We start from the raw sequence: 113002 nt of genomic DNA, 5'->3' as shown, positions 1-113002 counted from the left end.
TTCTCCGGCGGTCCCAGCGCGGGGCCGAGCTTGCGGCCGAACGCCTCCCAGTAGAGCTCCGCGGCGCGGAACTCGGCGCCGGGCGGCATCTCCCGCCGGATCTCGACCATCTTGTCTCCGCTCATATCGTTCAAATATAATACTATCGTTCAAGAAACGATAGTTTACCTGGTGTTTACGTCTGGGGAGGATGATGATGGATCGCGTTTCCCGGCCGGAGCCCGCGCGGTGAGCCGGCGTCTGCGCGGGCTCGTGGCGGCGGGGGCCGCCCTGCTCCTGCTGGTGATCGCGGGAGCCGCCGCGGTGGTCTGGCGGAACACCTACGACCTCCGTGAGGAGCGGGTCTCGATCCCGTACGGCCCGCGGTCGCTGGACGGCGTGCTCGCCCTCCCGGCCACGGGGCGGGGGCCGTACGGGCTGGTCGTCTTCGTGCACGGCGACGGCCCGGTCGACGCGACCCACGACGGCTTCTACCGTCCGATCTGGGAGGCGTTCGCCCGCGCCGGCTACGCCTCCCTGTCGTGGAACAAACCCGGGGTCGCCGGTTCGAAGGGCGACTGGCTCGGCCAGAGCATGGAGGACCGGGCCCGTGAGGTCACCGCCGCCGTCACCTGGGCCAGGGCCCGTCCAGGCCTCGACGGGCGCCGGATCGGGCTCTGGGGAGCCAGCCAGGCCGGCTGGGTGATGCCGAAGGTCGCGGCCCGCACCCCGGACCTGCGATTCGTCATCGCGGTCTCACCGGCGATCAACTGGCTCCGCCAGGGCCGTTACAACCTGCTCGCCGAGCTCAGGGCAGAGGGCGCCTCACCCGCCACGGTCCAGGCGAGACTGGAGCGCAGCGAGACCACCCGCAGCCTGCTCCGGCGGGGGGCGACCTTCCAGGAGTACCGCGCCGCGGTGGGCGACAGCGGGGACATCACCGAGGCCCGGTGGGGGTTCGCCCTCAGGAACCACACCGAGGACGCCACGGAGGACCTGTCCCGGGTGCGGGTGCCCACCCTGCTTGTCCTGGCGGGTCACGACCTGAACGTCGACGTCGCCGACACCGAGGCGGTTTACCGGGCGAGCCCGGCGCCCCTGTGGGTCAGGCACTATCCCGGCGCCGACCACGCGCTGCTGCGCGAGGAGGTCGCCGGCTCGGAGATCAGGACCGTTCTCACCGCCCTGTTCGCGCCCCGGGACCTTTTCGCCGACGGCTTCCTCGCCGACCAGGCCGGGTTCCTCCGGCGGGAGATCGGCTGACCCGCCCGGAGCACAGGGAGGAGGGTACGCGCCCGGCGTCCGGTTGACAGCGGCCTCGACGGGCGGGAAAAAACAAAGTTGCATGGCGTGCAGGTCTAGGTATGGTCGAACAAGGAGGCACCATCCACTGTGATCCACCACAGGAGCGCCGATGACCCGTCCCGCAGCCGAGGTCTCCCACGCCGAGCAGCCCCCGTCGCCTGATCGAGCCAGGTTGCGGGTGCGGCTGCCCGATGAGCTGACGGTCCGGCAGTGCCCGTTCGACCCGCCGCGGGCACTGGCCGGAATGCATGAGAAGGCGCCGGTAAGCCAGGTGAGACTGGGCACCGGTGAAGAGATATGGCTGGTCACAGGCATGGATGAGGCCCGTGCCGTGCTGTCCGACCCCCGGTTCAGCGCCGACCGGTTCAACCGGCGCAACGCCCTGATCTCGGTGCCCGACGAGATGCGCGAGAAACTGCTCGACGCACGGGCCATGGCCGGGCAGTTGTTGTTCATGGACCCGCCGGAGCACAGCCGCCTGCGCAGGCTTCTCATCGGTCAGTTCACCCTGCGCCGGATGCGCGCCCTCATCCCGCGCATCACCGAGATCGTCGAAGCCCACCTGGACGCGATGGCGGAGGCGGGCACCTCGGCGGAGCTGGTCGGCGCGTTCGCCCTGCCCGTGCCGTCCATGGTGATCTGCGAACTGCTCGGCGTCCCGTATGAGGCCCGCACCGACTTCCAGCGCCGCACGGCGACCCTCATTCGCATGGACACGCCGCTGGAGGAGGTGATACGGGTCCGCGATGAGATGCGGCGGTTCATGCACGAACTGGTGGACGCCAAGCGCGCCCGGCCCGACGACGGACTGATCTCCGAGCTGATCCACGGCGACCACGCGGGGGAACTCACCGACGACGAGCTGGTCGGCATCGCCAACCTGCTGCTCGCCGCCGGACACGAGACCACGGCCAACATGATCGGCCTGGGCGTCTTCGCCCTGCTGGTCCACCCCGACCAGCTCGAACTGCTGCGCCGCGACCCAGAGGTGGCCGACCGGGCCGTCGAGGAACTGCTGCGTTACCTCTCGATCGTCCACCTGGGCCCGTTCCGCGTCGCCACCGAGGACGTGAGGATCGCCGGCGAGCCGATCCCGGAGGGAGGCACGGTGATGATCTCGACGCCGCAGATCAACCGGGACGCCGCCCACTGGGACGACCCCGCCACCCTCGACCTCGCGCGTGCGCGCAACCCGCATCTGGCCTTCGGGCACGGCGTTCACCAGTGCCTGGGACAGCAACTGGCCCGTGCGGAGATGACCGTCGCCCTGCCCGCCCTGCTGCGCCGCTTCCCGAACCTGCGGCTGGCCTGCCGTCCGGAGGAGGTATCGCCGCGCGACAACATGTTCATATACGGAGTGCACTCCCTGCCGGTCGCCTGGGACGTCCCCTGAGGGCGGCGACGATCTCCGGTGGCGGCTCCCCCGCAGGCCCGCCGCGCGGGGGAGCGCCGGAGGTGAGGAAGAGGGAGGGTCAGTCCGGTGCGGGGGCGGGCAGGATCCGGCGGGGGCGGCCCGGCGGGGTGGGACGAGGCCGCCACTCGCGGGGATAGCCCAGCGAGACCTCCTCGAAGCGCACCCCGTCGTGCCAGGTGGTCCGGGGGATGTGCAGGTGGCCGTAGACGACCGCGACCGCGTCGAAGCGCAGGTGCCAGTCGGCGGTCCGCTCGGTGCCGCACCAGATCGCGAACTCCGGATGGCGCAGGATCAGGGTCGGCTCGCGGACCAGCGGATAGTGGTTGACCAGCACGGTGGGAACGCCGGGAGGGCGGGCCGCCAGCCGCCGTTCGGTCTCGGCGATCCTGGCCAGGCACCAGGCGGTGCGGGAGGGATGGGGGTCGGGATGCAGGAACATCTCGTCGGTGCAGACCACCCCCTTGTCGTAGGCCAGGGCGAGCGCCTCCTCCTCGGTCGCGACCCCCGGCACGCGGAAGGTGTAGTCGTACAGCGTGAACAGCGGGGCGACGGTCACCGGCCCGCCCGGCCCCTCCCACACCGGATAGGGGTCCTCGGGGGTCACCACTCCCAGGGCGCGGCAGACCTCCACCAGGTGCCGGTAGCGCTCCTCGCCGCGCAACCGGACCGGATCGCTCGGATGGGTCCACAGCTCGTGGTTGCCCGGGGCCCACACCACCTTCGCGAAGCGCCCGGCCAGCAGGCCGAGCGCCCACTCGACGTCGGCGACCGCCTCGGAGACGTCCCCGGCCACCAGCAGCCAGTCGGATCCGGAGGCGGGCCGCAGCTCCTCGACGATCCGCCGGTTCTCCCGGTAGCCGACGTGCAGATCGCTGATGGCCAGCAGAGACGTCATCCGCGCACCGCCCGCGAGGCCCCGGGCCGTGTCCCGGGCGGCGCCCCGGACGGTGCTCCGCCGTCCGCCCGGGCCGTGGTGGCCCGGCGGGCGGCGGGTGCCGTCACAGAGATCGGTTCCAGTGGTTTCCCGCCGTCCAGCACCGCAGCCTCCGTCCCCACCCGATGTCAGGAAGATAACCGGGAACGTGCGCGATGACCAAGGGGGCGAACCCGCGGGCGCCGATGGGGTGTCAGAGCGGGCCGAGCTCGTCGCGCGCCGCGGCCACGGCGGCCTGGCCGAGGCTGATGCCGCCGTCGTTGGGCGGGACGTGACGGTGGGTCAGCACCCGGAAACCGTGGTGCCGGAGGACGCGGACCAGCCGGTCGAGCAGCAGCCGGTTCTGGAAGACCCCGCCGGACAGGGCGACGGTGCCGACGCCGCTGTCCGCGCGCAGCCGTACGCAGCCCGCCGCGGTCGCCGCGGCCAGGCCGTTGTGGAAGCGGGCGGAGACCACCGCCGGGTCGGTCCCGCACCGCAGGTCCTCGACGACGGCCCGGACGAGGTCACCGGCCTGGATCAGCAGCGGGTCACCACCGGAGAGCCGGACCGGATAGGCCGTCACCTCGGCGGGATCGGCCCGCTGTTCCAGCGCGACCGCGGCCTGCCCCTCGTGGCCGGCGGTGTCACGGAGGCCGATGATCGCCGCGACCGCGTCGAACAGCCGCCCGGCGCTGGAGGTGAGCGGGGAGTTCACGCCGGACCTGGCCACGGCCACCACGTCGTCCCAGTTCCGGCTGTTCCGTGAGCGCACCGGGAGGTCGTCGGGCGGCGTGCCGTCGTAGGCGGCGTCCAGGTGCGCGGCGGCCATCCGCCAGGGCTGCCTGACCGCGGCCGTGCCGCCCGGCAGGGGCACCGGCGCCAGACAGCCGGCGCGGGTGAAGCCGGTGAGGTCGGCCATCAGCAGCTCACCGCCCCACAGCGTGCCGTCGGTGCCGTAGCCGAGACCGTCGAAGGCCACCCCGATCACCGGTCCGGTCTCCCGGTTGTCGGCCAGGCAGGAGGCGATGTGCGCGTGGTGGTGCTGGACCTCGACCAGCTCCACCCCGCCGCCGTCGTACAGGTCGCGGGCGTACTTGGTGGACAGATACTCCGGGTGCGGGTCGTGGGCGACCAGTTCCGGGGTGATGCCGAACAGCCGCCGGAAGTGGTCGATCCCCGCGGCGAAGGAGCGCAGCGTCTCGTAGTCCTCCAGGTCGCCGATGTGCGGGGAGACGAAGGCGCGATCCTCGCGGGCCAGGCAGAAGGTGCTCTTCAGCTCGGCCCCGCAGGCGAGTACGGCCCGCCGTACCGGCCGGGCGAGCCGGAGCGGCTCGGGGGCGTACCCCCGCGACCTGCGCAGCGGGAGCTCGCGCCCCCTGGCCACGGCGACCACCGAGTCGTCGGCGCGGACGTGGATCGGGCGGTCGTGGGTCAGGAAGCCGTCCGCGACGCCCGCGAGCCGGGTGAGCGCCTCGCCGTCCCGGTAGGCGATGGGCTCGCCGGAGAGGTTGCCGCTGGTGAGCACGTACGGCCCGGCGAACTCCGCGGCGAGCAGGTGGTGCACGGGCGTGTACGGCAACAGCACACCGAGCCTGCGTTCGCCCGGCGCGACCGCCTCGGCCAGTGGGGCGCCCGGCAGGCGGGGGAGCAGCACGATCGGCGCCCGGGGGCCGGTGAGCAGCCGCTCGGCCTCCCGGTCCACCTCACACAGGGCCCGCGCGGCGTCGAGGTCGGCGACCATGACGGCGAACGGCCTGTCCTCGCGGTGCTTGCGCGAGCGCAGGGCCCGCACGGCCTCCTCGTCGCCGGCGCCGACCGCCAGGTGATAGCCCCCGAGACCCTTGACGGCCAGCACGCCGCCCGAGTCCAGCAGCCGGGCCGCCGCGGCGATCGGGTCGTCGTCGCGGGGGCGGCCCCGGCCGTCGAGTATCCGCAACGTCGGACCGCAGGCCGGGCAGCAGATCGGCTGGGCGTGGAAGCGGCGGTCGGCCGGGTCGTGGTACTCGGCCGCGCACCGCTCGCACATGGCGAAGGCGGCCATCGTGGTGGCCGGACGGTCGTACGGCAGGTCCCTGACGACGGTGAACCTCGGCCCGCAGCCGGTGCAGTTGACGAAGGGGTGCCGGTACCGGCGGTCGGCCGGGTCGAACAGCTCGGCCAGGCAGTCGGCGCAGGTCGCGACGTCGGGGGAGACCAGCGCGGCCCGCCCGCTCCCCTCCTTGACGCCGGTGACGCCGGTGACGTCCTCGGTGACGCTGTCGGCGATGTGGAACCCGATCTCCCCCCGCGCCGGTATCGCGGTCGAGGTGATCCGGTCGATCACCGCCAGTGGCGGCGCGTGCCCCCGCAGGTCCTTCTGGAAGCGCGCGACGTCCGCCGCCGCGCCCTCGGCCTCGATGAACACGCCCCGCCCGTCGTTGCCCACCCAGCCGGACAGCGCCAGCCGCCGGGCCAGGGAGTGGACGTGCGGGCGGAACCCCACCCCCTGCACGATCCCCTCGACCTGGATCCTGACGCGGGTCGGGGACTCGGCCGGTGTCCGTCCGCTGCTCATGCGGTCATCCTCCGGCCCCTTTACAGGCCGCCGGGGGCGGGCGCGCGCGACATGGGGGAAAGGTCACCTCTGTGATCAGACCTTTACCCCGGGTTGTGGTGCCGGAGGTGTCAGCGTGCCGACCACGCAACGTAGCCTGGCGACTACCGTAGACAACGGAGTGTTCACATGCCAGTGACATCGACCATGCATCCAGCAGTCGGCGAGGCTTTTCTCAGGCGCGACTCGGCGGGCCACGCGCTCGCGGCGGACTCCGAGCGCATCGCCCAGGCGTGCCGGGAGATGGCGGCCCGCTTCCGCCGCGGCGGAAAGCTGATCGTCTTCGGTAACGGCGGCGGCGGCACGGACGCGGCCCACATCACGGTCGAGTTCATGCACCCGGTCATCGTGGGCAAGAGGGCACTGCCGGCGGTGGCGCTGAGCAACGACTCGGCCACGGTCAGCGGGGTGAGCGGCCGTGAGGGGCTCGCGGAGACCTTCGCCCACCAGGTGCGCCAGTGGGCGGACCCGGCCGACATGGCGCTGGGCATCTCCCGCGACGGCGGGTGCGAGAACGTCCTGCGCGGTTTGGAGACGGCCCGGGAGCTGGGCCTGTTCACCCTCGCCCTGGTCGGCGGCGACGGCGGCGCCATCGCGCGGGACGGGGCGGCCGACCACGTCCTGATCGCCGCCTCCGACGACCCCGCGGTGGTCAAGGAGATCCACGTCACCGTCTACCACGTCCTGTGGGAGCTGGTCCACGTGCTCTTCGAGCAGCCGGGCCTGATCGGCGACGGGGCGGCCGGATGACCGGGCTCGCGGACTGTTCCGGCGGCACATGCGTCACCTGCGCGGACGAGGCGGTGCCGGTCACGGTGGTCCGGCTGTCGGAGCGGGACCTGGCGATCGTCGTCGACGTCGGCGGCGTGTTCCAGGAGGTGAGCGTCGCGCTGGTCGACGCCTCGGTCGGTGACACCGTTCTGGTGCACGCCAAGGAGGCGATCGCGGTGGTCTCCGGGGGGAGTGGCGATGAGCATGCTTGAGGAGCCGAGAGCCGAGGGGGTGCGCGGGCTGTACCCCTTCCTCTATCCGGGGCAGGCCGACCTCGACTCGGTGCTGGCCGAGGCCCGCCGGTCCACCGAGGAGAAGGCCGCCGAGATCATCCGGTTGCGCTGGCAGGTGGCCGAGGTGGCGGGGGACGAGCTCGTGGAGTGCGCCGAGGAGATGGCCATCCGGTTCGCCTCGGGCGGCCGGCTGTTCGCCTTCGGCAACGGCGGGAGCAGCACCGACGCCCAGGAGGTGGCGACCACCTTCCTGTACCCCGACTACGGCCTGTCCCTGCCGGCGCTCTCCCTGACCAGCGACGTCGCCGTGGTCACCGCGCTCTCCAACGACGTGGGGTTCGACGTCGTCTTCGCGCGCCAGCTCGCCGCGCTCGGACGGCGCGGTGACATCGCCGTCGGCCTGTCGACGAGTGGCGGCTCCTTCAACGTCCTGCAGGCGTTCGAGGAGGCGGCCCGTCAGGGCATGCTCACCGTCGGCCTGGCCGGGGACCAGGGGGGAAGGCTGGCCGACCTGGACCTGCTCGACTATCTGTTCGTCATCCCGTCGTCGTCGGTCCACCGGATCCAGGAGGCGCAGACGACGGTCTACCACGTGCTCTGGGAGCTCACCCAGCACGCGCTCGGAGCGGTGACCGCCCCGCGGGCCCACAACACCGGCTGAGCCGGCCGGCCCGGCCGGAGCCCGCCACGACACGCCCCCACCGCACAGTCCCCCGACTCGATCAGGATCCATCGCCATCGACGAAGAACGGGGAGGCGCCATGGCAGCGTCGACGGAACGGGCAGGGAGCGGGCCTCGGCAACAGGACGAGCCGCCGGTGCACATTCTGTGGATCAACGCGGGGCTGAGCTGTGACGGCGACTCCGTCTCGCTGACCGCCGCCACCCAGCCGAGCATCGAGGACATCCTGCTCGGCGTGTTCCCGGGGCTGCCGAAGGTGGAGGTGCACTGGCCGCTGCTGGCCTTCGACTCCGGTCCCACGCAGGGCGCCGACGTGTTCATCGAGTGGTTCTTCAAGGCCGCGCGGGACGAGCTGGACCCGTTCGTGCTGGTGGTGGAGGGGTCGATCCCGAACGAGTCGATCAAGCAGGAGGGGTACTGGTGCGGGTTCGGCACCGACCCGGCCACCGGCCAGCCGATGACCACCAGCGAGTGGCTGGATCGGCTGGCGCCCAAGGCGACGGCGATCCTGGCGGCGGGCACCTGCGCCACCTACGGCGGGATCCACGCGATGGCCGGCAACCCCACCGGGGCGATGGGGGTGGCCGACTACCTGGGCTGGGACTGGCGGTCGAAGGCGGGGCTGCCGATCGTGAACGTGCCGGGGTGCCCGATCCAGCCGGACAACCTGTCGGAGACGATCCTGTACCTGCTGTACCAGCTGGCCGGGCAGGCGCCGATGATCCCGCTGGACGAGGCGCTCCGGCCGACCTGGCTGTTCGGCCAGACGGTGCACGAGGGCTGTGACCGGGCCGGCTACTACGAGCAGGGGCAGTTCGCCACCGAGTACGGCTCGCCCGAGTGCCTGGTCAAGATCGGCTGCTGGGGGCCGGTCGTCAAGTGCAACGTGCCCAAGCGGGGCTGGATGAACGGCATCGGCGGATGCCCGAATGTGGGCGGGATCTGCATCGCGTGCACGATGCCGGGGTTCCCCGACAAGTTCATGCCGTTCATGGACGAGCCGCCGGGGGCCCGGATCTCCTCGACGGTCAGCACCGCCTACGGCGGAGTGATCCGCACCCTACGCGACATCACCCTCAGAACAGTCGACAAGGAGCCGAAGTGGCGCAGGAAAGGCCATCAGCTGCTCACCGGATACAAGGCGCCGTGGAGCTGACATGACGACCTCATCGCAGCGGAGCGGCTCGTCGCAGCAGAGCGACGAGCTGGTGGAGATGGCCTGGGATCCCATCACGCGGATCGTGGGAAGCCTGGGCGTCTACGCCAAGATCGATTTCAAGAACAGGAGGGTGGCGGAGTGCTACAGCACCTCGTCGATCTTCCGGGGCTACAGCATCTTCATGAAGGGCAAGGACCCCAGGGACGCGCACTTCATCACCAGCCGGATCTGCGGGATCTGCGGTGACAACCACGCCACCTGCTCGGTCTACGCCCAGAACATGGCCTACGGGGTGCGCCCTCCCGCGCTGGGGGAGTGGATCCTGAACCTCGGCGAGGCGGCCGAGTACATGTTCGACCACAACATCTACCAGGAGAACCTGGTCGGGGTCGACTACTGCGAGAAGATGGTGCGCGAGACCAACCCCGGCGTGTGGACGCTGGCCGAGCGCACCGAGTGCCCGCACGCGGCCGACCACGGCTACAAGACGATCGCCGACATCATGCGGTCGCTGAACCCGCTGGAGGGGGAGTTCTACCGGGAGGCGCTCCAGATGAGCAGGCTCACCCGGGAGATGTTCTGCCTGATGGAGGGCCGCCACGTCCACCCGTCCACCCTGTACCCCGGCGGGGTGGGCACGGTGGCCACCGTACAGCTGTTCACCGACTACCTGTCGCGGCTCATGCGGTACGTGGAGTTCATGAAGCGGGTCGTGCCGATGCACGACGACCTGTTCGACTTCTTCTACCAGGCGCTGCCCGGCTACGAGGAGGTCGGCCGCCGCCGGGTGCTGCTCGGCTGCTGGGGCAGCTTCAACGACCCGGCGCACTGCGACTTCACCTATCAGAACATGAGCGACTGGGGGCGGCGGATGTTCGTCACCCCGGGCGTGATCGTCGACGGCAGGCTCGTCACCAGCGACCTGGTCGACATCAACCTGGGCATCCGGATCCTGCTGGGCAGCTCCTACTACGACGACTGGCAGGGCCGGCAGCCCTTCGTCACCCACGACCCGCTGGGCAACCCCGTCGACATCCGCCACCCGTGGAACCAGCACACCATCCCGCACCCGCAGAAACGCGACTTCAACGACAAGTACAGCTGGGTGATGTCGCCGCGGTGGTTCGACGGGAAGGACATGCTCGCCCTGGACACCGGCGGCGGGCCGATCGCCAGGCTCTGGTCGACCGCGCTCTCCGGCCGGGTCGACATGGGCTACGTCAAGGCGACCGGCCACAGCGTGCAGATCAACCTGCCGAAGACCGCCACCATGCCGGAGAAGACGTTCGAGTGGACGATTCCCCAGCACAACGGCCAGCCGCTCTCCAACGCGCTGGAGCGCAACCGGGCCCGCACCTACTTCCAGGCCTACGCCGCGGCGAGCGCGCTGTACTTCGCCGAACAGGGGCTGGCGGAGGTGCGGGGCGGCCGGACCGAGACCTGGGCGCCGTTCACCGTGCCGGACGAGGCGATCAGCTGCGGGTTCACCGAGGCGGTGCGCGGGGTGCTCTCGCACCACATGGTGATCCGGGACGGGAAGATCGCCAACTACCATCCGTACCCGCCGACGCCGTGGAACGCCAGCGTCCGGGACGTCAACGGGGTGCCGGGCCCCTACGAGGACGCGGTGCAGAACACCCCGATCTTCGAGGAGAACCCGCCGGAGAGCTTCAAGGGCATCGACATCATGCGCACGGTGCGCAGCTTCGACCCCTGCCTGCCGTGCGGGGTGCACATGTACCTCGGCGGCGGCAAGGAACTCCGCAAACTGCACAGCCCCCATGCCTTCAACACCACGTGACCCGTCGGCCGCCGGGGAGCCGCCCGCTCCCCGGCGTCAGGAGAGGAAGCCCGAGCAGATGCCGCCAGCCCATGACGTCCAGGCCGCCGGGAACCGCGTCGAGGCGCTGCTCGCCGAACTCGCCACGCTCGGCGAGCCGGTCAGGACCAAGGCCGAGGAGCTCGTCCGGGCCCTCGTCGAGCTGTACGGCGCCGGCCTGGAGCGCGTCGTCGAGATCGTCACCGAGGCCGAGGCGGCGCGGGTCCTGCACCGTCTCACGGCCGACGACCTCGTCGCGGGCCTGCTGGTGCTGCACGACCTGCACCCGCTGAGCACTCAGGAGCGCGTCCGCGCGGCCCTCGAAGAGGTCCGGCCCCACCTGGGCGGCCACGCGGGGGACGTGGAGCTGGTGGCCGTCGAGGAGACGGGCGTGGTACGGCTGCGCCTGCGGGGCGCCGGCCCCGGCTGCCCCTCCTCGCGGACCGCCGTGACCAGGGCGATCGAACGCGCCGTCGCGCGCGCCGCGCCCGAGGTGTCCAGGGTGGACGTCGAGGGGGTGGCCGCCGGACCCGCCCCGCTGCTGCAGATCCGGCGCCGCCCGCCGGGACCGCACCCGGTACCGGAGGGGGTCTCGTGACGGCCACCGGACTACGGCGGTTCCGCGAGCCGCCGAAGACGGAGACGGAGACCAGGGCGGAGGCGGCGCGATGCGACCTGTGCGCCGAACCGGCCGGTGGGGACCACGGCCACGTGGTGAACACCGAGAGCCGGGCGCTGCTGTGCGCCTGCCGGAGCTGCTATCTGCTCTTCACCCACGAGCAGACGGGCCGGCGCCGCCACCGCTCGGTCCCGGAACGCTACCTGCACCTCCCGTCGTTCCGGCTGACCTCGGCCGACTGGGAGGAGCTCCAGATCCCGGTCCGCACCGCGTTCTTCTTCCGCAACTCCGTCCTGGACCGGACCGTCGCCCTCTATCCGAGCCCCGCGGGGGCCACCGAGTCCCTGCTGCCGCTGGAGACCTGGGAGCGCGTGACGGCGGAGAACCCGGTGCTCGCCGACGTCCGGCCCGACGTGGAGGCGCTGCTGGTGGATCGCGGCCCCGAGGGCGGCTTCGCGTGCCACCTGGTGCCGATCGACGCCTGCTACGAGCTGGTCGGCCTGGTCCGGCTGCACTGGAAGGGGTTCGACGGCGGCCAGGAGGCGTGGCGGGCCATCGACGGCTTCTTCGCGGAGCTGCGCCGCCGAGGTCACCCCGCGTCGCCCGGCACGGCGCCGTTCAGCACGGCGCCGTCCAGAAGGGTGGCGTCCAGAGGGGTGCCGTCGGCACCCGTGCCCTCAAGAGAGGACGACGAGGGTGAATGAGCTCCAGTTCGACTGCCTGGGCGCGCGGGCGGAGCCCCACGCGGCCTTCCCGACGCTGGTCTTCCGGCTGCGCGTCACCGAACCCTCCCCCGACGGGGTGCACGCCGTCGCGCTGCGCTGCCAGATCCGGGTGGAACCCCACCTCAGACGGTACGGCCCGGCGGAGGTCGAGCTGCTCGGCGACCTCTTCGGCGACCCCTCGCGGTGGGGCGACACGCTGAAGCCCCTGCAGTTCGCCAACGTCTCGATCATGGTCCCCTCGTTCAGGGGGGTCACCGAGATCGACGTGCCCGTGCCCTGCAGCTACGACCTGGAGGTGGCCGCGGGCAAGTACTTCGCCGCACTCGACGACGGTGAGATCCCGCTGCTCATGCTCTTCAGCGGCACCGTGTTCGCCAGGTCCGAGCACGGCTTCACCGTGGGCCAGGTGCCCTGGCACTGCGAGACGCGCCACCGGCTGCCGGTGCCCGTCTGGCGGGAACTGATGGACCGCTACTTCCCGGAGACCGGCTGGCTACGGCTCCGCCGGGACGTCCTGCGGGCCCTGCACCGGTTCAAGTCCGAACGCGCACTGGCCACCTGGGACGAGGCCGTGGAAGTGCTGCTCAAGGAGACGCCCGGATGAGCGTGCCCATGGAGATCGCCCGCAGGGTGGCCGACGCCGTGCTGTACGAGGGGTACCTGCTCTACCCCTACCGGGCCTCGGCCGCCAAGAACCGGGTGCGCTGGCAGTTCGGGGTGCTCGTGCCGCCCGGCTTCACCGCCACCGCCGAGCCCTCGTACAGCGTGACCGAGTGCCTGCTCGAACGGGCCGAGGACGCCACGCTCCACCTGTGCCTGCGCTTCCTCCACGTCAAGGCCCGCTCCGTCGAACGCGCCGAGGGCGGCGGCTACCGGCCGGTCGCCGAGCTGACCAGCGGTGGGACGGACTACCTCACCTTCGACGAGGCGACCGAGCGTGAGACCGAGGTCGTGCTCCCCCTCGCCACCCTGCTCGACGGCGAGCGGACGGTCGAGGTGCGCGTTCCCGGAGACCGCTCGGCCGAGCCGATCCTGTCGCCCTCCGGTGAGCAGGAGGGCCGCGTGGTCTCCGAGCACCTGCCGGTGCGGGCGCTGCTCAGGATCGGGATCGACCGGCACGCCGGGCCGTACGGTCTCACCCGGCTGCGCGTCCAGGTGGAGAACACCGTGAGCTGGGACGAGCCGGACGCCCCGCGCGAGCACGCGCTGCGGCGCTCGCTGATCTCGGCGCACCTGATCATCGGGGTGGACGGCGGGGCCTTCGTCTCGCTGACCGACCCCCCGGAGTGGGCCCGGCGGGCCGCCGACGCCTGCCGTAACGAGCGCGCCTGGCCGGTCCTGGTCGGTGAGCCCGGCCACCGCGACGTGGTGCTGTCGTCACCGATCATCCTGTCCGACTATCCGGACATCGCCCCGGAGAGCCCGGGCGAGCTGTTCGACTCCACCGAGATCGACGAGATCCTCCACCTGCGCACGCTCACCCTCACCGACGAGGAGACGCGCCAGGCCCGCGCGACCGATCCCCGGGCGGCCCGGCTCATCGACATGGTCGGCGACATGCCGCCCGAGATGGTGGAACGGCTGCACGGTGTGATCCGCTACCTGGGTGAGCCCGCCCGGCGGCCCGACACGCCGTGGTGGGATCCCGCGGCGGACCCCGGTGTGTCGCCGGAGACCGACAGCGTGATCGTCGCCGGGGTGGCGGTCGCGAAGGGCAGCCGGGTCCGGCTCGCCCCCGGAACCCGGCGGGCCGACGCCCACGACATGTTCCTGGCCGGCCGGACCGCGCTGGTGGAGGCCGTACTCCTCGATCTGGACGGGGCGCGGCACCTGGCCGTCACCCTGGAGGAGGATCCGGGGGCCGACCTGCACCGCTCCCACGGGCGGTTCCTCTACTTCGCCCCGGACGAGGTCGAACCGCTGGAATCACCCGGCACGCCCGGGGCGCTCGGGGACGAGGAGGTCAGCGCGTGAGGATCCTCGTCGCGGGCGTCGGCAACGTCTTCCTCGGCGACGACGGCTTCGGCGTCGCGGTGGCCGGGCGCCTGGCCACCGCGGAGCTCCCCGACGGGGTCGTGGTCACCGACTTCGGCATCCGCGGCGTCCACCTCGCCTACGAGCTCACCGGCGGCGGCTACGACCTCGTCATCCTCGTCGACGTCGTCTCGCGCGGCGGCCCGCCCGGCACGCTGTACGTGATCGAGCCGCGGCCCGGCGACCGCCCGGAGTCCTTCGTCGACGCGCACGCGATGACGCCCGAGGCGGTCCTGGCGCTGGCCGGCACGCTCGGCGGCGAGACCGGCAGGGTCCTGCTCGTCGGCTGCGAGGGCGCCGACCTCTCGCCCGGCATGGAACTGAGCGAGCCGGTCGCCGACGCCGTCGGCCCGGCGGCGGATCTGGTCGCCGGACTGATCCGGGAACAGATCGCGACGATGCTCACCAGCGCAGGCCGGAAGGAGGAAAAATCATGCTGAAACGCCTGGTCATAGTGGCCTTGGTGGTGGGGGTGGCCGTGGTGGCCTACCAGACGCTGCCCGACGTCAAACGCTATCTGAAGATGCGGAACATGTGACGGCTCCGGGTCCGCGGGACCGTCCGGCACCGGCCGTGGCACACGGCCCGGCGGGACCGCACCCAGCGTCCAGCAAGGGATATTCGACAAAAACGAGGTGAAGTCAGTCATGCATGAGTTCGGGATCGCCGAGGCGATCCTCGCCGCGGTGGAGAACCGCGCCGACGGCCGGCGGGTACGGCGCGCGCGCGTACAGGCGGGCGCCATGCTCCGCATCACGGAGCCGGCGATCAACCACGCCTTCGCCCTGGTCGCCGACGGCTCGCTGGCCGAGGGCGCCCAGGTGGACCTGGTCATCGTCCCGGTGCAGCTCGTCTGCCGCTCCTGCGGCCAGACCGCGGCCTCCGTGGACCCCTTCGTCACCTGCCCCGAGTGCGGTGGCACCGATATCGAAACCGAGGGCGGCGACGATCTCGTCCTCGAATCCATCCAGATGGCGGAGGCGGCTCATGTGCCTGGGGATTCCCGGGGAGATCGTGGAAATCCTGGCGGACCGTCCTGATCTGGCGATGGTCGACGTCAGCGGCGTCCAGCGCGCGATCAACGTCGGCCTGCTGGAGGACGAGTCCCTCCTGCCCGGCGACTGGATTCTCATCCACGTCGGGTTCGCGCTGTCGAAGATCGACGAGGTGGAGGCCAAGGCGGCGCTCGACTTCCTCGAAAGCATCGGCCAGGCGTACGAGGACGAGATCGAGGCCCTCAGAGAATCCATGATCGAAAAGGAGTGAGGTCCGATGCGTTTCGTCGACGAGTACCGCGACGCCGAGAAGGCCGAGGCCCTCGCCGCCCGGATCGCCGCGCTCTGCGAGCCGGGCCGTGCCTACAAGTTCATGGAGGTGTGCGGCGGGCACACCCACACCATCTACCGGCACGGGCTGGAGGACTACCTTCCAGAGACCGTCACCCTGGTGCACGGCCCCGGCTGCCCGGTCTGCGTCATCCCCATGGGGCGGGTGGACGACGCCATCCACATCGCCGGGCAGCCAGACGTGATCATGACGTCGTTCGGCGACATGATGCGGGTGCCCGGCGGGAACGGGTCCTTTCTCGACGCCAAGGCGCGGGGCGCGGACATCCGCATGGTCTACTCCCCGCTGGACGCCCTGAAGATCGCCCGGCAGAACCCCGCCAGCCGCGTGGTCTTCATGGCGATCGGGTTCGAGACCACCGCGCCCTCGACCGCGATGACCGTCCTGCGCGCGGAGGCCGAGGGGATCGGGAACTTCTCGGTCTTCTGCAACCACGTGACGATCATTCCCGCGATCAAGGCGATTCTGGACTCCCCGGACCTGCGCCTGGACGGGTTCATCGGGCCGGGCCACGTCTCCACCGTGATCGGCTGCCTGCCGTACGGGTTCATCGCCGGGGACTACGGCAAGCCCCTGGTGGTGGCCGGGTTCGAGCCGCTCGACGTGCTGCACTCGGTCTACCGGATCCTGGTGCAGCTCGCCGAGGGGCGGACGGAGGTGGAGAACCAGTACGCCCGGGTGGTCCCCTGGGAGGGCAACCTCAAGGCGCTCGGCGTCATCAACGAGGTGATGGAGCCGAGGCCGTACTTCGAGTGGCGCGGGCTGGGGTTCATCTCGCACTCGGCGCTCAGGATGCGGGAGAGGTACGCGGCCTTCGACGCCGAACGGATCTTCCAGATCCCCGGCAGCCGGGTGGCCGACCCCAAGGCGTGCCAGTGCGGCGAGGTGCTCAAGGGCGTGCTCAAACCGTGGGAGTGCAAGGTGTTCGGCACCGCGTGCACCCCGGAGACCCCGATCGGCACCTGCATGGTTTCGTCCGAGGGCGCGTGCGCGGCGTACTACAACTTCGGCCGGTTCTCCCGCGAACGGGTCAGGGAGGCGACCCGGGGCTGACCCGCGTCCCGGCGTCCCCGGCGCGAGGCACCGGGGACGCGGGGACATCGGGGCACGGGGACATCGGGACACGGGGATGGGGACGGGGAGGCCGTCCGGAGAGCGGCACCGGGGCGGGATCCGCCCGGCGCGGCCCAGCGAGAGGAAACGACGGATTTTCGATGGACGCCGACGAAGGCACCGCCCTCCGGGCGGAGACCACGACGGGCCGGACCGGACACCCGGACTCCGAGGCACGGACCACGGAGGAGACCGGGCCCGGGGCCCGCCCCTCGGGGGAAGGCGGGACCGGAGCGCGCCCCCCGGCGGGAACCGTGACCGGGACGCGGGCTCCGGCCTCGGCCGGGACACGCGCTCCGGGAGAAGCCGCGCGCCCGAGCCGGGAGGAGGAGGTCCTGGCGCGGATCTCCCGGGTGCGCCGCCGCAGGGCCCGCGTTCGGGAGGACCGCGTCACACTCGCGCACGGCGCCGGGGGCAAGGCCACCCACACCCTGATCGAGGCGGTGTTCCTGGAGGCGTTCCGCAACCCGCTGCTTGAGCCGCTGGAGGACGGCGCGACCGTCGACGGGCTGGCCTTCACCACCGACTCGTACGTGGTGACGCCGCTGTTCTTCCCCGGCGGGGACATCGGCGACCTGGCCGTCAACGGCACCGTCAACGACCTGGCGATGTGCGGGGCACGCCCCAGACACCTGTCGGCCGCCTTCATCCTGGAGGAGGGCTTCCCCATCGCCGACCTGCGGCGCATCACCGCCTCGATGGCGGCGGCGGCGCGGGCGGCGGACGTGTCGATCGTCACCGGCGACACCAAGGTGGTGGAGCGGGGCAAGGCCGACGGCTGCTACATCACCACCTCGGGTGTCGGGACGCTGGAGCGGCCGATCCGGCTCAGCGCCGCCTCGGCACGCCCGGGCGACGCGGTCATCGTGTCCGGCCCCGTCGGCGAGCACGGCGTCACCGTCATGCTCGCCCGGGGCGAGCTCGACATCCGGGCCGACCTCGCCTCCGACACCGCGCCACTCAACGCCCTGACCGCCCGGCTGCTCGACGCCTGCGACGACGGGGAGGTCCGCTGCCTCCGCGACGCCACCCGGGGCGGGGTGGCGACGATCGTCAACGAGATCGCCGAGGCGTCGCAGGTCGCGGTCGTGCTCGACGAGGAGGCGATCCCGGTCTGCCCGCCCGTACGCGGGGCGTGTGAGCTGCTGGGGATCGACCCGCTCTACGTCGCCTGCGAGGGCCGGATGGTCGCGGTGGTGGCCGAGCGGTCGGCCGAGGCCGCGCTCTCCGCCCTCCGATCCCACCCGCTCGGCTCGGCGGCGGCCGTCATCGGACGGATCGGTGACGACCCTCCGGGGCTGGTGCTGCTGAAGACCTCCTTCGGCGGCACCCGCATCGTCGACCTGCTGGTCGGCGACCCCCTGCCGAGAATCTGCTGACCTCCCACGGCGGGTTCCGGCCCGCCGCGGACACGCCGATCGTCGGCCTGTCCGGCCCGTCATCGTCCGGGCGCATCCGAACGCGGTCCCGCTCGCGAAGTTATCTCCATCGACGCAGAGGAGCGATGTGATGGTCACCACCGCCGGTAGACCCGTCGGAGCCGACCCGGGACCGGGCGGGCCGGCGCGCCCGTCGGCGGGGGAGGATTCGTGAGCCCGGTCGTGGTGATCGGCGCCGGGCTCGGCGGCCTGGCCGCGGCGGTCAGACTGGCCGCGGCCGGACGGGAGGTCACGCTGGTGGAGGCGCTGGAGACGCCGGGAGGCTGCTGCGGGACCGCGAACCTGGGGGAGTACCGCTTCGACACCGGCCCCTCGGTGCTGACCATGCCGGACGTGCTGGCCGACGTCTTCGCCGCCGCGGGTGAGGACATGGAACACCTGCTCCCGCTGCGGCGGCTGGACCCGTACTACCGGCTCCGCTACCACGACGGCTCCCACCTGGACATCGTGCCCGGCGAGGAGGCCATGACGGAGCGGGTGCGCGAGCTGTGCGGGGCGGCCGAGGCCGACCGGTACCGGCGGTTCAGGATCCGGCTCGGCGAGCTGTTCGCCGCCGAGTGGCCCTCGTTCATCGACCGCGACATGACGCGGCTGCGCAGTCTGGCCCAGCCGAGGGTCCTCGCGAGGCTGGCCGCCCTGGGCGGTTTCAGACGGCTGGACCGGCTCGTGGAGGCACACCTCACCGACCCCCGGCTGATCAGGGCGCACACCTTCCAGGCCCTGTACGTGGGCCTGTCGCCCCGGCAGGCCCTCGGCATCTACGCCGTGATCGCCCACATGGACACCGTCGGCGGTGTCTTCTTCCCCGAACACGGCGGCATGCACGCCATCCCCCAGGCCCTGGCCGCCGTGGCGGAGAAGGCGGGCGCGCGGATCAGGTACGGCACGCGGGCCGTCAAGGTCGAGGCCGACTCCTCCGGGGTCTGTGCCGTCCGGCTCGACACCGGGGAACGCCTGACCGCCCGGCACGTGGTGGTCGCCTGCGACCTGCCCCGCGCCCACGCCGGGCTGCTGCCCGCCGGCGCGGGAGACTGGCGGCTCCGCCGTCCCCGCCACTCGCCGTCCTGCCTGGTGCTCCACTTCGGCCTCGACCGGAAACTCTCCGGCCAGGCCCACCACACCCTGCACTTCGGCCGTCAGTGGGCGTCCACCTTCTCGGCGCTGAGCGCCGGCAGGCCCCAGCCCGACCCGAGCCTGCTGGTCACCTACCCCGAGTCGGACACCGCCGCCGCGCCCCGAGGCCACGCCACCCTCACCGTGCTGGAGCCGACCGCCAACCTGGACGGCGGAAACGACTGGCACCGGCTCACCCCGCAGCTGGAGGACCGCCTGCTCGGCAGGCTGGCCGACCTCGGCTACGGCGACCTGGCGGACGCTCCCAGGCTCACCTTCGACCCACTCGTCTGGGCCCGCCGCGGTCACTCGGCGGGCACCCCGTTCGCCCTGGACCACCGGTTCTCCCAGACGGCCTGGTTCCGGCCCGCGGGACGGGCCCGGCGCGTCCCCGGCCTGCACTTCGCGGGCATGCACACCGCGCCCGGCGTCGGGGTGCCGCCGGTGCTGATCTCCGGCCGGCTGGCCGCGCAACGCATCCTGGAGACCCCCCGATGACCCTGACCGCCAGTTACGAGTTCTGCCGCAGGCTCAACGCGCGGCACGGCCGCTCCTACTATCTGGCGACCCTGCTGCTGCCCGCCTGGAAACGCCCCCACGTGCACGCCCTGTACGGCTTCGCCCGCTACGCCGACGAGATCGTGGACTCCTTCACCATGACGGGCGACCGGGCCGCGGCGCTCGACGGCCTGACCGCCCGGCTGGCCCTGGCACTGGACGGCGCCCACACCGACGACCCGGTGCTCCCCGCGTTCACCCAGACCGTGCGCTCGTTCGGCATCGACCACGCCGACATCGACGCCTTTCTCCGCTCGATGCGCGCGGACCTGACCGTCGGCCGCTACGCCACCTACGACGACCTGCTCGGCTACATGGAGGGGTCGGCGGCGGTCATCGGCACCATGATGCTGCCCGTTCTCGAACCGCTGCCGGGCCTGGCGGGGCGGGCGCGCGAGCCCGCCCGCCGGCTCGGACTGGCCTTCCAGCTGACCAACTTCCTGCGTGACGTGGCCGAGGACCTGGCCAGGGGCCGGGTGTACCTGCCGCTTGAGGACCTGGACAGGTTCGGGGTACGCGTCACCGACCTGGGGCGCCGCACCCCCACCCCCGCCGTGCGCGAACTGCTGGCCTTCGAGGTCGAGCGGGCGCGCGACCACTACCGGCAGGCCCTGGCGGGCCCCGACCTGCTGACCCCCTCCTCGCGGCCGTGCGTCCGCGCGGCCTGCGAGCTGTACGGCGGCATCCTCGACCGGATCGAGGCCGCCCGCCACGACGTCCTCGGACGACGGGCCGCCGTGCCCCGGCGCCGCAGGCTCGCCATCTTCACCCGGCACCTGCTCGCGGCCTCGGCGGCCGACCGGGCCGAACGCCGAGTGACCGTACAGGTGCCCTGAGACGGACCGGCCCGCCCGCCCGTCCCGGCCTCCATCCCCCTGTCCCGCTGTCCAACCCGCCTGTCACCGTCGTCAGGAGGACTTCATGTCGAATCCGGTGGTCGTCGACGCCGTCCTTCCGCTTCCACGGAAACGCCGAGGGCCACGACGTGCCGACCGGCGCGGTCGACGTGATCGTCACGGACGGCCTCACCGGCAACATCGTGCACCCGCTCACCCGATCCCGCCTCCCGCGCTCCCCGGCTCCGGCCGCCGCCGGGAAAACCCCGGGGCCCGGTCAGGGGCCGTGACCGCCGTGCCGGGCGAGGGGGTCGACCCCGTTCCAGGTTCCCTCGCTGCCGTACGGGGCGAACCGGGCGAACAACTCCTCGGAGTACCACCCCTCAGCCCGGGTCCGTCCGACCACCTCCCGGTGCGCGCCACCGCGGTAGGCGAACTCCCGGACCGCGCCGGCGTCACGCCAGAGCGAGAACGTGGCCTGCCGCGCCAGTGGCCACTCGCCGACCCCGACGGAGGCCAGACAGCCGTCCTGCTCCCGCAGCAGACGGCCCACCCCCGCGATCGACCGGTAGAACGGCACCAGCCGCGAGGGCCGGATCGACGCCCGCGTCAACACCGCCACCGGCCCGCAGCCCGCCACCGAACCCTCCCCGGCGGCCGGGCCGAACGGCTCGACCCCGCCCCACCGGCCGCGCGAACTCAGCGGGACCAGCCGTACCTGCCAGGACTCCAGCGCCTCGTCCCGCCGGCGCGCCGCCACCGGAGAGGTCGCGAGGAAGTCGTCCAGCGCCCGCTCCTCACGCCAGACCGCCAGCAGCGCCCAGCGGCGCAGGTCCGCGCCCAGGCTCATCGACGTGCCCCGGCCGGAGCCGAGCAGCCGCCAGAACAGCAACCCCGGCGTGCTCCCCAGCACCGGCCGGTCGAACGCCATGTGACGCATGGCCCCCAACTCCGCATACCTGGTGAGGTGGAACGAGGCGATGATCCCTCTGCTCGTCGCGGTCATCGGCGGCTACCTTCTCGGATCCGTGCCGGTCGCGGTGCCGGTCGGACGGGCGCACGGCTTCGACCCCCGCGAGTCCGGCGACCGCAACCCCGGCTTCTGGAACATCAGGGCACACCTCGGCCGGCGGGCCGCCGCGCCCGTCTTCGCGGGAGACACGCTCAAGGGCACGTTCGCCGGGCTGCTCGCCCTGGTGGTGAGCGGCCCGCACACCACGGGGCTCGGCGTGGTGACCGGCGCGAGCGTCCTGCCGGTGTATTCGGCGGTGGCCGCCGCGATGATCGGGCACGCCTGGCCGGTGTTCGCCGGATTCCGGGGCGGCCGGTCCGTCCTCGCCTTCGTCGGCGGGTTCGCCGTCATCTGCCCGCCCGCCTTCCTGCTCGGCGTCGCCGTCCTGACCGTGATCACCCTGCTGACCAGGTCCTTCGCCATCGGGACACGGGTCGGGGTGTTCGGCGCCCCGCTGTTCCAGCTCCTCTTCGCGCCGATCGAACAGGTGGCCGGCACCGGGGCGCTGATGTGCCTCATCGGCCTCCGCTTCGGCCAGGCCGCCCGGGCCGCCAGAACGCCGCGCCGCTCATGACCCCGGGATAGGTACGGCCCCGCCAGTGACGCACCGGGCGCAGGGTCGCCTGCGTCAGCCGTACGGCCGCCAGCGGATCCAGCAGCGGCGAGAGCAGCACACCGGGACCCGGCCGGGTGTAGCTGCCGCGCAGCGCACCGGCCAGCAGCAGCCGTACGGCCAGCAACCCCAGGTCAAGCTGGGTCGGCCGGCCCACGGCCAGACGCAGGACCGGCAGGGCCGCGGTGAGCCAGACCACTCCCAGGTCTGCGGCCCGCCATCCGGGACCGGTGACGTCGCGGAGCGGCAGCGACCGCCCCCACTCTCGCCACACCCCGGCCGCCGACTCGTGCATGTCGACCTCCAGCAGGCCGCCCGCGTCCAGGAACCCGACCGCCCAGCCGTCGCCGGCCAGCATCCTGGCCAGCGCCACGTCGTCGGTCATGTGCCCGCGAATCCGTGCGAACCCATCGGCGTCCAGCATCGCCGTACGGCGGAAGGCCATGCACTGGCCGTTGGCCACCACCCGGTGCGGCGGCGGGGGAGTGGACGGTCCGATCGGGCCGAACCGGTAGACCAGCGTCGCCAGGAACGACGCGTGCAACGCCTGCTCGGCCACCCCGTCACAGACGAACCTGGGCCCCACGGTGACCAGGTCGTAGCCGTCCAGCGCCGCCGCGACCGCGCCGAACAGGCCGGGCGACGGCCGCGCGTCCGCGTCGAGGGTCACCACGACGTCGCCACCCGCGGCCTGAACCCCCTGCCGGAGCGCCCACTGCTTGCCCACCCACCCCGGCGGAAGGGGAGCGCCCGCGACGACCTTGGCGCCCAGGTCGGCGGCGAGCCGCGCGGTGCCGTCCTGTGACTCGTCGTCGACGACCAGCACCTCCGCGACCGCCGGATCGGCGAGCACGGCCGACAGGCAGGGGCCGAGGCGGCTCTCCTCGTCGCGGGCCGGGATCACCACCGAGAGCCGCGCGCCCGTCGTCTCGACGGGGGTCAGCGGCGGCAGCCGGTCACGCCCCCGGGCGAGCCGTACCCCGGCGGCGACGGCGGCGGCGACCTGGAGCACCGTGAGCGGCCTCATCGCGGGAAATCCTCCCGCACCAGCGAGGCGACGATTCGGCCGCCCATCACCACCAGCGGCAGCCCGCCGCCCGGATGCACGGAGCCGCCCACGAGATACAGCCCGCGCCGAGGCCCCCTGTTCCCCGGACGGCGGAACGTCGCGAACGGGCCGTCGTAGGCGCCGCCGTAGATCGCCCCGCCCCACGCGCCGTAACGGTCCCGCAGGTCGGCTGGGGTGAACAGGTCCACGGAGCGCAGCCGGCCCGACAGGTCGTGCCCCCGGGCGGCCAGCCGCTCCAGCACCAGGTCCCGGTACGCCTCGGGCGACATCGGCCACCGCCCGGGATCACGGGCCGGGACGTTGACCAGCATCACCCAGTTCTCCGCCCCGTCCGGCGCCTGCGACGGGTCGTCCACCGCCGAGCAGCCGATGTAGACGGTCGGGTCCTCCGGGGGCCTGCGCCGGTCGAAGATGTCGGCGAACTCCCGCCGATAGTCGGCGGAGAAGACGATGGAGTGGTGCGCCAGGCCGTCCGTCCTGCCCTCCACCCCCGCCAGCAGCAGGAACACCGACGAGGAGGTGCCGAGGCGGGCGATGCGCCGCAGCCGCCGCCGGTCCGGCAGCAGCATCCCGTAGAGCGCCGCCGCGTCGGTGTTGGCGACCACGACGTCGGCGCGTTCACGCTCCCCGGAGGCCAGCCGTACCCCCAGGACCCGGTCGCCGTCGGCGAGCACCTCCGACACCTCGGCGTCCAGCGTGACCTCGACCCCCGCCTTGTCCAGCAGCACGGCCAGCGCGTCGGCGATCCGGGGCAGCCCCCCGGAGACGTACCAGCCGCCCTCTCCGTGCTCGATGGCCGGGACGCAGGCCAGCGCCGCCGGAGCCCGATACGGGCTGGAACCCGCGTAGGTCGCGTAACGGCCGACGTACTGGCGCAGACGCGGATCGGTGAAGAAACGGCGGGCCAGGCCGTCGAGCGTCCGGCCCGGCGCGACCGCCGACAGGTCGGACGGCCGCGCCTCCGTGGGCGGCCGGTTCAGCGGCCCGGCGAAGAACGTACGCTTCGCCGCCTCGAAGCAGGCCCGCCCCCACGTGTGGAAGGCCAGCCAGTTACGGCCCTCTCCCGGTGCGAGCCGCTCCACCTCCGCGGCCATCTCGGCCGGGTCGCGGCGCGCCGTCAGCGTCGAGCCGTCGGCGAAGCGGTAGCGGCACAGCTCCCGGGGCTGGATGAGGTCCAGCTCCAGGCCGAGTTCGCCGAAGAGGGCCGGCAGGGTCAGCAGGGAGGGGCCGAGGGAGAAGGTGAAACCGTCACGCCGGTGCTCGGCGAGCTTTCCGCCCAGCCGGGGCAACCGCTCGTACAGGCGCACCCGATGCCCCTGCCGGGTCAGCAGCAGGGCGGAGACCATGCCGCCCACCCCGCCCCCGACCACGATCACCTCAGCCATCCGGCCCTCCATCCCCAACCCGTTCACGTTCACGTCCCACGATCCCCCCGGCCGCCTCGACCTCTCAGGTCCCCCGGTTTCCCCGGTCCTCGCGGTCCCCGCCGTCCCCAGGCCGACACGACGAACACCCCCATGCAGATCCCCCCGGTGACGGCGACCAGCCGGTCAGGCGGGTCGAAGACCGCCGCGAAGCCCACGGTCTCCATGACGGCCATCACCGTGTAGACCGAGACCAGCCCGTCGCCTCCGGCCGCCGGATCGGCCAGGACGGTGTCGATCAACACCATGACCAGCAGGGAGACCACCAGCCAGCCGACGAAGTTGCTGATCGGAACCCCCCGGTAGGGGCCGATCTCCTCCCAGGACCACAGGCCCAGCCGCATCATCTGCGGATCCAGGAACAGGTCCCAGGCGGTGAGCGCCAGCGCGCCCAGCACGATCCGCGCCGTCCGGCCGCCCGGAGCCGCAGCCGAGGCCGTCGCGTGGGCGGCCAGCCCCATCCCGCCCCACGCCACCGCCACGATCACCGGAACCCCGCCGAACTGCGGCCACAGCACATCCGTGTAGCCGTACTCCCCGAACGGCAGGCCCGTCCTGATGCCGACCCACTCGGCCGCGTACCCGACCGTCACCGTGGCGGCGAACGCGGCGACCGTCCGGGAGAGACCGTGAACGCCGGCCGCGAAGGCCAGGGCGCTCGCCGCCAGCAGGAGCACGATCACGCTGGTCAGCAGGATCGGCCGAGGCTGCAACCCGGACATGACCTGCGCCACGACCACCGCGACGAGCAGGCACGCGCCCAGCATCCCCCACGGCCTCAGCCCACCCGTCGAGCCGTCTGGCGCGCTCCCCGCCGGGCTGTTCACCATGTCATCCGGTGTGCGCGCCGCCGGGCCGTCCGGCACGTCATCCGGTGTGTTCTCCACCGACTCGCTCACCGGTCTGTCCGGCGCGTCCCCCACTCGGCCCTTCGCCGGGTCCCGCATCACACCGCGCAGCGCGTCCCGCACCGCGCCAAGACCGGCCCGTCCGCTGCTCACCTCATCGCTCTGCCCCACGAAGGGTCATTCGAGCGGCACCCCCCGGTCAGATTCACTTGGATCTCCCCAACACCCCCGTCACGGACGACGAGTCAGTCGATATGCGGGTGCGCCCCGCCCAGGTGAACGCGTCGCCCCCAAAACCGTCAACCGCTGGGCCGGGATGGGCAGGCCGGCATCCATTCGCACGACCGGAGGCCACCGCCGCTACCGCACGACCGAGGTTCTCGCGCTACTCGCGGACGGCACCCGCAAGCGCGGCCACTGAAGAATCGTCCTCCGGAGCGGACGCTGTGACCCCAGGCGGCCCGCTCCACGTCTTTCACCAGCGAAAACTCGTACACCGCCTCCGTGGACGCAACCCCGGTGTTTATATCGGCCCGGTGCCGCAAAGGGGAGAGACGCCAGGCGCTTTCCGCCGGTCCGGCAAAGAGCAGGCGCCGGTGGCGAGAGCCGACGCGGTGTGACCATTCGTCAGCCACGATCGCGCCCCTTGCGGGGGTGATGGGGCCGGACCACTCCGGCGTTCTCATGGTCGGGGTGACGGGAATGTCGAGGCGCCCTCCTGATAGGGAGGGCTCCCCTGTTAGTAAGGCCACGTGATTAAGGGCTTGGGGGTGGTGTCAAGGAAGCCGTGCGCTTGGAGATCCGGGGATAAGACGACGAGAGCTCAAGTAAACCAAGTCAATCCCCGCCATTGGATTTGTGCGTAATAATCTACGCGTGAATGGATATTCAAGGCGATTATTTCTCCAGCTCAGCGGTGTCACCGCGGCTGGAGCGCTGATCCCGAGGACGTATACCGTGTCCACGGAGAACGACTCCTTCGCCCTGCTGCGCCGCAACTGGCGGGACGTGACGGCGGGGTCGGGATTCGACGCGGCGGCCGAGCCGTACCGGACCCGGCTGGCGAAGATGGGAACGACGGCTGCCGGGCACCGGGACACCATGGCGCCGTCCGACACGTCGCTCTGGCCCGACCTGGCGTTCCCCTCCTTCGCCGACACCCCGGCGCGGCTGCAGACCATGGCCCGCGCCTACGCCCTGCCCGGGACCGGCCTGACCGGTGACGCGAGCCTGGCGGCGGCCGTCGCCACCGGCGTCGACCACTACCGGCAGCAGGTGTACGCCGCGGGCGCCGACCCGGTCGGCAACTGGTGGAACTGGCAGATCGGCGTCCCCAAGAAGCTCCTCGACGCGGCCGTGCTGATCGATTCGCACCTGACGGACCAGCAGAACGGGGCGCTGAGGGAAGCGGTGGACCACTTCGTCCCCGAGAGCGTCCTGAACGACTACAAGGGCACCAGCACCGGCGCCAACCGGGTGGACCTGTGCACGGTGACGTTGCTGCGCGCCGTCCTCGGCTCCGACCCGGCCAAGGCCACACTGGCCGCCTCGGCGCTGTCGCCGGTCTTCCCCTACGTCTCCGAGGGCGACGGGTTCTACCGGGACGGCTCGTTCATCCAGCACACCTCCGTCCCCTACCAGGGAGGGTACGGAGCGGTGCTGCTGTCCGGTCTCGCGACACTGCTGGCGGTACTGCGCGGCTCACCGTGGGAGGTCGCCGACCCGAACAGGCAGATCGCCTTCGACACCGTTGAGGGGTCGTTCGCGCCGTTCATCCACGACGGCTTCTGCATGGACCTCGTCAGCGGCCGTGGCATCGGCAGAAAACCCTACGGCGACCACGAGAAAGGACGCGGGATCGCCTTCGCGATCCTGCTGCTGGGCGACGCGGCCTCCACCGCCGAGCGGGCCCGCTGGCAGGCCATGGTCAAGGGGTGGGCGCGCCGCGACACCCCCAAGCCCATGCTCAAGGCGGCCGAGAGCAACGACCTGGGGTTCCACGCCCGCCTCGCCGCGATCCTGGCCGACGACACGATCCCGGCGGCCGACGAACCCGTGGGACACCGGCTGCTGCCGATGAGCGCCCGCGCCGTCCATCGCCGCCCGAACTGGTGCGCGGGGCTCAGCATGGCCTCCTGGCGGGTCGGCCACTACGAGCACGGCAACGGCGAGAACCCGCGCGGCTGGCACACAGGCTCGGGAATGCTCTACTGGTGGGCTCAGGGCCACGGCGACCAGTACTCCGACTCCTTCTGGCCCACCGTCGACCCCTACCGGCTGCCCGGCACGACCGTCTCCACCCTGCGACTTGCCGACGGCGCCGGTAAGGACTGGGGCGACACCTGCCCGCAGGCCCGCTGGGTGGGCGGCGCCACCGACGGCGTGTACGCGGCGGTCGGTCAGCACCTCAACGGCTTCGAGAGCACGATGGAGGCCTTCAAGTCGTGGTTCTTCCTCGACGACGCGGTGGTCTGCCTGGGCGCCGGGATCACCGGCAAGGACGGCGTGCCGGTCGAGACCGTCGTGGACAACCGCAGAACCAACGCGCTCCTCACCGTGGACGACAGGGCGGGCTGGGCACACCTGGAGGGCCACGGCGGCTACGTCCTGCCCGGCGGCGCCCACCTGCGCACGCTGCGCCAGAAACGCACCGAGCCCGAACTGCCGGTGACCCGGAGCTACGTGACCCTCTGGCTCGACCACGGCGTCGACCCCGGTTCGGCCGGTTACCTCTACCTGCTCCTGCCGGGGGCGAGCCTGGCCGAGACCCGGGCCCGCGCCGCCGACCCCGGCTGGGCGCGGGTGCTCGCCAACACCGCCCACCAGCAGGGTGTCCAGGTGCCGTCGCTCGGGATCACCGCCGTCAACTTCTGGAGCGACGGAGCCGTCGGCGGCCTGGCCGCCTCCGCCCCCTGCTCGGTCCTCGTCAGGGAGAGCGGCGACGGCACGGCCACGGTGACCGTGTCGGACCCTCCGTGCGACCTGAGCGGGCTGACGGCGACCTGGGAACGGCCGGTCACCGAGGTGCTCCACGGCGATCCGCTCCTGGTGAGCGCCACGACAGGCGCGAGGCTCACACTCACCTTCGGGCGGCTGTCGGACCAGGGCGGCGGCTCGAAGACGGTCACCGTACGGCTCGGCTAGCGCGATGATCGGGAATGTCCGCCGGGTCGCCCACCGCCCACCGGCGACCTGGCGGCCCCATCGGAAGACCCCTGATCGGACTGGAGACGGCCAGGCCCGCCCGATGAACGAGGGGCCGGACCGGATCCCGCGTCGCTCGCCCCCGAGGGGCTATCCCATGGTCTTCGAGCCGTCCAGGGCCTCGCGGAGGATGTCGGCGTGACCGGCGTGCTGGGAGGTCTCGGCGATGATGTGCAGCAGAACCCGGCGCACCGACCATCTCGCACCCTGCTCGAACCACGGCGCCTCCGGGAGCGGGTGGGAGGCGTCCAGGTCGGGCAGGGTCGACACCAGCTCCTCGGTATGGCGGGCCACCTGCTCGTAGGTCTCAAGCAGGCCGGCCAGCGTCTCGCCCTCGGCCATGCGGAACTGGCCCTCCCAGTCGGCGGGCTCACTCATCATCGCCTCGGCACCCCCCACCGTGAACCGCATCCAGCTCGCCTCGACGAGGGTCACATGCTTGATCAGACCGCCCAGACACAGCGCGCTCACGGTGGTGCGCCGCGCGGCCTGCTCGTCGGTCAGGCCCTGAACCGTCTGACGGAGGAACCACCGGTGCCTCGCCATCGCCTGCAGCAGGTCGGTGCGCTCGCCGGTCGTGATCTTCTCGCCTGTGATCATGTTGCCGCCTTCCCGCGTCATCTGGTCACCCCAGACTAGAGCCCCCCACCGACATTTTCCGGCCTGTCCAGAGAGCAGGCCAGACCAGCTCAGAGGCCATAACCGGCGGGGCGCCACCGCATCGTAAAATGTGGGGGAGGGGGGCAGGCACATGGTGCCGAGGGTCTCGCGGTTGATGCCCAGGCCCCGGGCCACCGACGCGTACGTCCGCGCCGGGCCGGCCAGGTACGACGCGACGGCGTCCGCCTTGAACTCCGGCGTATACGACTTCATCGCCACGCGGAACTCCTTGAGTGCCGGATGTCCATCATCCGGCACTCAAGGAGTTCCGCACATCAGGGCGAAGGCCCGTTTTCGCTTTGCTGAAGGACAGCAGGATCACCGACGGCCGCAAGGCCCCCGAGGGCGCACATGATGATGAGTGGACGATACGCCGAGTTGGACAGCCTGGCCGAGCGGTGGGGCCTGAGAGGCCTGGAACCGGTCGGCGAGGGTCTGGAATTCTCCGTCTACCGGGCGCAGGGGCGCGACGGGCAGCCCGTCGCGCTGCGTCTCGCGCACCGGCGGTTCGACTCGAACGCCAATGACCCCCGTGTGGACACCCGAGCCCTACTCCTGCAGGAGTACGACATCGCGCGGCACCTGGCCGCCCACGGTCTGCCGATCGCGGAGGCGAGAGAGCTCCTCCTGGCGGACGATCCGACATCTCCTGACGTACTTCTGTCCGCATACGTCCCCGATGACGGGTCGGAGCTTGACTCCTTCGCTCTCGGACGACTCCTCGCGCGGCTTCATGACGTGCCGCCGCCGCGTCTGACGCCCGTGGCGTCGGAGAAAGTACCCACGGCGAGGGCGATCGCCGCACGCATCCGCCGCCGCTGGTCAGAGGTCGGCCACCACGTCGGCGACTGGCCCGAACCGCCGGACGCGTCCCTTGTCGCCGGACATCTCACCGGCATCGCCGAGAACAGCCTCCTGCACCTCGACGTCCGCAGCGACAACATCCGGCGTCGACGGGGGCGGACCGTCGCCCTGCTGGACTGGTCGAATGCTCTGCTCGGGTCTCCCTCGGTGGAATTCGGGCGCCTGGCCGAGTACGCCCGGTATCCGGAGAACGAGCTTGACGTGGAAGCGATCCGCAGTGGATACGCGGGGACGGCGACGGTTCCGTCCGACAGCGATCCCTGCCTGTTGGTGTGCCGACTGGACGCCGCGCTGATGCTCGCCCTGGTCTTTCTTTCCGAGGCGCCCGACCCGATCCGTGGACCGATGGCAGCCGACCACGCACGAGACCTCGCGCTCAGGGTGATCGCACGTCACGCGTAACGGATAGAACGCGATATTACGCGTATCTCCGCCCTGGTCCGCTGCTCCGGTGTGACGCGTGGAGATATCTGGCAGGAAACCAGCGACGCCATCTGTCAGACGGCCACGGAAAGTGACGGGCTTGTGGCTTTCTCGGTGAGAAGTGACCAGGTTTGTTGGCGAGTTCGGACAGCGGTCATTGATCAGCGGAAGCGAGGACGCCGGTGAGAAATGACAGTTCTCGCCCCTGCGGGAACGCCGGTCAGAAGATGGGGCATGGACCGACCGGCTTCGAGAAGTCCGAGTGCGGAAACCAGCGGTGGAGGTGGGCCTTTTGACCTGGCGGACCTGCGGCAGCCGCCACCCTGCTTCGGGCAGCCGGATCGTGTCGTAGGCCTGCTGTACCGTCCGTGAGCGAGGTAACAAGGAGAGGAGCGCCCATGAGCGAGATCGCGGTCCGCTATCGGATCCGTGCCGACATCTTCGCGGCCAAGGTCACCGCTGTCAGCCCCGGCCAGTGGTCCAATCCATCCCCCTGCGAGGGGTGGACCGCCAGAGACGTCGTGGGTCACATCGTCGACATGCACGCCGTGATGCTCAGTCCTCTCGGCAAATCGCTCAGCTCCGCCTCATCCGTCGAGGAGGACCCACTCGCCGCCTTCGCCTCGGCGCGTGCCGACGTCGAGGCCCTGCTCGCCGACCCGGCCACCGCTGCCGGGGAGGTCGACACCCCCGGGGGGCGCCTCTCCGTCGAACAGCATATCGACCGGGTCGTCAGTGCCGACATGGTCCTCCACGGCTGGGATCTCGCCCGTGCCACCGGCCAGGACGACACGATCGATCCGGCCGAGATCGAGGCGATGTGGCCCGACGTCCAGCAGATCCCCGAGGAGATGCGCATCCCCGGTGCCTTCGGCCCCGGCATCGTCGTCTTCGGCCCCGAGGTCAAGGTCTCCGACGACGCTCCGCTTCAGCACCGCGTCCTCGGCCTCCTCGGCCGCGACCCCCACTGGTCCGCCTGACCTTAAAAGACGTCAGGGCGTTACCCGAATAGCTTCTGCACTCAGGCCCGGCCCCAGCTCGTCTGGAGCGTCTCCGGCGGCCCGGCCTGCTCGCCGCGCGGCATGACATCGTGTTCCGTCGAGAGCCGGTCCGATTCGAGGTACGTCGCGGAGCCCGGGACATACCCGGCCCGGCTCGGTGAAAAAGCTGCGGCGGCGCGGAAAGGCGATGGGTATGGTCAGCCCAATGGATCAACCTGTTCCCCACACCGTCCAGTCCTTACGTTCGGATCTGCGTGCGCTCGGTGTGAGATCCGGCGACGTCGTGCTGTTCCACTCCTCGACCAGGAGCCTCGGCTTCGTCGTCGGCGGCACCCAGGCGATGGTGCAGGCGCTACTCGACGTCATCGGGCCCGAAGGCACCGTCGTGGTGCCGACCCACACGCCCGACAACTCCGATCCGGCCGGTTGGCGCAACCCGCCGGTCCCCGAGGCGTGGTGGCCGGCGATCCGGGAGCAGACGCCCGGCTTCGATCCGTCCCGCACCCCGAGCCGGTGGATGGGCGTCATGGCCGAGATGGTCCGCACATGGCCCGGTGCGCTGCGCAGCGACCACCCACGACTCTCCTTCGCCGCGCTCGGCGCGCACGCGGCCGACATCACCGGCACGCACCAATTGGACGACGCGCTGGGCGAACGCTCCCCGCTGGGCGCGGTCTACCGACTCGACGGGAAGGTACTGCTGCTGGGATGCGGGCACGGCTCGAACACGTCGCTACACCTGGCCGAGTGGCGGCAGAAATCGCCACCACGCGGCGTCACCGGCGCGTCGATCCGGCAGCCCGACGGAACAAGCCGGTGGACCACCTGGACCGACGTCATGGAGAAGGAGGACGACTTCGAACAACTCGGCGCGGCCTTCGAAGCCGCCGTCGGACCGTCGATCGGCCAGGTCGGAGGCGCGACCACCCGTCTGATGTCTCAGCGCGCCCTGGTCGATTTCGCCACGGCCTGGATGGCCGTCCACCGGCCCGTGGTGTGAAGGTCGGCCGGGCAGGTCACCCGCGCCTTTACCGTGGGGTCCTCACCGCCTCTGACGGGTCACGGCAGGTTGCCCGTCACGGAGGATCAAGTCCCCAGATGCCGTTGAGCACGGCCGCCACGCCGGGCAGGTCGTACGGCGGCCACGGCGGATACCCGTACGGCGGCGGCGTCATGGGCTGGTCGGCCGCGTCCGAGGGGCACGCCGTTTCCCGCCACCCGCCGACCGGAGGATCGGTGAGAACCTCGGCGGACGGTCCGTCGAGGGCACTCGGGACGTCGGGGGTGGTGGTTACGGTGGGGGTGGCGGCTCTGCGCCAGGGCGGGGTCACGCGATCCGACGGAGGGTGCCGGTGCCGCCCAGGATGAAGCTGTTGTCCACCGGCCAACCGCCCTCGTCCGGTCCCCACGGGTAGAGCTCGACCAGTCCCGGCTCGTCGATGTCGAACCCGGTCAGCATGCTCTCGATGGCGGTACGGCCGCGCAGGTGGATCGGTGTCTGTGTCTGCCCGTACACCTCGGTCAGCCTCGCCGCCTCGGGGCCGGTCAGACGGTCGGCGCACAGGTGGGTCAGGGCCAGGCGGCTGCCGGGGGCCAGACTCTTGCGCAGGCCGGTCAGGGTGGCGATCAGGTCGTGGCCGGTGACGACGTCCAGCACCCCGGTCAGCAGCACTCCGGCAGGGCGGTGCAGGTCCAGCATGCCCTCCTCGTGCAGGGCGGCCAGCAGCAGGCGGGTGTCGCGCACGTCGGCGGTGACCACCTCCGCGCCCGGCCCGGCCAGATAGGTCCAGGCGTACTGGAGCACGACCGGGTCGTGGTCGACGTAGAGGACGCGGACGTCGGGGTTGGCGGCGTGGGCGACCTGGTGGACATTCCAGGCGGTGGGCAGCCCGCAGCCCAGGTCGACGATCTGGTCGAGACCGCTCTCGACGAAGTGACGCACGCAGCGGGCGACGAACGCCCGGCGCGCCCTGACCATGTCACGCAGGCCGGGAACCGCCGTGAGCAGCGCGTCTCCGGCCGCTCGGTCAAGCTCGTAGACGGCCTCGCCGCCGAGCAGATAGTGATCGACGCGCGGGGCGCTCGGCCGGCTGAAGCACAGCGTATCGATGACGTGGTCGGCGCCGTGTGACCGGTCGGCGGTCTCTCCGGCGGTGGGTCGGCTGGCCATGACACTCCTGAGGGGACGCGGGGTCGGGGTAGGCGGATCCGTTGGGCGGGGAGTCTTTAACTCTCTGTGACCAATAGGCTTCCGCGTGTCATAGTGGAGGCCAACCGGGGGGTCATCCAGGAACATCGCTTGGTCAAGGCGCTTGACCACGTCGACCATCACGCCAGGAGGTTGTCGTGTCCCATTCCATCGACCCCGCACGGTCGCCGTTGCACCTGTTCGGCGCGGTGCTGCATCACTACCGGGAGGTGTCCGGCACGCCCCTGCGGGAGGTGGGCGGCAAGGTCCTGGTGGACTACTCCCTGCTGGCCCGCTGGGAGCGCGGCGTTCGTCCCGCACCCGCCGACGCCGTACGCCGCCTCGACACCTACCTGAACGCCGGAGGCGTCCTGGTCGCGCTGCACGCGATTGTCACCAGGCAGGCGGCTGCGGCGGTGGCGGGAAGCCCGGCGGTGACGGATGCTGACAGCATGGATCACATACGCCGAACCCTCCTCGCGGGACTCGCCGCGCTGGGCGCGTCAGCGGTGGTGCCACCGGTGGAGGGGCTTGACCAGCTCCGCGCCGTCATCGATCACCGGGTGGGCGCACCCGATATCGCCGAATGGGAGGAACGGGCCTGGGAGTACGGCCTGCAGCTCCCCTCCCGCGCTCCCGTCTCGTTGGTCGCGGACCTGTCGCTGGACCTGCTCGCTTTCCAGAAGGCCGTGGCGGGAGCCCCCGGCGACGAGTTGTCCCGGTGGGCACGGGTCAACGCTCGCCTGACGTTTCTGCTGGCCACCGTGCTCGGCCAGGCCGGGAAGCGCCAGGAGTCCTGGACCTGGTGGGCGACGGCACGGCGTGCTGCTCAGCAGACCAGTGATAACGAGGCCGTCGCCATGGTGGACTGTGGCGAGGTGATTCAGGGGTTCTACGAGGGGCGGCCACCGGCGCTGCTGCTCTCTCGCCTGGACGACGCCCTCGCTCTGACGCAGGGGCGCCCGATCTTGGCCACCGCGAGGGCGTTCGCCACCCGGGCTCAAGTGTTGACCCTGCTGGGCGACCACGTCGGCGCACAGAGCAGTCTGGACCGGCTGGCCCGCGTGTTCGACGCCCTTCCCGACCAGGTCACGGCCGACGAGCTGTCACCGGACGGCTGGACGGAGCGCAGGCTGCTGCATACCCGTTCTCTTGTCTACACTCTGTCGGCACATCCGGCCGCCGAACAGGCTCAGCGCGAGGCGCTCCAGGCCCACCCATCCGGTGTGCCTCGGGGAGAGGCTCAGCTACGGCTGCACGGGGCGATGTCCGCTGTGCGGAACGGGGACGTCGCAGACGGGCTGGAGCACGCTCGCCGCATCATGGCGGATCTTGGCTCCAACGTCTCCCAGTGGGTGGTTCAGACCGCTTCGATGGTCGCCGACGCCGTACCCGCGCAGGAGCGGGCCCGTGAGGTGGTGCGGGACTACCGGGCAGGGCTCGTGCTGCCCAGGGCGGTTACGTGAATCAGATCGTCGTCAACAGGGCGATCGGGGATTGGGCTGCCGAGGTGCTGAGTGGCCCGTACGTCGACCTGTACGAGGAGATCCACGCCGAGCCGCCGTACCTGTCCGGGCCGCTGTACGCCCGAGAACGATTCATCCACCGCACGGCCGGTCAGGTCCGGCGTGACGGGTTCACCCTGGTCTCGGCGCACGACGGTCCCGCCTTGGCCGGGTTCGCGTTCGGACTGCCCTTCCCCGCCGGACGATGGTGGGGAGGGGATGCCAGCCCGGGACCGGCGAATGTCGTCGCCGCCGAGAAGTTCGCCGTGATCGAGTTGGGGGTTCACGCCGCCTATCGGGGGCGGGGGATCGGTCGGCGGCTGCTCGAAGACCTGCTGACGGACCGGGCCGCGCCGTACGCGGTCCTGCTGGCCCACCCGGACGCTCCGGCTCACGCCATGTACCGGCGCTGGGGCTGGCAGGTGGTCGGCACCGTACGGCCCGCCCCCGACTCGGGAACCTCCGACGCGCTCGTGCTGAAGACGCCACCCCCGGCATAAGGTGCTCCCCGACGCGCCGTGCCCCTCATGGACAAGAGCTTTTCGATCATGCTTTTGCAGCGAACCCCGGGGTTTTCCGCACAACCGGAGGTTCACTGCAAAACACCGCCTCCGGCCCGCACTGTTGCGCCAATCAACCTGCGTCTTTACCCTGGGGTTCTCATCGCCCCTACGAGGGGTCGCAACCAGCCGCGACGAAGATCGGCCGACCGATTGGTGACGCGTTCTCATCGCCCCTACGAGGGGTCGCAACGCGTGGTAGGCAGGGATGTCTTTGAGCTCGTCGCCCGTTCTCATCGCCCCTACGAGGGGTCGCAACCGGCGCCGTCGGACAGGCGGGAGGCGACCCGCTCGCGGTTCTCATCGCCCCTACGAGGGGTCGCAACGTGAGCGACGGCAACAGCGCCCCAGGGCCGTAGTCGTTCTCATCGCCCCTACGAGGGGTCGCAACAGCAGGGAAGCCACGTCGGCGGGGCTGAGATCGCCGCGTTCTCATCGCCCCTACGAGGGGTCGCAACACGATGAGCTGATACGACGGCAGCTGAGCAGACATGGTTCTCATCGCCCCTACGAGGGGTCGCAACGGCATGGTGCGGATACCGGCGGTGAGGTACGGCGTGTTCTCATCGCCCCTACGAGGGGTCGCAACGTGACTGCTGTTCGGTGGGGTGGGGATTGGGGTCCCGTTCTCATCGCCCCTACGAGGGGTCGCAACACGGTGACGGGTACCGCCCCTCCGGAAATGCTGGCCGTTCTCATCGCCCCTACGAGGGGTCGCAACGCGTAATCAATCCCTGTTCGAGCAGCTCACGGAGTTCTCATCGCCCCTACGAGGGGTCGCAACGGCTCCAGGAGGGTCCGGCGGGTTGAGTCCACGGGGATGATATACGAGTTTTCGCTGGTGATAGGCGTGGCGTCGTGAAATGAAGACGACCATCGCATGATCCTTCGAGTGTGAAGATCAAGTTCGAAGGAGAAGAAAGCGATGGCCGGGGCACCGCCGGACGGGCCCCACCGTTGCGTCCCCTCGTAGGGGTGATGAGGACCCCGAGATGCCCGCCCCGACCGGCACGAGCATCCAGGCGTTGCGACCCCTCGTAGGGGTGATGAGGACCTCCGCGCTTGTCGGCTGGGTCCGTGTGCTCCTGGCGTTGCGACCCCTCGTAGGGGTGATGAGGACCCACCGCGTCGTGCCCGCCCCGGGCCGGGTGAAGGGGTTGCGACCCCTCGTAGGGGTGATGAGGACCCCGACAAGAACAAGCGGTGCGCCAATCCGGGGCACCGGTTGCGACCCCTCGTAGGGGTGATGAGGACCCTCTTCCACGTCGTGGCGCGGCGGCCGGCAGCCGTCTCGTAGGGCGCGGCCGTGTATCTCGTCTCCGTCGCCGTCGACACCCCGGGCTGGGAGGTCGTCGCCGACGAGCTGCACCGGGCGCTCGGGCGGAGCGCGGGGATGGTCGGCCACCTCGAACACGCCTACCTGAGCACCCGCCCCGGCCGGACCGTCCTCTCCCTCTACGTGCAGGGGCACAGCCGCGAGGACGCGGAGCTCCTCGCCGAGGAGCTGAGCCGCAGGGCGATGATGACGCTCGCTCCGGTGGGGGAGCGGGCCGGGGAGTGGGCGGTGACCTCGATCCACACCGCCTGACGCGGGCCGGGCCCCCGGCGCCCCGGCCCGGCTCCGGGTCACGCGGGGTCGGCGGAGGTCGCCGGGAGCGATCCACCGCGACCGGAGGCGGTGTGCCGGCCACCGTTTGCGGTCAGCGGAGGTCGTCGGGAGCGATCCAACCCCGGGCGACGGCCCGTGCGCCGGCCTGGAAACGGCTCTGCGCGTCCAGGCGGGAGAGCAGGTTCGAGGCGATCCGGCGGGCCGTGCGCACCGACACCCCCAGCCTCCGCGCGATCATCTCGTCGGTGTGGCCCTCGCCCAGCAGCTGGAGCACCTGCCGTTCCTGGGCGGACAGGCCCTCGTCGTCGCGCCGCCGCGCCGAGCCCAGCGAGACGGCGTTCTTCCACACGGAGTTGAACAGCGCGACCAGCCCGCTGAGCACGCCGGGGCTGGAGATCTCCAGGGCCAGGGAGGCGCTGTCGTCGTTGTCGACCGGTACCATCGCCAGCCGCCGGTCGACGATGAGCATCCGCACCGGCAGCGTCGGCGTGGTCCGCACCTCGCTCCCCAGCTCGGTGAGCCACTGGGCGTACTCCAGGGTCGGCTGGTCGTTGCGGACGCTGTCCAGGTAGACCGTCCGCAGCCGCACGCCCCGGGCGATCGCCTCGGCGTCCAGGGCCCTGCTGGCCTCCAGGCTCGCCGCCGACTGCGCGCCGTCCGGCATGAACGAGCACGCCTCCCACACGCAGGAGTCCGCCAGCTCGCGCAGCCGGGCCCGGATCGCCTCGATGCCCTCCACCCGCCGCACCTCAGTCCCCGGGCTCTTCGGCCGGGACTCGGCGTGTTTGGCCAGCAGCGCCTCGAAGGCGGCCCTGCTCTCCTCGATCTCCTGCTGGTGGCGGGCCACCTCGGCGTGGCGGCGGGCCAGCAGCATCGACAGGCCGACCTCCGGGCTGACCGGCCGCGGGGGCTGGGTGCCGGACGCCGGCGCGCCGGACGGCGGCGTACGCAGCAGGGACATGCGTGCCAGGTCGTTGAGCGCCTCGCGGACCTGTCCGTCGTCGAGGCGGAGAACGCGACCGAGGTCCTCCACACCGGCCTCGGGAAACTCAAGCATCGTCAGATACACGGATTCAGCGAGATGGCTGAGTCCCAGTGCCTCGAACATCGCGCTCCCAAAGGATCATGGCGTCCTCAGAATGTAATCGATCCAATCAGCCTCACTCAAGTTTCAATGGAGAAAATTCCGACTATGTCATTTCATGTTAAAATAATTCGCTATTAGATAGGTGATCCCTGCCTGATCTCGACCGGGGTGACCGCCGCGATACCCCGCCCGATCCGCTCGATGTCGCCGAGCACCACTCCCGAGGCGTGGCCCGGCCCCAGATAGGTCACGGCGACCCGGTGCACGTCCTCGACCGTCGCCGAGGCCAGCCGTTCGGCGTGCAGCGCCAGATAGTCCAGCCGTAGCCCGAACCCGGCCAGCGTCCCGGCCAGACCGGCCAGCCCCGCCTGGGTGGCCATCCCCACCTGCAGGGTGCCGACGGCGTACCGCCGCGCCCGCTCGACCTCCTCGGGGCTCGGCGGCAGCGCGGCGATCCGCCCCAGCTCGTAGAGGGTCTCCACCAGCGCGGGCGCGGTCACCTCGGTGGCCACGTTGGCCGAGAGCATCACGGCCGACCCGCCGAGCGAGTGGTCGATCACCGAGCTGGGCCCGTACGAGTAGCCCTTGTCCTCGCGGAGGTTCTCCATCCAGCGGGAGCAGAAGTAACCACCGAAGATCAGGTTCGCGAGTTGCAGGGGGGCGTTGTCCGGATGGTCGCGGACCGGGGCGGGCAGCGCGAGCCGCATCGACGACTGCACCGCGCCCGGCCGGTCCATCAGCAGCAGCGGTCCGGGCGACGGCGGCGGGGCGGCCGGCATCCGGGTGTCCCCGCAGCTCCCGGTCCACCGGCCCAGCCGGCGGCCCACGAGCTCGACGGCGTCGTCCGGGTCCAGGTCGCCGACCAGCACCAGGGTGGCGCCGCCGGGGCACATCCGCCGCCCGTGCAGGGTCCGCACCTCCTCGGCGGTGACCGCGTTCACCCGCTCGGGCCCCGGGGTCTCCACCGCGTACGGATGATCACCGTAGAGCCGTTTCAGCAGCTCGGCCCTTGCCACGTGCGACGGCTGGCTCAGCGCCACCCGCACCCGGTCGGCGAGCCTTCCCCGCTCGACGGAGACCTCGTACTCGGGGTAGACGGCGTCGCCGAGCACATCCGCCAGCACCTCCAGCAGCCGGTCCAGCCTGGAGGCCAGGCAGTGGCCGCTGACCAGCCAGCGGTCGGGGTCGGCCCTGCCGCCGAGCGTGCCTCCGGCGGCCTGCAGTTCCACGGCGATCTCGGTGGCGGACCGGGTGCCCGTGCCGGAGAACAGCGTCTGGGCCAGCAGGGCGCCGGCCGCGACGTCCACCAGGGCCATCGGCACCCAGAGGCGCAGCTCCACCAGGGGCGCGGTGCGCCGGGCGATCGCCACGACGGTCAGCCCGCAGGGAAGCACCGTCTCCGCCCGGGCGGGCAGGGCGAGCGGGGCCGCGGGGCCGAGGTCGGGAAGGACGTGCCCGTGCCCGTTCGCGTCGGCGCTCATCCCCGCCTCCCCGCGACGACCTCGATCGAGGCCCGCCGGTGCGGGCGCAGCCGGGCGGCGGCGGCCGTGACCTGGTCGGCGGTCACCGAGGTGAGCAGCGCGGGCAGCTCGTTGAGCAGGGCGGGGTTACCGCGCTGCAGTTCCAGTACGGCCATTCGCACCCCTCTGTGGATCACCGCGTCGCCCTGGCGCAGCAGGAGCGTGATCATCCGCGCCCGCACCCGTGCCAGCTCGCCCTCCGGGAGCCCGCCGTCGGCGAGCCGGTCAAGTTCCTCGTCCGCCGCCTTCAGCGCACGCTCCGCCGATCCCCCGGCGGGCAGGTTCGCCTGGAGGAGCAGCACCGTGGGATCGTACGCGTCGAAGGCGTCGCCCATGAAGCCCATGTAGCCGCTGACGCCGGTGGCGAGGCGGTCCTTGAGGATGAGCCGTTCGACCAGCCGGGAGGAGACCCCGTCGGTGAGCACCTCGGCCAGGACCACGTACGGCAGGTAGCCGGCGAGGTCGGCGACCGGATCCGGCACCCGCCAGGCGGCGGCGACCATCGGCGTCGGCGCGGCCTCGTCCACGTAGGAGCGGTGGCGCCCGCCCGCGAGGCCGGGCCGGCCGGGTCCGGACAGCCGGGCCTCCGGCCGGCAGGGGTCGGGAGGGCCGGGCCGGTGCGGGGGGCGTCCGGACAGGTCGGGCTCGGACAGGTCGGGTCTGGGCGGGGCGGGGCGGGCGGGAACGTCGCCGAAGTGCCGCTCCACCATCCGCCGCGCCACCTCGGGGGAGAATCCGCCGGTGAGGCTCAGCACGGCGTTCCCGCAGGCGTAGTACCGGTCGAAGAACTCCGCGGCCTCCTCCACCCCGGCCGCCTCCAGGTCCTCGAAGGAGCCGTAGCCGTCGTGCGCGTTGGGGAAGGTGTCGAACATCACCGGCGGGAGCCTCAGCCAGGGGAAGCCGCCGTAGGGCCGGCCGAGGATGTTCACCCGGATCTCCTCCTTGACCACGTCGACCTGGTTGCGCAGGTTCTCCGGGGTGAGCCGGGGCCCGCGCATGCGGTCGGCCTCCAGGAACAGCACGCGTTCCAGCGCGTGGGCGGGCATCGTCTGGACGTACTCGGTGTAGTCCAGGTGGGTGGAACCGTTGAAGGTGCCACCGGCTCCCTGCACGTGCCGGAAGTGCGCGAGTTTATCTAGGTTCGCCGAGCCCTGGAACATGAGGTGCTCGAAGAGGTGGGCGAAGCCGGTGCGGCCCTCCGGTTCCGAGCGGATGCCCACGCCGTACACGACGGCGACCCCGACCACGGGGGAGCCGTCCTCCGGCGCGAGCACCACGCGCAGGCCGTTGCCGAGCGTGAAGCGCTCGATCCGGTAACCGGCGCGGGGGACCGCGGCGAGCTCCCGGGCCGGCATCCGCGTCACGCCCCGGACCGCAGGGCGGTCTCGCGGGCCAGCAGCTCGGCGAAGTAGCGCTCCCCGGCGGGCGTCCAGCGGGCCCGGTCGCCGAGGACCCGCAGGGTCTGCGAGAGCCGGTCGAGGGCGTCCTCGCGGCGCCGCCGAGCCTCCTCGGGCGCGCCGGGCTCGCGGCACCATCGGTCCAGGCCCGTCGCCATCCGGGCGAGCACGTGCGCGGCGTGGGCGATCCCGCCGATGGGCCGGGGGTCGGGTCGCAGCGGATGGGCCGCCACCTCGGCGGTGTTCGTGACGAACACGGTGAAGGCGTTGCGCAGGTACAGCGAGTGGTGCCCCGACTCGTGGAGCAGCATCTCGAAGCAGGCGGGGACGCTGTCCAGGAAGCCGGCCCCGGCGTACACCGCGCCGAACGTCTCGCGGAGTGTCGCGGACCGGAATCCGGCCCCGTCGACGTAGACGATCACACGGACCAGCGTGTCCAACTCGGCGGCGGCCTCCGGCCAGACCCTGCGGAGGACGCCCGCGGCCTCCTCGACGCGCGCCCGGACCGGGGCGATGGGCCCCTCGGCCGGCCTGAGGGTGTAGCTGTCGTCCACCTTCCCGACGTCCCGCGCCAGGCTCGCCAGGCCCTCGTGGCACCACGCCTGCAGCGTGCCCGCCGCCAGATGCTCCCGCGGGGGGACGGCGAGGCGGCCCCGCTCCAGGTCCGACATGATCTCGGAGACGTCCAGGCCCGCCTGGTCCGCACCCGCTCGACTGACGGCCCGCGCCGCCCGGACCGTCCTCGGGTGCAGCCACCGTATCGGCGGGCACCCCACGCCGAGGTGCGCGCACAGCTTCTGGGCGAGGTCGTGGCTGTAGATCTCGGTGAGACGCCGGACGGCATGCGGATCGGCTTCGAAGAGGGTGATCTGGCCGTGCAGGTCGATCGACGTTCCCGTTGACATGACGCCCCTTTGCGACCGCTGGAGTGGATGATCTCCCACCCAGTTTTCCCGGTCGGCGCCGGCCCAGGAAGTGGTCAGTTCCTGCCGTCCGCACCTCCGGGACAGAACCGGCCATACCCCTCGCCTACCTGTCACTTCAACATGAAAGACTTCAAGGTGGCGGAAAGAGGGCGTGTGGTGGCGGGCTTCCGCGGCCGCGCCGTGGACAGGACACCGGTACCCGGTGAGGATCGGGCCGGAGTGTGCCACGACCGCCTGTCCAACCGGGCGGGCTACGAGCACACGTGATCGGGAGAGAGGTGCCGGGATGGCCAGGAAGGCTCCGCGCGAGGACGTCACCGAGGACGGCCTGGAGGTCGGCCCGCCCAAGGAGTGGGCGGCGGGTGTCCCGGCGGTGACCCGGTCGCTGCTGATGTCCTACGCCCAGATGGGCGCGGGCCGTACACTCCTGACCCTGGCCCGCGTCAACCAGAAGGACGGCTTCGACTGTCCGGGTTGTGCCTGGCCCGAGGGGGAGCACCGCAGCCCGGCGGAGTTCTGCGAGAACGGCGCGAAGGCGGTGGCCGAGGAGGCCACCACCCGCAGGATCACCCGTGACTTCTTCGCCCGGCACTCCGTGGACGAACTGGCGGCGCGCACCGACTACTGGCTGGGCCAGCAGGGGCGGCTCACCGAGCCGATGCACAAGCCGGCCGGATCCGACCACTACGTACCGGTGACCTGGCAGGAGGCGTTCGCCATCGTCTCCCGGGAACTGCGCGCGCTCGCCGACCCGGACGAGGCGCTCTTCTACACCTCCGGCCGCACCTCGAACGAGGCGGCGTTCGCCTACCAGCTCCTGGTGCGCCGCTTCGGCACGAACAACCTGCCGGACTGCTCCAACATGTGCCACGAGTCCAGCGGCTCGGCGCTCACCCAGACCCTGGGCATCGGCAAGGGCACGGTGTCGCTGGAGGACCTGCACCAGGCCGACCTCGTCTTCGTGGTCGGCCAGAACCCCGGCACCAACCACCCGCGCATGCTGTCGGCGCTGGAACGGGCCAAGCGGAACGGGGCGCGGATCATCGCGGTCAACCCGCTGCCCGAGGCCGGGCTGCTCCGCTTCAAGAACCCGCAGCGGCCCTCCGGGATGGTGGGATCCGGCACCACGCTGGCCGACCGGTTCCTGCAGATCCGGCTCAACGGTGACCTGGCGCTCTTTCAGGCCCTGTCGCGGCTGCTGCTGGAGGCCGAGGACCGGGCGCCCGGCACGGTGGTCGACCGGGAGTTCGTCGAGACCCACACCCACGGCTTCGACGACTGGGAGAAGAGCGTCCGCGACCTCGACTGGGCGGACGTCGAGGAGGCGACCGGGCTGGACCGGCCCGCGATCGAGGAGACGGTGCGGGACGTGCTCGGGGCGCGATCGGTGATCGTGTGCTGGGCGATGGGCCTCACCCAGCACAAGAACTCCGTCGCCACCATCCGGGAGGTGGTCAACTTCCTGCTGCTGCGCGGGAACGTGGGCAGGCCGGGCGCCGGGGTCTGTCCGGTGCGGGGACACTCCAACGTCCAGGGCGACCGGACCATGGGCATCTACGAGAAACCGTCGGAGGACTTCCTCGACGCGCTCCGCGACGAATTCGGATTCGAACCGCCCCGCCGCCACGGCATGGACACCGTGGAGGCGATCAGGGCGCTGCGCTCCGGGGACGCGAAGGTGTTCCTCGCGATGGGCGGCAACTTCGTGTCCGCCACGCCCGACACGGCGGTGACGGAGGCGGCGATGCGGCGCGCCCGGCTGACGGTGCAGGTGTCGACCAAGCTGAACCGCTCCCACGCCGTCTGCGGCGCGGAGGCGCTGATCCTCCCGACGCTGGGGCGCACCGAGCGCGACGGCGACAGGTTCGTCACGGTCGAGGACTCCATGGGGCTGGTCCACGCCTCCCGGGGCCGGCTCAAGCCCGCCTCCGCCGACCTGCTGCCTGAGGTGGCGATCGTCTCCCGGCTGGCCCGCGAGATCTTCGGCACCGACCCCCACGTGCCGTGGGAGGAGTTCGAGCACGACTACGACGCGATCCGCGACCGCATCGCCCGCGTGGTGCCCGGGTTCGACGACTTCAACGCCCGCGTCCGCGCACCCGGGGGGTTCGCCCTGCCGAACGCCCCCCGCGACGAGCGGCGCTTCCCGACCGCGACGGGCAGGGCCAACTTCACCGTCAACGAGCTGGAGGTGCTCCGCGTCCCGCCGGGACGGCTGCTGCTCCAGACGGTCCGCAGCCACGACCAGTACAACACCACGATCTACGGCATGGACGACCGCTACCGGGGGGTGAAGGGGGGACGCCGCGTCGTCTTCGTCCACCCCGACGACCTGGCCGAGCGCGACCTGGCCGACGGGGACACGGTGGACCTGGTCGGCGAGTGGCCCGACGGGGAACGCCTGGCCGAGGCGTTCCGCGTCATCGCCTACCCGACGGCGCGCGGGTGCTGCGCGGCGTACTTCCCGGAGACCAACGTGCTCGTGCCGCTGGACTCGGTCGCGGAGACCTCCAACACCCCCACCTCCAAGAGCGTGGTGGTCAGGCTCAGCCGCCGCGCCCCGGCCGGCGGCTGACCTCCCCGGCGGCGAGGCCCGGAGTCGTCGCGGGAGGCGGAGGACGACCTTTCCGGGCCGGTGGCGGCCCGCGTGCGAGAAGCGGTGCGGCCGTGCGGGGGGTTCCCGCACGGCCGCACCGTCGTTCCTCCGGCGAGGCCCGTCACCCCGGCGGACGAGGCCGCCGGGGAAGGGTCAGCCCGCCGTCCGGGCGGTGCCGGGCCCCCTCCCGTCGCCGGCGTCGTCGGTCTCGCCGACGAGCAGGTCGGCCGCGCGGGCCATGACCTCGGGGCGGCGGCTGCGCAGCACCAGCATGTAGACCACGCCGACCAGGATCAGCGCGACCGTCAGCAGGGGCAGGTAGCTGTAGGGCGCGTCCTGGCCCGGCTGGAAGTCTCCCCAGAAGGGGATGGCGAGCACGGCGACACCGACGATCGGGGAGATGAGCCGTGTGAACACATGGCCCCGTTCGCCGGCCCGGCGGTCCTTGAACCACTCCACCACGAGTGCGATGTTGGTCATCACGTACATCAGCAGGAAGCCGATGGTCCCGTAGGTGCCGAGGAAGCTGGAGGCGGTACCCGAGTCGGTGAACAGGGTGGACAGCGCCCCGATCGCGACACTGGGCACCACGAACGCGATGGCCGCGATCCAGGGTGTGTTGAACCTCGGGTGCAGCCGCGCGAGACCGCGCCACCACAGGCCGCCCCGGGCACCACCGAAGATCACTCGGGAGGTCTCCAGGTTGGCGGCGATGTAGGAGCTGGTGATGCTCGACATGAACACCCAGGTGACGATCACCGCGATGAACGGCACGAAGACGTGGCTCGCGGTCACGAACGGGTTGGCGTCCTTGGTCATCGCGTCGATGTTGTCCGTGCCGAAGGCGATCACCAGGGCGTAGGAGCCGAGCACGTAGACCAGACCGCTCACGAACACGTTGGAGAGCAGCGCGATCGGCACGTTCCGCCGGGGGTTCGCGGTCTCCTCGGCGAAGGGCGCCGCCGCCTCGAAGCCGCCGTAGGCGAGCACGGTGAGCGAGAGCGCCAGGGCCAGCGTCTTCGGGTCGGTGACCCCGTCCAGGGTGAAGGGCAGCAGGCTGAGGCCGTTCTTCCCACCCTGGACGAGGACGCCGATGATGAAGACGGCCAGCACCACGATCTCCACGATGTAGAGCGCGATCGTGGTGCGCATGCCGAACTTCAGCCCGAGGATCGCCGGCAGAAGCACGATCACGCCGTAGCCGATCGTGATGAGCGCCGTCGCCCCGCTGAACTGCGGGCCGCCCAGGATGTTCTCGCGGATGTAGTCGCCGACGAAGACGTAGATGCCGCCGAAGGCGATGATGTAGCCGAGCAGGGCCACCACCCCGGCCACCACGCCCATGGGCGCGCCCAGGGCTCGGGTGATGAAGGTGATAAAGGACCCTGAACTTGGATATTTACGGGAAAACTGCGCGAAGGTGTTAGCGGTCGCGCCGATCCCGAACATGGCGATGAGATAGACTAGCGGAGTGGACACCCCCACCAGTCCGGCTACCAGTACCGTGCTGAAAAGGATGTTGAAGAACGGGCCGACCTGCGCCAGGCCCGGCATCATCACCCCCAGGAGACCGAGCTTGCGGTGCTCGAACTCCTCCTCGTTTTCGAGGGTCTGTTGCTGTGACAAGGTGGTGCTCCCTGCTTCATCCGGCCGGTGAGTCGGCGCGGCGGTGCTTGTTGAGGAACTGGAGGAGTGCGGCGTTGAACTCCTGGGGGTGCTCCCACAGACATGCGTGACCCCCGCGAGTGGTCGTCCACTCGGCGTCCGGGATGGCCTCGCACAGCCGGCGGGAGAGTCTGACCGGGATGAGGATGTCCTCCTCACCGGCCTGCACCAGCGTCGGGACGGTGATCCCCGGCAGCCGGTCCGTCGTGTCGTGCCGCTGGATGACGTTCAGCTGGGACAGATAGGCCTCGACCGGCCAGGGCATGGCGGCCATCTCGGTCTCGAAGTCCGCGAGATCCGCGGGACGGGTCTCGAAGAAGTCCTGGGTGAACGCCCAGAGCGTCACCTCGCGCATGATGAACGGCACGCCCTTCACCGGCGCGAGCTCCTCCCACCCCTTGAACAGGCGGGAGCAGAAGGGGCCCGGTTCGGCGTAGGTGCACGACAGCACGAGGGATCGCAGGTCGGCGCCGTGGTTGATGGCGTACTCCTGGGCGATCATGCCACCCATCGAGGTGCCCATCAGGTGGAAGTCCGTGACGCCGAGACGGTCGACGAGCGCCTTGGTGTCGTCGGCGAGCATCCGGCTGGTGTAGGCGCCGGCCGGCTTGCTCGTCCGGCCCACGCCCCGGTTGTCGAAACGCAGGACACGGTAGCCCGCCTCAAGGAGAGCCGGGACCTGGTAGTCCCAGGTCGTCAGGTCGTCGGCCAGGCCGTTGACCAGGACGACGGTCTCGGGCCCGTCTCCTTCGAGCCGGTAGTTGATCTCAATGTCGTTGACCGCCGCAACTGGCACGGGGATTCCTTTCTGTCGGGCCGGATGGTGGTCGGAGGTGTCGGGCGGGTGATCTCAGGTGGGTTCACCCGGGTGGGGCTCCTCGTCGCGGATCCGCGCGACGAGGTCGCGGAGCGTGGACTCGGTGGTCAGCGTGAAGTGCTGGGCCGCGATGGTGCCCGCAGCCTGGTCACGTCCCTCGATGATCGCCTCCGCCAGCGCGGCGTGCTGGTCCAGCGCGGCCCGGCGGAGGTCGAGGTTGTACGGTTCGCTCCGGAAACCGAGGTTGACCGCGTCCCGCATGCGCTGACTCAGCTTCACCAGGTAGGGGTTGTGGGTGGACCGGGCGATCGCCAGGTGGAGGGCCTCGTCGGCGGCGCGGGACGCCTCCCGGTCGTCACCGGCCTCGCGGTACGCCCTGAGCGCGCCCTCGATGGCGGCCACGTCCTCGTCGGTCCTGCGGCGGGCCGCCACCCCGGCGATCATCTCCTCCACGCAGGCGCGGCAGTCGAGCATCTCCTCCATCGACCGCCAGGTCGGCAGCAGTGTCCTGCGGATCTTCTGCGGCGAGTTCGGGCCCCAGGCCGTGGCGACGAAGGCGCCCCCGGTGCGGCCCCGCCGTACGGTCACGTAGCCCTCCGCGGCCAGGCGCTGGATCGCCTCCCGGACCGACGAGCGGCTCACCCCGAGCATCGCCGAGAGTTCGCGTTCGCTGGGCAGGCGCTGACCGGGCACGAAACCGCCCAGGGCGATCGCGGTGACGAGCCGGTCGGCGATCCGCTCCCCGGCCGAGGGCATGTCCAGGGGCTGCAGCAGCGCGTCGATGCCCGTCGGCTCGGCCTCGACGAAGATCTCGGCGAACAGGTCCCCGGTCGCCGGCGCCTCGGAGGATCCGGAGAGCCCGGCGGAGGGGCCGCCGGGCGGGGTGGGGGAGTCGGTCGTGGTCACTGGGCGTCCTCACGCTCGTGGTGCCGGAGGCGGGTGTCCTCCGACAGCAGGGTGGGGATGAGGCGGGCGAGGGTACGGGCACCCGCGACGATGCTCGCGAGCTCCACGGCCTCGTCCACACCGTGCATGTTGCGCACGTTCGGTCCGTAACAGAGGGCGGGGCGGCCGAACTGGTTGAGGTAGAAGCGGGCGTCGGTCGTGGACCCGATCGCGTAGGCGCGCGGGGCGGTGCCGTGCGCGGCCCGGTGCGCGGTGGCGACCGCGGTGACGAGGGGGTGGCCGGGGTCCAGGGAGTAGCCCTCGGCCCGGAAGCCCGAGGGGCGGACGGTCGGCGGGTGCTCGGCGAGCCAGGGGTCGGCCTTCGCCTCCCGGAGGATCGCCTCGCGCACCGTCTCCTCGGCGCGCGCCGGTGACCAGGACCGGGGGAATCCGATCCGGACCGACGCCCGGGCGCGGGCGGGAACACTCGACGTCCAGTCGCCCGAGGACACCTTGCCGATGTTGATGTTGTAGGGGTGGGTGATCGAGGCGAACACCGGGTCGGCGGTCTCCTCGTTCAGCCGGTGCTCGAAACGGCGCAGGGCGTCGAGGAGCAGGATGAGGGAGGCGACCGGGTTGCCGGAGCGGTCGGCCACCTCGGCGTGACCGCCCGCCGACCCCACCTCGACGTCGATCCAGAGAATCCCGATCCCGGCCACCAGGATGTCGAGACCGGTGGGCTCCATGAGCAGCACGTTGTCGCCCAGGATGCCGGCACGTCCGGCGGCGAGCGTCCCGTGGCCGGTGCACTCCTCCTCCACCACGCTGAGGAAACCGAGCGGCCCCGGCAGGCCGACTCCGGCCCGCCGTAACCCGTCGATCGCGAGGGCGGCCATCGCGAACCCGCTTTTCATGTCGCCCGCGCCCCGGCCGTACAGCCAGCCGTCGCGCCGGACGGGCACGAAGGGGGAGGATCCCCACAGGTCGGCGTCCTGGGCGGGCACCACGTCGATGTGCCCGTTTAGCAGCAGCCTCGGAGTGCCGTCACCACCGGTGGCGCCGTAGACGTCGTGCCGGCCGGTGTAGGGGATCTGCGGCACACCCGAGGCGGGGTCGTCGGTGATCGAGGCGGGGATCGGGACGCGGCGCACCTCGAAGCCGAGACGGACGAGCTCCTCGGCGACCACCTCCTGCGCCCCGGCCTCCTGACCGACGGTGCTCGGCGCCGCGACCAGGCGCTCCAGGAAGCCGAACGCGTCTTCGGCGTGCCGGGTGACGGCGTCGTCGACCCGTGTTACGTCCCGCTCGGAGAGCGCGCCCCTCATGGAAACCCCGTCTCGCTAAATGGTCCAAAGTTCAGGCTATTAATCCATGGGCCGGGAACGGACGTCAAGATGTCTCGGCCGCGGACTTCGACATCGGCCGACGAGCCGCCTTCGACCCCGGCCCCGAGTCCGCGCGATCCCCCCGCGGCGGCCCCGCAGGGCGGCACGGAGTCCCCACGGGCCGGGGCAGGGGTCCACACGGGCCGGGAAAGGGGAAAACCATCCGCCGTCGGTGATCGGCTCGCGCCCCGGTGACGGTCCGGTGGCGGTCCGGGGACGTGGGTGGCGATATGAGCGGCGGTGGGGCCGGTTGCGCGGGTATCCCGCGGGCCGGCGGCATCACCGGATGTCCCCCCGTGACGTCGGTGTCTCACCCGTGCCGACGGTGGGGCGAGGCGGCGGACGGGTGCCGGAGACCCCGCCGGGATTCAGCGCCGGGCGCTCGCCGTGAGCCGATCCCGGAGAAACTCCCTCAGCACCACGGCGTTGTTGTGCTCGGTGTCCTTCGCCCCGTACAGGAGGGTGACCGGCCCCTGTCGCGCGGCCTCCAGCAGCGGGCGCACCGCGTCCGGTTTCCCGTCCAGTTCCCGCCGGTAGCGGAGGCGGAACTCGTCGAAACGCTCCGGGCGGTGCCCGAACCAGAGCCGCAGTTCCGGCGAGGGGGCGACGTCACGCGCCCATCCCGCGAGCTTGAGATCCTCCTTGCGGACACCGCGAGGCCAGATCCCGTCGACAAGAAACACCGCCCCCTCGGTCGGCTCCGTACCGTACGCCCGGCTGATGATGATGTCCCCCATCTTGCCTGCCTACCCAGGATCTCCCGCGCCTACCCAGGGCCCGCACGCCGTGAGGCGGGTGCGACCACGTGCCGTCCGCGCCACACGTCGGCACCGGGGCGTGATCGGGGGGCCGGGTGCGGCGCGGCCCCGGTTTCCCGGGGGAGGGAACCGGGGCCGCGGGGGAGGTCAGGAATTGGTGATCTTCACGTCGTCGACCCCGGCCTCCAGGAGGCTCGGGGTGGAGGTGTCGGCCGCCTCGATCAGGATGCGGACGGGCTGCCCGGCGAAGCCGGAGAGGTCGGCCGTCGCGGTCTGCCAGGCACCGGCCCGGTTGGAGGCGGCGCCGAGCTGCTGGAACACCACGGCGTTCGCCGAGCCGGACACCACGCGGACCCGGAGGTAGTCGCCGCCGCCGGAGTTGTTGAGGTGCGCGAGATACCAGGAGAACGACAGGGTCGGTGTGCCGCCGGGAAGTACGATCTCGGGTGAGCGGATGCTCGTCACCCCGCCGTCGACATCGTGGTCACCGGGGGAGACGCCGGCCAGGCGGCCGGTGACCAGCCCGCTGGTTCCGCTGACGGTCGTGCCGAGCTGGAGGGCCGTGGCACCCGAGGCGGTCGCCTCGGGGTCGCCGCGCTCCCACGCTCCGCTGACGGCGGTGTCGGTGCCGGAGGGGTTCGCCGTCCAGCCGAGGTCGGTCTCGAAGGTGTCGCCGAAGACGGCGCCGGTCGCGGAGCCGACGGTGAGCCCGAAGGTCGCCGTCCTGTCGACGCCGGTTCCGTTACCGGTGACGATCACGTTGTAGGAGCCGGGCGCGGTATCCGCCGGAACCGAGATCGTCAGGGTGGAGGAGCCGCCCGAGGACATCGACGCCGGGTCGAAGGAGGCGGTCGCGCCGGCGGGCAGGCCGGACACCGAGAACGCCACGCTCTGCGCGCCCCCCGAGGTGGTCTGGGTGCTGACCGTCGTGGCCACCTGCCCGCCGGGCTGCACGGTCGCCGAGGCCGGGCTGAGCGTCAGCGAGAAGTCGCCGGCCGCCGCGCAGCCGGTGGGCTCGCCCGCCGCGGCCGGGACGTTGACGGCGGTCCAGGCCGCCCTGGTCACGTTGAACTCGTTGCAGGATCCGGGGAAGAGCTGGATCGCGGCCTCCAGCGAGGCCTTGCGGACGAGCTGGTGGGTCCAGGTCGTGGTCTTGCGCTGCAGCGCCCCCATGAAGATCTGTCCGGCCTTCTGGATGCCGAGCCCGGTGACGGTGGAGTTGTCGCAGGTCGGGCTGACCGGCTGGCCGTCGGTCGGGTTCGTGCCCTGGGAGAGCAGGTAGAACCAGTGGTTCTGGACACCGGCTCCGGCGTGCACCTCCAGGTTCGGCACCGAGGCGGAGTAGCAGTCGGGGTGACCGGCGATCTGCGACGGCTTGTGCATGTAGCGGATCGGCCCCCTGCCGACCAGGTCGACCCCCTCGCCGACGCTGAAGTCCGGCGGGTCGTACTGCGCGGGCTCGTTGGCGTAGTACTCGGTCAGCGCGCCGAAGATGTCACCGGTGGACTCGTTGAGGCCGCCCTTCTCGTTGCCGCCGTTCGAGCCGCCGGGCGTGGTCTGGAAGACGGCGTGGCCGTACTCGTGGGCGACCACGTCGATCGGCGTGGCCTGGCGGCTGCCGTCCTGGGAGTGACCGAAGTTGGTGTAGCTGCCGTTCCAGTAGGCGTTGACGTCGGGCAGGCCCACCCGGGCCGGGAAGCCGCCGCCGTTGCCGTCGATGCCGTTGCGGCCGAGCCAGTCGCGCAGCATGTCCCACTCCTGCTGGGCCGCATAGAGCGCGTCCACGCAGGCGGTCTCCAGGTCGGTCCCGGAACCGTTGCCCCAGACGTCGGTGACGCCGGTGTAGGCGTAGCCGTCCTGTTCGCCGCAGCCGAGGCCGTTGCGTACCGGATCGGTCATCGAGTACGAGCCGCCGGAGCCGCTCGTGCCGATGGTGACCGGGCCGTTGTAGTAGCTCGTCCCCTGGCCGTCCATGACCTCGTCGGACTTCTCCACGACCTTGCCGGTCAGGGCGTCGACGAAGACGTGCAGTCTGCTCTCGCGGCCCCTGTCGGTGCCGCCGACGACGACCTCGTAGGCGAGCCGGCCCGAGCCCTGAGCCATCACCGACAGCTTCGGCGTGGAGACCTGGGCGGCCTTGTCGATCTCGGCCTTGGCGATCTCCGCGGCCCGCTGCGCCCGCACCTTCGGGGTGGTTCCGACGTTCAGCCTCTGGGTCTGGGCGATCGACGTGCTCAGCACGCCGCCGCTCGCGTTGGTGACGACGACGAGGTCACCGCCGTGGACCGGAAGGCCGGAGTAGGTGCGGGTGTAGGAGACGTAGTTGAGCCCTCCCCTGCCCGCGACGGCGTCACGGCGGAGGAAGCGGTCCTTGGCGGATGCCCGCAATGCGGCCGGCCGGGCCTCGACCAGGCGGTCGGCCGACTGGGCGGCGGCGACGGGAGGAGCGGTGGGCGGGGCGAGAGCGGTCAGTCCCGAGGCTCCGGCCGATGCGGTGGACAGTGCCACGACCACGCTTGTCGAGGTGGCCACTAGCGCAAACGCGAGAGAGCTTCTCACGCGGTGCTCCTTCTGATGAGCGACGGGCCACGGTCCGATGCCGGTGGGGGGATCACGACCCGTCGGATGAGCGGGATACGAGCCCGTCGGCGCGTCCACGGGTGCCATGTGCTTGTGACCATGCACGGTGGGGCGGAGGGGCCCGCTGGTTCTGATGGGGCTGATCCGCATTCGACTCTCTTCGCAGAGTTGTGTCAACATTTCAGTCAATAGTGTGAAATTCACGGTTTATGAGTGAATTTGTTACCTGCTGCGCCGCGCCAGTTCGGCGCGGTGAAGGCGGCCCGCGGTCACCGCGCCGGCACCAACCCGGAGGGAACGTTCCGTCCGGGTGTCCTATGGCGTTGCTAGGCTGGCGCGATGGGCATCACCTGGGATTCGGAGAGTTCGGGTGTTCTGCGGTTCCCGTCGGGGCGATTGATACGGGGGCGAGGATTGCGCCGGCCGCTTCCTCCCGGGCCCAAGCCGGCCTTTGGGCTTTATCTATTGGGACACCGGCCGCCGGATGCCGAGTGGGAGAGCCGGTGGGTGCGCTGGCCGGACTTCTGGCTGCCGTCGAACCCGGGCGCGGCGGCGGAGGCGTTGCGGGAGGCGTGGGAGCGCGCCGAGGGCGAGCGGGTGGAGATCGCCTGCTCCGGGGGGCGAGGGCGGACGGGAACGGCGCTGGCCTGTATGGCGGTGCTCGACAGGGTGCCCGCGGGGGAGGCGGTCGCCTACGTCCGGGAGCATTACGCCCGGCACGCGGTGGAGACCCCCTGGCAGCGTCGCTTCGTCAGTCGCTTCGACCCTGGAGCACCGGTCGTTTAGCCGTCAGGCGGCCGGCTGCCGGGCGACGGCGCGGAGGTTGTGGACCACGGCGGTGCGGAGCGGGTCGAACAGGTTCCCGCGGGTGCCGCGGTGGCGGGCCCGGCGGTCTTGCCGGCGGCCGATGCGCGATCACCCCCAACGCCTTACGCGGGGTGTGTCACACGACCGGCGCCCTAGATCCGGCTGAGGGCGGGCAGCACGTAGATCTCGGCGGCCGGAGGCAGGGCACAGTCGAGGCCGCCGAGTTCCCGGGCGTTCTCCCCGCAGACGAACACGCTGATGTGGCGGCGGACGTCTCCGTGGTCGTCGCGGATCCGCCGCTCCAGCGACGGATGTGTACGGCGGAGCCTGTCGAGGGCGGCGCCCAGCGTGGGGTGGCCGCCGTCGCGGTCGGCGACCGCGAAGAGGCGGACCTCCACCATGTCGCCCGCCCAGGGGCCCAGGGCGGAGGGGAGCACGAACCTCACGAGCGTGACGGGCCTGGCCATCGACCATCTCCCTCCGGATGCGGTCTCATGCTGCCATGTCGCCACCTGTCCCGTCCCGGGCCCGGCGAATCACGCTGCGGGGCCCGGGACGGTCGGTCAACCGGCCGGTGCCGGCCCGGTGCCGGATCCGGAACGGTCCTCAGCGTTCGCCGTGGACGAGGTCCCGCCGGATGTCGGCGGACGGCACCCCGTTCCGCTGGAGCCTGCGGACCGTCTCGTCGACCATGGCGGCGGGACCGCAGACATAGACCTCGTGGCCGTTCCAGTGGTGGAACCGTTCCATCACCTCGGGCACCTGCCCTCGCACGCCGTCGTAGCGGGGGTCGCGCGAGACCACGGGCACCACCCTCAGCCAGGGGAAGTCCGACTCCATCCTGGTCAGGTCGGGCAGGTCGTAGAGTTCGCGCGCGGTGCGCGCGCCGTGCAGCAGGTGAACTCTGGGCCGCCGGCCCGACTCGATCACGTGCTCCAGGATGGCCTTGAGCGGGGCCAGTCCGGTGCCCCCCGCCACGCACAGGATGTCGCGCCCGGAGCCCGAGGGGGTCATCGCGCCGAGCGGGGAGCCGAGCGTCAGGGTGTCGCCGACCCGGGTGTGCCCGACCAGGGCGGTGGAGACCCAGCCGCCCGGAACCGCCCTGACGTGCAGGCGGATGGTGTTGTCCTCCCTGGGCGCGTTCGCGATGGAGAACGCGCGCCAGACCCGGGGCCAGCGCGGGGTCTGCACGTTGACGTACTGGCCGGGCAGGTACGGCAGGCGCTCGCCGGTCCGCAGGGTGATCACGGCGATGTCCGGGGTACGGAGTTCGTGGTCGATCACCTCGGCCGGCCACCAGGCGGGGGAGTCCGCTTCCGACTCCGCCGAGTCGATCATGATGGTGGCCGCGGCGCTGTACGCGGCCACCCACGCGGCCTCGATCTCGGGGTTCCAGATCTCGGCGGCGAAGCGCCGGACCGTGGCCAGCAGCGCGTTGCCGACGGCGGTGTAGTGCTGGGCGACGACCCCGTACTTGCGATGGTCCCTGCCGAGCCGGTTGAGGAAGGGGGACAGGCTGTCCGGGCTGTCGAGACTCCAGACGATCCTGGTCAGTGCGCTGAACAGGCGGTCGCGCTGGATGTCCATCGCCGGCGGGAACATCCCCCGCAGATGCGGGCTCTCGGCGAACAGGCGGCCGTAGAAGTACGCCGCGGCCTTTTCCGCGACGGGTTCGACGACGGCGAAGCTTTCCTTGACGAGACGCGGATTCAAAGACATGGAATAGAACCCACCCTAATCGACCGGACCGAAATCCGGTCGCACAGATCAACCTCCTGACGGCTCCGGGTGAAGAGCGTCCGGCGGCCCCGGCACACCAGAACGCTCAAATTTGAGTCTTCCATCACCTTGTGGGGGTCACAATGGTTTCTCGGCAATATGATGGGGGTTCAAACTATCTGTAATTGATGTGTGATTTTGGGTGACCATGCCATTGTGTGGCGGTAGAGCTGGGCGAGTAAAGGTGATATTTACTCGCGACCCATGGTTTATACGCTCTGTGGATCTCTGTCGTGCCGCTCCGCGGAGGTGTCCGGAGGCCGGTCAGCCCGCTCCCGGACGCCGGGCCGGCTCCAGGTGAGATGACACTGATATCCGAAATACGTGACATAACCGAAATGGTGTACGCCATGATGGGGGGGCTGCTGGAGATGGGATGGGTGCCGCCCGGAACAGGAGGCACCGCGTTCCGCATGGCCCTCTGGAGAACGCATGTCCCGACCCTTGATTGGTATAACCGCCTACCTTGAGGCCGCCCGCTGGGGCGACGGAGTCCGCGAGGCCGCCCTGTCGCCACCCTCCTACGCCCGCGTGGTCGAGAGGGCGGGCGGGGCCCCGGTGCTGCTGCCCCCGCTGAACCTGGGAGGCATCGACGACTACGTACGGACCCTGTCCGGCCTGATCCTCGCCGGGGGCGGCGAACTGGACTCCACCCTGTACGGCGCGGCCCACGAGGAGCGGGTCGAGGAGCCGCAGCCCCATCGCGACCGTTTCGAGCTGGCCCTGGCCCGTGCCGCCGTCCGGGCCGGTCTGCCGCTGCTCGCCGTCGCCCGGGGCATGCACGTCCTGAACGTCGCCCAGGGCGGCTCCCTGATCCCGTGGCTGCCCGACGAGGTCGGGCACGACCGCCACGCCGAGGCCGGCCGTACGCACCTCGTCCAGATCAGCGTGTCGAGCAAGGTGGGCAAGGCGATGGGCGACCACGCCGAGGTGGTCGCGTCCCACCACCAGGCGGTGAAACGGCTCGGCGCGGACCTCCTCGCGGTGGCGTGGGCCGACGACCAGATCGTCGAGGCCGTCGAACTTCAGGGACACCCGTTCGCGGTCGGCGTCCAGTGGCACCCGGAGCGCACCGAGGACAACCGGCTCGTCGAGGCGCTGGTCGAGGCGGCCGGGCGCACCGCCCGCCCCGGTCCTCAGGCGGGCTCGGCGGGGGAGGTCCGCGGCCTGCGCGCGTGATAGACGAAGGCGGGGGGAAGGTTGCCCCACACGGTCCTGCCCGCGACGACCTCCTCGAAGGTGTCGTGCAGACGCCGCCGGAAGCGCCGCGCGGGCCGCATGCGCTTGGCGAAGCTGTAGGCGAAGGTGGTGAAGGCCGCGTTCGGCCCCATGATCGCGGTGACCGCGTTCAGCAGGCCGGCCTGCGTCTCCTCGGAGAACGCCGCCCAGGGCAGCCCGCTCACGATCGCGTCCGCCCGGTCGAGACCGCGCTCCCGCAGCAGCTGGGGCAGCCGCGCGGCGTCGCCGACCACGACGTCCACCCCCGGATGCCGGGCCGCCAGAAAGGCGGCCAGCCTCGGATTGATCTCAACCGCCAGATGGTGCCCCCGGCCGGCCAGCCGCCGCTGGATCTCCCCGGTGAACGCCCCCGTTCCCGGACCGAGCTCGACGACCACGGGGTCGCCCCGATGGGGGACCGGGGTGGTCACCGTCTCGGCGAGCCGCTGCGAGCTCGGCGCCACCGCCCCGACGGTCCCCGGGGAACGTAGCCACTGCCCCAGAAAGAGCGTGGTGTCATTGGTCATGGTGTGAAGGGTAGATGCTGAATCGAGCGTGTGACCCAGCCATTCGGCCGATTTCGCGGCCGTTCGGAGGAGGATCCGCCCCCTACCTCAGGAGGAGGAGCCCTCCCCGCGGTCCGGTCATTTTTTCCCATGATTCGACCGTGAACCTCCGCGGCCCGGCGGGCGGTGCGGCGGCGGTGAATCCACCACGAGGCGGATCGGGCGGTCAGCCCCCAGGCTGACGACCCGGCGGGTCACCCGTGGCCACGATGTGTTCATCGATCACCACAGGAAGGACACATCTCATGCAGGAGGTCATCTCCCAGGTGCCCGCGTCCCAGGGCCCCCCTGTCTCCGCGGGCCTGCTGTACGGCCTGCGCGTCCTGGTCACCGCCCAGGCGGTCGCCCTGGTCGTCGCGGCCTCCTTCGCGGGCCAGGCCGTGCGGGGCGGGGCGGATCCGGCCGAGACCCACGTCATGGCCGGGATGGTGGTGCACCTGATCGCACTGCTCCAGGTCGTCGCGGCCGTGCTGGTCTGGCGGCCGGGCCGGGGCGCCGGCTGGCCCGCCCTGGCCAGCCTCGGCCTGTTCCTGGTGGGCATGGGCCAGCACTTCAGCTGGGACCTGCTCGGCGCCCACGTGCCCAGCGGTCTCACCCTGTTCGGTCTCACCGTGGCGGTGCTGGTCTGGGTCTGGTCGCCGCGCGCCGCGGTCCGCCGCTCCTGACCCGCCCCGCCTCCGGCACGCCCCGCCCCCGCCCTCGTTCCCGGGCGGGGCGCCTCCCCCGCTCCGTGCCCCGCTCCCGTGCCCCGGGCGCGGCACTCCGGCCCCCGCCCGGGCCCGCGCTCCTCGGACCCCCGGCCTCCGCCGGGTCCTTCCCGGCCACCTGGCGGCCACCGCGATCCGACGCAGTAGGGTCGGCATCAGGTCCAGGGAGGGAGACATACGGGTGGAGCCGGAAGCATCGGCGGCGGAAGACCGCGTCTGGACGGTTCCCAACGCGCTGAGCCTGGCCAGGCTGCTCGGCGTGCCGGTCTTCCTCTGGCTGGTGCTGGGCCCCAAGGCCGACGGCTGGGCGGTCGCCCTGCTGATGCTGGCGGGCTTCTCCGACTGGCTCGACGGCAAGATCGCCCGCGCGTGGAACCAGACCAGCAGGCTCGGCCGCCTGCTCGACCCGCTGGCCGACCGCCTCTACATCCTGGCGACCCTGTTCGGGCTGGCCATGCGCGAGATCATCCCCTGGTGGCTGGCGCTGGCGATCCCGCTGCGGGACGTCATGCTGCTGGGCATCCCGCTCGTGCTGCGCCGTCTCGGGTACGGCCCGGCGCTGCCGGTCCACTTCCTCGGCAAGGCCGCCACCGCCAACCTGCTCTACGCCTTCCCGCTGCTCTTCCTCGCCCACCACGACGCCTGGTACGCCGACCCGGCCCGGATCGTGGGATGGTCGCTGGCCATCTGGGGCACCGGCCTGTACTGGTGGTCGGGGGTGCTGTATTGGGTACAGGTGCGTCAGCTCGTCCGAGGAGCCAGACGCATTAAGAGGTGATGTGTGAAGGCCGTCGTGATGGCGGGCGGGGAGGGAACACGGCTCCGGCCCATGACCGCGAACCAGCCCAAACCGCTGCTACCTGTGGTCAATCGGCCGATCATGGAGCATGCGCTGCGCCTGCTGAGACGGCACGGGTTCACCGAGACCGTGGTGACCGTGCAGTTCCTGGCGCCCCTCGTCCGCAACTACTTCGGCGACGGCGACGAGCTCGGCATGAGCCTGTACTACGCCACCGAGGAGACTCCGCTCGGCACCGCGGGCAGCGTCGGGAACGCCGCCGACAGGCTGCGTGACGACCGCTTCCTGGTCATCTCCGGTGACGCGCTCACCGACATCGACCTGACCGACATGGTCCGGTTCCACCGCGAGAACGGCGCCCTGGTCACCATCGGGCTCAAACGCGTGCCCAACCCGCTGGAGTTCGGCATCGTCATCGTGGACGACCGCGGCCGGGTGGAGCGCTTCCTGGAGAAGCCGACCTGGGGCCAGGTCTTCTCCGACACCGTCAACACCGGCATATACGTGATGGAGCCGGAGGTTCTCGACGAGATCGCCGCGGGCCCGCCGGTCGACTGGTCGGCGGACGTCTTCCCCCGCCTGCTGACGCGCGGCGCCCCGCTGTACGGCTACGTCGCCGACGGATACTGGGAGGACGTCGGCACCCACGAGAGCTATCTCAAGGCCCAGGCCGACGTGCTGTCCGGCCGGGTCAAGGTGGAGATCGACGCTTTTGAGGTCTCACCGGGCGTCTGGGTGGCCGAGGGGGCCTCGGTGGACGCCGACGCCGTGCTCAAGGGGCCGCTCTACATCGGCGACTACGCCAAGGTCGAGGCGGGGGCCGAGCTGCGCGAGTACACGGTGCTCGGCAGTAACGCGGTGGTCCGCGGGGGCGCGTTCCTGCATCGCGCGGTCATCCACGACAACGTCTACGTGGGGCCGGGCGCCCACCTGCGCGGCTGCGTCGTCGGCAAGAACACCGACCTGATGACCGGGGTCAGGATCGAGGAGGGCGCCGTCATCGGCGACGAGTGCGTCATCGAGGCCGAGGCGTACGTCTCCTCGGGCGTCAAGGTCTATCCGTTCAAGACCATCGAGGCGGGGGCGGTGATCAACACCAGCCTCATCTGGGAGCCGCGCGGCCAGCGCAGCCTGTTCGGCCCGCGCGGGGTGTCCGGCCTGGTCAACGTGGAGATCACTCCCGAGCTGTGCGTACGGCTCGCCGGCGCCTACGCCACCACACTGCGCAAGGGCGCCTCGGTCATCACCTCCCGGGACTCCTCCAGGGCCGCCAGGGCGCTGAAGCGGGCGGTGATCAGCGCCCTGAACGCCAGCGCGATCAACGTGCTCGACTTGGAGGCGGCCCCGCTGCCGGTCGCCCGTTTCCACACCGCGAGGGAGAACGCGGTGGGCGGCATCGCGCTGCGCACCACCCCCGGCGACCCGCAGAGCGTGGACATCGTCTTCATGGACGAGTACGGCGCCGACCTGTCCCCGGCGGCCCAGCGCCGGCTGGACCGGGTCTTCTCCCGCCAGGAGTACCGCCGCGCGTTTCCCGGGGAGATCGCCGAGCTCGGCTTCCCCGCCAGGGCGATCGAGGACTACACCCACGAGCTGCTGCGCCGCGTGGACGTCGACGGGGTCCGCGACGCCGGGATGAAGGTCGTGGTGGACTGCGCGGGCGGCACCTCCTCGCTGGTGCTGCCCAGCCTTCTCGGCCGGGTCGGCGTGGAGGTGCTCACCGTCAACAACCGGCTGGACGAGGCGTCGCCCGCCGAGACCCTCGCCGAGCGCCGCCGTGCCCTGCAACGGCTGTCGGAGCTGGTCGGCTCCTCCAGGGCGGCCTTCGGGGTGCGGTTCGACCCGGTGGGGGAGCGGGTCGCCCTCGTGGACGAGACGGGTCACCTGATCAGCGAGGAGCGTGCCCTGCTGGTCGTGCTGGACCTGGTCGCGGCCGAGCGGCGCGGTGGCCGGGTGGCGCTGCCGGTCACCACCACCCGGGTGGCCGAACAGGTCTCCCGGTTCCACGGGGTGCGGGTCGAGTGGACCTCCACCGCGACCGACGCGCTGACCGCCGCCGCCGGGGAGCAGGGCATGATCTTCGCCGCCGACGGCCGCGGCGGCTTCGTCGTGCCGGAGTTCGGTCCCAGGGTGGACGGCATGGCGGTTTTCCTGCGCCTGCTCGGCCTGGTCGCCAGGACCCGGCTCTCGCTCAGCCAGATCGACGCCAGGATCCCGGAGGCCAGGCTGCTGCGCCGTACCGTCCCGACCCCCTGGGCAGCCAAGGGGGCGGTGATGCGCTCGGTCGTCGAGGCCGCCGAGCGCTACCGGATAGACACCACCGACGGGGTGCGGGTCGTCGCCGAGGACGGGAGCTGGGCGCTGGTGCTGCCCGACCCGGCCGAGGCGGTCACCCACCTGTGGGCCGAGGGGGGCGACGCGGACTCCGCGCAGAGCCTGCTGGAGCACTGGGCCCGGATCGTGGAGGAGGCCGCGGCCACCTGACGGGCCGTCCCGGCGGGGTGGATCCGGGGCCCGCGGGCGTCCCGGCGGGCGGATCCGGCCCTTCTCCACCGGGCCGAGTGCGAAAACCCAGCGCGGCGGCATGGACCCGGGACGCCGACCGGCGGTAACTTTGTCACCGACCGAACCTGCGGTCGAGCGTCTACCTTGATCTTTGCGTCTCATCGGTGTATGTTGCGGCATTCGCAGTCTGAGCAAATACGTGAGAAGCGATGATAGCGAGGCGCGCATCACTGAGTACCGTTGCCGCGTCTTCGCGGTAGGAGGCCGAGCCGATCGATGCCCAGCGTCTACTGCACGCAGTGCGGTCATGCCAATCCTGAGGATGCCCGTTTCTGTTCACGGTGCGGGTCGCCGCTGACCAGGACCGAGACCCCCGGAGACAGCACTTCCACGATCTCCCTCTCCGGGATCGAGGCCTACGAGGCGGAGACCGGGGAGACGCTTCTCGCCGAGAGGCAGGCGGTCGAGCAGTTGCCGCCGGGCACCGCCCTGCTGGTCGCCATGCGCGGTCCCAACGCGGGCAGCCGCTTCCTGCTCGACAGCGACCTCACCACGGTGGGTCGTCACCCCGAGAGTGACATCTTCCTCGACGACATCACCGTCTCGCGCCGGCACGTGGAGTTCTACCGGCGCGGTGGCGGCGTGTTCACCGTCCGTGACGTCGGCAGCCTGAACGGCACCTACGTCAACCGCGAGCGGATCGAGGAGGTTCCCCTGTACGGCGGCGACGAGGTGCAGATCGGCAAGTTCCGGCTGGTCTTCCTCACCCGTGGCGCCGCTGGAGGATGATGAGCTCCCAGGCGGCTCGTTCGCACATGAGCATCGGGGAAGTGTTGGCCCTCCTGCAGGGTGAGTTCCCCGACGTGAGCATCTCCAAGATCCGCTTCCTGGAGGGCGAGGGGTTGATCGAGCCGGAGCGCAGTCCCTCCGGCTACCGGAAGTTCAGCTACGCCGACGTCGAGCGGCTCCGCTACATCCTCGGTGAGCAGCGTGACCGCTACCTGCCACTCCGCGTGATCAAGGACCGGCTTGAGGCCGCCGACCGTGACGAGCGCCCGGTCGCCCGCCCGCGTGCCGTACCCGGCGACGTGACCACCGAGGTCCGCCTCACCCGCGAGGAGCTGCTGGCCGCCGCCGAGCTCGACGAGGAGACCCTCGCCGAGCTTGAGGACTTCGGCCTGCTGGCGGCCGTGGCCCGCTACTACGACGCCGAGGCCCTGGCCGTGGCCCGCAGTGTCGGGGCCCTGGCCGCCTTCGGGCTGCGCGCGCGTCATCTGCGGGCGGTCAAGGCCGCGGCCGAGCGCGAGGCCGGGCTCGTGGAACAGGCGGTCGCGCCGCTGCTGCGCCGCAGGGGACCCGGCGCCATCGATCGGGCCGATGAGACGGCCAGGGAGATTTCCGGCCTCCTGCTGGAATTACACGCCTCCCTGCTGCGTTCCGGCGTGCGTGGGGTTCTGGGCCGGTGAGAACCTGACCAGCCACTCGTACCCCTACGAGTGTTACGTTGAACGAACCGGTCGTAATCCAGCGAAGACGGAGCAGCCCGTGTTGCAGATGGAGGTCGTGGGCGTTCGGGTTGAAATGCCCTCTAACCAGCCTATTGTCCTGCTGAAGGAAGCACATGGGGAGCGCTACCTGCCGATCTGGATCGGCATGGCGGAGGCGACGGCGATCGCCATGGCCCAGGCAGACGAGCCGCCGCCCCGGCCGCTCACCCATGACCTGTTCCGTGACGTGCTCGACGCGCTCGGTGTACGGCTGAGCACGGTGAACATCGTCGCGCTCCGGGACGGGATCTTCTTCGCCGACCTCGTGTTCTCCAACGGGGTCGAGGTGAGCGCCCGTCCGTCCGACTCCATAGCCCTGGCACTCCGCACAGGCGCCCGCATCTTCGCCAGCGAGGACGTGGTCAGGGAGGCGGGGGTGATCCTTCCCGACGACCAGGAGGACGAGGTGGAGAAGTTCAGGGAGTTCCTTGACACGATCACGCCCGAGGACTTCGGCCGCGCGGGGTAGGTATTTCGGTGCATTTACGCTTCACGACGCGCCGGGTAGGGTCGTTGACTGATCTTGGCCCCAGTCCTACGGTGCAAGTGAAACCCGCGGTCGTGCACAAACCCCCAGATCAGGCCGTGGGATGAGAGAAAGCCGGAGGTCCGCGTGGCGGTCAGCAGCGGCGAGGGTAGAAACGCCGACCAGGATGACCCGGAACGGCGCCAGTCGGCACGCCAGCGCGCGGGTGAAGAGGGTCTGCTGTTCGACGGGCAGCCGGTGAAACCGCCCGCCGACATCGGATACCGCGGCCCCACCGCCTGCGCCGCGGCCGACATCACCTATCGGCAACTGGACTACTGGGCGCGCACCGGCCTGGTCGAGCCCACGGTGCGGGCCGCGCACGGCTCGGGTTCCCAGCGGCTGTACGGCTTCCGCGACATCCTGGTGCTCAAGGTCGTCAAGCGGCTGCTCGACACCGGCGTGTCCCTGCAGCAGATCCGCATCGCCGTGCAGCACCTGCGTGACCGCGGCGTCAACGACCTCGCCCAGATCACCCTGATGAGCGACGGGGTGAGCGTCTACGAGTGCACGTCGCCCGACGAGGTCATCGACCTGCTCCAGGGCGGTCAGGGAGTGTTCGGCATCGCGCTCGGCCGGGTCTGGCAGGAGGTGGAGGGCTCCCTCGCGGACCTTCCCGGCGAGCGGGCGGAGTCAGGCCAGGGCCCTTTAGGCGAGCACCACGCGGATGAGCTGGCCCGTCGTCGGCGAGCTCGCCGCACGGGGTAAAGTTAGTCCCGCTGCTGACCCTGTGCGGGAGAGACCCCGACTTGATCGGGGCGCCGAAGGAGCAACCTCCCCGGAATCTCTCAGGCACCCGGTACCGCATGGACGAGGCGACTCTGGAAAGCAGGTGCGCCCGCCAGGCGCGTCTCACCGACGGTGAAAGCCCCCCTTCCGGGAGGCGAAGCTCTCAGGTCGAGGTGACAGAGGGGGAGATCCGGCATACGCCCGCGCCCAGCGCCGGTCTCCACCGCCTCGGGAGGCTTTTCATGACCGACCTTTCACCGCTCGGAGAACTCATCTCCCCGCCGTTCGCCACCCGGCACATCGGGCCCGCGGACGCCGACCGGACCCGCATGCTGGAGGCGGTGGGATTCGCCTCCACCGCCGACCTCGTCGCGGCGACCGTGCCGGAGGTGATCCGGGCCGAGGAGCGGCTGAAGCTGCCCCCGGCGGCCTGTGAGACCGAGGCCATCGCCGAGCTGCGTGCCCTGGCGGGGCGTAACACCCTGCTCACCTCGATGATCGGCCTTGGCTACCACGACACGATCACCCCGGCCGTCATCCGCCGCAACCTCCTGGAGAACCCGGGCTGGTACACCGCGTACACGCCCTACCAGCCGGAGATCTCCCAGGGCCGCCTGGAAGCCCTGATCAACTTCCAGACGGTCGTCTCCGACCTGACCGCCCTCGACGTCGCCGGCGCCTCCCTGCTGGACGAGGCCACCGCGGCCGCCGAGGCGATGACCCTGGCCCGCCGGGCCGGCCGTTCGGCCTCGAACGTGTTCGTGGTGGACGCCGACACGCTGCCGCAGACCAAGGCGGTGCTGCGCACCAGGTCCGAGCCGCTCGGCATCGAGCTGGTGGAGAGCGACTTCGGCGCCGGGCTCCCCGAGTGCTTCGGCGTGCTCGTGCAGTATCCGGGCGCGGGCGGCCGGATCAGGGACTTCCGCGCCGTGGCCGACGCCGCCCACGCCCGCGGAGCCCAGGTGGTCGCCGCCGCCGACCTGCTGGCCCTCACCCTGCTGGCCGCCCCCGGCGAGCTGGGCGCCGACATCGCGATCGGCTCCTCACAGCGCTTCGGCGTCCCGATGGGCTTCGGCGGTCCGCACGCCGCCTACATGGCGGTCCGCGACGGCCTCCAGCGGCAGATGCCCGGCCGCCTGGTGGGCGTCTCCCAGGACGCCGACGGGCGCCCCGCCTACCGGCTCGCGCTGCAGACCCGCGAGCAGCACATCCGCAGGGAGAAGGCGACCAGCAACATCTGCACCGCGCAGGTGCTGCTCGCGGTGATCGCGGGCATGTACGCCGTCTACCACGGCCCCGAGGGCCTGCGCCGGATCGCCCGGCGGGTCCACCGGCACGCCGTCGTGCTCGCCGGGGGCCTGCGCCAGGGCGGTGTCGAGGTCGTGCACGACGAGTTCTTCGACACCGTGCTCGCCCGAGTGCCCGGCCGCGCGGCCCGGATCGTCGCCACGGCCCGCGACAACGGGGTCAACCTGCGCCTGGTGGACGCCGACCACGTGGGCGTCACCTGTGACGAGCGGACCGAGTTCATCCACCTGGAACAGGTCCTGGCCGCCTTCGACGTCGGAGGCACCGTGCTGACCGACCTGGACGCCGCCGCGCACGACGCGCTCCCCGGCGACCTGGTCCGGACCGGCGACTATCTCACCCACCCGGTGTTCCACAGCCACCGGTCCGAGACCGCCATGCTGCGCTACCTGCGCAGGCTCCAGGACAAGGACATCGCGCTCGACCGGTCCATGATCCCGCTGGGCTCCTGCACCATGAAGCTCAACGCGACCACCGAGATGGAGCCGATCACCTGGCCGGAGTTCGCGGGGCTGCACCCCTACGCCCCCGAGGACCAGGCCGTCGGCTATCTGGAGCTGATCAGGGAGCTGGAGAGCTGGCTGGCCGAGGTCACCGGTTACGACGCCGTGTCCATCCAGCCCAACGCCGGTTCCCAGGGCGAGTTCGCCGGCCTCCTGGCGATCCGCGCCTACCACCGGGCGCGCGGCGAGTCCGGCCGCGACCTCTGCCTGATCCCGTCCTCGGCGCACGGCACCAACGCCGCCAGCGCGGTCATGGCGGGCATGCGCGTCGCGGTGGTGGCCTGCGACGACAACGGCAACGTGGACCTCGACGACCTCAACGCCAAGATCGACAAGCACCGCGACCGGCTCGCCGCGATCATGGTCACCTACCCGTCGACGCACGGCGTCTACGAGGAGACCATCACCCAGATCTGCGAGCGGGTGCACGAGGCCGGCGGCCAGGTCTACGTGGACGGCGCCAACCTCAACGCCCTGGTCGGCCTGGCCAAGCCGGGTGAGTTCGGGGCCGACGTGTCCCACCTGAACCTGCACAAGACCTTCTGCATCCCGCACGGCGGCGGCGGCCCCGGCGTCGGCCCGGTCGCGGTCCGCGCCCACCTCGCCGACTACCTGCCGGGCCACCCGCTCCGCGGCGACTCGGCGGTCGGCCCGGTCTCGGCCGCGCCGTACGGCTCGGCGGGCATCCTGCCCATCTCGTGGGCCTACATCAGGATGATGGGCGCCGACGGCCTCAAGGCGGCCACCGAGCAGGCCATCCTGTCGGCCAACTACCTGGCCGCCAGGCTCGCCCCGCACTACCCCGTCCTGTACACCGGACGAGGCGGCCTGGTCGCCCACGAGTGCATCGTCGACCTGCGCCAGATCACCAAGGAGACCGGCGTGACCGTGGACGACGTGGCCAAGCGCCTCGTCGACTACGGCTTCCACGCGCCGACCATGTCCTTCCCGGTGGCCGGCACGCTCATGATCGAGCCGACCGAGAGCGAGGACCTGGCCGAGCTCGACCGGTTCTGCCAGGCGATGATCGCCATCCGCGGAGAGATCGACAAGGTCGCCTCCGGGGCGTACGACAAGACGGACAACCCGCTGCGCAACGCCCCGCACACCGCCGACTGCCTGGTCGCCGACGGCTGGGAGCACGCCTACACCCGCACCGAGGCCGCCTATCCGCTGCCGTCGGTGCGCGAGGGCAAGTACTGGTCGCCGGTCCGCCGCATCGACCAGGCGTACGGCGACCGCAACCTCGTCTGCTCCTGCCCGCCGCTGGAGGCGTACGAGGACTGATCCGGCCACGAGATCCCCTCGTATGCCGGAGACGGACCGCGCCCCGAGTCGTTAGGCTCGGGGCGTTTCCTCACTCAGGAAGACCCCCGGAAGGACCCCGCATGCCAGAGGTGGACACGCGTCCCTTGGACACCGCGCGGAAGCTGGCCGAGGGCGGTGATCTGGACGGCGCCGCGGTGATCTTCGCGGAACTGGCCGCCGACCCCCAGGGGCCGGACCGGGCCCAGGCGGCGGTGGGACTGGCGGTGGTGCTGGAGGAGCGCGGAGACGTGGCGGGCGCCCGGGCGGCCGCGCGCACCGCGCTGGCCACCGGCCACCCCGAGTTCGCCGCGCAGGCCGCCTGCCTGCTCGCCAGGAGTTTCGAGCGGGAGGACCTGACCGACCAGGCCCGCGCCGCCTGGCAGGCCGCGCTCGGCACCGGGAACCCCGCCTGCGTCCCGCTGGCCCACATGGGGCTGGCCAGGCTCGCCGGCGGGCGGCAGGAGGCTGAGGCGGCCCTGAGGGCCGCGCTGGCCACCGGCGACCCGGAGATCGCCTCCCGGGCGGCCCAGTGGCTGGCCGAGCTTCTGCTGGAGGAGGGGGAGGCAGGGCAGGCCGCCGACGCGCTCCTGGACGCCCTCTCGGTGCCCGAGGTGGCCGACGTGGCGAGGCTCCGGGTGCTGCTCGGCATCGCCCACCTGGAGCTGGCGTGCGTGGAGCTCACCCGGGCGGTGGAGGAGGGCGGCGACGCCGGGACCGGTGCGCTGGCCATCGAGCTGCTGGCCCGCACACTCCCGCTGAGAGGCCGTGACGAGGACGCCGAGCAGGTGTGGCGCTACGGTCTGGACAGCGCGGACGAGGACCTCGCCGAGGAGGTCAGGCTCCGCCTCGACCGCGGCGCCTGATCGGCACCCGCCGGGGGTGACTCTCAGTCGCGGGCGCGCCAGCGGCCGATCGCGTGGGCGAAGTTGATCGCCACGATGCCGCCCCAGGCCAGCAACAGCCCCGCCGTGCCCGACTGGCTCGCGATGGCGGTCAGCGGGATGGCGATGCCCATCGAGCCCAGCGCGATCGGAATGGCGGAGTTGGCGCCCTTGCGCGGGGGATGGGGCGGCTGGGGGTGGGCGCCGGGATGCGGGGGGTAGACACCCACCCCCTGTATCTCGGCTCGCACCCGCGCGGCGATGGTCGCGTCGAGCCGCTCCACGAACGACTCGATCAGCGCGGTTTCGTACTCCGGGCCGAGGTCACGCCGGGCCTCGATGGTGGCGCGCATGTCCTGTCGGATATCTTGATGCTCCTGCACGGTGCGATTCTCCGCCCATCCGCGGTCCGTGACATCAGCCGATAGGACTAGATCCCGTGTCCACCCGAAGTACGGCCTCGTCCGTGGAGATCACCACCCCGCACGGTCCAGCCGTGGCGGAGATCGACGAGGCCCCGGACCGGAGGTTCCTGCTGCTGCTCACCCACGGCTCGGCCGGGGGAGTGGAGTCGGCGGACCTGCTGGCCGTACGGGACGCGGTGACGGGGATCGGCGGGACGGTCGCGCGGGTGCTCCAGCCCTTCCGGCTGCGGGGCGCCAGGGCGCCGGGCTCGATGGTCAAGCAGGACGAGTCCTGGACGGCGCTGGCGGCCGGCCTCCGCAGCCGCTACCCGGGGCTGCCGCTGGTGCAGGGCGGCCGGAGCAACGGGGCTCGCGTCGCCTGCCGTACCGCCGTGGCGACGGGGGCCGAGGCGGTCGTCGCGCTCGCCTTCCCGCTCCACCCGCCGGGCAGGCCGGAGCGATCCCGCGTCGGGGAACTGCGCGCGGCGGGTGTGGACGTGCTGGCGGTGAGCGGGGAGCGTGACCGGTTCGGTGTGCCGGCGGCGGCGGACGCCTCGTGCCTGGTGGTGCTGCCCGGTGAGGGTCACGACCTCAACAGGGATCCGGCCAGGGTGGGCGAGACGGTCGCGCGCTGGCTTGACGCGAGGACGCGGCCGGGCTCCGGGAGGTGACGGGGGTGATCAGGCGACGCCGGCCAGCGGCCGGTGCGGCTCGATGACGGCGCCGTCGGGCAGAAGCTCACCGGTGTCCTCGAACAGCACCACGCCGTTGCAGAGCAGGCTCCAGCCCTGCTCGGGGTGGGATGCCGTCGTGCGGGCGGCTTCACGGTCCAGCGCCTCGGCGGACGGACAGGACGGCTTATGCGGGCACATCGGCGTGCCTCCGGATCTCTCTTGTCGGCTCGCTGGATCGACATCGGACAACCGGTGTACAACCGTCACCGATGGGATCCGCTCCCATCGTTCGACGGGGACGAGCATCTGGGTGGACGTATGACAGCGCGGACCTCGAACGGGGTGAGGCTCGCACATTGTGTAGATCACGTGTGCGATTCAAGTGTGCGATCTGATCGCGCCCTGCGACATAGCCCGTTAGGACTGTTTGCGAACGCTGAGGAATGGTCCCTCAAGGCTGTTCTAGGGTGTGACCTTTACCACAGCATGCCCCATAAACGAACATCTAGCCAGAGTGACACGCCGTCTGGCGGGTAAACAATTGGGTTCTGGGTTTCCGGGGCCGTTCACCAGGGCAGTACGGCCCGGCGCCGTCGGCCGCGCCGCCCCGCGCCGGATCCGTGAAACCGGGGCCGGGGAGCCGGTGGGAGGCCGGGTCCGTGAGCCGGATCACCGCGTGGACGCCCCCGTCCCGGCACGGTCCGCCCGACCCGGATCACCGCGAGGCCAGGCCCGCCAGCAGCGCGGTCAGGCCGAGTTCGAAGTCGGCGTCGGCCGCCGCCGAGCCGCCTGCGCGCGACGGGGGGAGCCAGGGCTCGCCGTCCTCGTCCATCGGCTCGGCCCACCCCGACTGCTGCACCTCCACCGCCACCGCGCCGAAGACGTAGGCCCGCAGCGCGCGCACGGCCTGTCCCGCGTCGGCGAGCCCCGCGTCGGCGAGCTGGTCGACCTGCTCTCTGACGGCGGCCGCGGTGCGGCCCCTGGGGGGTTTGGTGAGCGCCAGCGCCAGCACCCCCGGATGCTCCCTGAGCGCCTCCCGGCTCGCCCGGCACCAGGCCCTCGCGCTCTCCTGCCAGCTTTCGCGGGGCTCCACACGGACGGCGGTGACCTGCTCGGCGAGGGCGTCCATCAGGGCGTCCTTGCCGCGCGGCAGATGGTGGTAGACGGCCATGGCCTCCACCTGGAGCGCGTCGCCGAGCCGCCGCATCGTCAGCCGGCGCAGCCCCTGGGTGTCGGCGATGTGCAGGGCGGCCTCGATGATGCGCTCCCTGGAGAGCGGGACCGGTGGTCGCTTGGCAGGCATGGGCCTCATCCTGGCACCGCTGACCTTACTGCGTAAAGGGCGCCACGCCGGACGGGCCGGCTCTTCCGGGACAGGCGTCCCCCGGGGCGGATCCCTGAGTGCGTGAGCCGGGGGTGGACGGCGTAGGCTACAGCCGTGATCTGCCGGGGTGTGTCCGGCGACGGGTGAGAGAGGGCGGACGATGGCGTTTTTCCGACCGAGGGTGAGCCGGGAGGCGGAGGTTCGCCACCACGCCGACCAGGAGGTCGGGAAGAGCTTCCCCGAGCTTCTGGAGAAGGCGCGCGCGGCCGAGGTCGCGCTGCGCCGGGCGCAGGCGGCCCCGGCCTCCGTGGAGGACCTCAGGGCCGCGGGGCTGGCCTTCGACCGGGCGCTGACGGAGGCGCTGCGCGCGGCCGAGGCCGGTCAGCGGGCGACGTTCGGCATCGGGGCCTACGACGACCCGATCCGTCGCCGCAAGGGCAGGGCCACCCCCAAGGGCGCCGAGTGGACCACCGAGGTCGAGCGCCTGCGCACCCTCAGGGAGCAGAACCGCCTGACCGGCATCGCCCGCGTCCCGCGTCCGGTGACCGTGGTCCGCTGACCGGGGGGAGGGCCGCCCGGCCCCCGGGCCCGGCTCCCGGGGCGCCGCCGCGGACGGGAACGTCGCGACGGCACCCCGGCGGGTGTGGTCAGCTGGCCCAGTCGAGCAGCGGCCGGGTGTTGCTGGGGTGGCGCAGCTTGGAGAGGGACTCCTTCTCCAGCTGGCGGATGCGCTCGCGCGTCAGGCCGAGATGTTTGCCGATCTCGTCGAGGGTGTGGGGCTTGCCGTCGACCAGGCCGAAGCGCAGCGCCATGATCTTGGCCTCCCTGGGGGAGAGGTTGCCCAGCACACCGCGGAGCTGCTCGCCGAGGAGCTGGCGGTCCACCACCTCCGACGCCTCGGGCGAGTCGACGTCCTCGATGAGGTCGCCGATCGTGGTCTCGCCGTCGTCACCGATGGTGGCGTTGAGGCTGAGCGGCTGACGGCTGGTGCGGAGCAGCTCCTCGATCTGGTCGGGGGTCCGGTCCAGCTCCACCGCCAGCTCCTCGGGCGTGGGCTCACGGCCGAGGCGCTGGTGCATGTCACGCTCGATGCGCGACAGCTTGGAGAGCATCTCCAGTACGTGGACGGGCAGGCGGATGGTCCTGGCGGAGTCGGCGAAGCCGCGCTGGATGGCCTGGCGGATCCACCACATGGCGTAGGTGGAGAACTTGTATCCCTTGGTGTAGTCGAACTTCTCCACCGCGCGGATCAGGCCGAGGTTGCCCTCCTGGACCACGTCGAGCAGGGCCATGCCGCGGTCGGTGTACTTCTTGGCGACGGAGACGACCAGGCGGAGGTTGGCCTCCAGCATGTGGTCCTTGGCGCGGCGGCCGTCCTCGGCGACCCACTCCAGGTCGTCGCGGACGGCGGGGGACAGGGCGGGCTCGGCCTCCAGCTTGGCCTCGGCGTACAGGCCGGCCTCGATCCGCTTGGCGAGCTCGACCTCCTGGGCCGCGGTGAGCAGGGTGCGGCGGCCGATGGACTTGAGGTAGGTGTGGACCGAGTCGCCCATGACCGAGGAGTGGTCGTCCAGGTCGACGGTGGGCTCGGCCTCCAGCTCCGCCTCGTCGGCGGCGCTCCACTCCTCACGCTCCTGGTCGAGGTCCTCCGGGGCGCCCCCGGCGTCCTTGCGGGCCTCGGGGGCGCCGGCCGGTTCGGACGCGGCGGCCGAGGTCTTCTTCGCGGGTGCGGCCTTGGCCTTGCGGGTGCCCGGCTTGCGGGTGGCGGTCTTGCCCGCGGCCTTCTTGGTGGCGGCGGCGAGCGTGGGCTCGTCCTCGGCCGCCAGGCTGACACCCGACTCGGTGAGCTCCCTCAGGATCGATCGGCCCTCGGTGGGACTGACCCCCGCCTCCGCGAAGGCGCGACGCAGCTCCGCGAGGGAAAGGTGGCCCTGGTCTCGCCCTCGGTCAAGAAGCTCTTCGAGGGACGTCGGGGCCTCCGATGAGGTCGCCGCGGCGGTTTGGGGCATGAGGACACCTCCTCCAACACGGAGTCGTCTGCTTACAGGTTGTGGGGTGGGGCGGCGTGAGGCCGCTCAGCGCACCGGTATCAATAACCCCAACCAAGAACCTTATGTTCCCGACTTGACGCGGAAAATATGATGGACGGACCGCTTGGAGGCGATCCGTCCCGCCGACGACGTCCCTGAGCGGTCCGGGACGGCCTTATTCGGACACGTCCAGCGACCCCTCCGCCACCGGCATGGGGAACGGCTCCGCCTCGCGCAGGCGCTCCTTCGTCCAGTATCTCGCGACGTGCGCGGGGTCGGGGTTGACCTCCCGGGAGACCACCGAGCCGTCCGGGGGCCGGGATGTGCGCGGGGCGGTCGCCTCGGTGTCGGAGGCGGGCGGTTCCGCCTGCCTCGCCGCCGGGGGCGCGGGGTTCACCGGCCCGTCGACCCCGCTCGTCCGGCCGGCTGTGGCCGCCGCCGCCACGGAGACGCCGCCGACGAGGATCGCGCTGACGACGCCGGCGGACACCCACGTTCTGCGGGTGATGTTCATCGGGTTCGTCCTTCCAGTTCGGCTATCTGTTTGACGGTCCGGGATCCGTTATGGTTCCCAGACCATAACGGAGGGCGGCGAGATCTGGCTTGCCGTTGGGCAAAAGTGGTATTTCGGTCATGACGACCAGCTCGGCCGGGGCCGCGTGGGCGGGAAGCCGTTCCTTGACGAAGGTGCGCAGGTCGGCCAGGGACGGAGGGGCGGCCGAGACCACGACGGCGACCACCCGCTCGCCCCACTCGGGGTCCGGGCGGCCGACCACCACGGCGTCGATGATCGCGGGGTGCTCGGCCACGACGGCCGCCACGGCCGAGGCCACCACCTTCTCGCCCCCGGTGTTGACGACGTCGTCGGCCCGGCCCAGCACGCGCAGCCGCCCACCGGTCAGCTCGCCGAGGTCGGAGGTGCGGAACCAGCCGCCGTCACGGGCGGCGTCGGTCAGGTCGGGGCGGAGCCGGTAGCCGGAGAACAACACCGGGCCGGCGACGCGGATCAGGCCGTCGCCGCCGATTTTAAGATCTACATTGTAAAGGGGGTCGCCGTCGTAAACACACCCCCCGCAGGTCTCGCTCATGCCGTAGCCGACCACCACCCGCCCACCGGCGGCCCGCACCGCCGCGAGCAGCCCGTCGGAGGCGGCGGCCCCGCCGAGCAGGATGGTCGTGAACACCGACAGGTCCGCCCGGGCCGCGAGCAGCCGGCGGAGCTGGGTGGGCACCAGTGAGACGTGCTGGGCGCCGCTGGTGAGCACCGCCTCCGGGGAGAAGCCGTCGTGCATGATCGGCTCCGTTCCGCCCAGCAGGGACCTGACGAGCACCTGCAGGCCGGAGACGTGGGAGGGCGGCAGGCAGCAGAGCCAGCGCTCGCCGGGACGGGCGTCCAGGCGGTGCAGCGAGGCCGCGGCGGACGCGCGCAGGGCCCCGGCCGACAGCTGGACCCCCTTGGGGACGCCGGTGGTGCCACTGGTGGCGACGACCACGGCCACCTCGGCGGGCACCCCCGTGCCGGAGGCGCGCCGTACCCCGTTGACGTGGGTGGGGGCGAGCACGTCGAGCGTGGCGCGCAGGGCCGGGGCGGGCAGTGAGGGGGACAGCGGAAGCACGGCGGGGCCGTCGCCGTCGAGCGCCGCGCCGACGGCCCGGAACAACTCGGGCCCGGCGGGCAGTACCAGGGCGTTCAGCTCCCGCTGCCCGGAAGGCGACTCCGCGTGTACGGGTCCGTTCATCACAGTCGTAAGGTTAGTGCCGGGAAGCCGGGTGGCGCCCAGGAGCATCCCGGCGCAGCGGAAGGGGCGAAACGATCGTGAGCACGGAGCGGGTCGGGCCGGACACCGGCGGGCGAGCGGCGGCCGAGACGAGGCCCGTGCCGGTGAGTGTCCAGGCGCGTGCCGCCGACTGGAAGCGGTCGGGCGACTACGAGGACATCGTCTACGAGACCGCCGAGGGCATCGCGAAGATCACGATTAACCGGCCCGAGCGGCACAACGCGTTCCGCCCGACGACGCTCTTCGAGCTCAAGGACGCCTTCAACGTCGCCCAGGAGGACTCCGAGGTCGGCGTGATCATCTTCACCGGCGCGGGGGACCGGGCGTTCTGCTCGGGCGGCGACCAGAAGATCCGCGGAGACGACGGCTACGTGGACAAGTCCACCCCGCATGTGGGCCGGCTCAACGTGCTCGACCTGCAGGTGCAGATCCGCCGCTGCCCCAAGCCGGTCATCGCGATGATCGCGGGCTACGCCATCGGCGGCGGCCACGTGCTGCACGTCTGCTGCGACCTGTCGGTCGCCGCGGAGAACGCCGTGTTCGGCCAGACCGGCCCGAAGGTCGGCTCCTTCGACGGCGGATACGGCTCCTGGCTGCTGGCCGAGACCGTCGGCCTGAAGCGGGCGCGTGAGATCTGGTACCTCTGCCGTCAGTACGACGCGGCGACCGCCCTCGGCTGGGGCCTGGTCAACGCGGTCGTCCCCCTCGAACGGCTGGAGGAGGAGACCGTCGCGTGGGCCAGGGAACTGCTGGAGAAGTCGCCGCTGGCGCTGCGCATGCTCAAGGGCGCGCTGAACGCGGTGACCGACGGCGCCGCGGGCATGCAGCAGTTCGCCGGGGACGCCACCCTGCTGTACTACATGAGCGAGGAGGCGCAGGAGGGCCGCGACGCCTTCAAGGAGAAGCGCGCCCCCGACTTCGGCAAGTTCCCCCGCCGGCCGTAATGAGCGGAACGCGGGCCGGTCTCGGAGTACGCCGTTCCGAGGCCGGCGAGGCGACCGAGGCGTGCCGCAGGAGGCGTCCATCCGCCCGGACGCGACGACCAGAGGAGCCTAAGGAGGCGGTGCGGTGAACCCCGCCACCGCGCTCGCGACCGTGCTGGTCGACGAGCTCGTGCGCTGTGGCCTTACCGAGGTGGTGCTCGCGCCCGGCTCGCGTTCGGCCCCGCTCGCCCTCGCCGCGCACGCCGACAGCCGGGTCCGGCTGCACGTGCGCGTCGACGAGCGTTCGGCCTCCTTCCTCGCGCTGGGCCTGGCCCGGCGCGGTGAACGGCCGGTGGCACTGATCTGCACCTCGGGCACCGCGGCGGCGAACCTCCACCCCGCGGTCATCGAGGCGCACGAGTCGGGGGTGCCGCTGCTGCTGCTCACCGCCGACCGGCCGCCCGAGCTGCGCGACACCGGCGCCAGCCAGACCGTCGACCAGATCAAGCTGTACGGCACCGCGGTCCGCTGGTTCAGCGAGGTCGGCGCCCCCGAGGAGCGTCCCGGCCAGGTCGCCTACTGGCGGTCGCTGGCCTGCCGCGCCTACCAGCGCTCGCTGGGCCCGTCCGACCCCGGCCCGGTCCATCTGAACCTTCCCTTCCGCGAACCGCTGATCCCGGACGGCGACACCTCCTGGTGCGAGTCCATGGAGGGCGACGCGGGCGGGCCGTGGGTCCGCACCCGGGTGGCGCCCCCCGCGGTGGCGCTGCACCTGCCGCCGACCCGGCGGGGCGTGCTCGTCGTCGGCGACGGCGCGGTCGGCGTGCGCAGGTACGTCGCGGCGGCCGGCATGGCCGGGTGGCCGGTCCTGTCGGAGCCCAACGGCGGCGCCCGCTACGGGGACCACGCGATGTCGGCCTACCACTTCCTGCTCGGCACCCCGGAGTTCGCCGACCGGCACCGCCCCGAGGTGGTGGTGACCCTGGGCCGCCCCGGACTGTCCCGGCCGCTGCTGAACTGGCTGAGGTACGCCGCCGAGCACGTCGTGGTCGCCGGCGACCTGACCCGCTGGCCCGACCCCACCCGCTCGGCCACCCAGGTGGCCCAGGCGGTGGAGATCCAGGTCGCCGCCGGAGACGACGCCTGGCTGCACTCCTGGCGCCGCGCCGACGCCGCGGCCAGGGCCGCGGTCGACGAGGTGCTGGACGGCGCCGGGCTCAGCGAGCCGAGGACGGCCCGCGACCTGGTGGATCTGCTGCCCAACGGGGCGCTGCTGTTCTCCGGCTCCTCCATGCCGATCCGCGACCTGGAGCAGGCGATGCGTCCCCGGCGGGGGCTGCGGATCCTGGCCAACCGGGGCGCCGCGGGGATCGACGGAGTGGTGTCCTCGGCGATGGGCGCGGCGCTGGCGCACAACGGTCCCGCCTACGCCCTGATGGGCGATCTGACGTTCCTGCACGACCAGAACGGGCTGATCCTCGGCCCCCGCGAGCCCCGCCCCGACCTGTGCCTGGTCGTGGTGAACAACGACGGCGGCGGGATCTTCTCGCTGTTGCCGCAGGCCACGCTCCGCGACCCGTTCGAGCGGGTCTTCGGCACCTCGCACGGGGTGGACCTGGCCCATGTCGCCGCGGCCACCGGCACGCCGTACACCTTCGTCGGCGAGCCCGACCAGCTGCCCAAGGCGCTGCGCGGGGAGGGGGTGCGGATCGTCGAGGTCCGGACCGGGCGGGAGCCCAACGCGGCGCTGCACGCCAGGATGCGCGACGCGGCCCACGACGCGATCCGCCGGGTCGTGTGACGGCGCGGCGGGGGAGCGGCCAGGGGGTGTGACGACCCAATAGGGTGGCCGACATGCATGTCGACGAATGGCTCCAGGCGATCCCCGCGGTGTGGATCTGCGTCCTGGTCGGGCTGGTGATCGGCCTGGAGAGTCTGGGCATTCCGCTGCCGGGGGAGATCGTCCTGGTCAGTTCGGCGCTGCTGGCCGCGAAGGGCGTGGTGGACCCGGTCTGGGTCGGGGTCTGCGCCAGTGTCGGGGCCGTCGTCGGCGACTCGATCGGCTACGCCATCGGGCGCAAGGGCGGCCAGCCCATGTTCGACCGGCTGGGCCGCAGGTTCCCCAAGCACTTCGGCCCGGCCCACATCGCCAGAGCCGGGCGCTACTTCCACCGCTACGGCATGTGGACGGTGTTCTTCGGCCGGTTCGTCGCGCTGCTGCGCATCCTGGCCGGTCCGCTCGCCGGTGCGCTGCACATGCCGTACTGGAGGTTCCTGGTCGCCAACGTGCTCGGAGGGATCGCCTGGGCGGGCGGGACCACCGCGGTCGTCTACTACCTGGGCAGGGCCGCGGAGAGGTGGCTGAAGGGCTTCTCCTGGGCGGGCCTGGTGCTCGCGCTGCTGCTGGGTGTCGCGACCACGCTGCTCGTCAAGCGCAGAGCCGCGGCCCTGGCCGGCCAGGAGGCCGAGGAGCCGGTCGGCGCCGGCTGACTACCAGGTCTGGGGATGTGCGGCCGCGACGGCGCGATCACGCTGAGCAGATAAGGACTCACCGTGGAGGGGCGCCATGCGACCTGACGAGACTCTGGCCACCCACGAGCCGATAGTGACCTACCGCAGCTACGAAGAGGCCCAGCGGGCCGTGGACTACCTGTCCGACCAGCGGTTTCCCGTGGAGCACACGATGATCGTCGGAGTGGACCTCCGGCTCGTGGAGAACGTGCTCGGCCGGTTGACCTACTTGCGGGCCATCGGGATGGGCGCGGCGGCGGGCGCCTGGTTCGGCCTGCTGATCGGCCTTTTCTTCGCGATCTTCACTCCCGGGCGGTTCCCCTTCGTGCTCGTGCTGTGGGGCCTGATCTGGGGCGCGATAGCGGGAGCCGTCTTCGGGCTGATCACCCACGCCCTCACCCGCGGCAAGCGGGACTTCCTCTCCTCCTCCTCGATCGTCGCCGGCCAGTACCAGCTGCTGGTCGCGGCCCCGCACGCCGCCGAGGCGCGCAGGCTGCTCGAATCCGGCATCCCCCAGCACACCTGACCCCGCACCCGTCCATTCCGCCTGCCCCGTCCGGCCGGGTCGCCGGGGCGCGGAACCGTCAGGTCTGAGGATGTGGCAACGCCGCCTGAAGACAAGTCTCGGCGGTACAGCGCGCACAAGGAGGAGGATCAGCATGGCTAAAGCAGTCGGGATCGACCTCGGCACCACCAACTCGGTGATCGCCACGATGGAGGGCGACAAGCCCACCGTGATCCCCAACGCCGAGGGGGCGCGGACGACGCCGTCCGTGGTGGCCTTCACCGAGGACGGCGAGCGCCTGGTGGGACAGCTGGCCCGCCGCCAGGCGATCCTCAACCCCAAGGGCACGATCTACTCGGCGAAGCGCTTCATCGGACGCCGCTACGACGAGGTCACCAGCGAGATGAACGCCGTGTCGTTCGACGTGGTGTCCGGGCCGGACGGAGCCGTCCGCTTCAAGGTCCGCGGCAAGCTGTACGCGCCCGAGGAGATCGCCGCGCTGGTGTTGCGCAAGCTCGTCGACGACGCCTCCAAGTTCCTCGGCGAGAAGGTCACCGAGGCGGTCATCACCGTGCCCGCCTACTTCAACGACTCCCAGCGGCAGGCGACCAAGGACGCGGGGAAGATCGCGGGCCTTGAGGTGCTGAGGATCATCAACGAGCCGACCGCGGCCGCCCTCGCCTACGGCCTGGACCGCAAGGAGAACGAGACCGTCCTCGTCTTCGACCTGGGCGGCGGGACGTTCGACGTCAGCATCCTCACCATCGGTGACGGCGTCGTCGAGGTCCGCTCGACGGCGGGCGACACCCACCTGGGCGGTGACGACTTCGACCGGCGCGTCGTCGACTACCTCGCCGACGAGTTCCAGCGCGACACCGGCATCGACCTGCGCGCCGACCCCCAGGCCCTGCAGCGGCTCTTCGAGGCGGCTGAGAAGGCCAAGGTCGAGCTGTCCGCGGTCACCCAGACGCAGATCAACCTGCCCTTCGTCACCGCGGACGCCTCGGGGCCCAAGCACCTGAACACCACGCTGCGGCGGGCGACGTTCGAGGAGATCACCTCCGACCTCCTGCAGCGGTGCAAGGGCCCGGTCGAGCAGGCCATGGCCGACGCCAGGCTCACCGCCGACGACATCGACGAGGTGATCCTGGTGGGCGGCTCGACCAGGATGCCCGCCGTGCAGAGCCTGGTCCGCCGAATGACCGGCAAGGACCCGAACATGACGGTCAACCCCGACGAGGTCGTGGCGCTGGGCGCCGCGGTGCAGGCGGCCGTCATCAAGGGTGAGCTGAAGGACGTCGTCCTGCTGGACGTGACCCCCCTGTCACTGGGCATCGAGACGCTCGGCGGGATCATGACCAAGGTCATCGAGCGGAACACCACGATCCCGGCCCGCCGCGGCGAGGTGTTCAGCACCGCCGAGGACAACCAGGGGGCCGTCGACGTCGTGGTGCTGCAGGGCGAGCGCGAGCGCGCCGCCGACAACCGGGTCCTCGGCCGGTTCCGGCTGGAGAACATCAGGCCCGCGCCGCGCGGTGTGCCCCAGATCGACGTCACCTTCGACGTCGACGCCAACGGGATCCTCAACGTCTCCGCCAAGGACAAGGACACCGGCGCCGAGCAGCGCATCACCATCACCGAGAGCTCGACCCTCGACCAGAGCGAGGTCGAGCGGATGGTCGCCGACGCCGAGCGGCACCGGGAGGAGGACACGAGGCTGCGGCAGGTCGTCGACGCGCGCAACGAGCTCGACAGCGTCGCCTACCAGGTGGAACGCCGCCTGTCCGAGCTGGGCGACGCGGTTCCGGTCCATGAGAAGGCACGCGCCGAGATGCTTGTCTCCGACGCCAGGGAGGCGATCAAGCAGCCGGACGCGCCGATCGACCGGCTGCGGTCCCTCACCGGTGAGCTGCAGCAGGTCTACCAGAGCGTGGGCGCCGCCTCCTCGGGCGGACCGGGCGGACCGGGTGGACCGGCCAGCGGTGGCGGCGGCGGAGGCGCGGGCGGTGCCGGTGGCGGGCACGACGACGACGTCATCGACGCGGAGTTCACGACCGATGAGTAGGCGATCCGAGCGGGGGGAGGCCGCGGCCCGCCGGCAGACCGGAGGCGGCCAGACCGGTGACCGGGAGACCGACGCCTGGCAGCCGGGTACCCAGGAGGCCGGTGACCGGGAGGCCGCACCGGAGGAGACCGCGCCGGAGGCCGCCGGGCCGGAGGAGCGGATCGCCGGGCTCCAGGCCCAGGTCGCCGACCTGGAGGGCCGCTGGAAGCGGGCCCTGGCCGACCTCGACAACCTACGCAAACGGGTCAGCCGGGATGCCGGGCGGGTGCGTGCCGAGGAGCGGGCGAGGGCCGCCGCCGAGTGGCTGCCCGTGCTGGACAACCTGGATCGCGCCCTGGAGCACGCGGGCACCGACCCCGCCTCCATCGTGGAAGGGCTGCGGGCCGTTCACGACCAGGCACTGGACGTGCTCGCCAGGCTGGGCTTCCCGCGCCGTGACGACACCGGGACGACGTTCGACCCGGCCAGGCACGAGGCGGTGGGTGTGCTCACCCAGGAGGGCACCCCCGACGGAACGGTCATCCACGTGGTGCAGCCCGCCTACGGGGAGGGCGAACGGCAACTGCGGCCCGCGCTGGTCGTCGTCTCCAAGGCGGAATGATGCCGCCGGACCGGGACTTCTACGAGATCCTCGGGGTGCCCAGGGGGGCGAGCCAGGAGGACATCCAGCGCGCCTACCGCAAGCTCGCGCGGGCCAATCACCCCGACGTCAACAAGGACCCGGCCGCGGAGGACCGCTTCAAGGACATCTCGGAGGCGTACAGCGTCCTGTCCGACCCCAAGACCCGCCGCCGCTACGACGCGTTCGGCCCGGGCTTCCGTCAGGTTCCCGAGGACGTGGACCCGGAGGCCTGGGCGCGTGCCGGGGGCGGCCGGGCCACCGCGGGCGGCCGGCCCGGGGCGGGCGCGAGGGGCGGTTTCGGACCGGGCGCCGAGTTCGGTGAGGGCATCGACATCGACGACCTCCTGGAAGGGCTGTTCTCCGGCAGGGGAGGCCGGGCCGGACGGGGGGCGGGAAGGGGCTGGGGGCCGATTCCCGGCGCCGACCAGGAGGCGGAGATCGAACTTCCCCTGGAGGCGGCCTACCGGGGCGGACGCCACACGATCACCGTGGGCGGGCGCAGGGTCGACGTGGAGATCCCCGCCGGGGTGACGGACGGGCAGCGGATCCGGCTGGCCGGGCAGGGCGGGCGCGGTGGCGACGGGGCCCCCTCCGGGGACCTCTACCTGATCGTCAGGATCGCGCCGCACCCCCGCTACCGGGTCTCCGGGCGCGACATCCACGTCCGGCTCCCGATCGCCGCGTGGGAGGGGGCGCTCGGCGCGACCGTCACCGTCGACACGCCGGGCGGCGAGACCAAGGTCAAGGTGCCGCCGGGCACGTCCGGCGGGCGGCGGCTGCGGCTGCGCGGCCGGGGGATGCCGAACCCCCGGGGTAAGGCCGGCGACCTGTTCGCCGAAGTACGGATCATGGTTCCGCACCGGCTCACCGACGAGGAGCGGCGGCTGTTCGAGAAGCTCGCGGAGGTCTCGGCCTTCGACCCGAGGAGGCGGTGATGATCTACACCCTGGCCAGGCCGGCGCGCCTCGACCTTGAGTCGTTCGCCCGGACCACCGGAACGCATCCGGAGCTGGTCCGCCGCCTCGTCGCCCTCGGGGTGCTCGACGCGCAGCGCGACGCGGCCGGGCAGCTGTGGTTCCCCATGTCGCAACTGCCGGCCATGGCCAGAATCCAGCGTCTGCGCGCCGGATTCGCGCTCAACTACGCGGCTCTCGGCCTGGTGGTCGACCTGCTCGACCGCATCGCGGATCTGGAGACCACCCTGCGGGACCGTTCCCGAATCACCGGAGGATCGACGTGGACGTGAACCAGCTGACGCAGAAGTCGCAGGAGGCGCTGCACGACGCGCAGACCAGGGCCCTTCGCCTCGGGCACACCGACGTCGACGGTGAGCACCTGCTGCTGGCGCTGCTGGAACAGCCGGACGGCCTGATCCCGCGCCTGCTGTCGCGGGCCGCCGTCGACACCGACCGGCTCACCGAGGACCTGGAGGCCGAGCTGAGCCGCCGGCCCCGGGTCGGCGGGCCCGGTGTCGACCCCGGTCAGGTCCGGGTGACCCAGCGGCTGTCACGTCTGCTGGAGACGGCGAAGAGGGAGGCCGACCGGCTCAAGGACGAGTACGTCTCGGTCGAGCACCTGCTCGTCGCCCTGCTTGAGGAGGGCGACGAGACCTCCGCCGGACGGCTGCTGCACCAGCAGGGGCTGACCAGGGACGGCTTCCTGCAGGCGCTCACCGCCGTCCGGGGCAATCAGCGGGTCACCTCGGCGATGCCCGAGGTCGCCTACGAGGCGCTGGCCAAGTACGGGCGGGACCTGGTCGCCGACGCCACCGCGGGCCGGCTCGACCCGGTCGTCGGGCGCGACGGCGAGATCCGCCGCGTCGTCCAGATCCTGTCCCGGAAGACCAAGAACAACCCGGTCCTGGTCGGTGATCCCGGCGTCGGCAAGACCGCCATCGTGGAGGGTCTCGCCCAGCGGATCGGCAACGGCGACGTCCCCGAGGGTCTCAAGGACAAGACGATCTTCAGTCTCGACATGGGCGCGCTCGTGGCCGGGGCGAAGTACCGGGGCGAGTTCGAGGAACGCCTCAAGGCGGTGCTCGGCGAGGTTCTGGCCGCCGAGGGGCGGATCCTGCTCTTCGTCGACGAGCTGCACACGGTCGTGGGCGCGGGCGCGGCCGAGGGCGCCATGGACGCGGGCAACATGCTCAAGCCGATGCTGGCCCGCGGCGAGCTGCACATGATCGGGGCGACGACCCTGGACGAGTACCGCAAGCACATCGAGAAGGACGCCGCCCTGGAACGCCGGTTCCAGCCCGTGGTCGTCGACGAGCCCTCGGTGGAGGACGCCATCTCCATCCTGCGGGGCCTGCGCGAGCGGCTTGAGGTCTTCCACGGGGTGACGATCCAGGACGCCGCGCTGGTGGCCGCCGTGGTGCTGAGCCATCGCTACATCTCCGACCGCTTCCTGCCGGACAAGGCGATCGACCTGGTGGACGAGGCGTGCGCGATGCTCCGCACCGAGATCGACTCGATGCCCGCCGAGCTCGACGAGCTCACCCGCCGGGTGGTGCGGCTGGAGATCGAGGAGGCCGCGCTGGCCAAGGAGGAGGACCAGGCGAGCGCGGCCCGGCTGGAGGAGCTGCGCAAGGAACTCGTCGGCCTGCGTGCCGAGGCCGACGCGATGCGGGCGCAGTGGGAGGCCGAGCGGCGCGCCCTGCACAACGTCCAGGCCCTGCGGGAGGAGATGGAGCGTGTGCGCGCCGAGGCCGAGCGGGCCGAACGCGACTACGACCTCAACCGCGCCGCCGAGTTGCGGCACGGCAGGCTGCCCGAGCTCGAACGGCGGCTGCGGGGCGAGGAGGAGCGTCTGCGCAGCAAGCAGGGCGCCGGGCGGCTGCTGCGCGAGGTGGTGACCGAGGAGGAGATCGCGATGATCGTCTCCAGGTGGACGGGCATCCCGGTGAGCCGCCTGCAGGAGGGCGAGCGGGAGAAGCTCCTGCACCTGGACAAGGTGCTGCACGAACGGGTGGTCGGCCAGGACGAGGCGGTCCGGCTGGTCTCCGACGCCATCATCAGGGCGCGCTCCGGCATAAAGGACCCGCGCCGCCCGATCGGGTCGTTCATCTTCCTCGGGCCGACGGGCGTGGGCAAGACCGAGCTGGCCAAGGCGCTCGCGGAGGCGTTGTTCGACACCGAGGACAACATGGTCCGCATCGACATGAGCGAGTTCCAGGAACGCCACACGGTCAGCCGGCTCGTCGGCGCCCCACCCGGCTACGTCGGATACGACGAGGGCGGCCAGCTCACCGAGGCCGTACGGCGCAAGCCGTACTCGGTGGTGCTCTTCGACGAGGTGGAGAAGGCCCATCCCGACGTCTTCAACATGCTGCTGCAGGTCCTCGACGACGGGCGGCTCACCGACGCGCAGGGCCGGACCGTCGACTTCCGCAACACCATCCTCATCATGACCTCCAACATCGGCTCCATCTACCTGCTCGAAGGCGTCACGTCGAGCGGTGAGATCAAGCTCGACGCCCAGGAGCAGGTCATGGCCGATCTGCGCTCCCACTTCCGCCCCGAGTTCCTCAACCGCGTCGACGACATCGTGATCTTCAAGCCGCTCACGCAGCAGGAGATCGAGCGCATCGTGGAGCTGATGTTCGGCGACCTGCGGACCCGGCTGGGGGATCGGGGGATCCGGCTGGAGGTCTCGGCGGAGGCGCGCGCGTACATCGCCGAGCGCGGATTCGACCCGGTGTACGGCGCCCGCCCGCTGCGCCGGTTCATCGCCAGGGACGTCGAGACCCGGATCGGCCGGGCGCTGCTCGCCGGTGACGTGCGCGAGGGCGGCGTGATCCGGGTGGAGCTGGCCGGGGGCGAGCTCGCCGTCGCCTACGAATGACACCGTCACCTAACGAATGATGGGGAAACGAGCATGTCCACAAATATCGTGCGATGCACGAACTGCGGGAAGCGGAACAGGGTGCCCGCGGCGGCGGCGGGCGTCCCGCGCTGCGGCGACTGCCGCAGGCCGCTGCCGTGGATCGTCGAGGCCGGCGACGACGACTTCACCGACGTGGCCGAGGACTCGGCGGTCCCGGCGATCGTGGACTTCTGGGCCTCGTGGTGCGGGCCCTGCCGGATGGTCGGCCCGGCGCTCGACCGGATCGCCGGGGACCTCGCCGGTGCGGTGAAGCTCGTCAAGGTCGACGTGGACCGGGCGCCCAGACTCTCCGAGCGGTTCGCGATCCGGAACATCCCCTACCTGACGGTGCTGAGCGGCGGACGCGTCGTGGCCGAGCGGGCCGGGGCGGCTCCGGCCCCCGAACTGCGGGCCTGGGTGGACCGGGCGATCGAGACGGCGGGGCGGGAGAGTGGCTGAGGTGGACGCGTTCGCGGAGACGCCCGACCACCACGGGGCGTTCCCCCGGCTGGGCGACGCGCAGATCGGCAGGCTCGCCCTCCACGGGACCCGGCGCCCCACCCGCCCCGGTGACGTGCTGATCCACCAGGGCGACGAGTGCCGCGACTTCTTCGTCATCCTGGTGGGGAAGGTCGCCGTCATCGAGGGCGAACGGGTCACCCGGGTGCACGGACCCGGCCGCTTCCTCGGCGAGCCCGGGCTGCTCATCGGCCAGCGGGCGTTCGTCACCTCGGTCGTCTGCGAGGCCGGCGAGGTGCTCACGGTTCCCGCCGACGGCCTGCAGCGCGTCGTCGCCCACGACCCGGAGCTCGGGGACCTGATCCTGCGCGCCTTCGTGATCCGCCGCTCACCGCTGATCACCGGTGGCTCGGGCCTGAGAGTCATCGGCTCCCGTTACTCGCCCGGCAGCCGGCGGCTGCGCGAGTTCGCCGCCCGCAACCGGCTGCCGCACCGGTGGACCGACCTGGAGGAGGACGCGGAGGCCGAGGCGCTGGTCCGCGGCCTCGGCGTACCCCCGGAGGAGACACCGGTCGTGATCCTCGGCGGGACCCGGGTACTGCGCAACCCCGGCGACGCCGAACTGGCCCGCGCCGTCGGCCTGCCGGCGCCGTCGACCCCCGGCGACCTGTTCGACCTGATCGTGGTGGGGGCGGGACCCGCGGGCCTGGCCGCCGCGCTGTACGGCGCGTCGGAGGGGCTGCGCACCGTGGTGCTCGACGCGGTCGCGACCGGCGGACAGGCGGCCGCCTCCCCTCGCGTCGAGAACTACCTCGGCTTCCCCTCGGGCATCTCCGGCGGCGAACTCGCCGAGCGGGCCGCCGTCCAGGCGAAGAAGTTCGGCGTACACCTCGGCGTGCCCGCCGAGGCCACCTCGCTCCAGCGGCTCGACGGGCACTACTCCGTCGGGCTCGCCGGTGAGCCGTCGCTCCGGGGCCGCACGATCGTCATCGCCACCGGGGCGCGCTACCGCAGGCTCGACGTGCCACGCCTGGAGGACTTCGAGGGCGACGGCGTCCACTACGCCGCGACGCTCGCCGAGGCCGGCCTGTACGGCGGCGAGCCGGTCGTGGTCGTGGGCGGGGGGAACGCGGCGGGCCAGGCGGCGACCTTCCTGTCCGGGCACGCCGCGTCGGTGCGGCTGCTCGTCCGCGGCGACGACCTCACCGAGAGCATGTCGCGCTATCTCGTCGACCGGATCGAGCGGGACCCCGGGGTGGAGGTGATGCTCCACACCGAGGTGCGCGAACTCGTCGGCCACGACACCCTGGAGGCCGTCGCCGCCGTGGACACCCACACCGGGGAGCGGCGCCGCCTCGGCACGCGGGCCATGTTCGTCCTCATCGGCGCCCGGCCGTGCACGGCCTGGCTCGCCTCCGCCCTCACCCTCGACGACAGGGGGTTCGTGGTCACCGGCTTCGACGACGGCCTGCCGCTGGAGACCAGCCTGCCGGGTGTCTTCGCGGTGGGCGACGTCAGGAGCCGGTCGGTCAAACGGGTCGCCTCGGCGGTGGGGGAGGGGGCCATGGCGGTCCGGCTGGTGCACGAGCACTTCGCGCGCTGAGCCCGGCGGCCGTTCAGCGCTCCGGGCGGCCGTCCCGCTCCACGGTGAGCCGGGCCAGCTCGACCCGCGAGTGGATGCCCAGCTTGCGGAAGACCTGGCGCAGGTGGAAGGCGACGGTGTGCTCGCTGATGAACATCTGCTCGGCGGCCCGCCGGTTGGTCAGCCCCTGGGCGACGAGGTCGCAGACGGTGCGCTCGGTCCCGGTCAGGCCGGCCCATCCCGAGGGGGGATGGTCGGTCGTGACCCAGTGGCGGCGGCGCTCGCCGAGCACTCGCAGCCGGCCCCGCACCCGCGCCGCGTCCCGGACCGCCTCCACGGCCCCGTAGCAGGACAGCGCGCTGTCGAAGCTGTCGACGGCCAGGGCGCGGCAGCCGCCGTCGGCGCTGAGCAGCACGCCGAGGTCCTCGGCGGCCGAGGCCCTGGCCCACGGGTCGGTGTGCTCGGCCGCCGCGAGGCCCAGCGCCTCCCGGTCGCCGTCGCGCAGACCCCGCGCGTGGGTGGCGGCCACCGCGGGGTTGGGCAGGCCGGGGTTGCGCCGGGCGAGGTCCTCGGCCGCGTCCACCACGGCGTCCGCCCGGCACCGGTCGTCCACGGCCATGGCCACCCGCACCAGCCAGGCCGCGGCGGTCGGCTCGCTGGTCAGCGCCATGGTGTGCCGGGGCAGCGCGTCGTAGACCCGGCCCAGCGAGCTCATCCCGCCCGCCGCCCCGTCACGTGCCTCGCTGATCCGCCCGGCCGCCAGCTCCGACCGGAGCCGCGCGTACGGCGGCGTGTCCTCCGGCACCCGCGCCAGCTCGTTCTCCAGGCATCTGATCGCGCGGGGAAGGTCGCCCGCGCGCAGCGACGCGGTGCCCAGGACCGACAGGGCCGAGGAGGTGAGGATCGGGACGCCCAGGCCCCCGGCGGCGGTCAGCGCGGCCTCCGCCTGCTCGATCGCGCTGCCGGGCCGGCCCGCGGCGAGGTCCAGCCGGGCCCGGAGTACCGGGATCTCGGCGGCCCACGCGGGCTGTCCCGTCGTCTCCGCCGCGGCGCTCGCCGTCATCGCCTCCGCCTCGTCGAGCAGCCACAGATCGATGAGCATCGCCGCCAGTACGGCCCGCGGCTGCGGGTAGCCGCCGCCGTGTGGCAGCTCGACGGCCTCGCGGGCCAGCTCAAGACCGCGTGAGAGCCTGCCCTCGTCCCAGGCGAGCAGGGCCAGGATCACCAGCGTCTCGGCGCCGGCGCCGCCCACCGGCCGGTGCGACGACGGGGGCCGGGAGGGCGTGTCCCGCCCGATCTGGTGGCGCAGTGCCCGCCGTACCGGGGCGGGCACGGTCTCGACGACCGACCGCCACAGCAACTCGTGCCGGAAGGACAGCTCGTCGTCGCCGGCGACGAGCACCCCGGCGGCCAGCGCCTCCTCCAGGGCGGGCAGCAGCGCGCCCGGGGTCTCGCCGAGCATCTCGGCCGCGTACCCCGGCGAGAACGAGCGCCCCAGCACCGCCGTGGCCTCCAGCAGGTACCGGGTCCTGGTGCTCACCTCGTCGAGGCGGCGCCGGACGGCGGCGTGCACGCGCTCCGGCAGCGCCGTCCCGGTCAGCCGGGCGACGCCCGCCTCCACCCGTACGGCGCCCTCCTCGCGCAGCCCGGTGAGGAGTTCCAGGAGCAGGAAGGGGTTGCCGCCGGCCTGCGCGGCCAGGGCCGCCAGCTCCTCGCCGGGGGCGGCGCCCAGCGCGTCGGCGGCCACCTCGGCCACCGCCTCCTCGCCGAGCGGGCGCAGTGTGATCCGCGTGGCACCCTCCTGCGCCAGGAGGTCGAACAGCCGGGCGGCGTCGTCGTGGCCGGGAACGGTACGGCGGGCCAGCAGCCACGCCGGCGGGCGGCGGGCCAGCTGGGACGGCAGCGTCCGCAGGGCCATGAGCGTGGCCGGGTCCGCCCACTGCAGGTCGTCCAGGGCCACCAGCAGCGGTCCCCGCCTTCTCCGCCGCTCCAGCGTGGTCCGCACCTGCTCGGCCAGCCACATCAGCAGGGCGGGCCCGTCGGGGAAGGGGTGCCTGGTGACGGTCATCGCGGGCGGCGACTCCTGCAGGGCGGAGAGCAGCGGTCCCAGCGGCATCAGCCGTCCCAGCTCGTCGGCCCGCCCGGCCGCGACGGCGGTTCCCCGTGCGGCCGCGACGGTCGCCGCCTCGGCGAGCATGAGGCTCTTGCCTATCCCGGGTTCCCCCTCGACGAGCACCACGTTGTTCCCGCCGGTCCGAAGGACGGCCCCCAGCAGTTGGAGGACCGTCGCCCACTCATCTTCCCGGCCGCGCATCGTCTTGTCCCGGATCTGAGGTCATACGGGTGGCTTTGGCTTTCTGATCAGGTGATTTCTCGCATCACGCCCCATGGGGACAATACCCCTCGCGAAAACATGACCGCAGGTCAGGGCCTCTTTTCCGGCCTCTCGGGACCCCGGTTCCGGGTGGTCCCGGCATCCGGGCTCCGGGGTGGCGGCCGGCGTAGTAACCTGCCTGGTATCCGGGGCAGGTGTCGCCGATCTCGCCGCCCCCAATATTACCTATTGATCCTGTAGGGAATGAGGGTAAAATGGTGGTCTCGCCGTACGAAGGAGCCGCCATGAGCCCGGAGCCCGGGGCCGAGAGCCCGCTGCTCGCCTCCGTCGGGGCCGCGCGCTGGATCCGTTCGGCGGCCGTGGACGACGAGCGGGGACGGCACTGGCACGCCAACCCCGACCTGCGGGGCGGGGCCGCCCTGCCCGGCCGGCCGTTCTCGCTGTACTCGGGGGCGGCCGGTGTCGTCCTGTTCTTCCTCGAACTCGCCGTCGCCACCGGGGACGACGACTATCTCGGCGACGCCCACGCCGGAGCCCGCTACCTGGCCGCCACCTGGCGGGATCAGGCGGACCTCTCCCTCCACCACGGCCTGTCGGGAGCGATGTTCGCGCTCGCCGAGGCGGGGTGGGCCACCGGGGACGACTCCTTCGAGGTCGAGGCCGCGGCCATCGCCGATCACCTCGTGCGCGGCACCCGCCTGATCGACGGTGGTCTCGGCTGGACCGGCGACCCCGCCCAGCGCGGGGACGGAGGCATCATCCTCGCCCTCCTGTACGCCGCGGGCATCCTGGGCGTCCCCGCCTACCAGGAGGTCGCCGTCGAGGCGGGCTCGCGCGTCGCCGCGCTCGCCGTACCCGGTCACCACTTCGGCGACGGCGCCCGCGCCGACCTGCCGCCTGACGCCGTCACCCCCGGCTTCCTGTCCGGTACGGCGGGCACCGCCTTCCTGCTCGCCCGGCTGTACGGCGTGACCGGGCAGGTGCGCTTCCTGAGCGCCGCGAGGCGGGGCGCCGACTTCGTCCGCGCGGTCAGCACGGTGACCGACCGGTGCGCGCTGGTCCCGCACCACCTTCCCCAGGGACGCGACCTGCACTACCTCGGATTCTGCTCCGGCTCCGCCGGAGTGGCCCGGATGTTCTACGAACTGCACCGGGTGACCGGCGACGCGGGGGAGCTCGACTGGGTGGAGCGGCTGGCCAGGGGGATAGTCCGCAGCGGCGTCCCCGGCCGTCAGAGCAGCGGCTACTGGAACGTGGCCTGCCAGTGCTGCGGCACGGCCGGACTGCTGGAGCTGTTCGTCGGCCTCTGGGCGGCGACCGGCCGGCCGGCCCACCTGGAGTTCGCCCACGAGCTGGGCGAGAACCTGATCGGGAGGGCCACCCGGCACGACGGGCGGGGCTCGCGGTGGTATCAGGCGTATCGCCGGCTGCGGCCCTGGGAGGTCACCGCCGACACCGGTTACATGATCGGCGCCGCCGGGATCGGGGCCGCGCTGCTCCACCTGGACGCCGCCGCGCGCCCGGCGGAGGCGCGGCGGCTCATCCTGCCGCCCGACAACCCCTTCCCCGCCATCCCGCTGCCCACGGCGACGCTCCGGCGCTCCTGACCTGAGACGACCCGTTGACGGGGAGGGCGGCGGCGGGGCCGGTCACCCCCGGGCTCTGTGAATCTACTTTGTACAGGCGGGTAGCCTGGACAAATGGCCGAACCGTACCTGACACCGGAGAACATCGCCGAGCACGAGATCGAGATCAAACGGTCGCGGTTCCTCTGTGCCGTCGCCCCGGTCTCCTCGGAGGCGGCGGCCCGCGCGTTCGTCGCCGAGTGCAGGGGGATCTACTCCGACGCCGGCCACCACTGCTCGGCCTACGTGATCGGCGGGGACCGGCGGCTGCAGAAGGCCGACGACGACGGCGAGCCCGGCGGCACCGCGGGGACCCCGATGCTGGAGACGCTGCTGCGCCGGGGGTTCGGCGACACGGTGGCGGTGGTCACCCGCTACTTCGGCGGGGTGAAGCTGGGCGCGGGCGGCCTGGTCCGGGCATACGGGTCGGCGGTCGGCAAGACGCTGGACCTCGCGCCCCTGGTCGAGATGGTTCCGGCGAGGCTGATGACGGTGACGGTGGACCACGTCCAGGCGGGGCGGCTGGAGAACGATCTGCGTGTCTCGCCGTACGAGGTCAGGGAGGTCGCCTACGGGGACGAGGTCGGTTTCCGGGTCGCGGTGCGAGAGCCGGAGTCGGCGGCCTTCCCCGGCTGGATCGCCACGCTGACGGCGGGCCGGGCGGCGGTCGAGGCGGGGGAGACGGTCTACCTCAGAAAGGCCTGACCCTCCGCCTTCCTCCCCCATGGGTCACGATGGGGCGATGAACGATCCGTCCAGGCACGATGTGAACCAGCCGGTGGGAGAGACGCCCGATCCCCGGCTCGGCCGCGTACTGCGCGAGGGCGCCACCCCCGGACTGCTGAGCGCGCTCGCCGAGCGGCTGTCCCCGGCCGACCTGCAGACGCTGCTGCTGGCCGTCTACCGCCGCCGTGCCGCCGCCGTCACACCGGGTCTCCTGCTGCGGCAGTACGAGCGCAACCGCTTCACCACGCCTTCGGCGCTCGACCCGGGTGACCTGGCGCGCTTTGACGTCCTCGTCCATGAACGGCTGGCCCGGCACGGCTTCGCCGCGCTCGCGCTGTCACCGGTCTGCCCGCTGGGCACCAACTCGGCCGTGGCGACCGTGGATCAGAACAAGGTGCTGACCACTGTCCGCAACACCGAGGTCGTCGCCGACGCGACCAACGTCCTGGCCCTCGAATGCGCCGTCCGCCGCCGAGAACTGCTGCGAGCCGACGCCCGCTCGCGGCAGCGGGTCCGGCTCGGCGCCACGCATCGGGTCCTGCGCGCCCAGGCGTTCGCCGACCCGGATATGGCGTCGCACTTCAAGCTGCTGGCACTGTGCACCGCCGGCCGGGACGAGGGGTCGTTCGGGTTCGAGACGGCGGTCCTGGTCGAACAGATCAGCGCTCACCTCGACGTTCTCCGCAGTGCCCGCGAACTCGGTTACCACGCCTCGGCGGTGCGCGTCACCGTCACCGACCTGACCGGGGGACGACATCGCCCGGCCCTGCGCGAGCGCGTCCTGGACCCCCTGACCCGCGGGCATCCCGGCACCACGTTCGACCTCGACGACGAACGCACGGCCGGCCGCGGCTACTACGCCGGCGCCTGTTTCGAGATCCGCGCCACCACCCCCGCCGGGGACGACCTCAACCTGGCCGACGGCGGATTCACCTCCTGGAGCGCCGATCTCCTGAGCAACGCCAAGGAACGCCTGCTCATCAGCGGCCTCGGCGTCGAACGCCTCTGCGAACGGTTCCGTGAGCACGTTCGGCCGGAACCCGGGGGCCGTTCCCCGGACGGTTGAGACGCCTTCACCGGTAAGCCCGTGAGACGCCTTCCCCCGGGTTGTTCACCCGGCTCCATCGGCATCGCTCGGGGAGGACTCGGCAGGGGCCGTCACACTCCCGGGTCCCTCCCACCTCCGCCCGTTTCGATCTTGCTCTGGGAACCGTTTGTGAGAGACTGCACCGTCGATCTCATCTCACGGAGGGCGGATTGCAGGCTTGGAACGCAGGTTCGCCGTACGCGGGCAACTGGCCGGCGTCGTGCGTTCGGGCCTTGGTGGCGACCTCCGTATCGCCGACGTAACGCGGCTCCAAGGCGGCAGCAAGAAGGGCGTCTACCGTCTGTCCTTCGACAACGGATTCTCCGTGATCGCCTATATCTGGGACGCCACCGAGAACTACTGGCCGGCCCACCAGGCCGACGATCTGGAGGACCGCGCCGGCCCGTTCTCGCCGGCCTCCGGCCTCGACCTGTTCGAGGCGGCACACCGGCGTCTGGGGGCTCTGGAAATCCGCGCCCCACAGATCTACTGGACCGACGCCGGCAGGGAGCATTACCCCGCCGACGTGGCGCTGGTGGAAGACGTGGACGGCGGAACGCTGGAGACGTTGCTCCACCATGACTCGAAGAGCGCAAAATCGGTTCTGACGCACCTCGCCGAGGCACTCCAGACCATGCGGCGACAGAGAGGGGCGGCCCTCGGCAAAGTGGCCTTCGTCGACCACGGCGGCATCTCCGAAGGCCGCTCATGCGAACAGGTCGTCCTCGACCGCACCCTTGACGACCTCGCCGAAGCTGCATCGCGCGACACTCGACTGGCGGCCGCCCGCAACCGCCTGGAGGACATCGCACGCGAGTTGGCCGCCGCTGTGCGACCACGCTCGGAGTACGGACTCATCCACGGGGAACTCGGACCGGATCACGTGCTGGTCGACGGGCGCGGGCATCCGGTCCTCATCGACATCGAGGGTCTGATGTACTTCGACGTCGAATGGGAGCACGCCTTTCTCCGCATCCGCTTCGGCGAGCACTACCGCCACCTGCACACAACCGGCCTGGACGGGCAACGCCTGATCTTCTACACGCTGGCGATGCACCTGTCACTCGTCGCCGGCCCCCTACGACTCCTTGACGGCGACTTTCCCGACCGCGCCTTCATGCAGGACATCGCCGAGCACCACCTCCAGCGGGCGCTCGATCATCTTCAGCGGGGCGTTGGTAAGAACTCCGCGGCCAGGGGCCAGACCGTCGATCAGGCGCGGGCGGACTGAGACAGCCCCGCGCGGATCCGGGTCACGGGCAGCGTGTGCGTCGCTGGTTCATGACCCTTTGCAGATCAGGCGGGCATGCCGGCACGTTGCGTGAAGTCGCGAAGGTCCGGGAGAGCGCACCGTCGGCCGGCTCGCGTCAGGTCTTCGGCCATGCGATGGACGGGCGGTCGGTGCCGCACCCCCGCGTGCTGCGGCACTTCTGCGCCGACCGGCTCTACGGTCCGGGGACCGGGTCAGACGGGATGGGTCCGGTTGGACCGCGAGGGCGCGGGCCGGGCTGGGAGGGAGAATCGTGCGGTGAGGCCGCCGCCGGGATTGGCGGTCAGACGCAGGTCAGCGCCGTGGACGTCGGTGATCCTGGCGACCAGGGCCAGGCCCAGGCCGTGGCCGGTGCGGAGAGGGCCGCCGGTGGTGCGGCCTCGGCCGCGCAGGAACGGTTCGGTGAGGGTGTCGAGCTGAGCGGGGGCGATCAGCGGGCCGGTGTTGGAGACGGTGATCTGGGCGCGGGTGGGGTCGGCGGGGTCGACGCCGGTGGTCAGGGTCGCGGTTCCGCCGCGAGGGAGGTTGTGGCGCAGGGCGTTCTCCAGCAGGTTGGCTGTGACCTGGACGAGGAGGACGTCGTCGCCCAGCACCGGGGCGGGGGAGAGGTCGGCTGTCACGGTGATGCCGGTGGCGTCGGCTTCGGGGCGGGCGGTGGTGAGGGCGCGGGCGGCGCAGGTCGCGAGGTCGACCGGGGCCGGGGTGAGCGGTGTGCGGTCGATGGCCGACAGCTGGAGCAGGGAGTTGACGATCGCGATGCCGCGCTGGTTGGTATCCCGGAGCCGGGTGGTCAGCTGCTGGTAGTCCTGGTTGCCGGGGTCGGCGATCGCGACGTCCAGCATGGTGCGGGTGATCGCCAGGGGGGTGCGCAGCTCGTGTGAGGCGTTGGCGGCGAACCGCTGTTGTTCTTCGAATGATCGCTGGAGCCGGTCGAGCATGGTGTCGAAGATGTCGGCCAGCTCGGTGAACTCGTCCTTGCGGCCGGTCAGGCGGATGCGGTGGTCCAGGGATCCGGCCGCGGCGCGGCGGACGGCCCGGTTGATCTCCTGAAGCGGCCGCAGCACCCAGCCCGCGAGGATCCAGCCGCCGGTCAGTCCAATCACGGCCAGGAGCGCGAGTGCCAGCCCCGAGGCGTTCAGCAACGATGCCAGGATCTCCTGGCGGGAGGGGACGTTGGTGGCGTCGCGCGGGTTGGCGGCCGTCAGGGGGTAGTTCGGCACCACCCGCATGGCCACGTAGATGATCCCCAAGGTCACCGCGCCCGCCGCGACCAGGAACAGCGCGTAGCTCAGGGTGAGACGGACCCGTGCCGTCACGCCTCGTCCGCCTCGTCGAGCCGGTAGCCGACCCCGAGAACGGTGTGGATCACCTGTGGCTCGCCCAGTCTGGCGCGCAGGCCCGACACGGTGATGCGGATGGCGTTGGTGAAGGGGTTGGCGTTCTCATCCCATGCCTTCTCCAGCAGTTCCTCCGCGCTGACCACCCCGCCGCCGGCGGCCATGAGGATCTCCAGGACGGCGAACTGTTTGCGGGTGAGCGCGATATGCCGGCTCGACCGGTACACCTCGCGGCGGAACGGATCCAGGCGCAAGCCGGCTCGTTCGATGACCGGGGGTGTTCCGGCCGCGGGACGCCGGGCCAGGGATCGCAGCCGCACCACGAGCTCGGGGAAGTCGAACGGCTTGGTCAGGTAGTCGTCGGCGCCCAGCCCGAACCCTTCGACCTTGTCCGGCAGGCTGCCGGCGGCGGTCAGCATCAGGACCCGGCAGCCGATCTCCCGCTCCACGATCAGGCGGCACACGTCGTCCCCGTGCGTGCCTGGAATGTCGCGATCCAGGATGACCACGTCGTAGGCGTTCACCCCTAGGCGCTCCAGCGCCGCGTCGCCGTCAAGGGCGAGATCGGCCGCGATCGCCTCCAGCCGGAGCCCGGCCTGGATCGCCTCGGCCAGATACACCTCGTCCTCGACCACGAGCACCCGCACGCGCCCCCGCCTTTCACTGGACAAACACCGAACACGAGGCTAGGTCATCACCTGTATCGAAAGTGTATGCGAAATTCGATATGCTCCGATAACAGGTGATCCGATGAGCTTCCGGCATGACTATCCGTGCCGGCCTGCTCGTACCGGCAATCATGCTTTTCGGTCTGGCGCTCACCGCCTGCGGCGCGTTGATGCCGTCGGCGCTCACTCCGCCGGTCCGTCAGGGGCCGGTGTCCGGCGCCGAGAGCGGACGTATTCCCGCAGGCCGGGAGCTAAGCCCTTTCGCCGCCGGACACGCCGCGCTAGAGAATCTGGATCCTCGCCTGCTGCGCGCCGTGCAGAAGGCGGCGACCGCGGCCAAGGCCGACGGCATCACCATCCTCATCAGCTCGGCATGGCGCAGCGCGCATTATCAAAAGCAATTGTTCGGCGAAGCGCGGACCCGGTATGGAAGTGATGATAAAGCGGCGCAATACGTTCTTCCGCCCCATAAATCAGCTCACGTGAGAGGCGGAGCCGTCGACATCGCCCCCACCGACGCCGACGACTGGCTCAATCGCCACGGCTCCCGCTACGGCCTGTGCCAGATCTACGCCAACGAGATCTGGCACTTCGAACTCGCCACCCGTCCTGGCACCCCCTGCCCCCGGCAACTTCGGAACGCCACCGACGACCGCACACTCCCCGGATGACCGGATGACCCGGGTGGGCGGGGCAGGACCATCTCCTGCTCACCCGGGGCTGGAATAGAACAAGATCCATTGTCCGGGGCGTCACACCCCGGGGGAACGCCGGCCGTTTGCCGCAGGGGTACCCCCCCGGGTATGCTGGGGGCATGGAGATGAACGAGTCGATGGTCGGCGACGCGGTGACCCGCCTGCGCCGGGCCCATGGGCAGCTGGGCGGTGTGATCGCGATGATCGAGGCCGGCGAGGACTGCGCGAAGGTGCTCACCCAGCTCGCGGCCGTCTCCAAGGCGCTGGACCGGGCCGGTTTCAAGATCGTGGCCAGTGGGATGCGCCACTGTCAGGCCGCTCAGGCGCGCGGGGAGGAGGCGCCGATGGGCGTCGAGGAGCTGGAGAAGCTGTTCCTGTCCCTGGCGTAGGGCTCCGGCCCGGGCGTGCGGCCCGCTGTACGGCGGGCGGCGTGCCCGGGGTGCCGACGTAAAGGACCGAGGGCCGGAGTGGCCTCTCGACATGTGCTCAATATACCCCCCGGGGTATTTTTCGGGTTTCGCCGACCGCCGGAGAGGGGTGGCCGGGAACCGAGGGGCACACCCCCGTCTTTCCCATACCCCCCGGGGTATCAGATCAGTTTGGAGGGGCTCCCGATGGAGATCATCTCGTTCCGCACCCCCGGCCTGGGGGACCAGAGCCATCTGCTCACCCACGAGGGCCACGGTGTCCTCGTCGACCCTCAGCGCGACGTCGACCGCTTCACCGCCAAGGCCGCCGAGCTGGATGTGGAGCTACGATTCGTGCTGGAGACCCACCTGCACAACGACTACCTCTCCGGCGGAGAGCAGGTCGCGCTCCGGACGGGCGCGCAACTGGTGCTGCCCGCCGCCGCGGCGGCGGCCTATCCGCACACCCCGGCCTTTCACCTGGAGGACATCCCCGGTGAGCGAGGGCTGAGCATCCGCCCGATCCACACCCCGGGCCACACCCCCGAGCACACCAGCTACCTGGTGCTCCTGGACGGCGAGCCGGTCGCGGTGTTCTCCGGCGGCAGCCTGCTGGTCTCCTCGGCAGGCCGGCCGGACCTGCTGGGCCCGGAGCGCGCACGTACCCTGGCCAGACTGCAGCACGGCTCGCTGCACCGGCTGGCCGGCCTGCCCGGCGGGGTGAAACTGCTGCCCACCCACGGCGAGGGATCGTTCTGCACCTCCACCGGCGCCGGCCGGTACACCTCCACCATCGCCGAGGAGGCCGCGGGCAACCCGCTGCTGGCCATCGACGACGTCGAGACGTTCGCCGACGAACTGCTCGCCGCCCCCCTGCCGATCCCGGCGTTCTACCGGTACATGGGCCCGGCCAACACCCTGGGCGTGCCGCCGATGCCACCCCTGGCCGTGCCCGCGTTGACCGTCGAGGACCTGGCCGACCAGCCGGACGGCACCCGCGTGGTGGACATCCGCCCGCGCTCCCGACAGGCCGGCGGTCTGCTGAGGGGCTCGATCGGGATCGAGCTGGACATCGACTTCGGCAGCTGGGCCGGTTGGCTGCTGCCGTACCGGGCGCCCCTGGTACTGGTCGCCGACCCCGGCCAGGACGTCGCGGAGGCCGTCACCCAGCTCGCCCAGATCGGTGTCGACACCGTGCGCGGCGTCATCGTCGACCCCGGACCGGCCGCCGACCAGACCTTCGAACTGCTGGACCTGGCCGCCTTCGCCGCCCGTGCGGCCCGCCCCGGCGCCCAGCTGCTGGATGTGCGGACGCCCGGCGAGCACGCCGCCGCCGCGCTGCCCGGCGCGATCCACCGCTTCCTGCCCGACCTGGTCACCGACGGCATCCCCGCCGAGCTCGACGTGTCCCGGCCGGTCCTGGTCGCCTGCGGTTCCGGCCGCCGGGCGAGCATCGCCGCCGGCCTGCTGCTGGCAGTCGGCCACCGGCCGGTCGTGCTGAACGACGCCGGCGTCGCCGACCTGCTTCAGCTCCCGGCCGCGCTCTGACCGCTCCGGCATCCGGCCGCGCCCTGATCGCCGCCCAACCTGACCGTTTCCATTTGATTTTTCCGATGAAGAAGAGGACTCCTGCCATCATGACCGCAGAGACCGGCGTCAACGTGTCCACCGCCCGCGCCCTGATCGCGGACAACCCCGGCGTGCTCGTCGTCGACGTGCGCACTCCCGGCGAGTTCGCCTCCGCCCACATCCCCGACGCCGTCAACCTGCCCCTGGACCAGGTGAACGCGCACCTGCGGCGCGTCGTCGCCGATGCCGGCGGCACGATGCTGCTGATCTGTCAGTCCGGCGGCCGAGCCTTCCAGGCGCATGCCGCGCTGACCCGCGCGGGCCTGACCGGCGTGGTCGTGCTGGAGGGCGGGATGAACGCCTGGACCGGTGCCGGTGCCCCCACCACCTCGTCGGCCGCCGGTCGCCCGCGCTGGGGGCTGGAGCGTCAGGTCCGGCTGGTGGCCGGTGGCCTCGTCGCCACCTCGGTCCTGGCCGGCGTCTGGTGGCCTCCGGCTCGATTCGTCGCCGGATTCGTCGGCGCCGGTCTGACGTTCTCCGCCCTCACCAACACCTGCGCGATGGGCATGGCGCTGGCCAGGCTGCCCTACAACCGCGGTGAACGGTTCGACATCGACGCCGCCGTCGCCCGGCTGCGCGGCGGTCCGGCCCGGGCGTGAGCCTCCCCGGGATGATCACCGCGCCGGCGACCGCGCCTCCAGGAGAGTGCCCCGGGACCGCGCCCGCCGGGGTCCTGGGCCGGGATTTCCCGAGCCGGCCCCTCGCGGAGGTCAGCCCTCCAGGGCGTAGCGCATCACGCGCAGTTTGGCCTGAGCCTCGGCGAGCTCGGCGGAGGGGACGGAGTCGCCCATGATGCCGCAGCCGGCGAACAGCCGGGCCCGGGAACCCTCGATCTGGGCGCAGCGCAGCGCGATGCCCCACTCGCCGTCGCCCCTGGCGTCCACCCAGCCGACGGGACCGGCGTACCCGGCCCGATCCATACCCTCCAGCTCACGGATGACCTCCAGTGCCGTCTCCGTGGGTGTGCCGCCGACGGCGGCCGTCGGATGCATGGCCGCCACCACGTCCAGGACCGAGGTCCCGGCGGCCAGCCGCCCGGTCACCGGGCTGGCCAGATGCTGGACGTTCGGCAGCAGCAGCAACTCGGGGCTCTCGGGCACCTTCAGCTCCGAGCAGAGCGGGGTCAGCGCCTGACGCACCGACTCCACCGCGCAGGTGTGCTCGTAGCGGTCCTTCTCCGACGCGAACAGGGCCGTACCGCGCGTCATGTCGTCGGCCCGGTCCCGGCCCCGCGAGGCCGTACCGGCCAGCACCAGGGACTCGATCGTCTCGCCGGTGCGCCTGACCAGCAACTCGGGGGTGGCGCCCACCAGGCCGGCACAGGAGAAGGTGTAGCAGTCGGGGTAGCGGTCGGCCAGGCGCGCCAGCAGCACGCGAACGTCGATCGGCCGCTCGGCGACGGCGACCAGGTCGCGGGCGAGCACGGTCTTCTCCAGCCGCCCCGACCTGATCTGCCGCACGGCCAGCGCCACGGCGTGCTCCCACTCCGGGGCGGTCAGGCTGCCGTCGCCGTACCGGATCCCGCCCGGGGTGCGGGGCGGGGCGACCAGGTCGAGTCGCTCCTCGCCGACGGTGGTCAGCCAGGCTCGGCCGTCGCGGCGGGCCAGGACGACCCGGGGCACGACGAGGACCGAGCCGTAGGCCTCCGGGTCGAAGGTGAAGGAGCCGAAGGCGACGGGGCCCGAGCCGGGAGCGCCGACGTCGTCGTCGACATGGGCGTCGCCGAAGATGGCCGACAGCCAGGTGCGGGCCCAGTCGAACCGCCCGGTGCCCGGGGGCACCGCCACCCGCGCGGCCTCTCCCCAGCCCACCAGACCCTCACCGTGCCTGATCCAGGCGTAGGAGGCGGTCTCGGGAAGCCGCGCGAGCAGGTCGCGGGGGTCGTCGACAAGGGTGGTTCTCACCACGAGGGGACGGGTCAGTCCGAGCGCGACACTCACCCGGAACACTCTATGCCGCGAACCGGACGCGTCCGGAAGCCGGTCCCCGATCAGCACGGCCGCCACGCTCTGTCAAGAAAACCAAGGCACTCGGTCAATGGAGGGCACCTCGCTGTCCTGCGGTGATACATCCGAAGCTGACGTGATCTCTCAGTTCGGAGGTGCCATGTTCGGCAGGACTGTGACCGCATTCACAGGGGTCGCCGTGCTCGCGGCGGTCTGGGCCGCCCCCCCGGCGGCGGGCGCCGAGCCGTGGCGGCCGGTGGTGATGGCCGCGCTCGGAGACTCGATCAGTGCCGGGTTCAACGCCTGTGGCTGGTACGTCGCCTGCGCGTCCCGCTCCTGGTCGGCGGGGGACAACCCGGCCGTCCAGAGCCATTACCTGCGGATGCTGGACGTGAACGAGGATCTCTTCGGGCATAACGTGAGCCTCGCCGTCGCGGGGGCGACCAGCGCGGATCTGGCCGGGCAGGTGGCCGGTGCGGTCGAGCGGAGCGCCGACTACGTGACGGTTCTGATCGGCGCCCAGGACGCGTGCGTGGCGGAGGAGCGGCGGATGACCCCGGTGAGCGTCTACGAGAGGCGTGTGGCCGAGGCGCTGAAACTGTTCCGGACCGCCCGCCCCGCAGGCCGGGTGTTCGTGGCGAGCATCCCCGATGTCAAGCGGCTCTGGCGGGTCGGCAAGGACAACGTGGCGGCACGCGGGTTCTGGTCGCTGGGCCGGATCTGCCCCACCATGCTGGCCAGGCCCACCTCGACCGCGCCGGCCGACCAGGCCCGCCGTGACCGGGTGCGTGCCAGGGTGGCCGGCTACAACGCCGCCCTGGCACGGGTCTGCACGGCGTACGGCCCGGCCTGCAAATTCGACGGTAACGCCCTGTTCAACTGCCCGTTCACGCTGGACCACGTCAGCAAATGGGACTTCTTCCACCCCAACGACGCCGGTCAGCGGCTGATCGCCCAGCGGACCTTTCCGGTGATCCGTGCCTGGCTTGAGGAGCCCGTGCCCATGCCCGAGCCCGCGGTCCAGCCGTGAACCCCATTCCCCGCCTCACCGGGTCAGCGGCTACTTCGCCCCTCGGAGTTCAGGGCCGTATATACCGATGACCACTGCTCAGGCGAAATCAGTTGGCGGGCCTGCCGAACCAGCGGGAGAGGTGGTCGTCCAGGTCCTGCTGATCGTCGCCGATCCAGGCGACGTGGCCGTCAGGGCGTAGCAGGACGCACGGAACATCCAGTACCGCAGTGGGATCCGCGAGATAATCGACCCGGTCTGACCAGCCGCCGACGGTCAGGCGTTCGGTGCGGTCCAGCAGCAGACCGCGGCCGCGATGCAGCAGACCGTAGAGGTGGCCCTGTTTCACGTCGATGTCGTGCAGGCGGCGGCCGAGCAGGTCGGGGCCTTCGCCGAAGTCGTAGCGGATGCCGATCGCGGTGATCTTCTCGATCAGATGGCGGTTCACCTCGTCGAAGTCCATCAGTTCGGTGAGCAGCCTGCGCACGGCCTGCGGGCCCGGTTCGGTGGACAGCAGTTCCGTCTGGGCGCGGGTGTTGTCCAGCACGTCCTCGGCGACCGGATGACGTTCGGCCTGGTAGGTGTCCAGCAGTGTTTCCGGCGCCCAGCCGCGGATCTGTGCGGCCAGTTTCCAGCCGAGGTTGAATGCGTCCTGAACGCCCAGGTTGAGGCCCTGACCGCCGATGGGGGGATGGATGTGCGCCGCATCGCCGGCCAGTAGCACCCGTCCGACGCGATAACGTTCGGCCAGCCGGGTGGCATCCCCGAAGCGGGACAACCAGCGCGGGGAGTGCACGCCGAAATCGGTTCCGGCGATGGTGCGCAACTGTTGTTTGAAATCTTCGAGGGTGGGCGGTTCCGCGCGGTCGCCGACTCCCGCGGCGGGGACCAAGACGCTGTAGACCCCTTCGCCGAAGGGCCGGAGCCAGAATCGCTGATGGGTCTCGCTGATTTCGGTCGCCTTGGCGGCGATCTCCTCCGGGGGCACGCCCACTTTCATCTCGCCCATCAGGGTCTCGGTCCGTGAGGGCTCGCCGGGGAAGCCGACGCCGAGCAGTTTGCGCACCGTACTGCGCGCGCCGTCACAGCCGACGAGGTAGCGCGAACGCAGCCGTTTCCCGTCGGCCAGCTCGACGGTCACGCCCTCGTCGTCCTGCTCGAAACCGGCGACCGCGCAACCGCGCCGGACCTGCGCGCCCAGTTCGATCGCATGTTCTTCGAGCAGATGAACGATGACCGGCTGCGGGATGCCCAGCAGATAGGCGTGGGCGGAGTCCAGGCCCTTGGGCGCGGGTTTGGGGATGGCGGCGAAGAAACCGCCGGCCGGACGCTGTCTTCCATGCCGGAGAATGCGATCCAGTAGTCCGCGCATCGCCATCAGCTCGATACTGCGAATATGCAGGCCGACTATGCGGACGAACGACGCGGGCTCGGTTTCCTTCTCCAGAAGGAGTACCCGCACATCGTGCAGCCGCAGTTCGGCGGCCAGCATCGCACCGGTCGGCCCGCACCCGGCAATGATCACATCGAAGGTGAGGGGCGCGCGATCGGCGCCGGATGCCGGTGACCAGAGAACTCCGGGGACGTCGCCCACCGTGGAGTGACGCTCGACCCCGTCGTTCGACAGCGGCTCGGCGGTGACCTGCTGAGAGTGCATAGGTGTTGCCTTTCGGGAGTGCCTTGTTGGTGAGGCGCTCCCGGCGACACCTACGTCAATCGCCCGACCGTGACGGGAAGGGGGAGCACCCACATCGATACAGCGTTCATGGGTCTCACCTCCTCGGGCGGTGTCACGGTCGACTGCAAGCTACAAGCCCGAGCATCATCCCGTCCACTCCTTTTCCGGCCACGTGATCACGACCTCGAAAGGGTCCGTCCAGGGGCGGTTCCTGGAGTCCGTCCGGAAGGCCGGTTGTCATCGCCTCATGAGCCGTGCGGGGGCTCGGAGACGGTGGGGGAGCGGGGGCCTGCCCCGGCGACGTAGGTCCCCGGGCGCCTCGGGGTCTTCGGGCCTCCGGGGCGGACACAGCCGGTCGAAGACCGACGTCGCGAGCCAGGTGGCGGCCGCGATCATCAGCGGCGTCCCGGGAAGGGGATTTCACCGAAAGCCGACCGTCTCTTATTAATCTACAATGTAAAGGCGCTCGGTTGATTTCAAGATCATTTAAACGATAATGGACTAAAGACCCCCTCCAAAACCAATCAGGGAGTGGATGGTGTGATCGATGCGCGTGCGTGTCAGCCCAGGCCGACACGCACGCGCCTGTCAACCCAGCCTGTTCGCCTGCTTGAGGAAGACGACACCGTCGATCGTGGCGAGTTGGGCCGGGTCCAGCGGGAAATAGGCGAAATCGTGGGAGACGCGCGGGGCGGGCTCCGTGACGGCCTCGGCCAGGCGGCGGGCGTCGATGAGAGAGCGGTCCCACGGGAGCGTGGACAGGATGCCCTCGACGGTGTCCGGGGGCGGGGTGTTGTCGCCGACCGTGCCGAAGGCGGAGGCCAGGAAGGCGTACCGGTCGCCCAGGTGCGCTTCGGTGATCGCCGCCGCGCTCCACCACTCCAGCGGCAGGTCGCCGAGCCGTATGAGGCTCTTGTTCCGCTGCAGGTGGATGTTGTGGGCGAAGACCAGGGCGGGGCCCTGCCCGGCGACGGCACGCAGGTTGGAGGCCATCATCGCGTCCCGCAGGGCCGACAGCCGCGTCATCCGCGCCGGGGACGTGTCGGCCATCCAGGAGTGGTAGCGGAGCAGGCCGACGGCGGTGCGCCCGTACAGTGCCGCCCGCTCTCCGTCTTTCGCGCTCAGCCGCGGCACCTGGGTGTCGAGCAGTGCCACCAGGTCGTCGGCGAGCAGTCGCAGCCGCTGGGCGTCGGCGGACCGGCCGATCGACTGGGACGGGTCCATGACCGTGGCCTCGTTCGTCCACCGGTCGTCCGGGCCGAGCAGCTCGTCGAGGGTTTCCATGGTGCAGGGGAGGGGGCCGTCGAGGAGGGTGTGGAGGGCGGTGAGCGCCTGGCGCGGGCTCTCGGCCCAATATTCCAGGGGGCCGTCGAAGCCGAAGAACCGGAGCTTTTCGTCATGCTCGTCGTTGTACGCGCGCATCCAGCGCACGAGTTCGCGGTTGGCCGGGGACGCGCCGAAGCCGTGGCTGAAGCCGCGTTCCATGACGTCGTCGAGCGTGCCCGCGCCCGTTGTGATGTGGTCGTCCACCACGAGGCCCCTGAGGCAGTCGCTCTCGATGGCGAACGACCGGTAGCCCTCGTGTTCGACCAGATGCCGGAAGATCTCGTTGCGCAACTCGCCCAGTTCCCCTACGAAGTGCCTGGCCTCGCCCAGGCCGAGCAGCAGGGGTTTGGCGGGAAGCGACTGGAGGAACGCCGAGACGCCCGCGCCGTCGAGCGGCCGGGCTGTGTCCTTGATATCCATGTCTTCAACGGTATCTCTGAACATTCGGTGTAAACTTTGGTGATATTTTCGGCTGTTGACGAGGACCTACCTTCAAAATGCGGTTGCGGCCCATCGATCTGGCGCGAGAGCACGGCCTGTCCACGCAGGCGGTGCGTAACTACGAGGAGGCGGGGATCCTGCCGCCGGCTGAGCGCTCGCCGCACGGCTACCGGGTCTACGCTCCGCGTCACGCGGTGGCGTTGCGGACGTTCCTGGCGTTGATCCCCGCGCACGGCCACGCGGCCGCGGGGGCGATCATGCGGGCTGTGAACGGCGGCGCGGTCGAGGGGGCGTTGCGGCTGATCGACGAGAGCCACGCGCAGCTGGCCGGCGACCGGTGCACGCTGGAGGCCGTGGAAGGGGCGCTGCGTGATCTGGCGCCGCCGCGTGAACTGGAGCCGGGGGTGACGTTCATCGGGCCGCTGGCGCGCAGGCTCGGTATCCGGCCGGCGACGTTGCGCAAGTGGGAGCGGGCCGGGCTGATCGTGCCCCGGCGCGATCCGCGCACCGGTTACCGCGTCTACGCCTCCGCCGACGTGCGTGACGTGCTGCTTGCCCACCAGTTGCGGCGGGGCGGGTACGGGCTGGAGCAGATCGCGCGGGTGCTGGAGCGGGTGCGGACGGCGGGCGGACCGGAGCCGCTGCGGGCGACGCTGCGGGAGTGGCAGGATCGGCTGACGGCGCGGGGCCTGGCGATGCTGGCGGGCGCGGCCGCGCTCGACGTCTATCTGGGGACGTCATAGCGCCCGACGGCGAGTTCACGGGTGGTACGCGCGGGCGGTGGTCGTACGGAAACGCTTACTACCTGCTATCCGGCCGCTCAGGTCTTGCTCTGGCCTGATGTGCGCGGTGATACCTGTTCGTTCCGTCGCGACTCGTGCCGTCGGCGCGTTGAGCCGGTCACCGGTAGGATCACTGCACTGCCCGCCGCGTCCGGGTGTCGGCGGTGGCGGGGCCGAGCCGGGGAGAACATCGTGCTGAAGGCTTTCGCCGATCTGTCCACGCCGCTGGTGGCCGACGCCTGTGTCCGGGGCGGGGTGCCGCTGCGCGTCGCGCCTGCCGGTATCGGCGCGGTCGTTCCCGGACATCGGATCGCGGGACGTGCGCTGCCGGCGCGCCATTACGGCAGCGTGGACGTGTTCCTGGAGGCGTTCGGCCGGGCCGGACAGGGTGATGTGCTGGTCGTCGACAACGGCGGCAGGGTGGACGAGGCTTGTGTCGGTGACCTCGCCGTGCTGGAGGCCGAGGCGGCGGGGGTGGCGGCCCTGGTGGTGTGGGGGCTGCACCGCGACACGCCGGAGCTGGTGGAGATCGGCCTTCCGGTGTTCAGCTACGGCGGCTATCCGCCTGGCCCGGTGCGGCTGGACGAGCGGGAGCCCGAGGCGCCGGCCACTGCGCGGTTCGGGCCGCACCTGGTGAGCGATGACGACATCGTCTTCGGTGACGACGACGGGGTGCTGTTCGTCGCCGCCGAGCGTGTCGAGGAGGTGCTGGCGACGGCGCTCCGGATCCGGCGGATCGAGCGTGAGCAGGCCCGCCGGATCCGGGCCGGTGAGACGCTGCGTCGGCAGACGGCTTTCGACGACTACCTGGCGCGGCGCGCCGTCGATCCGTCGTACACCTTCCGGCGGCATCTTCGGCGTATCGGCGGGGCCGTCGAGGAGTAGCCGCCGGTGGAGGTCGGCTCCGGCGGCGGTCACTGCATGCTCCCGGTGAGGCCCCGGGAAAGACTGCGGGAATCCACCGGCGTGCGCCTTACTCCTTCCCCGTCTTCACAGTGTCCGGGGAGTGTGAGTTGTGTGGCTGCTGGGACAGGCAAGCGTCCACCGGACATCAGGCGCTACGTTCGGTAATTGAATGGATACTTTTTGTAGTCGTCTCCGAATGTAGAGGAACCCTTCAGCATGCGCAGAATCGTCTCGTCCCTGGCTGTGGCCGCCCTCACGCTGGTTGGCCTGGCCGCCGTCTCGGCCCCCGCCCACGCCGACACCTTCCGGCCTGACCAGAGGATCATCAACCGGATGGACGGCAGCCGCCTGGCTCTGTACGGCGATGGCGTCGGCGAAGGAGCCCACGCCGTCTCACTGCGTTTTCCCCCTTGGAACTACAGGACCGCCAAGTGGACCTGGATCATCAAGAGTGACGGCTACTGGGTGATCAAGAACGAGGCGGCCGACAAGTGCCTGCAACCGATCGTCGGCGCCCCCGGCGCCAACGACATCGTGATCGTCAAAACCTGCGACGGGTCGGCCCTCCAGGACTGGAGCCGTGCGAGGGAGGACACCGCGGCGGGCGGCGAGACCGGCTGGGGCCGCCTGCGCCCTCGCGTGAACACCTCCCTGGCATTGACCCTCAACATCTATCAGGGATCCGGAGTCTGGAACTCCCTCTATCTCGCCCAGGACCAAAGCTCCACAGACCGGCTGTGGCGCATCGTCGACAGCGACGCCCCCTGGTAAACCCCCCGCACATCACCGGAGGGAGGTTGTAACAGCCTGATCACCCGCGCCGCGGTCACTCAGCCGGTAGCCGCTCTGCGTCGGCGGCGCGGTCACGCTGTGCACCCCTGCGAGAGGGAAGTCCGTAAAGCCCCCGTTTGTCGGCGCGGGTGTCACTCCGGCCTCCACTGGGAGAATGCCCGCTGTACGTCGTGGGGAGCGTGGGCGAGCGCGGCGTGGTCGGGTTCGGCCGCCGTGACGTGCGGGAGGTGGACGATGATGTCGAAGGCGTCCAGCGGGCTCTGGTCGGAGTAGAGGGCGCCGATGCCGGCGCGCTGCCGGGAGGCGGCCCGAACGGCGCCGGTGTCGGCCGGTGACAGTCGCCGCAGGTCGGTCGCGAAGGGCCCGTCGTGGCTTGCGGCCATGAGTCCGTCGATGCTGCCTGGCCGGGGTGCCTCCATGGCCGTGAAGAGGGCGCCGGTGTAGAAGTCGGCTCCCGTGTTGAGGATCTGGCCGGTTCCCGAGGTCGTGCCGATGGCGAGATAGTCCGAGCCCAGCCGGTCGGCGAGGTGCATGCCCATCGGGGTCATCGCGGGCATGCCGGGAACGGCGCCGGGCACGCGTTGGACGTGGCCGTTGTGGGCGGCGAGGACGATCCGGTCCTCCCTGCGCAGGATCCATTCGACCGTGTCCGCGATCGCGGCCTCGCGGTCGCACATCATCGCCTGCTGGTCTCCGCGTGACAGCTCCCGGAACATCGCATCGAGGGTGACCGTGACGCGCAGCGAGCGGAGCGCGCGCTCGTAGGCGTCGGCGGCGGTCCGCCGGAGGTAGTCCAGGCGCCGGCCCGTCATGCGCGCGGCGAGGTCGCCCAGGCCCGCCGTGAGCGCGTCCCTGGTCTCGGGGGCGAGCCTTCCGTAGGCGGAGATGGCCGCGGGCGCGGAGAACGCGGACGGCGCCGCGAAGACGGCGGCCGTCTCCCGGATGGCCGGGTCGACCTGGAAGTCCGGATCGGCCTGCGCGAGGTAGGCGGTTACGGCGTCCAGGCCGGGCAGCAGGGAGACCATCGAGCCGGGCAGGTCGATCCCGTAGAACCCGACGGGGTGTGAGGTGCCGCCGTTGTGCCGGCGCGTCCACTCCAGGTGGGCGCGCATCGGCGTCCACAGCCCCATCAGTGACGTCATGCCGTCCGCCATGACCTGGCCGAGCCGCTCCTCAGCACCGTCTCGGACCCAGCTGTCGACCAGCCATCCTTCGACGAATCCGGTCTCCATCGCGTAGGCGCCGAACCCGTGCCGTTCGACCAGGTAGCGCAGCAGGCGGTGGCGGAGCCGGAAGAACTCGCGGTTGTAGTGGGCGCTCTCGCCGATCGCCACCACCCGCGCGTCGCCGATCGCCTCGTCCAGCCATTCGAGGTCGTCCAGTGGCTCGGCCGGATCGAGCGTGCGCAGCGCGATCACCGCCTCGTCACCGAGCCGGGCCGCCTCTGCCGGAGTGTTCATGGTCATCTCTAACCCCTTCGATTGCTTTCCCAATTTTGGGGACGGTATCAGATGTGGGAACGTAAGGGGATGGACATCCTCGATCTGCTTCTTCACCCGGTCCGGCTGCGCATCGTGCACGTCATGTCCGGCGGGCGCACCCACACCACCTCCGACCTGTGCGCCCGCCTGCCCGACGTCCCGAAAACCACCGTGTACCGGCACGTCGGCCTCCTGGCCGGTGCGGGAGTGCTGGAGGTCGCCGGTGAACAGCGCGTGCACGGCGCCGTCGAACGCCATTACCGGTTGCGCCGGGACCGGACGATGATAGACACCGGCGCGGCCGCGTCGATGTCCCTGGACGACCACCGCCGAGGATTCACCGCGGCCATGGCCGCGTTGCTCGCCGAGTTCAACGCCTACCTCAGCCGGGACGGAGCCGACCCGACCGCCGACTTGGTGGGCTACCGGCAGAGCGTTCTCTGGCTCAGCCACGACGAGCTCGCGGAGATGATCGGCGAGCTGCGCGAGGTCTTCGCCGCCAGATGGGGCAACGGGCCCGCGCCGGGTCGCAGCCCTCACCTGGCGAGCGCGATCTTTTTCCCGGCCGAGGATCCCCCGCGGGACGGTGCCGACGGGCAGGCCGAGACCCCCGCCGGTGAGTCCGCGGGTGGCCTCTCACACCCCCCGGGAACGCCGCGGTAGCCGCCCCTCCCGAAACGCCCTGCCGCGTTCTCCGGGCCGAGGCCTTCCACGGCTCCGTCGGCTGGCCGATGTTCGGATGCCGCCCCGCCCGGCATCGCATGCCGATGTCGCGCGCGGACAGGGGTTTCGATAGATTCGATGCAAGAAGATCGCAGATTGCGAGGTAGGGGTGCCGGTCGGACGCGGTTCGCAGGGGACGAGACGACGAGGAATGCGGCCATATGGGCTGATGCTCGTGCTGGCCGCGCTGATTCTTCTCGCCGACCAGTCATCCAAGGCCTGGGCGATCTCGGCGCTCTCGGACGGTGAGCGCATCACGGTGATCCCGCGACTGATCCGGCTGCGGCTGTTGTTCAACCCCGGTGCCGCGTTCTCGATCGGCGCGGGGGCGACGTGGGTGTTCGCCCTTGCGGCCGCCGCCGCGGTCGCCGGCATCCTGTACGCCGGTCGGCGGTTGCGCTCGCCCGCCTGGGCCGTCGTGCTGGGCGCGCTACTGGGCGGCGCCGTCTCCCACCTGCTCGACCGCCTCTTCCGCCCGCCCGGCTTCGCCCAGGGCCATGTCGTCGACTTCATCGACTACGGCGGCCTGTTCGTCGGCAACGTCGCCGACATCGCCCTCACCGGGGGCTGCGCACTGCTCATGCTGCTCAGTCTCCGCGGCATCCCCCTGGGGGACGTGGCCGACAAGGGGCACTCGCCTTCACAGTGTTCCACCAGGCGGCCGAGCGTCTGATCGGCTCGAAGGTGATGCGGTCCGGTGTGGTCGTGTTGACGTCTCCGGCGAACGGCGGGGATCGGGCAGACGGCAGACTGGTACCCATGAGCGAACTGGATGGGCGGGGCGGTCGGACCGGTGGCGCACGCGAGGCTGTGAGATCCGATCGTCGCTCGTTGCGGTTGTCGCGTCGGGGCATCGCCGACGCTGCTTTGGGGCTCGTGCAGCGTGAGGGTGTGGCGGCGCTGACAATGCGGCGGCTGGCGGAGGAGATGGGGACGGCTCCGATGTCGCTGTATCGGCATGTGGCGGATAAGCGGGAGGTGCTGGACCTGCTGGTGGAGCAGGTGTCTGAGGAACTGGTGCCGGGGGGAGCGGATCTGCCGCCCCGTGAGGCGATCATCGCCGCGGTCGAACGCGCCCATTCGGTGATCGACCGTAACCGCTGGCTGGTGGAGGTCATCCTGGCCGGGCAGCCGCTGCGCCCGGGCGCGCTGCGCCTGTCGGAGCACATGTATGCCGCGATGGCGGCGGCGGGGCTGGATGAGGCGGCGGCGGCCAGGTTCCATGTGGCGATCTGGCAGTACCTGTGGGGGCACATCGTGGTGGGCCATGACGTGGGGTTGACGCAGCGCTCGCATGCGCTGTATCTGGCCGGCGGCGGAGACGACCAGGCGTTTCCGGCGATTCGGCGCCTGGCGGGGGCGGTTGAGGAGTTGTCGCACGATGAGGCGTTTCGGGCGGGCTTTCTGGCGCTGGTCGACGGTTTCCTGATGTGACCGGGCTCACCTCCTTCTGGCGATAACGATTTTCACTCGTCCTTCTCTCCGCGCACCTCTGTGCGTACGCTAGTACGCATCCAGTTTGCGTACGCATGTACGCACAGGCGGAGGGAGAACCGCATGACCGTCATGGACCACGCCGCCCCGGTACGCGCCCCCGGGCCGGCCGTCACCGCGATGTTCGCCGCGATGTTCGCGATGATGCTGAACGTGTCGATCATCAATGTCGCGCTGACCGCGATCGGCGCCGACCTCCGGGTGGGCCTGTCGGGGCTGCAGTGGGTGGTCAACGCCTTCACGCTGGTGTTCGCCATGCTGCTGCTACCGGGCGGGGTCGTCGGGGACCGGTTCGGGCTGCGGTCGGCGTTCCTGTTCAGCCTGGTGCTGTTCACCGCCGGATCGCTGGTGTGCACGCTGGCGCCGAACCTGATGGTGCTGCTGGCGGGCCGGATCCTGCAGGGCGCGGCGGGCGGCATCCTGCTGCCGGCCAGCCTGGCCCTGATCGCCGCGCTGTTTCCCGACCCGGCCCGCCGGGCCCGGTTCATCGCCGTCTGGAGCAGCCTGAACGGGCTCGCGGTCGCGGCCGGGCCGGTGCTCGGCGGTTGGCTGACCGACGTCTTCGGCTGGCCGGCCATCTTCGCCGTGAGCGTGCCGGTCGGCCTGGCCGCGCTGGCTGTGGCCGCCGCGACGCTGCGTCTGCCCGCCATCCCGGCGCAGGGCGGCCGGATCGACGTGGCCGGGCTGATCCTGTCGCTGGTGTGGGTGGGGGCGCTGACCTACGCCCTGACCGAGGGGCCCGCCCGCGGCTGGGGCTCGCCGCTGGTGGTGGCACTGCTGGCCGGTGCCGCGGTGGCGCTGGCGGCGTTCGTGTGGGTCGAGCGGGGCGAGACGCGGATGCTGCCGCTGTCGCTGTTTCGCAACTCCACCTTCAGCGGCGCCAACGTGGGGGCCTTCGCGGTGGGGTTCGCGCCGTTCGCCTCGTTCGTGTTCTTTTCGCTGTACCTGCAGCGGGTGCTGGGCTTTTCGGCGTTGGGCACGGGGGTGGCGTTGCTTCCCGCCGCGGGGGTGATGGCGCTCACCTCGCCGCTGGCCGGGGCCCTGGTGGCGCGGCGCGGCGTGCGGCTGCCGCTCAGCGGCGGCCTGGCGGTGGCCGGGCTGGGGCTGCTGGGCGCCGGCCTGGTCGACGGTTATCCGCCGCTGGCGGTGATGCTGGTGGTCTTCGGCTTCGGGCTGGGTCTGACCTTGACCCCGGTCAACGCGGCGGCGCTGGCCTCGGTGCCGCGCCAACGCGCCGGGGTCGCCTCCGCGGCGGTCAACACCACCCGCCAGGTGGGCATGGTGCTGGGCGTGGCGGTGCTCGGTGCCGTCCTGTCGGGCGTTCCCGGGCCTGACGGCTTCCGCTGCGTCTTCACCGTCGCGGCCTCGGTGGCGGGGCTGGCCGATCACCCGCCGACGGGCGGCTATCCGGTCATCGCCGTCCTCACCTCGGCCTGCCTCGCCGTGGCCGCCCAGCTCCGCCCCGGCGAC

105 protein-coding genes, 1 CRISPR repeat array and 1 riboswitch (1 of these 107 cut by a window edge) are annotated in these 113002 nt (G+C 71.5%); of the genes, 69 read left to right on the top strand and 36 right to left on the bottom strand.

What is annotated here, in order from left to right; all coding sequences use genetic code 11:
* Positions 1–125: the 5' end (the start) of a GNAT family N-acetyltransferase gene (locus tag ACWEF2_RS21315; RefSeq protein WP_453817656.1), read on the bottom strand. Its footprint begins 490 nt before the window's first position; only the first 125 of its 615 coding nucleotides appear in the window; its start codon is at positions 123–125; its stop codon lies beyond the left edge, outside the window.
* A 103-nt stretch (positions 126–228) separates the two neighbouring features.
* On the opposite strand from ACWEF2_RS21315, the gene ACWEF2_RS21310 reads away from it, so the two are divergent.
* A complete protein-coding gene (locus tag ACWEF2_RS21310; RefSeq protein WP_453817655.1) occupies positions 229–1242 on the top strand; it encodes an alpha/beta hydrolase family protein in 1014 nt (337 codons plus the stop codon).
* 151 nt (positions 1243–1393) lie between these two features.
* Positions 1394–2677 carry a cytochrome P450 gene (locus tag ACWEF2_RS21305; RefSeq protein WP_453817654.1) on the top strand — a complete coding sequence of 428 codons (1284 nt, stop codon included), beginning with the start codon at positions 1394–1396 and terminating at the stop codon, positions 2675–2677.
* A 79-nt stretch (positions 2678–2756) separates the two neighbouring features.
* Here the strand turns inward: ACWEF2_RS21305 and ACWEF2_RS21300 are convergent, their stop codons facing one another.
* Positions 2757–3593 carry a metallophosphoesterase family protein gene (locus ACWEF2_RS21300; RefSeq protein WP_453817652.1) on the bottom strand — a complete coding sequence of 279 codons (837 nt, stop codon included), beginning with the start codon at positions 3591–3593 and terminating at the stop codon, positions 2757–2759.
* 232 nt (positions 3594–3825) lie between these two features.
* The gene (gene hypF / locus ACWEF2_RS21295) at positions 3826–6168 is read right to left on the bottom strand and encodes a carbamoyltransferase HypF (RefSeq protein WP_453817650.1); all 2343 of its coding nucleotides are present in this window, start codon (positions 6166–6168) and stop codon (positions 3826–3828) included.
* 168 nt (positions 6169–6336) lie between these two features.
* On the opposite strand from hypF, the gene ACWEF2_RS21290 reads away from it, so the two are divergent.
* The 18 genes from ACWEF2_RS21290 (at position 6337) to ACWEF2_RS21205 (ending at position 20945) form a co-directional block, all read left to right on the top strand.
* Positions 6337–6957 carry a D-sedoheptulose-7-phosphate isomerase gene (locus tag ACWEF2_RS21290; protein ID WP_453817648.1) on the top strand — a complete coding sequence of 207 codons (621 nt, stop codon included), beginning with the start codon at positions 6337–6339 and terminating at the stop codon, positions 6955–6957.
* The gene (locus ACWEF2_RS21285; protein WP_453817646.1) at positions 6954–7190 is read left to right on the top strand and encodes a HypC/HybG/HupF family hydrogenase formation chaperone; all 237 of its coding nucleotides are present in this window, start codon (positions 6954–6956) and stop codon (positions 7188–7190) included. Before ACWEF2_RS21290 ends, ACWEF2_RS21285 begins: the two co-directional genes overlap by 4 nt.
* Positions 7177–7872, top strand: coding sequence for a D-sedoheptulose-7-phosphate isomerase (locus ACWEF2_RS21280; protein WP_453817645.1), 696 nt, complete (start codon positions 7177–7179; stop codon positions 7870–7872). The genes ACWEF2_RS21285 and ACWEF2_RS21280 overlap by 14 nt, the downstream gene beginning before the upstream one ends.
* Before the next feature lie 100 nt (positions 7873–7972).
* Positions 7973–9049 (top strand): NADH-quinone oxidoreductase subunit B family protein, encoded by a 1077-nt coding sequence (locus ACWEF2_RS21275; protein WP_453817643.1) that lies wholly within the window; start codon positions 7973–7975, stop codon positions 9047–9049.
* Position 9050: 1 nt separating this feature from the next.
* Positions 9051–10853, top strand: coding sequence for a nickel-dependent hydrogenase large subunit (locus ACWEF2_RS21270; protein WP_453817641.1), 1803 nt, complete (start codon positions 9051–9053; stop codon positions 10851–10853).
* Between the two features lie 58 nt (positions 10854–10911).
* Positions 10912–11469 (top strand): NifU family protein, encoded by a 558-nt coding sequence (locus ACWEF2_RS21265; protein WP_453817640.1) that lies wholly within the window; start codon positions 10912–10914, stop codon positions 11467–11469.
* Positions 11466–12194 (top strand): DUF5947 family protein, encoded by a 729-nt coding sequence (locus ACWEF2_RS21260; protein WP_453817638.1) that lies wholly within the window; start codon positions 11466–11468, stop codon positions 12192–12194. The genes ACWEF2_RS21265 and ACWEF2_RS21260 overlap by 4 nt, the downstream gene beginning before the upstream one ends.
* Entirely contained in the window at positions 12187–12819 is a 633-nt protein-coding gene (locus ACWEF2_RS21255; RefSeq protein ID WP_453817636.1) for a DUF6084 family protein, read from the top strand. The genes ACWEF2_RS21260 and ACWEF2_RS21255 overlap by 8 nt, the downstream gene beginning before the upstream one ends.
* Positions 12816–14189: a hypothetical protein gene (locus ACWEF2_RS21250; protein ID WP_453817634.1), complete on the top strand. Its 1374-nt coding sequence runs from the start codon at positions 12816–12818 to the stop codon at positions 14187–14189. The genes ACWEF2_RS21255 and ACWEF2_RS21250 overlap by 4 nt, the downstream gene beginning before the upstream one ends.
* Entirely contained in the window at positions 14186–14689 is a 504-nt protein-coding gene (locus ACWEF2_RS21245; protein WP_453817632.1) for a hydrogenase maturation protease, read from the top strand. The genes ACWEF2_RS21250 and ACWEF2_RS21245 overlap by 4 nt, the downstream gene beginning before the upstream one ends.
* Positions 14683–14787: a DUF6893 family small protein gene (locus tag ACWEF2_RS21240; RefSeq protein WP_453817630.1), complete on the top strand. Its 105-nt coding sequence runs from the start codon at positions 14683–14685 to the stop codon at positions 14785–14787. The genes ACWEF2_RS21245 and ACWEF2_RS21240 overlap by 7 nt, the downstream gene beginning before the upstream one ends.
* Before the next feature lie 109 nt (positions 14788–14896).
* Entirely contained in the window at positions 14897–15289 is a 393-nt protein-coding gene (locus ACWEF2_RS21235; RefSeq protein ID WP_453817628.1) for a hydrogenase maturation nickel metallochaperone HypA/HybF, read from the top strand.
* Positions 15264–15515, top strand: coding sequence for a HypC/HybG/HupF family hydrogenase formation chaperone (locus ACWEF2_RS21230; RefSeq protein ID WP_355594541.1), 252 nt, complete (start codon positions 15264–15266; stop codon positions 15513–15515). Before ACWEF2_RS21235 ends, ACWEF2_RS21230 begins: the two co-directional genes overlap by 26 nt.
* A 6-nt stretch (positions 15516–15521) precedes the next feature.
* On the top strand, positions 15522–16649 hold the full coding sequence (hypD, locus tag ACWEF2_RS21225) for a hydrogenase formation protein HypD (protein WP_453817626.1): 1128 nt from the start codon (positions 15522–15524) through the stop codon (positions 16647–16649).
* 161 nt (positions 16650–16810) lie between these two features.
* Complete coding sequence (hypE, locus tag ACWEF2_RS21220) at positions 16811–18088, top strand: hydrogenase expression/formation protein HypE (protein ID WP_453817624.1); 1278 nt, start codon at positions 16811–16813, stop codon at positions 18086–18088.
* Positions 18089–18298: 210 nt separating this feature from the next.
* On the top strand, positions 18299–19759 hold the full coding sequence (gene crtI, locus ACWEF2_RS21215) for a phytoene desaturase family protein (RefSeq protein WP_453817622.1): 1461 nt from the start codon (positions 18299–18301) through the stop codon (positions 19757–19759).
* Complete coding sequence (locus ACWEF2_RS21210) at positions 19756–20655, top strand: phytoene/squalene synthase family protein (RefSeq protein WP_453817620.1); 900 nt, start codon at positions 19756–19758, stop codon at positions 20653–20655. The genes crtI and ACWEF2_RS21210 overlap by 4 nt, the downstream gene beginning before the upstream one ends.
* Positions 20652–20945, top strand: a complete 294-nt coding sequence (locus ACWEF2_RS21205) for a hypothetical protein (RefSeq protein WP_453817664.1) — start codon at positions 20652–20654, stop codon at positions 20943–20945. Before ACWEF2_RS21210 ends, ACWEF2_RS21205 begins: the two co-directional genes overlap by 4 nt.
* On the opposite strand, the gene ACWEF2_RS21200 is transcribed toward ACWEF2_RS21205, so the two are convergent.
* Positions 20933–21661 (bottom strand): spheroidene monooxygenase, encoded by a 729-nt coding sequence (locus ACWEF2_RS21200; protein WP_453817619.1) that lies wholly within the window; start codon positions 21659–21661, stop codon positions 20933–20935. The genes ACWEF2_RS21205 and ACWEF2_RS21200 overlap by 13 nt on opposite strands.
* Between ACWEF2_RS21200 and ACWEF2_RS21195 the strand changes: the two genes are divergently transcribed.
* Positions 21636–22241: a glycerol-3-phosphate acyltransferase gene (locus tag ACWEF2_RS21195; RefSeq protein WP_453817617.1), complete on the top strand. Its 606-nt coding sequence runs from the start codon at positions 21636–21638 to the stop codon at positions 22239–22241. The genes ACWEF2_RS21200 and ACWEF2_RS21195 overlap by 26 nt on opposite strands.
* On the opposite strand, the gene ACWEF2_RS21190 is transcribed toward ACWEF2_RS21195, so the two are convergent.
* Genes ACWEF2_RS21190 through ACWEF2_RS21180 form a run of 3 tightly spaced genes read right to left on the bottom strand, consistent with a single transcriptional unit; the run spans position 22183 to position 25792 of the window.
* Complete coding sequence (locus tag ACWEF2_RS21190; protein ID WP_453817615.1) at positions 22183–23307, bottom strand: glycosyltransferase; 1125 nt, start codon at positions 23305–23307, stop codon at positions 22183–22185. The genes ACWEF2_RS21195 and ACWEF2_RS21190 overlap by 59 nt on opposite strands.
* Complete coding sequence (locus ACWEF2_RS21185) at positions 23304–24734, bottom strand: phytoene desaturase family protein (RefSeq protein ID WP_453817613.1); 1431 nt, start codon at positions 24732–24734, stop codon at positions 23304–23306. The genes ACWEF2_RS21190 and ACWEF2_RS21185 overlap by 4 nt, the downstream gene beginning before the upstream one ends.
* A gap of 29 nt (positions 24735–24763) precedes the next feature.
* Entirely contained in the window at positions 24764–25792 is a 1029-nt protein-coding gene (locus ACWEF2_RS21180) for a carotenoid biosynthesis protein (RefSeq protein ID WP_453817611.1), read from the bottom strand.
* A 786-nt stretch (positions 25793–26578) separates the two neighbouring features.
* Here ACWEF2_RS21180 and ACWEF2_RS21175 point away from each other — a divergent pair.
* Positions 26579–28765 (top strand): polysaccharide lyase 8 family protein, encoded by a 2187-nt coding sequence (locus tag ACWEF2_RS21175; RefSeq protein ID WP_453817609.1) that lies wholly within the window; start codon positions 26579–26581, stop codon positions 28763–28765.
* 150 nt (positions 28766–28915) lie between these two features.
* On the opposite strand, the gene ACWEF2_RS21170 is transcribed toward ACWEF2_RS21175, so the two are convergent.
* A complete protein-coding gene (locus tag ACWEF2_RS21170; protein ID WP_453817607.1) occupies positions 28916–29446 on the bottom strand; it encodes a DinB family protein in 531 nt (176 codons plus the stop codon).
* A 393-nt stretch (positions 29447–29839) separates the two neighbouring features.
* Here ACWEF2_RS21170 and ACWEF2_RS21165 point away from each other — a divergent pair, with 393 nt between their 5' ends.
* The 3 genes from ACWEF2_RS21165 (at position 29840) to ACWEF2_RS21155 (ending at position 32773) form a co-directional block, all read left to right on the top strand.
* Positions 29840–30751 carry a phosphotransferase family protein gene (locus tag ACWEF2_RS21165; protein ID WP_453817605.1) on the top strand — a complete coding sequence of 304 codons (912 nt, stop codon included), beginning with the start codon at positions 29840–29842 and terminating at the stop codon, positions 30749–30751.
* A 419-nt stretch (positions 30752–31170) separates the two neighbouring features.
* Complete coding sequence (locus tag ACWEF2_RS21160; RefSeq protein ID WP_453817603.1) at positions 31171–31752, top strand: TIGR03086 family metal-binding protein; 582 nt, start codon at positions 31171–31173, stop codon at positions 31750–31752.
* 226 nt (positions 31753–31978) lie between these two features.
* Positions 31979–32773 carry an aminoglycoside N(3)-acetyltransferase gene (locus ACWEF2_RS21155; protein WP_453817602.1) on the top strand — a complete coding sequence of 265 codons (795 nt, stop codon included), beginning with the start codon at positions 31979–31981 and terminating at the stop codon, positions 32771–32773.
* A 76-nt stretch (positions 32774–32849) separates the two neighbouring features.
* On the opposite strand, the gene ACWEF2_RS21150 is transcribed toward ACWEF2_RS21155, so the two are convergent.
* Positions 32850–33104, bottom strand: coding sequence for a hypothetical protein (locus ACWEF2_RS21150; RefSeq protein WP_453817600.1), 255 nt, complete (start codon positions 33102–33104; stop codon positions 32850–32852).
* Entirely contained in the window at positions 33101–33943 is an 843-nt protein-coding gene (locus tag ACWEF2_RS21145) for an SAM-dependent methyltransferase (RefSeq protein WP_453817598.1), read from the bottom strand. The genes ACWEF2_RS21150 and ACWEF2_RS21145 overlap by 4 nt, the downstream gene beginning before the upstream one ends.
* A 176-nt stretch (positions 33944–34119) precedes the next feature.
* Here ACWEF2_RS21145 and ACWEF2_RS21140 point away from each other — a divergent pair, with 176 nt between their 5' ends.
* The 3 genes from ACWEF2_RS21140 to ACWEF2_RS21130 all read left to right on the top strand — a co-directional run bounded on the left by ACWEF2_RS21140 (position 34120) and on the right by ACWEF2_RS21130 (position 37614).
* Entirely contained in the window at positions 34120–35427 is a 1308-nt protein-coding gene (locus tag ACWEF2_RS21140) for a helix-turn-helix domain-containing protein (protein WP_453817596.1), read from the top strand.
* Positions 35424–35966 (top strand): GNAT family N-acetyltransferase, encoded by a 543-nt coding sequence (locus ACWEF2_RS21135; protein ID WP_453817594.1) that lies wholly within the window; start codon positions 35424–35426, stop codon positions 35964–35966. The genes ACWEF2_RS21140 and ACWEF2_RS21135 overlap by 4 nt, the downstream gene beginning before the upstream one ends.
* A 156-nt stretch (positions 35967–36122) precedes the next feature.
* Positions 36123–36810: a CRISPR direct-repeat array (repeat unit 30 nt; unit sequence GTTCTCATCGCCCCTACGAGGGGTCGCAAC).
* Between the two features lie 522 nt (positions 36811–37332).
* Positions 37333–37614, top strand: a complete 282-nt coding sequence (locus ACWEF2_RS21130) for a hypothetical protein (protein ID WP_453817592.1) — start codon at positions 37333–37335, stop codon at positions 37612–37614.
* Positions 37615–37726: 112 nt separating this feature from the next.
* Here ACWEF2_RS21130 and ACWEF2_RS21125 read toward each other — a convergent pair whose 3' ends face one another.
* The 4 genes from ACWEF2_RS21125 to ACWEF2_RS21110 all read right to left on the bottom strand — a co-directional run bounded on the left by ACWEF2_RS21125 (position 37727) and on the right by ACWEF2_RS21110 (position 42544).
* Entirely contained in the window at positions 37727–38743 is a 1017-nt protein-coding gene (locus ACWEF2_RS21125) for a LuxR C-terminal-related transcriptional regulator (RefSeq protein ID WP_453817590.1), read from the bottom strand.
* Between the two features lie 113 nt (positions 38744–38856).
* Positions 38857–40203 (bottom strand): M16 family metallopeptidase, encoded by a 1347-nt coding sequence (locus ACWEF2_RS21120; RefSeq protein ID WP_453817588.1) that lies wholly within the window; start codon positions 40201–40203, stop codon positions 38857–38859.
* Positions 40200–41597 (bottom strand): M16 family metallopeptidase, encoded by a 1398-nt coding sequence (locus tag ACWEF2_RS21115; protein WP_453817662.1) that lies wholly within the window; start codon positions 41595–41597, stop codon positions 40200–40202. The genes ACWEF2_RS21120 and ACWEF2_RS21115 overlap by 4 nt, the downstream gene beginning before the upstream one ends.
* 5 nt (positions 41598–41602) lie before the next feature.
* Positions 41603–42544 carry an aKG-HExxH-type peptide beta-hydroxylase gene (locus ACWEF2_RS21110; protein WP_453817586.1) on the bottom strand — a complete coding sequence of 314 codons (942 nt, stop codon included), beginning with the start codon at positions 42542–42544 and terminating at the stop codon, positions 41603–41605.
* Positions 42545–42851: 307 nt separating this feature from the next.
* Between ACWEF2_RS21110 and ACWEF2_RS21105 the strand changes: the two genes are divergently transcribed.
* A complete protein-coding gene (locus ACWEF2_RS21105; RefSeq protein WP_453817584.1) occupies positions 42852–45140 on the top strand; it encodes an FdhF/YdeP family oxidoreductase in 2289 nt (762 codons plus the stop codon).
* A gap of 174 nt (positions 45141–45314) precedes the next feature.
* Here ACWEF2_RS21105 and ACWEF2_RS21100 read toward each other — a convergent pair whose 3' ends face one another.
* The 6 genes from ACWEF2_RS21100 to ACWEF2_RS21075 form a co-directional block, all read right to left on the bottom strand.
* Entirely contained in the window at positions 45315–46787 is a 1473-nt protein-coding gene (locus tag ACWEF2_RS21100; RefSeq protein WP_453817583.1) for an APC family permease, read from the bottom strand.
* A gap of 16 nt (positions 46788–46803) precedes the next feature.
* Positions 46804–47622: an alpha/beta fold hydrolase gene (locus tag ACWEF2_RS21095; protein ID WP_453817581.1), complete on the bottom strand. Its 819-nt coding sequence runs from the start codon at positions 47620–47622 to the stop codon at positions 46804–46806.
* 54 nt (positions 47623–47676) lie between these two features.
* On the bottom strand, positions 47677–48549 hold the full coding sequence (locus tag ACWEF2_RS21090; RefSeq protein ID WP_453817579.1) for a FadR/GntR family transcriptional regulator: 873 nt from the start codon (positions 48547–48549) through the stop codon (positions 47677–47679).
* Entirely contained in the window at positions 48546–49853 is a 1308-nt protein-coding gene (locus tag ACWEF2_RS21085) for an ArgE/DapE family deacylase (RefSeq protein WP_453817577.1), read from the bottom strand. The genes ACWEF2_RS21090 and ACWEF2_RS21085 overlap by 4 nt, the downstream gene beginning before the upstream one ends.
* Positions 49854–50281: 428 nt before the next feature.
* Positions 50282–50650, bottom strand: a complete 369-nt coding sequence (locus ACWEF2_RS21080; RefSeq protein WP_355594477.1) for a DUF488 domain-containing protein — start codon at positions 50648–50650, stop codon at positions 50282–50284.
* A 168-nt stretch (positions 50651–50818) separates the two neighbouring features.
* Positions 50819–53230 (bottom strand): M4 family metallopeptidase, encoded by a 2412-nt coding sequence (locus ACWEF2_RS21075; RefSeq protein WP_453817575.1) that lies wholly within the window; start codon positions 53228–53230, stop codon positions 50819–50821.
* A 360-nt stretch (positions 53231–53590) separates the two neighbouring features.
* Here ACWEF2_RS21075 and ACWEF2_RS21070 point away from each other — a divergent pair, with 360 nt between their 5' ends.
* Complete coding sequence (locus ACWEF2_RS21070; protein WP_453817573.1) at positions 53591–54037, top strand: protein-tyrosine phosphatase family protein; 447 nt, start codon at positions 53591–53593, stop codon at positions 54035–54037.
* Between the two features lie 173 nt (positions 54038–54210).
* Here ACWEF2_RS21070 and ACWEF2_RS21065 read toward each other — a convergent pair whose 3' ends face one another.
* Entirely contained in the window at positions 54211–54525 is a 315-nt protein-coding gene (locus ACWEF2_RS21065; protein ID WP_453817571.1) for a molybdopterin synthase sulfur carrier subunit, read from the bottom strand.
* A 139-nt stretch (positions 54526–54664) separates the two neighbouring features.
* Complete coding sequence (locus ACWEF2_RS21060) at positions 54665–55777, bottom strand: FAD-binding oxidoreductase (RefSeq protein ID WP_453817569.1); 1113 nt, start codon at positions 55775–55777, stop codon at positions 54665–54667.
* A 492-nt stretch (positions 55778–56269) separates the two neighbouring features.
* Here ACWEF2_RS21060 and ACWEF2_RS21055 point away from each other — a divergent pair, with 492 nt between their 5' ends.
* Positions 56270–57016, top strand: a complete 747-nt coding sequence (locus ACWEF2_RS21055) for a gamma-glutamyl-gamma-aminobutyrate hydrolase family protein (RefSeq protein ID WP_453817567.1) — start codon at positions 56270–56272, stop codon at positions 57014–57016.
* Here the strand turns inward: ACWEF2_RS21055 and ACWEF2_RS21050 are convergent.
* Positions 56974–57582 carry a class I SAM-dependent methyltransferase gene (locus ACWEF2_RS21050; RefSeq protein WP_355594465.1) on the bottom strand — a complete coding sequence of 203 codons (609 nt, stop codon included), beginning with the start codon at positions 57580–57582 and terminating at the stop codon, positions 56974–56976. The genes ACWEF2_RS21055 and ACWEF2_RS21050 overlap by 43 nt on opposite strands.
* A gap of 284 nt (positions 57583–57866) precedes the next feature.
* Here ACWEF2_RS21050 and ACWEF2_RS21045 point away from each other — a divergent pair, with 284 nt between their 5' ends.
* The 9 genes from ACWEF2_RS21045 to ACWEF2_RS21005 all read left to right on the top strand — a co-directional run bounded on the left by ACWEF2_RS21045 (position 57867) and on the right by ACWEF2_RS21005 (position 68416).
* Positions 57867–58286, top strand: a complete 420-nt coding sequence (locus ACWEF2_RS21045; protein WP_453817565.1) for a hypothetical protein — start codon at positions 57867–57869, stop codon at positions 58284–58286.
* A 223-nt stretch (positions 58287–58509) separates the two neighbouring features.
* Complete coding sequence (locus ACWEF2_RS21040) at positions 58510–59106, top strand: CDP-alcohol phosphatidyltransferase family protein (protein ID WP_355594461.1); 597 nt, start codon at positions 58510–58512, stop codon at positions 59104–59106.
* Positions 59107–59109: 3 nt separating this feature from the next.
* Positions 59110–61611 (top strand): sugar phosphate nucleotidyltransferase, encoded by a 2502-nt coding sequence (locus ACWEF2_RS21035; protein WP_453817562.1) that lies wholly within the window; start codon positions 59110–59112, stop codon positions 61609–61611.
* 297 nt (positions 61612–61908) lie between these two features.
* Complete coding sequence (locus ACWEF2_RS21030; RefSeq protein ID WP_355594457.1) at positions 61909–62421, top strand: FHA domain-containing protein; 513 nt, start codon at positions 61909–61911, stop codon at positions 62419–62421.
* Positions 62418–63098: a transcriptional regulator FtsR gene (gene ftsR, locus ACWEF2_RS21025; RefSeq protein ID WP_453817560.1), complete on the top strand. Its 681-nt coding sequence runs from the start codon at positions 62418–62420 to the stop codon at positions 63096–63098. The genes ACWEF2_RS21030 and ftsR overlap by 4 nt, the downstream gene beginning before the upstream one ends.
* A 79-nt stretch (positions 63099–63177) precedes the next feature.
* Positions 63178–63648, top strand: a complete 471-nt coding sequence (locus ACWEF2_RS21020) for a bifunctional nuclease family protein (protein ID WP_355594453.1) — start codon at positions 63178–63180, stop codon at positions 63646–63648.
* A gap of 144 nt (positions 63649–63792) precedes the next feature.
* Entirely contained in the window at positions 63793–64413 is a 621-nt protein-coding gene (locus tag ACWEF2_RS21015; RefSeq protein WP_453817558.1) for a MerR family transcriptional regulator, read from the top strand.
* Positions 64414–64428: 15 nt separating this feature from the next.
* Positions 64429–64520, top strand: a riboswitch (glycine riboswitch).
* Between the two features lie 156 nt (positions 64521–64676).
* Positions 64677–67532: an aminomethyl-transferring glycine dehydrogenase gene (gcvP, locus tag ACWEF2_RS21010; RefSeq protein WP_453817556.1), complete on the top strand. Its 2856-nt coding sequence runs from the start codon at positions 64677–64679 to the stop codon at positions 67530–67532.
* 101 nt (positions 67533–67633) lie between these two features.
* The gene (locus ACWEF2_RS21005) at positions 67634–68416 is read left to right on the top strand and encodes a hypothetical protein (protein ID WP_453817554.1); all 783 of its coding nucleotides are present in this window, start codon (positions 67634–67636) and stop codon (positions 68414–68416) included.
* A 23-nt stretch (positions 68417–68439) separates the two neighbouring features.
* Here the strand turns inward: ACWEF2_RS21005 and ACWEF2_RS21000 are convergent, their stop codons facing one another.
* Positions 68440–68787, bottom strand: coding sequence for a hypothetical protein (locus tag ACWEF2_RS21000; RefSeq protein WP_453817552.1), 348 nt, complete (start codon positions 68785–68787; stop codon positions 68440–68442).
* A gap of 86 nt (positions 68788–68873) precedes the next feature.
* Here ACWEF2_RS21000 and ACWEF2_RS20995 point away from each other — a divergent pair, with 86 nt between their 5' ends.
* Positions 68874–69509 carry an alpha/beta hydrolase family protein gene (locus tag ACWEF2_RS20995; protein ID WP_453817550.1) on the top strand — a complete coding sequence of 212 codons (636 nt, stop codon included), beginning with the start codon at positions 68874–68876 and terminating at the stop codon, positions 69507–69509.
* 9 nt (positions 69510–69518) lie between these two features.
* On the opposite strand, the gene ACWEF2_RS20990 is transcribed toward ACWEF2_RS20995, so the two are convergent.
* Both ACWEF2_RS20990 and ACWEF2_RS20985 read right to left on the bottom strand, forming a co-directional pair.
* A complete protein-coding gene (locus ACWEF2_RS20990; RefSeq protein WP_355594441.1) occupies positions 69519–69710 on the bottom strand; it encodes a DUF5999 family protein in 192 nt (63 codons plus the stop codon).
* 517 nt (positions 69711–70227) lie between these two features.
* Positions 70228–70815, bottom strand: coding sequence for a TetR/AcrR family transcriptional regulator C-terminal domain-containing protein (locus ACWEF2_RS20985; protein ID WP_453817548.1), 588 nt, complete (start codon positions 70813–70815; stop codon positions 70228–70230).
* Positions 70816–70996: 181 nt separating this feature from the next.
* Between ACWEF2_RS20985 and ACWEF2_RS20980 the strand changes: the two genes are divergently transcribed.
* Entirely contained in the window at positions 70997–71395 is a 399-nt protein-coding gene (locus ACWEF2_RS20980; protein WP_453817546.1) for a hypothetical protein, read from the top strand.
* 88 nt (positions 71396–71483) lie between these two features.
* On the opposite strand, the gene ACWEF2_RS20975 is transcribed toward ACWEF2_RS20980, so the two are convergent.
* The 3 genes from ACWEF2_RS20975 to ACWEF2_RS20965 form a co-directional block, all read right to left on the bottom strand.
* Positions 71484–72845 carry an RNA polymerase sigma factor gene (locus ACWEF2_RS20975; RefSeq protein WP_453817544.1) on the bottom strand — a complete coding sequence of 454 codons (1362 nt, stop codon included), beginning with the start codon at positions 72843–72845 and terminating at the stop codon, positions 71484–71486.
* A 196-nt stretch (positions 72846–73041) separates the two neighbouring features.
* Positions 73042–73380, bottom strand: a complete 339-nt coding sequence (locus tag ACWEF2_RS20970; RefSeq protein WP_453817543.1) for a hypothetical protein — start codon at positions 73378–73380, stop codon at positions 73042–73044.
* A 22-nt stretch (positions 73381–73402) separates the two neighbouring features.
* Positions 73403–74605, bottom strand: coding sequence for an AMP-binding protein (locus ACWEF2_RS20965; RefSeq protein ID WP_453817542.1), 1203 nt, complete (start codon positions 74603–74605; stop codon positions 73403–73405).
* 143 nt (positions 74606–74748) lie between these two features.
* Here ACWEF2_RS20965 and menB point away from each other — a divergent pair, with 143 nt between their 5' ends.
* The 11 genes from menB (at position 74749) to ACWEF2_RS20910 (ending at position 87196) form a co-directional block, all read left to right on the top strand.
* On the top strand, positions 74749–75588 hold the full coding sequence (gene menB, locus ACWEF2_RS20960; RefSeq protein WP_453817660.1) for a 1,4-dihydroxy-2-naphthoyl-CoA synthase: 840 nt from the start codon (positions 74749–74751) through the stop codon (positions 75586–75588).
* A gap of 124 nt (positions 75589–75712) precedes the next feature.
* On the top strand, positions 75713–77368 hold the full coding sequence (gene menD, locus ACWEF2_RS20955; RefSeq protein WP_453817540.1) for a 2-succinyl-5-enolpyruvyl-6-hydroxy-3-cyclohexene-1-carboxylic-acid synthase: 1656 nt from the start codon (positions 75713–75715) through the stop codon (positions 77366–77368).
* A gap of 53 nt (positions 77369–77421) precedes the next feature.
* Positions 77422–78057 carry a DedA family protein gene (locus ACWEF2_RS20950; RefSeq protein ID WP_453817538.1) on the top strand — a complete coding sequence of 212 codons (636 nt, stop codon included), beginning with the start codon at positions 77422–77424 and terminating at the stop codon, positions 78055–78057.
* A gap of 76 nt (positions 78058–78133) precedes the next feature.
* Positions 78134–78604 (top strand): general stress protein, encoded by a 471-nt coding sequence (locus ACWEF2_RS20945; RefSeq protein WP_453817536.1) that lies wholly within the window; start codon positions 78134–78136, stop codon positions 78602–78604.
* Between the two features lie 133 nt (positions 78605–78737).
* Positions 78738–80648 (top strand): molecular chaperone DnaK, encoded by a 1911-nt coding sequence (gene dnaK / locus ACWEF2_RS20940; protein WP_453817534.1) that lies wholly within the window; start codon positions 78738–78740, stop codon positions 80646–80648.
* Positions 80641–81249: a nucleotide exchange factor GrpE gene (locus ACWEF2_RS20935; RefSeq protein ID WP_453817532.1), complete on the top strand. Its 609-nt coding sequence runs from the start codon at positions 80641–80643 to the stop codon at positions 81247–81249. The genes dnaK and ACWEF2_RS20935 overlap by 8 nt, the downstream gene beginning before the upstream one ends.
* Positions 81249–82205 (top strand): DnaJ C-terminal domain-containing protein, encoded by a 957-nt coding sequence (locus tag ACWEF2_RS20930; protein WP_453817530.1) that lies wholly within the window; start codon positions 81249–81251, stop codon positions 82203–82205. The genes ACWEF2_RS20935 and ACWEF2_RS20930 overlap by 1 nt, the downstream gene beginning before the upstream one ends.
* On the top strand, positions 82205–82516 hold the full coding sequence (locus ACWEF2_RS20925; protein ID WP_453817528.1) for a chaperone modulator CbpM: 312 nt from the start codon (positions 82205–82207) through the stop codon (positions 82514–82516). The genes ACWEF2_RS20930 and ACWEF2_RS20925 overlap by 1 nt, the downstream gene beginning before the upstream one ends.
* The gene (gene clpB, locus ACWEF2_RS20920; protein ID WP_453817526.1) at positions 82507–85113 is read left to right on the top strand and encodes an ATP-dependent chaperone ClpB; all 2607 of its coding nucleotides are present in this window, start codon (positions 82507–82509) and stop codon (positions 85111–85113) included. The genes ACWEF2_RS20925 and clpB overlap by 10 nt, the downstream gene beginning before the upstream one ends.
* 33 nt (positions 85114–85146) lie before the next feature.
* Positions 85147–85593, top strand: coding sequence for a thioredoxin domain-containing protein (locus ACWEF2_RS20915; RefSeq protein WP_453817524.1), 447 nt, complete (start codon positions 85147–85149; stop codon positions 85591–85593).
* Positions 85586–87196, top strand: a complete 1611-nt coding sequence (locus ACWEF2_RS20910) for an FAD-dependent oxidoreductase (protein ID WP_453817522.1) — start codon at positions 85586–85588, stop codon at positions 87194–87196. Before ACWEF2_RS20915 ends, ACWEF2_RS20910 begins: the two co-directional genes overlap by 8 nt.
* A 13-nt stretch (positions 87197–87209) precedes the next feature.
* On the opposite strand, the gene ACWEF2_RS20905 is transcribed toward ACWEF2_RS20910, so the two are convergent.
* Entirely contained in the window at positions 87210–89489 is a 2280-nt protein-coding gene (locus ACWEF2_RS20905; RefSeq protein ID WP_453817520.1) for an AAA family ATPase, read from the bottom strand.
* A gap of 305 nt (positions 89490–89794) precedes the next feature.
* On the opposite strand from ACWEF2_RS20905, the gene ACWEF2_RS20900 reads away from it, so the two are divergent.
* From ACWEF2_RS20900 to ACWEF2_RS20885, 4 genes are all read left to right on the top strand, one after another.
* Positions 89795–91117 (top strand): lanthionine synthetase LanC family protein, encoded by a 1323-nt coding sequence (locus ACWEF2_RS20900; RefSeq protein ID WP_453817518.1) that lies wholly within the window; start codon positions 89795–89797, stop codon positions 91115–91117.
* Between the two features lie 93 nt (positions 91118–91210).
* Entirely contained in the window at positions 91211–91840 is a 630-nt protein-coding gene (locus ACWEF2_RS20895; RefSeq protein ID WP_453817516.1) for a YigZ family protein, read from the top strand.
* A 37-nt stretch (positions 91841–91877) separates the two neighbouring features.
* The gene (locus ACWEF2_RS20890; protein WP_453817514.1) at positions 91878–92927 is read left to right on the top strand and encodes a hypothetical protein; all 1050 of its coding nucleotides are present in this window, start codon (positions 91878–91880) and stop codon (positions 92925–92927) included.
* A 199-nt stretch (positions 92928–93126) separates the two neighbouring features.
* Positions 93127–94179, top strand: a complete 1053-nt coding sequence (locus ACWEF2_RS20885) for a phosphotransferase family protein (protein ID WP_453817512.1) — start codon at positions 93127–93129, stop codon at positions 94177–94179.
* A gap of 233 nt (positions 94180–94412) precedes the next feature.
* On the opposite strand, the gene ACWEF2_RS20880 is transcribed toward ACWEF2_RS20885, so the two are convergent.
* Both ACWEF2_RS20880 and ACWEF2_RS20875 read right to left on the bottom strand, forming a co-directional pair.
* Positions 94413–95534, bottom strand: coding sequence for a sensor histidine kinase (locus ACWEF2_RS20880; protein WP_453817510.1), 1122 nt, complete (start codon positions 95532–95534; stop codon positions 94413–94415).
* A complete protein-coding gene (locus ACWEF2_RS20875) occupies positions 95531–96202 on the bottom strand; it encodes a response regulator transcription factor (protein WP_453817509.1) in 672 nt (223 codons plus the stop codon). Before ACWEF2_RS20875 ends, ACWEF2_RS20880 begins: the two co-directional genes overlap by 4 nt.
* Positions 96203–96318: 116 nt before the next feature.
* On the opposite strand from ACWEF2_RS20875, the gene ACWEF2_RS20870 reads away from it, so the two are divergent.
* The 4 genes from ACWEF2_RS20870 to ACWEF2_RS20855 all read left to right on the top strand — a co-directional run bounded on the left by ACWEF2_RS20870 (position 96319) and on the right by ACWEF2_RS20855 (position 99553).
* A complete protein-coding gene (locus ACWEF2_RS20870; RefSeq protein ID WP_453817507.1) occupies positions 96319–96894 on the top strand; it encodes a M15 family metallopeptidase in 576 nt (191 codons plus the stop codon).
* A gap of 143 nt (positions 96895–97037) precedes the next feature.
* Positions 97038–97307 carry a metal-sensitive transcriptional regulator gene (locus ACWEF2_RS20865; RefSeq protein WP_355594397.1) on the top strand — a complete coding sequence of 90 codons (270 nt, stop codon included), beginning with the start codon at positions 97038–97040 and terminating at the stop codon, positions 97305–97307.
* A gap of 225 nt (positions 97308–97532) precedes the next feature.
* Entirely contained in the window at positions 97533–98873 is a 1341-nt protein-coding gene (locus ACWEF2_RS20860) for a rhodanese-like domain-containing protein (protein WP_453817504.1), read from the top strand.
* Between the two features lie 89 nt (positions 98874–98962).
* Positions 98963–99553 (top strand): rhodanese-like domain-containing protein, encoded by a 591-nt coding sequence (locus ACWEF2_RS20855; RefSeq protein ID WP_453817502.1) that lies wholly within the window; start codon positions 98963–98965, stop codon positions 99551–99553.
* A 111-nt stretch (positions 99554–99664) separates the two neighbouring features.
* Here the strand turns inward: ACWEF2_RS20855 and ACWEF2_RS20850 are convergent, their stop codons facing one another.
* Complete coding sequence (locus ACWEF2_RS20850) at positions 99665–100894, bottom strand: isochorismate synthase (RefSeq protein WP_453817500.1); 1230 nt, start codon at positions 100892–100894, stop codon at positions 99665–99667.
* A 181-nt stretch (positions 100895–101075) separates the two neighbouring features.
* Between ACWEF2_RS20850 and ACWEF2_RS20845 the strand changes: the two genes are divergently transcribed.
* Entirely contained in the window at positions 101076–101930 is an 855-nt protein-coding gene (locus ACWEF2_RS20845) for an SGNH/GDSL hydrolase family protein (protein ID WP_453817498.1), read from the top strand.
* Positions 101931–102018: 88 nt separating this feature from the next.
* Here the strand turns inward: ACWEF2_RS20845 and rox are convergent, their stop codons facing one another.
* Positions 102019–103566, bottom strand: a complete 1548-nt coding sequence (rox, locus tag ACWEF2_RS20840; protein WP_453817496.1) for a rifampin monooxygenase — start codon at positions 103564–103566, stop codon at positions 102019–102021.
* A gap of 609 nt (positions 103567–104175) precedes the next feature.
* Positions 104176–105333 carry an erythromycin esterase family protein gene (locus ACWEF2_RS20835; RefSeq protein ID WP_453817494.1) on the bottom strand — a complete coding sequence of 386 codons (1158 nt, stop codon included), beginning with the start codon at positions 105331–105333 and terminating at the stop codon, positions 104176–104178.
* A gap of 77 nt (positions 105334–105410) precedes the next feature.
* On the opposite strand from ACWEF2_RS20835, the gene ACWEF2_RS20830 reads away from it, so the two are divergent.
* The 3 genes from ACWEF2_RS20830 (at position 105411) to ACWEF2_RS20820 (ending at position 107813) form a co-directional block, all read left to right on the top strand.
* Complete coding sequence (locus ACWEF2_RS20830) at positions 105411–106097, top strand: MerR family transcriptional regulator (RefSeq protein ID WP_453817492.1); 687 nt, start codon at positions 105411–105413, stop codon at positions 106095–106097.
* A 231-nt stretch (positions 106098–106328) separates the two neighbouring features.
* Positions 106329–107021 (top strand): RraA family protein, encoded by a 693-nt coding sequence (locus ACWEF2_RS20825; RefSeq protein ID WP_453817490.1) that lies wholly within the window; start codon positions 106329–106331, stop codon positions 107019–107021.
* Positions 107022–107258: 237 nt separating this feature from the next.
* A complete protein-coding gene (locus ACWEF2_RS20820) occupies positions 107259–107813 on the top strand; it encodes an RICIN domain-containing protein (RefSeq protein WP_453817489.1) in 555 nt (184 codons plus the stop codon).
* Positions 107814–107965: 152 nt separating this feature from the next.
* On the opposite strand, the gene ACWEF2_RS20815 is transcribed toward ACWEF2_RS20820, so the two are convergent.
* The gene (locus ACWEF2_RS20815) at positions 107966–109300 is read right to left on the bottom strand and encodes an erythromycin esterase family protein (protein ID WP_453817487.1); all 1335 of its coding nucleotides are present in this window, start codon (positions 109298–109300) and stop codon (positions 107966–107968) included.
* Between the two features lie 63 nt (positions 109301–109363).
* On the opposite strand from ACWEF2_RS20815, the gene ACWEF2_RS20810 reads away from it, so the two are divergent.
* From ACWEF2_RS20810 to ACWEF2_RS20795, 4 genes are all read left to right on the top strand, one after another.
* Complete coding sequence (locus ACWEF2_RS20810; protein ID WP_453817485.1) at positions 109364–109978, top strand: helix-turn-helix domain-containing protein; 615 nt, start codon at positions 109364–109366, stop codon at positions 109976–109978.
* Positions 109979–110189: 211 nt separating this feature from the next.
* The gene (locus tag ACWEF2_RS20805; protein WP_453817483.1) at positions 110190–110711 is read left to right on the top strand and encodes a signal peptidase II; all 522 of its coding nucleotides are present in this window, start codon (positions 110190–110192) and stop codon (positions 110709–110711) included.
* Positions 110712–110797: 86 nt separating this feature from the next.
* A complete protein-coding gene (locus ACWEF2_RS20800; RefSeq protein WP_453817482.1) occupies positions 110798–111472 on the top strand; it encodes a TetR/AcrR family transcriptional regulator in 675 nt (224 codons plus the stop codon).
* A 123-nt stretch (positions 111473–111595) separates the two neighbouring features.
* On the top strand, positions 111596–113002 hold a 1407-nt coding region (locus ACWEF2_RS20795; protein ID WP_453817480.1), incomplete at its 3' end, for a DHA2 family efflux MFS transporter permease subunit.

The sequence above is a fragment of the Streptosporangium sp. NPDC004631 genome, from assembly GCF_053601935.1.
The sequence above is the reverse complement of the archived record's forward strand: the minus strand, read 5'-3'. Positions and strand labels throughout refer to the sequence as shown.

Excerpts from the sequence above, each read along its gene's own strand:
- ACWEF2_RS20895 (WP_453817516.1), top strand. The coding sequence starts at position 91,211 with ATGGCCGAACCGTACCTGACACCGGAGAACATCGCCGAGCACGAGATC.
- ACWEF2_RS21030 (WP_355594457.1), top strand. The coding sequence starts at position 61,909 with ATGCCCAGCGTCTACTGCACGCAGTGCGGTCATGCCAATCCTGAGGAT.
- ACWEF2_RS20905 (WP_453817520.1), bottom strand. The coding sequence starts at position 89,489 with ATGCGCGGCCGGGAAGATGAGTGGGCGACGGTCCTCCAACTGCTGGGG.
- ftsR (WP_453817560.1), top strand. The coding sequence starts at position 62,418 with ATGATGAGCTCCCAGGCGGCTCGTTCGCACATGAGCATCGGGGAAGTG.
- ACWEF2_RS21235 (WP_453817628.1), top strand. The coding sequence starts at position 14,897 with ATGCATGAGTTCGGGATCGCCGAGGCGATCCTCGCCGCGGTGGAGAAC.
- rox (WP_453817496.1), bottom strand. The coding sequence starts at position 103,566 with ATGCACTCTCAGCAGGTCACCGCCGAGCCGCTGTCGAACGACGGGGTC.
- ACWEF2_RS21105 (WP_453817584.1), top strand. The coding sequence starts at position 42,852 with ATGGCCAGGAAGGCTCCGCGCGAGGACGTCACCGAGGACGGCCTGGAG.
- ACWEF2_RS21155 (WP_453817602.1), top strand. The coding sequence starts at position 31,979 with ATGGATCAACCTGTTCCCCACACCGTCCAGTCCTTACGTTCGGATCTG.
- ACWEF2_RS21305 (WP_453817654.1), top strand. The coding sequence starts at position 1,394 with ATGACCCGTCCCGCAGCCGAGGTCTCCCACGCCGAGCAGCCCCCGTCG.
- ACWEF2_RS21240 (WP_453817630.1), top strand. The coding sequence starts at position 14,683 with ATGCTGAAACGCCTGGTCATAGTGGCCTTGGTGGTGGGGGTGGCCGTG.
- ACWEF2_RS20990 (WP_355594441.1), bottom strand. The coding sequence starts at position 69,710 with ATGTGCCCGCATAAGCCGTCCTGTCCGTCCGCCGAGGCGCTGGACCGT.
- ACWEF2_RS21265 (WP_453817640.1), top strand. The coding sequence starts at position 10,912 with ATGCCGCCAGCCCATGACGTCCAGGCCGCCGGGAACCGCGTCGAGGCG.
- ACWEF2_RS21145 (WP_453817598.1), bottom strand. The coding sequence starts at position 33,943 with ATGGCCAGCCGACCCACCGCCGGAGAGACCGCCGACCGGTCACACGGC.
- ACWEF2_RS21250 (WP_453817634.1), top strand. The coding sequence starts at position 12,816 with ATGAGCGTGCCCATGGAGATCGCCCGCAGGGTGGCCGACGCCGTGCTG.
- ACWEF2_RS20820 (WP_453817489.1), top strand. The coding sequence starts at position 107,259 with ATGCGCAGAATCGTCTCGTCCCTGGCTGTGGCCGCCCTCACGCTGGTT.
- ACWEF2_RS20935 (WP_453817532.1), top strand. The coding sequence starts at position 80,641 with ATGAGTAGGCGATCCGAGCGGGGGGAGGCCGCGGCCCGCCGGCAGACC.
- ACWEF2_RS20980 (WP_453817546.1), top strand. The coding sequence starts at position 70,997 with ATGGCGTTTTTCCGACCGAGGGTGAGCCGGGAGGCGGAGGTTCGCCAC.
- ACWEF2_RS21055 (WP_453817567.1), top strand. The coding sequence starts at position 56,270 with ATGTCCCGACCCTTGATTGGTATAACCGCCTACCTTGAGGCCGCCCGC.
- ACWEF2_RS20830 (WP_453817492.1), top strand. The coding sequence starts at position 105,411 with ATGCGGTTGCGGCCCATCGATCTGGCGCGAGAGCACGGCCTGTCCACG.
- ACWEF2_RS21060 (WP_453817569.1), bottom strand. The coding sequence starts at position 55,777 with ATGTCTTTGAATCCGCGTCTCGTCAAGGAAAGCTTCGCCGTCGTCGAA.
- ACWEF2_RS21065 (WP_453817571.1), bottom strand. The coding sequence starts at position 54,525 with ATGGCCAGGCCCGTCACGCTCGTGAGGTTCGTGCTCCCCTCCGCCCTG.
- ACWEF2_RS21000 (WP_453817552.1), bottom strand. The coding sequence starts at position 68,787 with ATGCGCGCCACCATCGAGGCCCGGCGTGACCTCGGCCCGGAGTACGAA.
- ACWEF2_RS21160 (WP_453817603.1), top strand. The coding sequence starts at position 31,171 with ATGAGCGAGATCGCGGTCCGCTATCGGATCCGTGCCGACATCTTCGCG.
- ACWEF2_RS20855 (WP_453817502.1), top strand. The coding sequence starts at position 98,963 with ATGACCGCAGAGACCGGCGTCAACGTGTCCACCGCCCGCGCCCTGATC.
- hypE (WP_453817624.1), top strand. The coding sequence starts at position 16,811 with ATGGACGCCGACGAAGGCACCGCCCTCCGGGCGGAGACCACGACGGGC.
- ACWEF2_RS21045 (WP_453817565.1), top strand. The coding sequence starts at position 57,867 with ATGCAGGAGGTCATCTCCCAGGTGCCCGCGTCCCAGGGCCCCCCTGTC.
- ACWEF2_RS21195 (WP_453817617.1), top strand. The coding sequence starts at position 21,636 with ATGATCCCTCTGCTCGTCGCGGTCATCGGCGGCTACCTTCTCGGATCC.
- ACWEF2_RS21185 (WP_453817613.1), bottom strand. The coding sequence starts at position 24,734 with ATGGCTGAGGTGATCGTGGTCGGGGGCGGGGTGGGCGGCATGGTCTCC.
- ACWEF2_RS20860 (WP_453817504.1), top strand. The coding sequence starts at position 97,533 with ATGGAGATCATCTCGTTCCGCACCCCCGGCCTGGGGGACCAGAGCCAT.
- hypD (WP_453817626.1), top strand. The coding sequence starts at position 15,522 with ATGCGTTTCGTCGACGAGTACCGCGACGCCGAGAAGGCCGAGGCCCTC.
- ACWEF2_RS20800 (WP_453817482.1), top strand. The coding sequence starts at position 110,798 with ATGAGCGAACTGGATGGGCGGGGCGGTCGGACCGGTGGCGCACGCGAG.
- ACWEF2_RS21115 (WP_453817662.1), bottom strand. The coding sequence starts at position 41,597 with ATGCCGGCCCGGGAGCTCGCCGCGGTCCCCCGCGCCGGTTACCGGATC.
- ACWEF2_RS21210 (WP_453817620.1), top strand. The coding sequence starts at position 19,756 with ATGACCCTGACCGCCAGTTACGAGTTCTGCCGCAGGCTCAACGCGCGG.
- ACWEF2_RS20890 (WP_453817514.1), top strand. The coding sequence starts at position 91,878 with ATGAACGATCCGTCCAGGCACGATGTGAACCAGCCGGTGGGAGAGACG.
- ACWEF2_RS21165 (WP_453817605.1), top strand. The coding sequence starts at position 29,840 with ATGATGAGTGGACGATACGCCGAGTTGGACAGCCTGGCCGAGCGGTGG.
- ACWEF2_RS20970 (WP_453817543.1), bottom strand. The coding sequence starts at position 73,380 with ATGAACATCACCCGCAGAACGTGGGTGTCCGCCGGCGTCGTCAGCGCG.
- ACWEF2_RS21275 (WP_453817643.1), top strand. The coding sequence starts at position 7,973 with ATGGCAGCGTCGACGGAACGGGCAGGGAGCGGGCCTCGGCAACAGGAC.
- ACWEF2_RS20805 (WP_453817483.1), top strand. The coding sequence starts at position 110,190 with ATGCGGCCATATGGGCTGATGCTCGTGCTGGCCGCGCTGATTCTTCTC.
- ACWEF2_RS20985 (WP_453817548.1), bottom strand. The coding sequence starts at position 70,815 with ATGCCTGCCAAGCGACCACCGGTCCCGCTCTCCAGGGAGCGCATCATC.
- ACWEF2_RS20865 (WP_355594397.1), top strand. The coding sequence starts at position 97,038 with ATGGAGATGAACGAGTCGATGGTCGGCGACGCGGTGACCCGCCTGCGC.
- ACWEF2_RS20950 (WP_453817538.1), top strand. The coding sequence starts at position 77,422 with ATGCATGTCGACGAATGGCTCCAGGCGATCCCCGCGGTGTGGATCTGC.
- hypF (WP_453817650.1), bottom strand. The coding sequence starts at position 6,168 with ATGAGCAGCGGACGGACACCGGCCGAGTCCCCGACCCGCGTCAGGATC.
- ACWEF2_RS21050 (WP_355594465.1), bottom strand. The coding sequence starts at position 57,582 with ATGACCAATGACACCACGCTCTTTCTGGGGCAGTGGCTACGTTCCCCG.
- ACWEF2_RS21120 (WP_453817588.1), bottom strand. The coding sequence starts at position 40,203 with ATGAGCGCCGACGCGAACGGGCACGGGCACGTCCTTCCCGACCTCGGC.
- ACWEF2_RS20945 (WP_453817536.1), top strand. The coding sequence starts at position 78,134 with ATGCGACCTGACGAGACTCTGGCCACCCACGAGCCGATAGTGACCTAC.
- ACWEF2_RS21200 (WP_453817619.1), bottom strand. The coding sequence starts at position 21,661 with ATGACCGCGACGAGCAGAGGGATCATCGCCTCGTTCCACCTCACCAGG.
- ACWEF2_RS20925 (WP_453817528.1), top strand. The coding sequence starts at position 82,205 with ATGATCTACACCCTGGCCAGGCCGGCGCGCCTCGACCTTGAGTCGTTC.
- ACWEF2_RS21290 (WP_453817648.1), top strand. The coding sequence starts at position 6,337 with ATGCCAGTGACATCGACCATGCATCCAGCAGTCGGCGAGGCTTTTCTC.
- ACWEF2_RS20965 (WP_453817542.1), bottom strand. The coding sequence starts at position 74,605 with ATGAACGGACCCGTACACGCGGAGTCGCCTTCCGGGCAGCGGGAGCTG.
- ACWEF2_RS20810 (WP_453817485.1), top strand. The coding sequence starts at position 109,364 with ATGGACATCCTCGATCTGCTTCTTCACCCGGTCCGGCTGCGCATCGTG.
- ACWEF2_RS20870 (WP_453817507.1), top strand. The coding sequence starts at position 96,319 with ATGACTATCCGTGCCGGCCTGCTCGTACCGGCAATCATGCTTTTCGGT.
- ACWEF2_RS21170 (WP_453817607.1), bottom strand. The coding sequence starts at position 29,446 with ATGACGCGGGAAGGCGGCAACATGATCACAGGCGAGAAGATCACGACC.
- ACWEF2_RS21285 (WP_453817646.1), top strand. The coding sequence starts at position 6,954 with ATGACCGGGCTCGCGGACTGTTCCGGCGGCACATGCGTCACCTGCGCG.
- ACWEF2_RS21070 (WP_453817573.1), top strand. The coding sequence starts at position 53,591 with ATGGGCATCACCTGGGATTCGGAGAGTTCGGGTGTTCTGCGGTTCCCG.
- ACWEF2_RS21280 (WP_453817645.1), top strand. The coding sequence starts at position 7,177 with ATGAGCATGCTTGAGGAGCCGAGAGCCGAGGGGGTGCGCGGGCTGTAC.
- ACWEF2_RS21190 (WP_453817615.1), bottom strand. The coding sequence starts at position 23,307 with ATGAGGCCGCTCACGGTGCTCCAGGTCGCCGCCGCCGTCGCCGCCGGG.
- ACWEF2_RS20900 (WP_453817518.1), top strand. The coding sequence starts at position 89,795 with ATGAGCCCGGAGCCCGGGGCCGAGAGCCCGCTGCTCGCCTCCGTCGGG.
- ACWEF2_RS21125 (WP_453817590.1), bottom strand. The coding sequence starts at position 38,743 with ATGTTCGAGGCACTGGGACTCAGCCATCTCGCTGAATCCGTGTATCTG.
- ACWEF2_RS20930 (WP_453817530.1), top strand. The coding sequence starts at position 81,249 with ATGCCGCCGGACCGGGACTTCTACGAGATCCTCGGGGTGCCCAGGGGG.
- ACWEF2_RS20835 (WP_453817494.1), bottom strand. The coding sequence starts at position 105,333 with ATGGATATCAAGGACACAGCCCGGCCGCTCGACGGCGCGGGCGTCTCG.
- ACWEF2_RS21270 (WP_453817641.1), top strand. The coding sequence starts at position 9,051 with ATGACGACCTCATCGCAGCGGAGCGGCTCGTCGCAGCAGAGCGACGAG.
- ACWEF2_RS21110 (WP_453817586.1), bottom strand. The coding sequence starts at position 42,544 with ATGTCAACGGGAACGTCGATCGACCTGCACGGCCAGATCACCCTCTTC.
- ACWEF2_RS20815 (WP_453817487.1), bottom strand. The coding sequence starts at position 109,300 with ATGACCATGAACACTCCGGCAGAGGCGGCCCGGCTCGGTGACGAGGCG.
- ACWEF2_RS21080 (WP_355594477.1), bottom strand. The coding sequence starts at position 50,650 with ATGGGGGACATCATCATCAGCCGGGCGTACGGTACGGAGCCGACCGAG.
- ACWEF2_RS20915 (WP_453817524.1), top strand. The coding sequence starts at position 85,147 with ATGTCCACAAATATCGTGCGATGCACGAACTGCGGGAAGCGGAACAGG.
- dnaK (WP_453817534.1), top strand. The coding sequence starts at position 78,738 with ATGGCTAAAGCAGTCGGGATCGACCTCGGCACCACCAACTCGGTGATC.
- ACWEF2_RS21085 (WP_453817577.1), bottom strand. The coding sequence starts at position 49,853 with ATGAGGGGCGCGCTCTCCGAGCGGGACGTAACACGGGTCGACGACGCC.
- ACWEF2_RS20975 (WP_453817544.1), bottom strand. The coding sequence starts at position 72,845 with ATGCCCCAAACCGCCGCGGCGACCTCATCGGAGGCCCCGACGTCCCTC.
- gcvP (WP_453817556.1), top strand. The coding sequence starts at position 64,677 with ATGACCGACCTTTCACCGCTCGGAGAACTCATCTCCCCGCCGTTCGCC.
- ACWEF2_RS21005 (WP_453817554.1), top strand. The coding sequence starts at position 67,634 with ATGCCAGAGGTGGACACGCGTCCCTTGGACACCGCGCGGAAGCTGGCC.
- ACWEF2_RS21300 (WP_453817652.1), bottom strand. The coding sequence starts at position 3,593 with ATGACGTCTCTGCTGGCCATCAGCGATCTGCACGTCGGCTACCGGGAG.